Below are 100354 nucleotides of genomic sequence, written 5' to 3'. Positions count from 1 at the left end.
TTTGACAATCTGCGGTACCGTCTGGCCCTGGAAGATACGCAGGTTACGGTCGCGCTTCATCGGCCACAGGTCCGGCTCCACCGTCAGCTGGTACACCGCGTAGCGGGTGCCCGTCAGCTCCACGGCGCTCACCGCCACGCGCGTCACCTTGCCGTTGATATAGCGGGGGGTGAGCAGGTTCTGCGTGGGGATGGTCACCGTGACCGGCTGGCCCAGCAGCCTGCTGCGGTCAATGCGCGCGTCCGTACCAAGCAGGGTCAGCGTGAGCGCGAACGACTCGGACATCGCCTCGCGGCCGGAGAGTTTCCAGAAAAGCAGCCCCTCAACCGGGAGCTGGACGGTGATTCGGTTGAGCATAATCTTTATTCCACTATGGACTCATCTCAGTGTTCATTGAGATATTTTTTATTAAATATCGTGCTTATTTAAGCCATAAACCTGAAAACATAAGGACGCTACCCAGGGAAACTACGCTTTTAGCAACGATAAGTAAGCCAGGCGCAATGACGCGTGTTATAGACGATATTGCTCCATAATTTTTCGCATTGTATTTTTTGTGCCTCCCTATAATCCCGGAAAAGATCGTGCAGAGCAGCACAACGGTAACTTTTAGTCCCCATACGCACAGCAAAGACATGGAAAAGATAATCGAATAGTGTTTCGCCGTTGCGACGGAGAATAATGACATTGACAGAGCTAACCATTTCAACGTAAAACCAATAACAACCGTAGCCACCAGCACCAGAACAAACATCAACCCGGCCAGGAACCATTGTTTTTTATTGAACAAGTCTTTTCCATTCCATATAAGCGTCTGTGTCCAAATCATAAAGAGAATAAAGAAAAGCCAATGCATCATAACGTACCACATTTATACATGTTGTATCTCCAAGCATTGTCGTATCGTCATCTCACTTCACATCACACTTCTTTTCCAAACCAAACACCATAAAACATCAAAATACAGCTTAACGAAGCGAGAGATTTTGATACCAAGCGTAATATTTGGCCCGAACTGTTGATTGATTATACCAATGACACCATTAGTTCAACCCAGCTTAATATAATTTTTTATCCACAAACCATGGTAACCACATCTTCTCTCCTGAAAGAATCCGTATTTTAAAATGTTTGACACGAAGGGATGTTTTTAGCTAACAAAACATTAGGTACAGACAAAGAAAGAGGCACGGTACAATACCCGTGCCCGATGACTAATATAATTATAAAAAATTATCCTCTGGAGCTCTATCGAACAGTTCACCAGCCATTTTGGCGATACGTTCGTGCTGTACGAGTTTGCTTTTCCACTCCTGCGGAATACCGGAATAACCATATAATGCTCCAGCGATTTGTCCCGCTGTCGCCGCAACGCTGTCAGCATCATCGGCAAGATTGGCGGCCAGCAGAATCGCATCCCGGAAGTTATCAGTATTCCATACGGACCACATCGCGGCCTCAAGCGTATCGATAACATAACCACTTGAACGAATCTGATCGCGAGTTTTTTGCTTATATTCACCCACGTTGATAATCATTACACGTGGCTGTAGCGGCATGACGTGAGGAGAAAAAACAAAATCCTTATTGCTACCGTTAATCATATGCACAAGTAAATAACTTAAATACTGTGTGCTATTTATTGCTTCAGCGGCTCCGTGCGTTGCTATACTTTGTTTTTTAGCCTCATAAAACGCTTTACTTAATGACTTTCTAAAAAAAATAGAGACAGGTGCTTGTCTGATAATGGAAGCATTACCTGCAGTTTCTGGCGCAGTATTACCGCTCCACCCAGGACCAACAGTTAAATATTGCTCTAAAGCAAACCGAGTTGTATTGCCTATATCAAAACAGACGCCATTTGAACTATTATAACCATGCTGATACCATTCCAGAAGTTTATTTCTGAAGCATATTGTATCAGCATCACCTTTCTCAAGAAGCGTTTCCGCAAGACATAATGCCATGGATGTATCATCCGTCCATTCACCTGCGCGGAGGCGAAATGGTCCACCACCTGTCATATCACTGACATGTGCTTTGTCACGAGGTAAAAATTCGAGCGTCGTACCAACAGCATCTCCAACAGCAAGACCTATAAGCGCACCGATAGCACGATCCCGTGATTCCGCGAGTGAGATGTTACATTGTGGTGTTAAGTCCCATTGTTCTTGTACATTACTATTCGAGGATGATACTAAGGGCTTATTTTCATAAGTATACTGCATCCTTCGCTGAACCAAAGGGCTGCTAACGGGTAAGTATTGTCGATATTTGTCCACATACTTTAGTAACGTATTTAAATCACTGTGCAGATCGATCATTATAATTCCTTATATGTAAGCGCGGTTTTACCACCAGCATCAACACGCTCAACAACTTCAAATTTGGTACCTGGTTTGAAAAGCACTTCAGTTTCAGTTCCTTTATATTCAGAAAGAAAATCAATAGGCTTACCCGTTTTACCATTTATCGTAATGGTGGTATCTCCTGAAAAAGGAACTTTCTGATCGGTGCTCATAAATGCTGGATCAGAAACAATACTACCCACCTGATTTTCCATTAGTACGTTTTCAGGTAACGTCGCGCCTCGATATGTTAACCCCTCATAGGAAGGAAGCTTATCAAGAGCGCTAGTAGCGTGATCCGCAAAAGCTTGAATTTCTGGTGTAAGTTCAGTCTGGCCTCTTAGCGCATTGTTAACCATCGGATAGCCTTCATTCGTAGTATAACCGTAAAGAGCCCCTACCTCATCATCGGTTAGCAGCGAGGAGAGTCGTTTATCCCCTTGTTCAGCAAGTTGTCTTCCCTTCGTTACCCATGTATTCGCCAGGTCTTTACCTACAGCCTCGGATAAACTCATCTTCGGTTTATTTAAAGCTGTAGCGCCTAATGGACTTGCTTCGACAGGTCTAACTGCCGGTATTTTACCAGCCCGCCACGCATCAAACCGTGCCCCGCCTTTAATGCCAGCCCCGCCGCCGATAACAGAGCCGATCAGCATCCCCCATTTCTGACCGTCGCTACCTTCGCCAAACAGCATTCCCCCCGCATAGCTACCAACACTGCCACCGCCCATCGCACCGAGGGTACTCAGAAGTGCGATTGCCGGACTGGCCAGCACCGCCATCGCTCCTGCACCAACGGCGAGCATCGTCCAGTTTACCCATTCAGGGATTTCAGGACTTATTTCATCGGTCTGAACTTTGCTTCCACCAATAATAACATTACGCGATCCCTGACTAATCTCGGCGCTGCAAGTCAACTTATCGCCAATGCGGGAGGCGGGAAAGTTGTTGATGTAAACTTTTATCGATCCTTCCGCAACCCGTTGCAGGCTACCGCTGTGCTCATCACACTCTCCGGCTGACAGATGCGCGCGGATAGCCTTTCGGCTGTTGATAAAGACATTGGGTGAACCTTCTTTCAGCGTACCTGTCGTGTGGCGTGGAGCCCATGACATACTGCCGAGGAGCTCACCCAACCCACCCGCAGCACATGCCCCAGCCGCAACGGCAGAAACAGCAACCAGCGCGGTCCCTCCGGTCACGACAACGGCAGCTGCGCCCAGAATTGCCCCACCAACCAATCCTGCGATCATCCAGCCTTTTGAGGCTGTATGAGCAATCTCATCATCTACGCGTGCGGCCAGACATTCTGACATAACTATTCGGCTCGCTGTGCCATCAGATACCCACGTATCCGATCGGGTGTATTAAGTTGGTCAGAGCCAGCGACCTGACGGCAAACGGAAAGCTGTGAAAGCAAGTGATGTGACTCGTCTGCGAAAGTCGTCCACAGCGCGTAACGAAGGGGTTGGCTGCCCGGAACGGGTGCAATACTGAGCGGTTTACCCTGTTTTTCAAAAAGCAAATACTGCCCCTCTTTCGCCCGCTGAAGCGAAAGATGTCCATAAAGTTCCTGCATGTTTTCAAAAACACTAAGTACCTTACTCTCAACATCAAGCGCAAAAAATGGCCCCAGGCTGTCGGCAGCGAGCATTTCTTTAGTTTCGGTCAGAGCTGGTTTGTGGAATTTAATACTGCGAATAATTTCCCGGTATTGATTATGATAATAATCGCTAAATTCGCCCGGACATGTGCCAATATAACACACCAGCTTTTGTCCGCCAGGATGGTCACCGAGCAAAATCACCGTCTGCTTCTGAAAGATGGCTGAGTTATCATTTTTAAATTGATAAAAAAGCTCTACCGCCGGGTGACCATCAACAGAAGTCATCTGAGAGGATTCAAGACGAAAATCGGGCACCGTGATTTCCAGCTCTCGTACCAGGCGAGTTGCCGCATCATGAACTTTATCTTCATGTTTAGCACTCGCACGAGAAACAACAAAAGTAAACTCGCTTGCTCCATTATCACTCAGGGTAAATAAATTCATTGTTCTGTCTTTAAATACATCGGGTAAGGCGAGAGTTGCTTCCTGAAGAATATATTCGGCCATTCTGATCACTCTTACTTATTGGCATTAATTACAAAAAAACCATCTACTTCCTGCTGGATTTCACCCTGAAGGGATGCGCCAGGCGGAACGATGACGTTTCGTCCATCATCAGGGTTCAGGTGCAACTCGCCGGAAAGTGTATTAATTTGTGCAGTCTGTTTTGCAGTAAAGTTAAAGTTATTACCAATGATATGAACGCTACCGTCTTTGGATAGCTCAAGGGCACTCTCACCACATTCCAGTCTCAGTGTATTCCCTGCGGAAAGTATAAAGTTGTTAACGACTTTATCGGTTCGACTCTTACCCGTCAGGCATATCACATCGCCTTTAATCCCTGATTTCTGGTTTTTCGCTACCCGTAACGTTTCATCTTCACCAACAAACTGGGTACGATTTTTTTCAGTAGAATGCGACTCGTCGTTTTTGACGTTAATATCCAGATTCCGCTCGGCCTGGATCCACACCTGCTCTGCGCCCGCCTTGTCCTCAAAGCGCAGGGCGTTGGCATTGTCCACGGAACCGTCTTTTGTCCGGCTCATAAAGCCCATCTGCGTCGCGGCAGCCGGCAGCGCCCACGGCGGCATGCTGGCTTCGTTATACACGCGACCGGTGATAATTGGACGGTCCGGGTCGCCGTTGATAAAGTCCACCACCACCTCATCGCCGACGCGCGGGATTTGCACCCCGCCGTAGCCCTGGCCCGCCCAGGCGCTCGACACGCGCACCCAGCAGGAGCTGGTGTCATCGCCCTTCGCCAGACGGTCCCAGTGGAACTTCACCTTCACGCGGCCATATTTGTCCGTCCAGATACTCTCCCCCTGCGGTCCCACGACTTTCGCCGTCTGCGGGCCGTAGGTGCGCGGCCACGCCGTGCTCTGCGCCGGACGGTAGGACACCGACGCCGGGATAACGGTGAAATCGGTGCGGTGAATGGTTTTCCCCTCACCGCTCGCGTAGCGGTTCTCCTCGAAGTGGTAACCCGCCGCCGTCACCAGATACTCGCCGTTGTCACTGAAGAACGGCGCGTTGGTCAGGGTAAAGATGTGGCCCGGCGCAATGCCCGCCGCCGTGGCCGTCGCCTGAATCTGCTGATGCTCCACCTGCCAGCGCTCCTGACGGATGCGGGCGTAGAACTCCGCATGGCCTGTCTCCACAAAGCGACCCGGCCAGTCGTACACGTCGATGCTGCCCGGTTTCGGGGACGCCGGGTTCTGCTGCGCCTGGAAAAGCCACGCGTTCGGCTTGCGGAAGTCATAGTCGTCGAGGCTGTAAATCCCCGGCGTGACGCTGTCCTCCAGTGCCCACTGGCTGATGCCCTCTTCATCCGTACTGCCGCCGGACGGCGTCTGGTGGTAAGGAATGACCTCGTAGCCGCTGAACGGCTGGTGCTGGGTAGCGGCGTCGGTCAGTACCAGGGTATGCTTGTCGGCCTCGTGGCTGAAGTAGTACGCAATCCCCTCCAGCTCCATCAGGCGGCTGATGAAGTCCAGGCTCGATTCCTGATACTGCACGCAGTAGTCCCACACCCGGTAGCTGCCGGTAAGTTTGTCTTCGAGGTTAACCTGATGCTCACCCAGCAGAGTTTTGACAATCTGCGGTACCGTCTGGCCCTGGAAGATACGCAGGTTACGGTCGCGCTTCATCGGCCACAGGTCCGGCTCCACCGTCAGCTGGTACACCGCATAGCGGGTGCCCGTCAGCTCCACGGCGCTCACCGCCACGCGGGTAATCTTGCCGTTAACATAGCGGGAGGTCAGCAGATTCTGCGTCGGGATGGTCACCGTGACCGGCTGGCCGAGCAGCCTGCTGCGGTCGATGCGCGCGTCTGTGCCGAGCACGGTCAGCGTCAGCGCGAACGACTCGGACATCGCCTCGCGGCCGGAGAGTTTCCAGAACAGCAGCCCCTCAACCGGGAGCTGGACGGTAATTCGGTTGAGCATAATCTTTATTCCGTAATGGTTTATGCTGGGAACGTTTATGAACGTAAAGCTAATTTCGACGAGGTGGATTTGGATTGATGCAATGCTGGGTTGATTTGTCTGGAGGTACGAACTTTCGTTTTTATAAATCCAAAGAGTGCAGGCTTATGGAAGCTCCGGAAAAAACCTTATCTCTGACTTTCATGGCCGTTAAGCAATCACTTAACGGGCGCAGGTGGCCATTCGCCCCCTTTCTGGATAAGTTTCTCTTTTATTTCGTTTAACTTCTCGTATTGCTCACTGCCTCGATCCAGTCCACTCAGCGCGTCCGCAAGCGCATTACTCATTGACCAGCCATTTTTAGCCTTAACTGACGGGTCCGCTCCACGATCGAGCAGTAACAAGACATGATCGTAAGCCTGGTTATCCAGCGCATCAAACACCAGCGTTTTACCCAGTGAATTGGTTGCATTGACGTCAGCTCCGCTATCGAGCATGGCTTCCAGCGTCTCTGTATTTTTCGCTTTTAGCGACTGGAAGATAATGGGTTCGTGGAAGACCTTATCTTTCACATTGGGCGAAAGACCACCGTCCAGCATAGCGTTGATCCAGTCTGCGCTGTCCCCCTTCAGGGCAAATTCGGCAGGGCTGCTTTTTCCCTGCGGTCGAGGCTGGAGCGGATCTGCGCCGGCCTTAACAAGCAACGTAATCACCTTTAAATGGGACGATGTTTTTTTATCATTAATCGCGTTGCCGATGGCCCAAAAAAGCAGGGTCATATCCTGCTTTCCCGGTTTATTAAGATCGCTGTCTGGTGCAAGCGTCTTCACCGCGTCGACATCGCCTTCTTCAATCGCTTTCGCCAGTTCAAGCTGCTGACCGCTGAAGTAGTCCTGTGGATTAAGGTCCATATCCTGCTTACACCCCTGAATCATGAATAAAAAACATAACGCGACAAAAGCCATCAACCGTTTTTTCACAATCGACTCCCGATTATCGAAATATCCTCGTCCTTCTGTTGCTCTATGCAATCAATCGCCTGATTAATCCCGTGGCGGTCCAGCGCGCTTCCGGTTCCACCGGGAAGATCGTGGGGTATTCCGGCAGCATTAGGGCTCAGCGCAGAGATTTCCTCTTTGAGGATCCACGAAGGGACATGCCCTTTCATCGTTTTCAGATCCTCCCAGGGGTTAACTTCCTGAATCTTCGTCAGCAGCTCACCTTCAACCCGATAAGCCTGGATATTATCCGTACTGCCTAATATCTTGCCGCCGTATTTTTCTACGGTTCCGGCATTCAGGCCGGCGGCGTTGAACGTCCACCCCGCTTTCCCGCTGCCCATGGAGGTTGCAGAGGCGAGGCCACCACCAAGGGAATGACCGGCAATATCAATATTCTGGCCTGACCTTGCCAGCTCCTTACCAATACTCACGGCCTTTTTATAATAATCTGAAGCCATACCCATGCCCTGTGAGAAGTTATTCGACCAGTCAGCCCCGTTTACCACCGGCGCCAGCTCCCCTTTAGTCAGTAAAGAGGAGACATTATCAGACAGAGAGGCGAAACCAGGCTCGCGCGATCCCCTGAATACCAGTGTGGGGTTCATATCTGTACCAAACACTTCCGGCTTCGGTTGATAGACGCGCGCCAGAAAATTGGGGGACGTATCATCGTCAAAGAGCATTGATTTGTTCAGCCCGAACTTTCCTAATAGCGCATCGTCATTACTGATATCCGTCCACCCCTCCGGCACGCCCGGTGTGGTTTCCAGCGGGTTCACGGTCTTATAAATATTTTCCGCAAGCTTCGCTTTTTCCACCGCGATATTATTCGCCGCCAGACGCTTAGCGGCGATCTGGGCATCCGGATAAAGGCTATTGCTTCCCTTCGCAATCAGATCTTTACGCGCCTGCCAGCGCTCTGCTTTGGTCATCTTCTGAAGCTGCCCGGCATAGGTTTTACCATCCTTGCCCGGAGTAGGTTCATCCGGCACCTGTGCCGTTTTAGATTTCACCACCTGTTTTGGCAGTACCGTTGGCGCAGGGCGAGATCCGTACGTTCTCACCATGGTTTCGTAGCGGTCGACAATCGTACTCACCGGATACCAGCCCAGGCCGACCAGCGAGGCAGCCTGGAGTTGCCCTTTGGCATTGATATAAAAAATTTCCGTTACTGATGACCAGTCACGAAAACTTTCGTCAATGGCAACCACTCTGCCCATCTCTAAATCCTGCGCGATCAGCGTGCGGGTATCGCGCCCGGACTGATAAGGATTCGCACCGGTGATCGTGCGCAGCAGATCGTAGCGCGTGAAGAGCGAGCGCAGCGAATGGTCGGGAACCGACATAATCCACTGTCCGGCAACGGACGGGCGGATTATTTTCGCAAACAGCGCTGGCGAGACGTTCTCGTGGAACAGATAGACAAACTTGATGTTATACATTCGCTCCGTCCTGTTACCCGCAGGCTTACGGATTCACCAGCCAGGTGCCTGGCTTCGCAATATCCAGCGTCTGGGTACGCGTTCTTCCATTGCCTTCCAGTTCAATGCGGGTCTCGCCCGCGGGCAATTTCAGCGACGCGTAACCGTTATTCCCCGGACGCAGCGCTTTAGACTCGCCGTTCACCTTCAGCGTCTCGCCATCAAGCATGCGGATATAGACCAGCGCGACCGGGCTGGCGTCGACAGGCGGCACACTCTGCTGCGCCGTAGCCGGTGGTGCGACCGGCTCGCTCGCGTCAGCCGTGGCCGGTCTGGTTTCCGCCTGGGCGGAGGTCTCAGCCGGAGGGCTCACGGCAGGCGTTTGCGCCGTCTGCGCTGGCGTTTCCTGACTGCCGCCGCCGAACAGCATCGCACCGGCAACCACCCCAACCAGCACGCCCGCGGCCACCAGCCCCGGAAGCTTGTAACGTCGCCAGTCCAGCGCGGAAGCAGATGTCTCCTCTTCCACCGGCACCAGCATCGTGCCGGTCTTCTTCGCGGTCAGCACCTCGTCGATACCGGCGACGGGCATCTCGATCAGCGCCGCAAACTCCTCAATGGATTGCGGACGGTCTTCCATATGCAGCGCCAGCGCCTTGTCGATGGCCTGTAACAGCGGAATGGAATAGCCCTGAGGCATCAGCTCCACCAGCGGTTTGCAGGTATCCTGAATCGAACGCACCACGCTGACCGGCGGCGGAGAGCCGACGATGAGGGTGCGCAATACGGCGCCGAGCGCGTAGATATCCGTCCACGGTCCCTGCTCGCTTTCATTGTCGTCGGTATACTGCTCGATAGGCGCAAACCCCGGACGCAGCATGGTTTCCGTCTCATCCGAGAGATTACCGATGGTGCGGCGCGCCGATCCGAAATCGAGCAGCACCGGCAGGCCGTTATCCTGAATCTGAATGTTATCCAGCGAGATGTCGCGGTGCAGATACCCCTCGTCGTGGATCGTTTTGATGGCGCCGAAGAGCATTGGCAGCATGCGGCGGATCCACGCCTCGTTAATCAGCTCCGGTTTTTCTTCGCGCAGACGCGACAGCGTGGTACCGCTGTAAAACAGCGTCCCCATATAGGCCGTGTCGTTTTGCACCCAGAAACGCAGGACGTGCAGCAGGTTCGGGTGGTTAAAGCGCGCCAGCAGGCGGGCTTCCTGGATGAAGCTGTTCAGACCGGCAGAAAACGCTTTGCCGAAGCGCTCGCTGCGCAGCACCAGCGTCATATCCTCGCCGCGCACGGCGAGGGAGGAAGGCATAAATTCTTTGATAGCGATAGTGCGTTCGAGCTGGTGATCCCAGGCGCGATAGACGATGCCGAATCCGCCGCCGCCAATCACCTCTTTTATCTCAAACTCATTGAAACGGTACCCGACCGGGAGCGCGTTTGGGACAGTCCGATTGTTATCATTATCCGTCATCTTTTACAGTTCTCTTGATGATTATTACGCGGCAAACTGACAGTGGAACTCGCCCTGCTCGCAGGTGACATGCAGACGTCGGTACTGCTCGTCGCTGCGGCTGGCGGTAAGTAAAATCTGGCTCATCTGAGGCAGCAACGTATTGGTCAGAATCGCATCCACCATACGCCCGCCCGACTCAACCTCGGTACAGCGCTGAACAATCTGTTCGACCACGCTGTCGTCAAATTCAGAAATAATGTTGTGATTCTCTTCCAGACGACGCTGAATGCGCCTGAGCTGAAGACGCACAATCTGCCCCAGCATCTCGTCGCTCAGCGGGTAATACGGCACCACCAGCAGGCGGCCCAGCAGCGCTGGCGGGAACACCTCCAGCAGCGGCTGACGCAGGGCGCCGCTTAACGCGTCAGGCTCCGGCATCAGTTCCGGGTCGGCGCACATGGCTGCGATCAGGTCGGTGCCGACGTTAGAGGTAAGAATAATAATGGTGTTACGGAAATCAATGTGACGCCCTTCGCCGTCCTCCATCCAGCCCTTGTCGAAGACCTGGAAGAAGATCTCGTGCACGTCCGGGTGCGCTTTTTCAATTTCATCCAGCAGCACCACGCTGTAGGGACGGCGGCGCACGGCCTCGGTTAAGACGCCGCCTTCACCATAGCCCACATAGCCCGGAGGCGCACCTTTTAACGTCGAAACGGTGTGCGCTTCCTGGAATTCACTCATGTTGATGGTAATGACGTTCTGCTCGCCGCCGTAAAGCGACTCCGCCAGCGCCAGCGCGGTTTCGGTTTTACCCACGCCGGATGGCCCGCAGAGCATGAATACGCCGACCGGTTTGTTCGGATCGTCAAGCTTCGCCCGCGAGGTTTTTACCCGACGGGCAATCAGATCCAGACCATGACGCTGGCCAATAACCCGCTGGTTCAGCGTGTCGGCCAGGTTCAGCACCGCGTCGATCTCATTTTTCACCATCCGGCCCAGCGGGATGCCGGTCCAGTCTGAGACCACCGCTGCCACCACGTTCTCATCCACCGCGGCAAACAGCAGCGGTTCGTCACCCTGTAAGGTCTTCAGCGCCTGCTGCTGTTCTGCCAGCTGGCCGCGCAGGTCAGCCGTATCCTCATCTCCCGCCGCAAACAGCGCGGCACGCAGACGGATAATCTCCTGCACCCGCGTGCGCTCTTCTTCCCAGCGACGGGCCAGGGCTTCGCGTTGGGTTTCGAACGCGTCACGCTCTGCGGTTAAGGTCGCTACACGCGCCGGATCGCCCGCCCCCACGCGCGCTTCGCGTTCAGCAATCTCCAGCTCCACGTCCAGGGCCGCCAGGTGACGCAGACAGTCTTCCAGCTGGGCAGGCGGCGCGCTCTGGCTGACGGCCACGCGCGCGCAGGCGGTGTCCAGCAGCGCCACCGCTTTATCCGGCAGCTGACGCGCAGGAATATAGCGATGCGACAGTTTCACCGCCGCGCTGACCGCTTCGTCGAGGAGTAAAACCTGATGATGGGTTTCCAGCGGCGACACGGTGCTGCGCAGCATCAGCACGGCTTTGGCTTCGTCCGGCTCGTGAACCTGTACGGTCTGGAAACGGCGGGTCAGCGCCGGATCTTTCTCAATGTATTTTTTGTATTCCGCCCAGGTGGTCGCGCCGATGGTGCGCAGTTGCCCGCGCGCCAGGGCAGGTTTGAGCAGGTTAGCGGCATCGCCGGTGCCCTGCTGACCGCCAGCGCCAATCAGGGTGTGGATCTCATCGATAAACAGAATAATTGGCGTGGCGCTGGACTGCACCTCGTTAATCAGCGCCTGGAGGCGCGCCTCAAATTCCCCTTTCATGCCCGCTCCGGCCTGAAGCATGCCGATATCCAGCAGCCACAGCTGAACGTTTTGCAGCGGCTCCGGCACGTCGCCGTCAGCGATACGCAGCGCCAGCCCTTCCACCACCGCCGTTTTCCCGACGCCGGCTTCCCCGGTCAGCAGAGGGTTGTTCTGGCGACGACGCATCAGAATATCGACCATCTGGCGGATCTCTTCATCGCGCCCCACCACCGGGTCAATTTTGCCTTCCCGGGCGCGCGCCGTCAGATCCTGACCATACTGCGCCAGCGTGCCCTGCGCAGCCGGTACTGCCCCGGCAGGCGCGTCCGCAGCGGCGGCGGCCTGCTGGCTCTCTTTGCTGCTGGCGCAAATGGCGTCGAACTGCTCGATCAGCACCTCGACGTTAAGACGGGTGAACTGCGCCGAAATGCTTTTCAGCACGTTAGCCAGATTCCACGTTTTCAGTATGCCGATCAGCAAATGGCCGCCGCGGATGCGGCTGACGCCAAACTTCAGCGAGCCGTAAACCCAGGCGCGCTCGACGGCGCTGTCGATATGCTCGGAAAGATCAGACACGGAACTCGCGCCACGCGGCAGGGCATCCAGCGCCGCCACGATATCGCGCGTCAGCTGCTGTTCATCAAGGGCGAAGTGACGGATGACCTGTTGCAGATCGCCATCCTGCTGCTGCATCAGCTGATGCAGCCAGTGCACCAGCTCAACGTACGGGTTGCCGCGCAGCTTACAGAAGGCAGTCGCGCTTTCCAGAGAGGTAAATAACAGCGTATCCAGTTTGCCGAAAAGCACGGCACGGCTAATTTCTGACATGTTAGTTTCCATTAACAATGATTCGGTATACGGAAGGATTATCGCTCTGCGCGATACACCAGATCGCCACGCGGAACAGGCTGAGGCTGAAGGCCGAGCCAGGTGTTGTACCCTAATCGCCCGGCGCTACCGAGCGTGGCGCCCTGCACCGCATCGGCGCGCAGGATCACCCGTGTTTCCCATTCAAATTCCACCCCGGCGTACTGTCGCACCCAGTCGCGCAGCTCGGTCACCCACCCTTCGCCCGGCAGAAAACGGTTGTAGTCGTCTGCGCTCAACGGGCCAATCTCAAGCCGAAATTTATGCTGCACGTCGCGTACCGCAATGCCGAGAAAAGCGGACTCTCCCATGCGCGGCAGGCGACGCCCCTCACCCAGCTGTGCCTGCTCCCGCGTTGAGAGCGGCATCCACTGCGGGACGTTGGCCACCAGCCTGACCGGCACGTTGAAATAGTTGCGCAGGATCTTCTCCAGCCCTTCCGGGTCCCGTCCGTGGCGGGTAAGGTGCCCGGCGTGGGTAAAGCGGGCATGCGCGCTCAGGCTGCCTTTCGACATCTGGGCAGGCTGCCCCATGCCAATCAGCGATGCCAGATACCCTTCGAAGCGCCTGTTGTCGTCGCGATCCAGTGAAACGGCAGGCTGCGCGTCCGCCCAGGCGCGGTAGAACAGCAGCGTCAGGCGGTGGTGAAAGAGGTCGGCAAACGCGCTGAGGCTGTGATCTTGATGATGATGAATACGCTCGCGGGCATACTCAGTCATGTGCACCGGCAGCGGGCCGTTAGGACCAAACAGGCCGAAGCTCAGAATGGAAACCTCATGCAGTCCGTTCTCTTCCCGCTGCCGGACCTCGGCAACCGTTGACGGCGCAAAGCCCATTGAAGGCTGCTGACCAATACGCAGCGGCTCAAATTTCGGCAGCGGCGCGCGCCCCAGCGGGTAACGTTCACCGCCCTGGGCATCAATGCGTCTTAACAGCTGGAACAGATCGTAGCGCCACGGCGTCTCGCGCACTCCGCGCCAGAATGCATCGGGCAGCGGCGTCAGGCGATGCACGCGCAGCGTTGCAGGGGCAACTTCACTCATACCAGCGCCCTTTTACCCATGCGCGGCGCCCAGTAGCCGATTTCGCCCCGCTGCTGGCTCTTGAGCGTGAACTCCGTAAAGCTGTTGATGGAGACCAGGCGGGCAAAAAGGCGTTCCAGCACGCTGCCGAAAAGCCACGGGCTGGCGCCGGAAAAGGCGCGTTCGTCCACCGTCAGGGTGATGCCGATCCCGCGGGCGAACACCACCGGGCCGGGTTCCGGCACGCGGCGGTGCACCGGCTCCAGCACGCAGTGGCGAACGCCATCCACCTGACGGGCAACCGGCGTCTCGGCGAGGTTGGCGTACAGCCCTAACAGCTGACGCAGCGCGGCAGCGCCCTCTTCGTTTTCGCTGTCCATCAGGCTGAGGTAGTTCATTTGCAGCTGGCTAATGAGCCGCCAGGTGCTGAACCCTTCGGCCAGCGCCGGACGCGGCGGCGTCGGGCCTTTACGCAGGGTCAACGCCTTCACCGGCATGGAGTCGGCCATAATAAACTGCCCAAGCTCCTGCTGGAGCATCAGCGGCAGGTCGCGGCTGGTGCACAGCACCTCGGCGGAAATGTAGCGCAAATTCTCCTGCCACGGCGCGTGCTGCGCATCCACCAGCGAGACGAAGACCTCCGAGCCGATATAGCCCGTGCGGGTGCCATAGCGCAGCGCGTGTTCGGAGAGAACGCGCTGCTCACGGCGCAGGGAAAAATAGGCGCCGTAGTTGCCCGCGTCTCCGCTCCAGGTACTCCAGAACGGACGAAACGTCTGGTCGTCCCGTTGCCCATCGGCGCTGGCATAGATTTTTTTCACGGCATAAATTTCATAATCCAGCGGGCGGATGTTATCCACCACCAGGTGGTATTCATGCTGGCTTTCGCTCAGCTTCTGCCGGGCCGCCACTTTCGGGAACAGGTTGATCACCGGCGTGCAGTGCAGCGCCAGGTGGCTGGCATCCACCACGCGCTCCAGCTGATCGTCGCTCTTGTCGAGCAGAATGAATATATCAAACGCTTTTTCGTCTTCGCAGCGCTGGATTAGCTTGCCCAGCCCGCTCAGGCTGATGAAACGAAAACGCGCCGGGAACGCAAAGTACTCCTGCAACAGGCGATAGCCGTCGAAGTTGCGCAGATCGTCCGGGAGCAGCGCCTGGTCCGCAGCAAAGCCTTCCTGACGCAGGGCGTCAGACGACAGCATCTGGCGCTGGGGCTGCTTGCTGACCGTCTGGCAGACAATACCCGCGTGGTGCTCCATCACCAGCTCCAGCAGCTTCAGCGCCTCGATGTCCGGGCCGCTTAAGAAGAACTCCAGGCGGTCAAAGTCCAGGTGCCCGAGATGCTGCGGGCCATCGCAGGCAATGCGGATCCGCAAGGCGCTGCTGATCCCCCGCTGGCTCAGGCCGAGCTGGGCCAGCGGCAGATCGGCGGGAACGCCGCCCAGCTCGATCCGCTCAATTTTTAACGGCAGCAGGTTCACCTCGTGCGCCGTGGTATAGCTGCACGTAACGCCGTTTTTTTTCAGCGCCAGGCTGTCCATCATGGTGCCGCGCGGCACAATAAAGCCTTTGCTCAGGTCGCCCCGGCTGCTGTCGGGCTGAATTTCAGCGATCGCCATCGACGGCGTAGGCGCCAGATAATTTGGCGCAATCATCTCCAGCATACGCTGTGAAAAGCGCGGGAATTCGGCGTCCATTTTCATCTGCACGCGGGAGGTCAGGAAGGCGAAACCTTCCATCAGGCGCTCAATGTACGGGTCCGCCACTTCGATGCCGCGCATGCCGAGCCGCCCCGCCACTTTCGGGTAGCGTTCGGCGAACTCTGCGCCCATCTCGCGCAGATAGGCCAGTTCACGGTTGTAATATTCGAGCAGTTTGCTTTCCATAATTACCCCGCATCCTTCAGTTCAAAATGGCCGTTCTCAAGATCGACGTCGGTGCGAAAGAGAAACTCCAGCGGATACGGTACGCACCACAGGCGGCCTTTGATTTCGATAGACAGAACGTTGTGCAGATCTAACGAGGAGGTATCGGACACGCAGCGAACCTGAAGCCCCTGCGGCAGGATCCGCGGTTCAAAGTTAATAATCGCTTCGGTGAGCTTGCGCTGAATGTCGTGCCATTCGATATCGGACATTCTTTTCCCCGCCAGCGGCGCGACGCCAAAGTTAACGACGGAACGGCTCACCTGCGTCAGCCCGCTCAGATCGCTGGAGGCATCGTGGTTAATGGTGTTAAACAACCACTGTAAATCCCGCAGGACGTTACGACGCAGCGCGGCGTGGGTGATCAGATTGCTGTTGGCGGACTCGCGTTTTTTTTCCGGATCGTTATCCGTCAGGCGATCCAGCAGTGAGGGCTGCATTTTGTCGCGCGCCCCCACTTTCTCCTGCCTGCTGCGGGCCTGCCAGCCGCTGCGCAGCAGATCGCCTTCGCCAGCGGGATTACTCATCCGCACCATCCGAGGTGAATGTCACCAGGCTCAGGGTAAGCAGCGGGCTTTCGCTTTGCTCGCTCAGCCAGGCTTTCTGCCCCATGCCTTCATACAGAGCGCCGTCATCGTCCAGCGGGAGCCACTCGGTGGTGCGCCCCAGCTTAACGCTGTCTGGCGCCCCGTCAGCAAACGGATAACGCGCCGGGATCTGACACACCTGCTCGGTGCCGTCCGTGAGGCGGACCAGCGCATGACGCCACACCAGATCGGTCACGCTGGCCGGAGCCTGAAAACGGATCGCGTCGATGGCGCAGAACGGCACCCAGAAATAACGGCCATTGACCAGGGTTTCACACACCGGCCCCAGACGGGCATCGCCGTCCATCAGCCATTCAAAGGTGTGGCTCTCTTCATTTTCCAGCGTGACCTGCCCGCGGCTTGCCGGAGCCTGTTCGAGTGCCGCCAGACGCAGCGTTTGCGCATTCCCGGCGCTTTCGGTCAGCGCCTGGGCTAACGTCGTCAGCCACGGCCACTGCGCCTCGGGCATTGCCGGTCGCGCCTCTCCCGCGAATACGCGCGCCCGCTGCTGTTCACCCTGAATGGCCTGCTCCAGCAGCGTTACGGTCGGTTTTGCCTGCGGCTTCAGCGCCAGCCAGCTTTTCAGCTGGGTCAGGGCGCGCGCCCAGTTGCCACTGAGGATCAGGAACTGCACAAACGCGGCGCGCAGATCGGCATCCGCCGGACGGGTTTTGATATCGGCTTCCAGGCGAAGCAGCGCGTCGCTAATCGACTCACCCGCCAGACGTTGATAAAGCGTATTCATAGCCCCTCCTTAATTCGCCGCGCGCCAGGCGCCCACTGCCGGATCGCGCAGCTGCGGACGCAGCGTGTCAATCAGAACAACGTTCAGCTCCGCGCCCGGTGCAACCCATGCGCTCCAGATCTTCTTCACCTCTGCGATACGCGCCTGGAGTCTGGCGTCGTCGCTGGCGATCTCACGGGTGATTTCCACCGCCACCGTGCCGTTGCTCTTCCAGCCGTTCAGAGTGTTGTCGTACGGCAGGATCATCCAGCTCTGGTCGCTGTTCGGGGTGCTGAAGACCATGCGCTCTTTGTTGACGGAGGTGATCAGCGCCTTTTCAGGATCGACCGCGTTGTTCAGCCCCATCACCGGGAAGCCGTGAATGTAGGTGACCGGAATCGCTTTCTGCGCCCCGTTACGGTTCTGCGTCACCACGGTGTGGCCGCTGAGCCAGCTGCCGTTGCCGCAGCGGGTGGTGTCGGAATCCGGAATAAACAGCGCTGGCGCGGAGGAACCGCCCTCCCAGAAGGTGCGCAGGTGGCAACCGTCCTGAAGGGTGAACTCCTGCCATGGCGTACGATCTGCCGCCACGGTGTGCGTCTCCGGATTCTGGTCAGGCGGCAGCAGCGCGCCTGAGGTGGAGGTCGTTGCCGCCGCCGTTTCCTGCTGTTTCACCACCAGCGCCCAGTCCTGCGCTTTAGCCGCTGTGCCCCGGGCAAGCGTGGTGCCTTCCGGATCGTTAAGCGTCCAGCTCAGGGTATTCAGCTTGCTGCACTGGTGCTCCAGCAGCGAGCCAAGGCGCGGCACGAAGTTTTCCAGCACCGAAACCTCTTTCTTGCCGTTCGCCACGATACGCAGCGCCACGTCCGCCTTACACCAGCTTTGCGGCGTATTGTCTTTTATGTTGTCGATCCAGATATCCAGCTTCTGCGCAGGAGACTGCACGATGCGGAAGTTTTCAGCCTGTGCGGTGGTCGCCAACGTCAGAAGAGCCAAACCCGATAGCCAAAGTTTCATATCAATCCTTGTGTGTCTAATCAGTTCCGCAGGGAAGAAATTGTGCTGCGTCAGAGAGCGTATGCAGCAAAGTGGTGTCCTGAGGGTTGCCCATCCACACCGCCACGGCGGTATAGTTATCCTGAGCATTGCCCTCCTGTTCGGCATTCTTTTGAATGATTTGGTTCATTAAGGTCAGCCACTCCTGTGGCGTATTGACCATGTGCAGCGACTGCTTCATCTGCTCTTCGCTGACGCCGTGCCAGAAGCCGTCGGTGCAGAGTAAAAAGGCATCACCGTCCTCCACCTGCACGACATCGCTGTAGCTCGCTTCCGGTCCGCCATTCTCAATACCCAGCGCCAGATACAGCAGGTTGCTGTTGAGATCGTCGGTCTGATGCCCGGCATCTTTCATCTGCTGGACGAGGCTGTGATCGGTGGTGACATGCCACAGCCAGCCGCGGCGAAACAGGTACAGGCGGCTGTCTCCGGCGTGCGCCCAGTAAGCCAGACGGTAATCCCTGTCGATAAACAGGCTGACCAGCGTGGTGCCCATCCGGCGATAGTCCTGCACGGCCTGTTGTTCGCTGAGGATGGTGCGGTTCGCCGTTTGGACGTAGTCACGAATATGCTGCGCATTCAGGTGCTTGTCGCCATCAAAGCGGGAAATAATGCTGTTGCGGGCCAGCTCAGCGGCCACCTCGCCGCCCGGCAGGCCCGCGATGCCGTCACAGACGACAAAGCAGGCTGAACGTTCCCCGATGGTTTCTCCCGTCTGATCCTGGTTGCTGGCGCGCGTCCCCTGGCGGGAGAGAGAAGCCGTTGCGATATTCATTTTTCTTCCGATCCGCTTTGTGAGTCTTTGTACTGATTGACCTCCATGTCATAGGCATGGAGGAAGGCTTCGCCAAACAGGGTATGGAAGTCGTCCTCGATCTCGCCCGCCGTCTCGCCATAGCTGCGAACGAAATAATCCCACAGCGCGGCTTTACGGCTGCCCGGCAGCGCCAGGCGTGACGTCATCCCGTTCTGCTTCGCCTGCTCTTCCAGCTGTTCCGGGTTAAAGGATTGCAGCATGGCGGCGATAATGGCGCGGATACCAGAGATCATCCCTAGCTGGTGTGCCTGGAGATCGATCAGCGCATCACGCACCGATTTGGTCGGCGGCATAAAGCCCGGCATCGGCGTGCCGAACATCTGGATCAGCACCGTTTTCCCGGTCGGCAACAGTTTGAACGGGTTGTTCGCATCGTCGAGCACCATGGTCATATCGGCTTTCACCCCACGCTTGAGGATGGAGCGCGAGGAGAGCAGCGCCACGGTCCCCTGCGAGAACATGCCCAGGATCTGCCCCAGCTGACGCATATTTTCCCGGTCGAATTGCGGTACCGGCTGCATTTCGCTCAGGCCCATGCCCTCCAGCAGCGCCTCCAGCAGTTCGCCCTGAAGCACCTCGCCCCGCTCGCCGGTCTGCGCGGAGGCAGCAGGCGATGCAGCGTTTTTAACCGGGTCGATACGCAGGCGGCCTTTAGGCGCCTGCGCGTTGCTGCGCGCCACGGCCTGCGGCGTTGGCATGGTGAAGCCAGCGTAATCGGGGCGCGCGGGCTCCTCTTCCGCGCGCGGCGCGTCCTGTGGTTCAGTCGGTTCCGGATCGAACAGCGGTGAGCTGGCCAGCGCATCCTCTTCCTGTGCGGCTTGCGCTTCAGGCTTTGGCTCCGGCTTATCGGCCACGATTTCATCCGGATGGGTTAACGGCGCGCCGCCCATCAGGCCGAGAGGGTCATCGTGACGCGCGGCAGGTGCGCTCGCCGACCCGCCAAACAGGGCTAACGGATCGAGTTCGTCCGCCGCCTCTTCCTTTGGCTGGGCAGGTTTGCTTTCGTCCGGCTGTACCAGCGTTGAAGGGGTGATATCGTTAAAGATGCTCTCTTTTTTAAACAACGCTTCATCGCTAAACAGCGTGTCCGGGTCAACGTTTTTACGTTCAAGCGACGGTTCGGCGTCGTTAAACATTGCCAGCGGATCTTCGGCATTCCGCTCCGGGGCCGCAGGCTGGGAGAACGGGTCGTGGGAGGCCGCGGGCTGTGGTTTTGCCCGGTTGCTGGAGATGCTGTCGGAGATGGAAAACTCCTGCATCAGGCTGTCCCAGATTTCCGACGGCACGGCCGTAGGTTCAGCTTTTCCGCGAGGCGCGGCGCTGGCCGGTTTCGGTTGCGGCGCTGGTGCAGGTGTCGCCGCTGGGCGCGCCTGCTGCATGCTGGCCGCCATGCGGCTTACGGGCTGGATGTCATGAATGAGTTCGCTGACTTCAATGCGATAATCATCAATACCGAGAATATCCCCATCCTGAAGCTCAACCTGACGCCCACGCTCCAGCGGGATATCATTCAGTACCACGCGGGTAACGCTGCCGCGGTTCGTGACGCGGCATTCGCCACTGGCGTCGACGTGAACGATGGCCTGCAAACGCGAGATGGTGCGGTCATTGTCCGGCAGCACCAGATTGTTATCCGTACCGCGCCCAATGGTGCCGCCCGGGGCATAAAAATCACAGCTGCTTTGCGGCGGCTGATGACCGGGTTTCGTAGAAATAATCGTGAATCGCATGGCGTATTCCTGCTGGTATGATTAGCGCTCAAACGCTGCCGCTCTCGGGGGTGAGAACGGCGGGGTTTGGGGGTTAAGGGCTGATTAAAGCTATTTGACTACATTCAGGAAAATAATGCCGATAAGCAGCCATAGCGTAAAAAGTAAGGCCTGAACTTTATAGCGTCGATGCAGTTTTAATATCCAGCCGATTCTCTCTTCCGGTAAAGCCTGAACGAATTTATAGGCATCGTCCTGAACATTTCTGTCTTTGGTAAATTTCATCTTCACGCCTTTGCGAAGACGAACAAACCAGATTATTTTTTGATAGTTCGCCAGCGAACCAAAAAAAGATGCGTAATTTGTCACCAGATCGAGATCGTAGCCTTTTTGCCGATATTCTGAAAGAAGCTGATTATATTCGGCCTCGTGTTTTTTAAAATAACGGGAACTGATGAGGTCCATGATTACAACCATCAGGAACAAGGCCACAATAAGAAAGAACAGTAAACAGTCCATATACACCATAATATACTACCAAGGCTGGCGAAGTTGCACTCATCTTGAGCTCCATCGCAGATTGTGACTTGAAGACGCCAGATGGTACGGTCAAATCTCCTGGCAATATCGGTGAAACGCTATTTTTGGACATTGAGCAGACGAATTGCGTCGCTATTGGCAATTAAGCTGCACTTTAATATCTGATAATTACCCGGTTCGGTACCGCCTACCTGCTCTTTAAGTAAGGAAACAATCACCTTGTCAGCTTTTTCAAAATTCTCTGGAGGTAGATCGCTTGCTTCGAGCCATGCAGCGGCACTGGCCTCTGCATCATCCTTCAGGATTTTACTATCTGCAATCTTGCTGATGCATCGATTTTGCACCCAGTTTTCAAAGATTTGTTGCTGAGTAAAAGCACTAACATCAGGCAGTGTTTGGGAGTAAGCGACTGAGGCATTTAAAACCAATACAAGCAGCAACAAACGTTTCATTTCAGGCTCCACAATGTTGCGTTTGTAGGAATAAATGAACCATTGCCAGGAGAGCCAAGAAAATGACAATCATCAGAGCAAATATTTCCATTCCACAGTGTTACATGTCCGGTTGCATCATACCAGCCATGTCCGGTAAATATGATGATGCCCTGCTTGCCTGCAAATTGTGCAGGAGTTGGTGAAGAGACTGACATATCTGCACTGCCCAGAACTGTGGGTAGGAATGCAATCATATCTTTGACACGGAACATGTACCGCTTCTTGTCATTCCCGGTCACTGTTGCATATTTACTATTAGAAGGTATCGGAATGCCACAATAGTTTAAAACGTAGCTCATACGAATGGGGCAGGCATTTTTAAAAATTCCGGCTTCAATATTGTGCTGGACTTTCCCACCCAATAATTTGCCCACCGTTTCGACATTGACATTAACTTCTCTGAATCTGTTCCAGGCGGCACCAAAAGCAGGACGCATAAATATTTTCCCTTTTAGAAAATACAGGCTAAAGTGAGCCCTTTCGGGCCCACTTCTGTTACGCTTCTTTGTTTTCTTTGATGTTCCAGCCAGCGCTGCTTTCAGCACCTTTACCACCGGCAGTGGTCTGCTCCCAGTACTGCTGTTTCACTTTCGCAGCCTGGAATGCATAGGTCACGCCAACGGTATCGCCGTTGTCTGCACCCGTGTACTGAACGGAAGTCACGAGAACGTCTTCCAGGGTGATGCGGGTGTATTCAACCTGCTGACCACCCGCTTTGCAGACGGACAGTTCAACTTTGGTCAGGTGTTTACCGCTTGCGCAGTGTTTCAGGATTGCTGTAGTGGATTTGTCGATCAGAGCGTTAACGTGCAGGTCGTTAAAGTTCACTTTACCGGCACCGCCGCCACCGCCAACGCTCATATTACCTGGCTGGGACGCGCCCCAGGAGAAGGAGGTAATATCAGTCCAGCCGGTGTGGTTAGAATCTTTAGATTCGCCCGTAACACCCTCGACCTTCAGAAACATATCAATAGCCATAATATCTACTCTTCGTGGATGAACAATATTGCTTTCGAAAAAGCCCTTATATGGCAAACAGGAAAGCATGGGGCTGAATAAAACCGTCCATATTTTACCTCTGCCTCATATCAAACGACCCGTGTCATTTGACAGTCTTACATTCCCCCTGAATGAAAGGAAAGAATGTGAAGTCTTTTACTATTGTGGATTATCCTGAATCCAGGTGCGGTCAGGATTTCCGATGATTAATTGAGGAACAAGTTGATTAAGTTCGTCACTATGATAAAGACGCAGGCAATTTAAGGTTACGCCTTTTACATCGGGTTTTCTCTCAGAATGAAAGGCGTTGGTTGCGCCTTTATATTTATTAATAAGAGCATTGATTTTGTCATTGCCATTCTCAATATCGAAAGGTACCCATTCCAGTAAGGCGCTACTGCTACGGGCTGCATCCAGAGAAAACTGGCTTTTATCATCTGCAACTTGTGCCAGGCAGCGAGAAAAAACAACGTCTTTAACAACTTGCTTATAAGGCATTTTTTTGACAAACGACACCGGATCGTCAATTGCATACACAGAGGCGGAACTGGTGAGCAACAGTAGACTAGCAATCATTTTTTTCATGGCAACTCCCAAAAATTAGCTTTGGTCGTCGAGTAATTCGTCTCCGGCGCATTGAAATAACAGTGATCCGAACAGGTTAAACCATTCCAGAATGTTGCATGACCTGCGGCGTCACTCCAGCCCTGTACCTCAAACAGAATGACGCCCTTTTTGTTGGCTAATTGCTGAACGGGTAAGGAAGGATAACTCACGATCATGTCAGGTTTACCCCACTGACGCGTCAACCAGGCAATGACATCCTTTACGCGGTAGAAGTACCATTTATTATCAGCACCGGATACCGTGAGATTTGCAATACGCGGAACGGGATGCCCGGTATAGTTAAGAACATAACTCATGCGTACGGCACAACTATTTGACCACCCGCCCTCGTCTGGCGGTATTTCGAAGTTGTGCTTAACTTTGCCGCCGATAACTTGCTTAACTTTGCCGATAGAATCATTTGCATCGTAAATACGTGTTGCCGCCGCCCAGGCAGCAACAAACGAAGGTCTCGCGGTCATATTTCCTCTCAAATTTCCATACTATAAAGCTAACGCCGGGCAAGGCCCCCCGGCGGCAATTATCATTACGCGTCCTTCGTCTTCAGCGATGGCAGTTTAGATACCAGACGCAGGGAAACGGTCAGACCTTCCAGCTGGTAGTGTGGACGCAGGAAGAACTTCGCGGCGTAGTAGCCAGGATTGTCTTCAATTTCCTGCACCTGCACTTCCGCCGCCGCCAGCGGTTTGCGGGACTTGGTCTCCTGGGAGGAGTTCGCCGGGTCGCCGTCCACGTAGTTCATTACCCAGTCGTTCAGCCAGCGTTCCATCTCTTCGCGCTCGCGGAAGGAGCCGATTTTGTCGCGCACGATGCACTTCAGGTAGTGAGCAAAACGGCAGCAGGCAAACAGGTACGGCAGACGGGAGGCCAGGCGCGCGTTAGCGGTGGCGTCCGGGTCGTGGTACTCGGCCGGTTTTTGCAGAGACTGCGCGCCGATGAAGGCGGCGAAGTCGGAGTTTTTGCGGTGCACCAGCGGCATAAAGCCGTTTTTCGCCAGTTCCGCTTCACGACGGTCGCTGATGGCGATCTCGGTCGGGCACTTCATGTCCACGCCGCCGTCATCGCTCGGGAAGGTGTGGCACGGCAGGTTTTCCACCGCCCCGCCGGATTCCACGCCGCGAATCGAGGTGCACCAGCCGTACTCTTTGAAGGAGCGGTTGATGTTGGCTGCCATCGCATAGGCCGCGTTCGCCCAGGAGTAGCTGTTGTGGTTCGCGCCGTCGGTCTGCTCTTCAAAATCGAAGCTGTCCACCGGGTTGGTGCGAATACCGTACGGCAGACGCGACAGGAAGCGCGGCATCACCAGGCCCAGATAGCGGGCATCTTCCGATTCACGCAGTGAACGCCAGGCAGCGTATTCGGTGTTCTGGAAGATCTTGGTCAGGTCGCGCGGGTTAGCCAGCTCCTGCCAGGACTCCATCTGCATCACGCCCGGCGCGGTGCCGGTGATGAACGGACAATGGGCCGCAGAGCCGATGCGCGCCATCTCGCCCAGCAGCTCAACGTCCTGCGGGCTGTGGTCGAAGTAGTAGTCGCCCACGATGCAGCCAAACGGCTCGCCACCGAACTGGCCGTACTCCTGCTCGTAGATTTTTTTGAAGATCGGGCTCTGGTCCCAGCCTACGCCCTTGTAGCGTTTCAGGGTGCGGCCCAGCTCCTGCTTGGAGATGCTCATAAAGCGGATCTTCAGCATCTCGTCGGTTTCGGTGTTGTTCACCAGGTAGCTCAGGCCGCGCCAGGCGCTCTCCAGCTTCTGGAACTCCTCGTGGTGAATGATCTGGTTCACCTGCTGCGAAAGCTGCTCGTCAATACCGGCAATCAGGTTCTGAATGGTGCGGTAGGTATCGTTTGAGAAGGTCACGGTGTTTTCCAGCGCCTGCTGCGCCAGGGTTTTAACCGCGCTTTCTACGGCAGAGCGCGCCTGATCGGTTTTCGGGCGGAACTCTTTATTCAGCAGCGCGCTGAACTCGTCCTGGCTGAACGCCTGGCCCGCCTGCTGATCGTGTTGTTGAGTCTGGTTGCTCATTGATTATTCCTCGCTACCTTTCGCACTTTCGTCATTTTTTGGCAACTGGCTCAGGGATTTGAGCAGCGTCGGATCCTGGAGAATTTTCGCGATCAGCTCTTCCGCACCGTTTTTACCGTCCATGTAGGTCAGCAGGTTGGAGAGCTGGGTACGGGCTTCCAGCAGCTTGTTCAGCGGCTCTACTTTGCGGGCCACCGCGTCCGGCAGGAAGTCGTCCATGCTGTCGAAGGTCAGATCGACGTTGAGCTTACCTTCGCCGGTCAGGGTGTTATCCACCTGGAACGCCACGCGCGGCTTCAGCGCCTTCATGCGTTCGTCGAAGTTGTCGATGTCGATTTCCAGGAACTTACGCTCGTCGACGGCTGGCAGATTTTCCACCGGCTTGCCAACCAGATCAGCCATAACGCCCATCACAAACGGCAGCTGAATTTTGCGTTCTGCGCCGTAGATCTCTACGTCGTACTCGATCTGCACGCGGGGAGCACGGTTGCGTGCGATGAATTTCTGTCCACTGTTACTCATTGCCATGATGTTCTCCATCAAAGATGCGCGGTGAAGGTGAAACGGCAGACTCCATGCCTGTCGTCATAATGCCAGGACGCGTCATTCGCGGCGTCCAAAGATGTTTTCCAGTTGGTTAACGCCGTCTGGCGCCAGGTCGCGAATAATGTCCATAAAGTTGAGTTCAGACAGCCGCTGCACCCGTTCAATCATCAGCGGTGCGGGATGGCTGGGTTCGTACTGCGCAAAATACTGTTTCGCTTTTTCCAGCATCAGCTGGGCGTCGGCGCGGCTGGTCACCTGCACGCTGCGCCAGTCCGTCACCTGCTGAACGGGCGACGCGGCCACCGGCTGCGGCTCGGCATGCTGTTCAGCCTGCGCGTCACGGTTCGGCAGCAGCTTGCTGATATCGGTCACCTGACAGGCGCTGGAAACCAGCCCGACGGTTTTCAGCAGCTGTTCCATCTCCGGGACGCCACTTTCCCCGAGATAGCCGGTAAGCAGTTCGCGGATGGCCAGCAGGCGTTCGTTGATCACGATTACCGCTTCGGTGCCGGGCTGATCGCCCCGGGCCAGCTCATCGATCAGTCGTGGACGACCGCCCGGATAATCCGGACACTCGGTTTTACTGCCGTCAAGCAGCGCCTGGGCGTCACGGAGCGAAATCTCATCGCCGTTTGAGCGGAGCAGTGAGGCGTTACGCACCGCGACCGTCAGGTCAGATTTATCGCTCAGCCCGGCGAGGGCGTTAATGCGGTAGAACGGATCGGTTTCGCCATACTCTTCCAGCAGCGGGTAAAGTTGCTCCCAGTAACGGGACAGGGCTTCCTGCACCAGCAGTAGCCCGTCGGCGTAACCTGCCAGCCCGCGACGACGCGTCCAGGCATGGGTTAACGCCAGCATGACGCGAAGATCTTTGGTGCGACCCAGCAGGCTGGTGGCGAGTTTTTCCACCGTGTTCCAGTCGGCAGGCTCTGCCGGAATGATGGTGTCGCCAAACTGCTGCTCGGCTTTGCCCTGACTGGCCTGCCCCATGGCCTGGAAATCAGCGTCGTACTCCAGGTTTTCACCGCAGGGGTTATCGGGGCTTATCGGCGCGAGAAATTCATCGATATTCATAAGATCCCTGCTTATTCAAACATAGGCGGGTAAAGACCGTGGCGGCCCGGACGGGCGCCGCCTGCCGGATCGAACAGCAGCGTAAAGAGCTGCCCGGTGAAGTTTCCGCTGTGGACGTGGGTGTACAGCGGATAGCCGTCGCAGCGGTTTGTCCACCAGTAGCTGGTCTGACGCAGCGGATCAAAACACTCCGCCGCCTGCGGCCAGCCCAGCGTGCTCTGACCATCGTCGTCATAGCCAATCACGTCGAGAATGTCGGAACGCTTTTGCGGCTCAACCGGCTGGGGCGCCGGGATGGTCATCAGCATTTCATCCAGCTGGGAGGCAGAATAGCTGTTACGCACCGCGTGCAGCCCCAGACGGCCAAGCTGCTGGTACCAGCTTTCAGCCTGCCCGAGCAGGCGGGATGACCACTCGGCGGGGGTGAAGCTCAGTTGCAGGCATACCGGATAGTGGCGGCCTACGCTGTCACGGCCCGGCAGCAGGCAGCCCATCTGAATCATCTGGCTACCGAGCATCGGCGGGACGACAAAGTTCCACACCGGGGCTTTTGAAAACGGGCGCTCGCCGCTGCGCTGCTCTTCCTGTTGCCAGGCCAGCAGGCCGACCTGGAACCAGTGCGACCACTGGCGTTGCAGGGTATCCGGAAAGCGACGCTGCAAAAAATCTCCGGCGCTGGGTAATTTGCCATACCAGCTATAACGGTTCATCGCAGGGGTATTCGTCATACGGCTGTCCTTGCGGTTATGGGCATGAGAAACGGGGAAGCTGGAACGGGTTACGGATGCTGTTCGGGGCAAACTCCAGCGTGACCTGATGTCCGTCGACGTTGAAGGTCGCCTGACGGCTCAGGCTACCCGCGCCAGGGCTGGTGCGCGCCTTGTCGAAAAAGCGGTTGAGCGCCCAGGAACCGTTAGTTACCAGCGTTGCGGTGCTGCCATTGGCCAGACCGAGCTGCATACGCACCTGGTTCGTCCCGCCCGGCCCCGGCCAGGTCATGATCTGCACCGCCTGCGGACCGTGGCTGTAGCGCAGCAGCTGACCGTCCACGTCCAGCGTCAGGTTCAGAATGGTGTTGTCCATCCGCACGGTGCGCACCGTGACCTTAAAGGATGGCGTGGTCGCGCCGTTGGCAAAGAAGGCATCGCGGACAGACTGCGCCTGCTGGAACGGACGCAACAGCCCTTAGCTGCCCGGCAGCGTTTTACCGTCGATGCCCGGCATAAAGCGCCAGTTCGCCTGGGTGGTGTCCACCTTGTTGGTCAGGTTGTCGCGGAAAAAGGTGTCCATCAGACCGGTGCCCGGCGCGAACATGCGGGCGAGATCGTCCGGCGTCACCTCGGTGCTGGCGCTGCGCACCAGCGGATAACGCCCGGCAATCGCCTGACGGCAGAACCCACCCACTTCCACGTTGATGCGCTTACGCACGTTCTCCAGATCGCGACGCTGGGTGTCGCTGCTGGCGCCGACGGCCATATTGCTGAACATGGTTTGCAGCCCGCCCGGCAGACGGCCCGCGCTGGCTTGCAGGCGGCTGATTGCATCCCCGCCCGGCGCAGGCATACCGCTGTTTGCCGCATCCTGAACGGCGGTCAGGTAACGATAAAGCTCGTCAACCTGCTTAAGAAAATCGTCAAAGACGATGGTCTTGCCACCCTTCTCCAGTGGCTGCGCCAGCTCAATCATCGGCGCATAGTGGTCAGTCACCAGTTGCTCAGGCGCCTGCGTCACAACCGCGCCCTGCGTCGGGGCATTGTCACCGTTGCTGAACAGCGCTTCCAGCGTGCGGGTGGCGCGGTTGCTTTGGTCTTCCGCTTTCTGCGCATCTTCCGGCGCAGGCGCAGTGCGCGACAGGGTCAGCACCTTGCTCAGGTTAAGCACCAGACGGCGCAGCGGCGAGTTGGTGCCTGAAAGCAGGCGCGCGGTGTTAATGCGCTGGGAAAGATCGGCGCTGTTGTTGAGCTGAATGTCAGCGAGAAAGCGATCCCAGTTGACGATAAAGTCGCGCATGTAGAGCTGGCGCACGGCGTTATCGATCTGCTGTTTATCTTCCTGGGCGGTGGTCGCTCCCAGTACCCAGGCGTCGTCCTCGTGCAGGGCGGTGGTCACGCTGTCGATCTGGTCGTTGAAGCTCTTCCAGTAGCCGTCCGGCGTATAGAGGCCCGGTACGCCCTCACTCACCGGCTTGCCGCTTTTACGGGAAAACACCAGCTCGCTCTGCGGGCCGCCGAGATCTGAAAGCGAAACCGGCTTCAGGTTTTCATCATGCTCCAGCAGACGTTTCAGGCGGCCATAGACGCGTGTTGAGAGCGGCTGCTGGTTGATAAGCGCCCTTTCACGTGCGACCAGATCCTCATCCTGCGCATACGGTGAAGCCTGGATTTTTGGCTCCAGCAGCTGGGTCAGGTGCCATTCCAGCTCCTGAAGCTGCGCCTGCGTCACGTTCTGCGGCAGGTTGCGTTGCAGGTTAAGCATCACCCACGAGTGCAGGAATTTGCCGTCATAATGCTTCGGCTGGTAGAGCATCTGATAGGCCTTCAGCGCCTCATAGCTGTACTCCACGTCGCTGCCGTTGTCGTTGCGCAGCCAGGTGGTAATGTGCATTGCCACGGCGGGCAGCAGCATCTGATCCAGCGCCTTCTGATACAGAGACTGCGAGGCATCGCTGACGTCATCCCCGCGATAAAGCCCCATGCGGCGGGAAACCGGCGGGTCGTTAACGTCGAAGGCATCGCTTTTCGGCAGATCCACCAGGCTGTTAAGCAGCGGCAGAAGCGCAAACAGATCGCGCTGGGGCTGGTTTTGCAGCGCCTTGCTCTGCTGCTCCAGCATCGGCACTTTTGCGTCCACCTCTTCCAGATAGGCTTTATTTTTGGCGTAGCTGGTCAGCCACAGGCCACCCAGGATCACCAGCAGGGCCAGCAGCGCCGCGTAGCCGGACCACATCACGGCGCGGTTGCGCAGCTCCCACCAGCGGTTTTCCCCGGCGATGCCCGCTTCCTGGAAAATCACGTTTTGCAGCAGGTTTTTAATGAAGAAGCTTTGGCCCTTCGCGCCCGGGATCGGCGCCTCTTTGCTCACCGAATCCCAGCGCGTGCTTTCTTCCCCTTCGGGCAAGGAGAGCGCGCGGTTCAGCTCGCCCATCACGCGGTCAAACGGCATCCCTTCCTGAGTGCCGCTGGCAAAGTAGATGCCGCGCGGCGAAAATTCGGTTTCGAAGTTTGAGCGGGCAAAGACCGTGCTCAGGTAGTCTGCCAGCAGCGGACGCAGCGCGGCGAACTCCTGCGGGAAGAGATAGGCTTCCGCACGGGTTTTGGCGTCATGCTCTTTGAGCATGGTTTCCGGCAGGCCGGCGTCCAGACGCTGTTGCAGCAGGGAAAATTCCTGCTGGAAGTTGCCCATCAGGTCGTAATCGGCGTGTTTGGTCTGCTCCCACGGCAGCGTGAAGCCCCAGATCTGGTCGCGCTGGGCTTTGTCGTAATCCGCAAACCAGGCGCGGAAGCCTTTAAGCAGGTCCGCTTTGGTCACCATCACATATACCGGGAAGCGAATACCCAGCTGTTCATGCAGCTCGGAGAGACGCTGGCGCAGGTTGACCGCCTGCTGGCGCGAGGCCTCAGCGGACTGCGAAAGCAGGTCGGAAATGCTGATGGTGATAATCACGCCGTTGATGGGCTGGCGACGGCGGTATTTACGCAGCAGGTTGATAAACTCCAGCCACTCCCCGGCGTCCTGAACCTGCTCGCTCTCCTGAGTGGTGTAGCGCCCCGCGGTATCCAGCAGAACCGCCTCGTTGGTGAACCACCAGTCGCAGTTGCGCGTGCCGCCAATGCCGCGCAGCGCGGTTTTACCGAAGCGGTCCGCCAGCGGGAATTGCAGCCCGGAGTTGGCCAGCGCGGTGGTTTTACCGGAACCCGGCGCGCCAATAATGACGTACCACGGCAGCTGATAGAGGTACTGCGTGCTAAAGCGCTGCGTCCACTGCGCGCCATGTCCCGCTTTGCTGAAGTGGGCTTTTTTCAGCATCTGGGCGGCTTCATCGAAACGCCCGGCAAGGATCTGCTCCTCGCTGTTCAGCCGTTTCTGCGGATCGGCCGCCTCCGGGCTGGTGGTATTTTCGTTGAGCTTGTCCATCAGCTTACGGTTCAGCCAGGCGTTATACAGCCGCGGCAGAATGTGGCTCTGGGCCCAAATAAGGTAGACCACCGCAATGCTGATGACGCGGTTCTGCTCTGATTCAAGGGGCCGGGTATCCACGATGGACAACAGCGGGCCAATCATCCAGATGACCGCCGCGAGCGCCGTTACGCCCAGGAAGCTCCACAGAATGCGATTGGTCAGTATAGAAAGTAGAGTTGTCAGCATCCTTAGTTTCCTTGCGGCAATCCGTTCAGCTCGGCCTGGGTATTGTCAGGCGATACCAGCAGCGTAATCTCCACGCGGCGGTTACGGGCGCGATTTTCAGGCGTGGTGTTAGGCGCTACCGGGTTGATCTCGCCCCGCCCTTCGGCTTTGACGCGCTCAGGCTGCGAGAGGCTGCCCTGGAGCTGTTTTTGCACCGAACGGGCGCGCTCAAGCGAGAGTTCATAGTTAGAGGCGAAGCGTGCGCTGCGGATCGGCACGTTGTCGCTGTACCCCACCACCAGAATTTTGCCGCTGACGTTATTCATCGCCTGGGCGATGCGGTCGATGACCGGCTCATAGCGCTCGCGCACCACCGTTGAGGCCGAGGCAAAGAGTCCGTCCCCTTTCAGGATCACCACGCTGCGATCCGCCTCATCCTTAACGGCCACCAGACCGGCATCAATTTCCGGTTTCAGGAAGCCGCGCAGGTTCAGCACCGCCGGCAGCTGACGCGCAGGCTGCTGGATCGTGGTTTCCGGCAGTTGGGACTGGTAAATTTTCGCCAGCACCGGGCTGGTGTTATCACCCAGACGCCAGTTCAGCACGATATAGAACAGGCAGGCGATAAAGCCGACCAGCGCCACGCACGCCCAGAGAGGGATCATCGGCCGCCAGAGCTTGCGCAGAACGGGGCGATCTTCCGGATGCGGCGAAAGCGGCGGCGGGTAGCTGCCGCGCACGCCACGGATCATCTGCCACAGGCGCTGTTTGATGGTTTCAAGCTGGGTCCGGCCATTGTCCAGCACGCGGTAGCGGCCTTCAAAGCCGAGCAGCAGACAGTAGTTGATCATCTCCAGCAGCAGAATGTGTTCGCGCGGATTCTGCGACAGACGCGCCAGCAGCTGGAAAAACTTCTCGCCGCCCCAGGTTTCGTTATGAAACGTCACCAGCAGACCATTGCTTGACCAGACGCCGCTGCTTCCCCAGGGGGTCAGCGCGGCGGCTTCGTCCAGCGCCGTGCAGAGGCAGTAGCGCGCGCCGACAATCACTTCATACGGTAAGCCCGCCTGCTGGCATCGCACCTCGAAACGGCGAATTTCGTCAATCAGGCGCTGGCGCAGCCCGACCTGATCGTCGTGGGAAACCGAATGACGGATTTGCGGAATCGCATTGAGCAGCGGATTGGCGGCCGCCACCAGCTGATTGTTCCCACTGGCTCCGGTAAACACGGCATCACTGCCGGTATCCTGTCGTTCCTGCATATTAAGCGCTCGCTTTATTATTCTGTCGGGCTACGGATGGCCCAGAACTCCATATCGAGACCCGGGAATTCCCCTGCGAGATGCAGCGCGAATGCCCCGGACTTGTCCATCTCGTGCCACAGTTCGCTGCCCCTCTCGAGTTCGAAATAGCTGTAGCCTGCATGCCACGGGATCTGCGGCGGCGCGACGGGCATTGCCCGAAGCATGATGCCCGGCAGCTGGAGCTGAACCAGATCGCGAATTTTCGACACTGGCGCAACCTTCATCTGAGCAGGGAAATGGGTTTGCAGGTGTTCGCCGGGGACATTGGCTTTTACCGCCAGCACGAAGCCGAATTCGCGGACCATGCTGGTCTCCGGCACGGTGGCGATGTTCAGCCCGTGGGAGCGTTCGTGCAGCGGCAGCTGGATGGCATGATCTTCCATGACCAGCGACAGCCCCTGACGCAGCATCAGCATCAGTTTGCTGAAGCAAACGGCGAGATCGTCATGGTCGTAGACCGGCAGTATGCTCTCTGCGGTACGCTGCGGCGTCCAGGTGGCGAGCTCCGTGGCGAACGGCAGCCAGCTGCGCCAGAGCGCTTCCGGGTGAAGCAGCGGCAGCGTTTTTAAATGTGAGACGTTCCCAAGGTGGCGGTTGATCAGCGAGAGAAGCGTGAACTCAACCATCTCAGACGTATTGAAACGCCCCGGCTGGCGCAGTCGACCGCCGATCTGCTGGCTACGCTGCACCAGCAAGCCGTGCAGGTCATTGATCATGCCGTACAGCTGCGGGCTGTTATTGGCGTTCAGCATTGGCGGGATGTAGCTGTTATCCAGCCGCACGTGGTTGTCGTTGCGCTTTTCGGTGACGTACGCCACGCCGATGGCGGTCCATTCTGCCGTCAGATCTTTCTCCAGCATCAGGGTCAGACGCAGGCGGCCAAACTGGACCGTCGCCTCCCCGACCGACATGGCGTTGTCGTCTTCCACCTCTTGTTCAAAGGTAATAAAACGCGCCAGAGAAGACGGCTCCTCGCTGAAAATCACCTCTTCACGGCCACCGCGACGAACCGGCAGCGCAAGCACCACCTTTTCGTTGGTGAGATTATCGGAGATTTTTAGCGGGGCCGGACCATTGCGGTCGCTGCGAACCTGGAAAAAGGTGCCGTCAGGCAGCAAACCGCTACAGTAGCTGAGGGCAATACAGCCCTGGCGTAGCATCGCTTCATCCAGCTCAAGGTCGAGAAAGCCCCAGAGATACGATCGCTGCAAGGCCCCCCACTCACGAACGTGGTTGAGGAGGTAACTTTCTGTCCGCTGGAAATGGTGGGGACGCAGGAACATGCCCTCGGTCCAGACGACCTTTTCTGCTTTCGTCATGATGATCTCTTTCCTGTTATGAAGGGCGTTACTGGCTGATGACCCGGATACCATTTACGTCAAGAAAGACGCTGGCCTGGAGTTCATCTGCGGACCATTTCCAGAACTGGTAAATCGCGTTTTCGCCGGGAACAGGCAAAGGAAGTGAGACGCGCCATTTTTTGCCGTCCAGCGCCTGGTATTCCGCCATCACGCCGATATAGCGCGCTTCCGGTGAGCTTTGTCCGCTCAGGGTTTTCGAAAGCTGGCCCGGCATCAGGAAGAACACATCGCTGTTCAGCAGATTCGCGCCAAGCGTGGCTGACGCGTTGTTCTGTAAGGAGTAGAAGTCACTGGACATGAAATCCGCATCGGATTTCAGCAGCAACACTCTGACCTTAAGCGGCGCAGAATCATTGATTTGAGGATGAGCCTGAAACTGAAGATTGTAGCGGGAGGGGTCGCTGTGTGAAGACGACGTACAACCACCGATCAGCGCGAAAATCAACGCAAAAAAAGGGAACCACATCCGATGAAAATTTTTATTATTCATAAAAATATGCTCGTGAAACCCGTTTAGTTCAGGATCCAGGTACCGTTCGCGCTGTCTTTGCAGGCTTTGCTGTTGCCATCGACATCAACACAGGTGGTTTTCTTGCGCGCTTTCGGGCGCAGTGCCTGTTTACGTACGGTCGCTTCGTACTGGTCAGCCTTGATTACGGCACGCATCGGCACATAACCAATCAGCTGTTCACTCCCTTCATCGGCCAGCGCCATCCAGAAATGTTCAACCTGCCCCAGCACGACGTAAGTTTTACCGGTCTCAAGCGTACGGATCACTTTTCCGCCGTAGTCAGGACGGCTCATCAGGGATGCCGGGTACATGGCACGGTACGGTTCATTCACCTGAGTGAACTCCGCCGGAGGGGTAACAGCGTGACGGTGCGTCAGCGTGACGCCATTCACCTGGCTGGTCACAATCGTATCATCGGTGATCGCTGGTTTCTGCGGCGCCTTACAGCCCGCCACCGCCATAACAAACAGAAGTGATAACAATACGCGCAGTTTCATATGCTTTTCCGTAGCGATATTTAGAGGATGAAGAGAGGGGATAAAATTTGACTTAGGTGCTATTGTTAAAATAGTCGGGATATTTTCAGCAGGTAACTATTTTAAGGCATAGCTAGCGCACGAGCCCGACAGAAAAGGGCCCAGCATGCTCCTGACATATTTTGACAAACGGTAGACAAGTTTACATGAGCTTGTCATCAATTCAATATTTCCCGCCTGCTTAATGGCGTTTAATGATACGCCCAATGCATTATAGGATTAATCTCATAAAAAATGCGCACTTAGCTAAAATCGTCTTTTTCTTAGACGAATTAAGTCCGTAACTGTATGAAAATTAATGGCTAAACAGGCAAAAGAGAACCACTATCATTAACGTAACCCCTTATTATCGCCACTACCATAATTAGTAGAATTTCATTTTTTCTGTGCGCTGTGGGATATATCTGGGATATTTTCATTGTTGCATTCAAAAGATAACTTTTATTGTGCATGAGCGTCCCGCATTAACAAATGGCGGCGAAGAAAATGGCAGGGATTTAATTTCGCGATCCGAAATAACCTACCCGAAATTATCCTCAGGGTTTATTTTTTGCGCCTTAATAATTAAGCCTGACTACATCTTTTTGTTCTTTTATTGTTCAGCGCGCTCCCTTGCAGCCCATAAACTGGGGGTTTCAGCGGCGTTGACAGTGAACCACACGCAAGAAGTTTTACCGTTACTACATATTTCTTTTACTTCTTCCCAACATTTGCCGTTCCACACTTTCACCCGGCACGCCTCATTTATCTCTGCGACGGTGTTCGTCTGCCGCTTGACTTATTTTGTGATAAAGGTACTTTTCAGGACATGAAGAAGATCCTGATTATCGTACCTGACGGTGGCATGTTGTTTGAGGCCGCCGGTATCGCCGACATTCTGATGCAGGCCAACCGGTTGCACCCGGACGGCCTTGAGCAGCCCCGCTATCGCATCATTATCGCCACCACCCAGCCTCACCTGGTGATCCACGGCCAGTCCGGCTTAAACCTGCTGGCGGACTATCGCCTGCCGGAGCTGGATCCGCGCGAGCCGCTGGACACGATCATCATTACCGGTCGCGGCATGAATGAGCAGGAGAGTACCGCCGTGGTGGACTGGCTGCACCTGGCCGCGCCCCATGCGCGCCGCGTCGCCTCTGTCTGCGGCGGGGCCCTGCTGCTGGCACAGGCCGGGCTGCTCGACGGGCGCCGGGCAACGACCCACTGGCGGCTGCTGGAAACCCTGAAAACCCGCTATCCTGCGGTCAACGTTGAGGGCGGCCCGCTCTATGTTCAGGATGGACCCGTCTGGACGTCCGGCGGCGTCAGCTCCGGGTTTGACCTGACGCTGGCGCTGGTGGAGGATGATTACGGCTTCACCCTCGCCCGCAACGTGGCGCAGGATATGGTGATGTACCTGCGTCGGCCTGGCGGCCAGCTACAGTTCAGCCGCTATAATCTGGAGCAGTCCGGCGCGACCGGACCAGTCAGCGAACTGCAAAGCTGGATCCTGCAAAACCTCACCGCAGATTTGTGCGTCGAAAGGCTGGCCGAACGGGTCGCCATGAGCCCGCGCAATTTTACCCGCGTGTTTACGCGTGACGTGGGCGTGCCTCCGGCCCGTTATGTCACCGAAGCGCGCCTGGCCGCCGCTCGACAGCTTCTGGAGCAGACCCAGGATCCGCTTGAGGTCATTGCCGAAAAAAGCGGGTTTGGTATCAGCATCAACCTGCGCCGCGTTTTTGAAAAGCAGCTTCATCTCACGCCGGGCGAATATCGCCAGCGCTTCCACTGCCGCAGAATGGCGTAATCTGATCCTTTTTTGTCATTTACGCCATCCGACCTGACGCCTACAGTAACTCCAGACAACACAGATAAGGAGTGCATCATGGTTAAGGTCGGTATTAACGGTTTCGGCCGTATCGGACGTAATGTCCTGCGCGCGGCGCTGGGCAACCCGGATCTCCAGATTGTGGCCATTAACGATCTGACGGACAGTAAAACCCTCGCCCATCTGCTGAAATATGACTCTCTGCTCGGCACGCTGCCGGTGCCCGTTGAAGCGGCGGACGGCGCGCTACAGGTCGACGGGCAACGCATCACCGTATTCAGTGAACGCGACCCGGCAAACATTGCGTGGAAAGACGCAGGCGTTGAGGTGGTAATTGAAGCAACCGGCTTCTTCACCGAACGTGAAAAAGCGGCGGTGCATATCACGAGCGGCGGCGCAAAACGCGTCATTATTTCCGCCCCGGCTAAAAATGATGATCTGACGGTGGTGATGGGCGTCAACCACACGCTGTACGATCCGGCCCAGCATTTTGTGGTCAGCAACGGGAGTTGCACCACTAATGGTCTGGCGCCAGCGGCGCAGGTGCTGCACCAGCAGTTTGGCATTGAGCACGGGCTGATGAACACCACGCATGCCTACACCAACAGCCAGGCGCTGCATGACCAGCCGGAAAAAGATCTGCGCGGCGCGCGCGCGGCAGCATTATCCATTGTGCCTTACTCCAGCGGCGCGGCAAAAGCGCTCGGGAAAGTGATCCCAGAGCTTGACGGTAAACTCACCGGGTATTCCCTGCGCGTGCCGGTTCCGGTGGTGTCGATTGTCGATCTGACGGTGACGCTGAGCCGCAACGTGACCGCCGAAGAGGTGAATGAGGCGTTCCGTCAGGCTGCCGCCAGCGGGCCGCTGAAAGGCATCCTGGGCTACAGCGATGAACCGCTGGTCTCCCGTGATTATCAGGGCGACCCGCGCTCATCCATCATCGACGGGCTTTCAACGCTGGTGATTGGCGGGAATATGGTGAAGATCCTGTCGTGGTATGACAACGAGTGGGGCTTCTCGAACCGTCTGGTGGATCTGGCGGTGCTGATGGATAAGAAAGGGTTGTAGGGCTTAAGCCGGGTGGCGCTTGCGTCCGCCCGGCCAGTGCATCACTCCGCTTTAACCTTCACACCCATAAACACAATCACCATCGCCGTGACCAGCAGGAAACCACTTCCGGCAAAGACCCCGCTGGCACCGTTAAGATCAAATACCGCCCCGCCACCGGCCGCCCCCGCGCTGATAGCAAACTGGATGGATGCCACCAGCAATCCCCCTGCACTTTCCGCTTCATCCGGGACGGTAGTTGCAAGCCACGTTGACCAGCCCACCGGCACCAGGCCAAAGGCAAAGCCCCACATCGCCACCAGCAATCCGTCAACCATCGCCAGATGCCCAAATAGCACCATAGCGAGTGCCAGCATCCCCATCGCGAACGGGACAAGCGCCAGCGTCAGGCGCAGATTGCGCGCCAGCAGATGTCCGGCGACGGAAGTGCCAATAAAGTTGGCGATGCCGAAGCCCAGCAGGATCAGCGAGATGCTCTCCACGCTCACCTGCCCAACCGTTTCAAGGAACGGACGCAGATAGGTGAAGAAAGCAAAATGACCGCTGAAAATAAGGATCGTCGCCAGCATCCCGCCAATCATCCCCGGACGACGCAGCACGCGGAACAACGTACTCAGGCTACCGCTACTCTCCGGCTTCATGGATGGCAGGACCCAGAGCTGCCACAGCAGCGCCAGCATGCTCGGCAGAATGCAGAGAATAAACACGTTACGCCAGCCGATCAGACTCCCGAGATAGCTCCCCAGCGGGGCCGCAACCACCGTAGCAATCGATACGCTGGAGAAGATCACCGCCAGCGCTTTCGGGACCTTATCGGCAGGGACCAGACGCATCGCCGTGGCGGTCGACATCGCCCAAAATCCTCCGATAGCAATGCCCAGCAGCAGGCGCCCCATCAGCAAAACGTGCAAAGTGGGCGCAAAGGCAACCAGCAGGCTCGAAATGATTTGCAGCACTGAGAAAAACATCAGTACCCAGCGGCGGTCGATACTTTTCGTGGCAGAGGTGATGAGCAAGCCCGTGACCAGCGCCACCAGCGCCGTTGCGGTCACGGCTTGTCCGGCCATCCCCTCGGTGACGCCCAGACTCGCCGCCATCGGGGTAAGCAGACTGGCGGGGAGAAACTCCGCCGTAATCAAACCGAAAACTCCCAACCCCAGTGAATAAACAGCCCGCCAGGCGGGCTTTGCAGGCGCGACAGCCTCTCTCGCCGTGACACAGGTATTCATTTGTTGGACTCCTGTTATATAAATGTGACTAATGTCGCAAAAGCATAGTGGGTTCACCCTGGACGATCTATGACATATAATCTCCACTTATTGATTATTCGTCCGGAGTTGCGCCATGTCCGTTCAGTCCCCTGATTTGATCAGCGAATTATTGCGCGGTATGCGCCTGTCGGGCGTGAAATACCGCCGGATTGAAGCCAGCGCGCCGTTTGGCGTGGCCTTTCATCAGGCGCCGGGCAAGGCGCAGTTCCACTTTGTCAGCCACGGCACTGCCCTGCTGCGAATGGAGAGCGGCGCGACGTTTGAACTGAACGGTGGCGATGCGCTGTTTATCCCAAACGGTAATGCCCATGTTCTGCTCTCAGATGAACACGCGGATATCACCCCGGTCAGCGCTTTCCCGAGCGAACCCCTTTGCCATTCGGTATGCGCCATTACCTGCGAACCCTGCCCGGAAAAAGAGAACACCATCATCTTCAGCGGATGTATGGATTTTGAACTGGGGGGCATGCAGCCCCTGATAAAGGCCATGCCGGAAGTGATGATGGTAAGCCGACTGATGTCAACCTGGCCGGAGATCCATCCGCTGCTGGCGGCGATGGAACGGGAGTCAATGACGCGCCAGGTCGGGTTCGCCGGGATCCTTGCTCGCCTTGCCGATGTGGTTGCCGCATTGATTGTACGCGGCTGGGTGGAAGCGGGATGCGGTAAAGCCACGGGCTGGGTACAGGTTCTGCGCGACCCGCGACTCAGCCGGGCAATTTACGCCATGCACCAGCAACCGGGTCTGAACTGGAGCGTGGCGGATCTGGCAAAAGAAGCCGGTACATCACGCTCCGTCTTCGCCGAACGTTTTCTGTCCGCCACAGGCACCACGCCGGCCAGGTACCTGACTGAGCTGAGGATGCGCCTGGCCATACAGTATATTCGCCATGAAAATCAGGCAATTGAAACGGTAGCGTTACGTCTGGGATATGGATCGCTGGCGGCGTTTAGTCGGGCGTTTAAGCGTATTGTCGGGCATGCGCCGGGCGCGCTGAAGGAGGCCAGCCAGCCCCCGGAAGCAATCTGACCTTCCAGCGACAGCAAAAGAGAGAGTTAAAGCGCACCCGAATTATCTGGTTATGCGAAAAATGGGATATACAACACGCGAAGTTAACGATATTCGTCTAAGGTTTTCAGGTAATTGACAACAGCGGTCACGCTGCTCAGTGAAGACAGGAGACGAACCGATGATAAGACCTCGCGCACGACGCCCCGCTTTTTTACCCCTTGCGTTGGCAGGCGCACTACTCGGTGTTACCGCATTTGGTTATGCTGAAGACCAGCCAACGAGCCAGCAAAGCTCACCTGATATTCTTCTTGGCCCCCTCTTTAACGAAGTACAGAGCGCCAGACTGTTCCCGGATCAGAAAACCTTTGCGGATGCCGTTCCCAAAAGCGACCCGCTAACCATCCTGGCGGATTACCGGATGCAGCATACCCAGTCCGGTTTTGACCTGCGCCACTTCGTGGAGATGAACTTTATCCTGCCGAAGGAGGGTGAGAAATACGTTCCCCCTGAAGGCCAGAGCCTGCGCGAACACATAGACGATCTGTGGCCTGTACTGACCCGCACCACCGACAAAGCGAATAAATGGGATTCCCTCCTGCCCCTGCCAAAACCCTATGTCGTGCCGGGAGGACGCTTCCGCGAAGTCTATTACTGGGACAGCTATTTCACCATGCTGGGGCTGGCCGAGAGCGGCCACTGGGATAAGATCGGCGACATGGTGGACAACTTCGCTTACGAGCTTGATACCTGGGGCCATATCCCTAACGGTAACCGCAGCTACTACCTGAGCCGCTCTCAGCCGCCGTTCTTCTCGCTGATGGTGGAATTGCTGGCCACGCATGACAGCGACGCGTTGAAGAAATACCGTCCGCAGATGGAGAAAGAGTACGCTTACTGGATGGAGGGGGCTGATGGGCTCCAGCCTGGTCAGGCGAACAAACGCGTGGTGAAGCTGGATGATGGCTCGATCCTCAACCGCTACTGGGACGATCGGGACACGCCGCGCCCTGAGTCGTGGCTGGATGACGTGACCACCGCCAAAAATAACCCTAACCGTCCGGCCACCGAGATTTACCGCGATCTGCGCTCAGCCGCGGCCTCGGGCTGGGATTTCAGCTCCCGCTGGATGGACGATCCTCAGAAGCTGGGTACCATCCGCACCACCAGCATCGTGCCGGTGGATCTGAATGCGCTGATGTTTAAGATGGAAAAACTGCTGGCCCGCGCCAGCCAGGAAGACGGCGATAACGCCAGCGCAAGTAAATACGATGCGCTGGCCTCCGCACGCCAGAAAGCCATGGAGAGCCACCTGTGGAACGATAAAGAGGGCTGGTATGCGGATTACGATCTGAAAACCGGGAAGGTACGTAATCAGCTGACGGCTGCGGCCCTCTTCCCGCTGTATGTGAAGGCCGCATCACAGGATCGCGCCGATAAAGTGGCCGCAGCCGCGTCGTCACGCCTGCTGAAACCGGGCGGTATTTCTACCACCACCATCAACAGCGGGCAGCAGTGGGATGCGCCGAACGGCTGGGCGCCGTTGCAGTGGGTCGCGGTGGAAGGGTTGCAGAACTATGGTCAGCAGAAAGTGGCGATGGACGTAACCTGGCGTTTCCTGAAAAACGTTCAGCATACCTACGATCGCGAGAAGAAACTGGTTGAGAAGTACGATGTCTCTTCGACCGGTACCGGCGGTGGCGGCGGGGAGTATCCGTTGCAGGACGGTTTCGGCTGGAGTAACGGCGTGACGCTCAGGATGCTGGACATGGTCTGTCCGAAAGAGAAGCCGTGCGACAGCGTACCGGAGAATCAGCCTGCGGCAAACGATGATGTTGCACCTGCGAAACAGGCGGCGCAGTAGCGCCCCTCACCCTGACCCTCTCCCCAAAGGGGCGAGGGTCAGGTTCCGTGCAATAAAGTGGCCCGGTAGCGTTACCGGGCTTTTTTCAGAAGCTGTAGCTTGCCCCGACCTGGAACGTCCGGTCGCGGCCTATCCAGCAGTTGGTCGCGTCATAGCAGGTGAGCGTCTCTTTGTTGGTGACGTTCTGCGCGCTCGCTTTCAGCGTCAGCCCCTCCAGCGATGGCGCCAGTTCGCCCATGCGGTAGGATGCCGCCAGATCGTACTGCATCGTACCGCCCAGCTTGCCTGCATCGTTGGCTGGCGAGATCTCCATCGGCCCGGTGTAGCGTGCCCCTGCCCCCAGCGTTAACCCTCTCAGCGGCGTACTGTCAAAGGTGTAATCCCCCCACAGATTAAAGGCGTTCTCAGGGACCTGCGTCGGTCGTTTGCCCTGGTACTTGTCATCTTCGGTATTGATGGCGTGGGTGTAGGCGTAGTTGGCAATCAGCGTCAGGTTATCCGTTGGACGACTCATCGCGGAAAGCTCCGCGCCTTTCGATTCCACTTCCCCGGTCTGGCGATAGTTGAGGAAGCCCGGATCGCTGGTCACCACATTTTTCTGACGAATGTTAAACACCGAGGCGGTGAAGGTGGTTGCGTATTCCGCCAGCAGGTATTTCACCCCACCCTCCACCTGCTTGCTGGTGGTGGGCTTAACGTCTTTCGCGGTCAGCGTGCCCTGTGGCGATACCGGGGCGAACCCTTCCGAATAGCTGATAAACGGCGAGAGTCCATTGTCGAAGGCATAAAGCGCGCCCAGTCGTTTGGTGAGGCGATCCTGCGATACCCAGGCTTTGTCACCGTTTTGCAGATAGTTGGTGGTGACGGAACGGTAGTCGTCATAGCGCAGGCTGGCCAGCACGTTCAACCCGCCAAACGCAATCTGATCCTGGAGGTAATAGCCATTCTGCTGATAGCTGAGACGGTTTTTCTGCGCGGTGTAAAGCCCCAGCGCATCGTTATCGATCTGCGAGTGATCCGGATGACGCATATCGATACCCGGTGTGGACGAGGCGTAACGATAATGGAAGTGAGAGTTCAGCTTCTGGTAGTCAAAGCCCGCCAGCAGATGATGTTTCCAGTCACCCAGCGCAACGGTTCGGGTGACCTGGTTATCAATATTGAAGCTCTGCAAATCTTCATCCGTGGTATAGGCGAAACGGTTAAGCTGGTAGACCTCGCTGCCCGTCCCGGTGGAATAGGCGCTGCGCTGGTGGGTGTCCACGTCAAAATAGCGCGCTTTCTGATTAAAGCCCCAGCCACTGTCAAACTCGTGCTCAAAGCTGTAGCCCAGCATCCACTGGCGCTGCTTAAAGCCGCTCCACTCATCCCCGGCATAGTCACGACGATCGGCGTATTTAGACCGCAGATAGCTAAGCGGCATCGGATCAGACGGCGTCAGGCTCGGCGTATTTTGCGCCAGCGCGTCAATGGTCAGGCGCGTTTTGTCATCCGGCTGCCAGGTCACGGAGGGGGCCACCAGATAGTTTTCATAGCGCGTGGTGTGCGCCTGTTCGTCACTCTCTGTCGCTTTACCCAGCAGGCGATAGTTCCAGTCGCTGTTCGCGATTTGCCCCGTGGAGTCCAGGTATCCCTCTTTCAGATTGCGGTTTCCGGTATTAAAGCCCAGTTCCGTTTTCGCCTCTTTCTGCGGCTTTTTACTCTGAATATTGACCAGCCCGCCCGGGGAGCCGCCGCCATACAGCACGGATGACGGCCCCTTCAGAATATCGACGCTCTCAATCAGCAGCGGATCGATTCGTGCTTTGGTGTTCCCGGTGACGTTATAGGGAAGTTGCAGGCCGTTGTAGAACTCCTGATCGACGTTGAACCCGCGGATTTTGTACTCGCTCATGTAAGAGGTGCTCCCGCGCACCTCCGTGGAAACGCCCGGCGCATAGCGCAGGATCTCGTTTACCGAACTGGCGTGCCGCTGCTCAATCTCTTTAGCGGCAATGGTGTTGATCACCTGCGGCGTTTTACTTTCCGCGACGGCTGATTTCGTGGCGCTGTTGGTCCAGGCAGGGAGCGCGCTGCCCTGCTCTGTGCCTGTCACCACGATGGTGGATTCTTCTGCGAAAGCCTGTGTTTGCAATGCCAGCGTGACGGCGCCTGCCAACGCGCATAACGCAAAACGTGAAGTGCTCATAGTGTCGTCTTGTTATTAGATGGTATTAGGAACGACAATTATTATCATTTCCATTAGCAAATCAATATCAGCGGAGAAAAACAGATCGTTTGTATTAAGTTTCATGCCAGCGTGCCGATAACCCAGAGACAGTCTGTCATCTATCGAGGAGCCATCTGGCGTGAGTAGCTACAGTGAGCAGTTCCTGAAACAAAATCCGCTGGCTGTATTAGGGGTGTTACGCGACCTGAAAAAAGGCGAGGTGCCGCTGCGCATCAACTGGTCAACCAGCCAGTTTATCAGCAAGATCCTGGACGTTACGGCAGAACACCTGATCGTCGATCTGGGTAGCCAGAGCGATGAAAACCGTGCCGCGCTACAGGCAGAAAACCTCTCGGTGATGGCTGAAACGCAGGGGGCGAAAGTCGAGTTTGTGCTGCCTCGCCTGACCACGATCGCGTACCAGGGTTTGCCTGCGTTTATCGCTCCCCTGCCCGCTAACCTCTGGTTCGTGCAACGCCGCGAGTTTTTTCGCATCAGCGCCCCGCTTCACCCGGCCTATTTCTGTAAGGCAAAAATGCCGGATAAAAAAGAGATCCGCTTTCGTCTCTTCGACCTGTCACTGGGCGGGATGGGCGCGTTAATGGATACGCCGAAGCCGGAAGGACTGGTGGAAGGCATGCGTTTTAGTCAGATTGAGCTGGATATGGGCGGATGGGGACGCTTCTGGTTTGACGCCCAGCTGATTGCCATCAGCGAGCGCAAGGTGGTGGACAGCAAAAACGAAACCATTACCACGCCGCGACTGAGCTTTCGCTTTCTGAATGTCGGGCCAGGCGCCGAACGCGAGCTCCAGCGCATCATCTTCTCACTGGAGCGTGAAGCGCGGGAACGCGCGAATAAAGTGCGCTGAAAGGCGTCGGGCAGCGTGCAGCCGCCCGACAAAGGCGTTACATGGCGTCCATCGCTTTCTGTACTTTCCAGATATAACGTGGAGCCTGTGCTGACGGATGATTCTTCACCACGTGCTCGAAGAATTCATCTTTATCCATATCGTTAATCTCTTCTATCGCCTCTTTGCGATCGGATGAGAAGGTTCGGAGCAGCGCACCGGCTCCGTTAACGTACGACACCACCAGCGCATATTGCATCACTTCCGGATCGTCAATCCCCTTCAGAATGCCATGCTCGAGAATGCTCAGGTAAGCGGTTCCCATAGAGATGTTACGCTCCGGGTTTTTCAGCTCGCTGGTGGATGGCTGACCCTTCCAGCCCATGTAGCGATAGACCTCTCTTCCCGCCGTCGAGGCTTTTAACTGCATCAGCCCCACCGCATTCGATTTACTCACCAGCGTCGGGTTGCCGCCGGACTCCACGGCAATGATCGCCGTGATCAGACGCGGGCTCACGCCCCAGGCCTTCCCGGCTTGTTCGCTGATCGGCATCCACTGCATGGCCCGCTTTACCGGCACTTCAGGGTTCCAGGGGGGATTTTGATAATCATGTTTTGAACTACAGCCAGCGAGCAGCACAATCAAAAAAGCAAACCATCTCAATTTCACGTCATCTATCCTTATAGCCGGTCATCGCGGTACGTCGCCCCTTGAAGCAGGCGGCGTATAAGCGGCATGATATAGACAATTAGATTCTCATTCAGCAAGGAATTGCCATGCCTCAGTTTCATCTCATCGCACCGTCAGGCTACTGCATCAACCAGGAGGCGGCACAGCGGGGCGTTCAGCGCCTGCTGGAAATGGGCCATCAGGTAGAAAATCAGACAATTATCCCCCGCCGCATGCAGCGTTTTGCCGGTACGGAGGCGCAGAGACTGAGCGATATCAACAGCCTGGCGACGCTGGAAGGTGAAAACACCATTGTGCTGGCCGTGCGCGGCGGCTATGGCGCAAGCCGGTTGCTGGAGAGCATCGACTGGGCAGGGCTGGCCGCGCGCCAGCAGCAGGATCCTCTGTTAATCTGCGGACACAGCGATTTCACGGCGATCCAGCTCGGCCTGCTGGCGTTGCATAACGTCATTACCTTTAGCGGCCCGATGCTGGCCGGCAACTTTGGTGCGCCGGATCTGGATGCGTTTACCCAGGACCATTTCTGGCGCGCCATGCTAAACCCGACGTTCACCGTCGAGTGGCAAGGCAATGGACCGTACTGGGAATGTGAAGGACAGCTGTGGGGCGGCAACCTCGCGATGCTGGTGTCGCTGATTGGCACGCCGTGGCTGCCGCAGATCGCGGACGGCATACTGGTGCTGGAAGATATCAATGAACACCCGTTCCGCGTCGAACGTATGCTGTTGCAGCTGTATCACGCCGGGATCCTGGATCGGCAGTCGGCCATTGTGCTGGGCAGTTTTAGCGGTTCAGCCCCTAACGATTACGATGCGGGCTATTCCCTGGAGACGATGATTGATTTCATTCGTTCCCGACTGGATATCCCGGTGATCGCCGGTCTGGATTTCGGCCATGAGCAGCAAACCGTTACGCTGCCGCTGGGTGCCCGGGCGCACCTTGTACACGATAATGCAGGCAGTCGGTTAACAATCAGCGGTCATCCGGTCTTAAAGGCATAAAAAAGCCGTTATTCCCCCTCAATAAAACGCTGTTAACGTTGTTAATATGTTAGGGTTTTAATAACAGCGTTCACATTGAGGTGGGAGTAAGACAACATTGGGTGCCACAGCGATAATCAGTCTTTTCATTCTGGGTTCCATCCTGGTAACCTTCAGCATTTTATTAAGTTCATTTTCATCGCGTCTTGGCATACCTATTCTTGTCATTTTCCTGGCTATCGGCATGCTTGCCGGGATCGACGGTATCGGCGGTATCCCCTTCGATAATTACCCTTTCGCCTATATGGTGAGTAACCTCGCGCTGGCGGTGATTCTGCTGGACGGCGGCATGCGCACCCAGGCAAGTTCGTTTCGCGTTGCCTTAGGTCCGGCGCTGTCTCTGGCGACCGTCGGCGTGCTGATCACCTCCGGCCTGACCGGTATGATGGCGGCCTGGCTGTTTAACCTCGATATAATGGAAGGCCTGCTGATTGGCGCGATTGTCGGCTCTACCGATGCGGCGGCGGTTTTCTCCCTGCTCGGCGGCAAGGGGCTGAACGAACGCGTTGGCTCCACGCTGGAGATTGAATCCGGCAGCAACGATCCGATGGCGGTGTTCCTGACCATCACCCTGATTGAGATGATCCAGCAGCACGAAACCGGCCTGAGCTGGATGTTCGCCTGGCACATCCTCCAGCAGTTTGGCCTCGGGATTATCATTGGTCTCGGCGGCGGTTACCTGTTACAGCAGACGATCAACCGTATTACGCTGCCTTCCGGCCTTTACCCGCTGCTGGCCCTGAGCGGTGGGATCCTGATCTTTGCCGTCACCACCGCGCTGGACGGCAGCGGTATTCTGGCGGTTTACCTTTGTGGTTTCCTGATGGGCAACCGACCGATTCGCAACCGTCACGCCATTTTGCAGAACTTCGACGGTCTGGCCTGGCTGGCGCAGATCGCCATGTTCCTGGTGCTGGGCCTGCTGGTGACGCCGTCGGACCTGCTGCCTATCGCCGTACCGGCGCTGCTTTTGTCGGCCTGGATGATCTTCTTCGCCCGTCCGCTGTCGGTGTTTGCCGGGCTGCTGCCTTTCCGCGGGTTTAACCTGCGTGAGCGGATATTTATCAGTTGGGTGGGGCTGCGCGGCGCGGTGCCGATTATTCTGGCCGTGTTCCCGATGATGGCCGGGCTGGACAACGCCCGCCTGTTCTTCAACGTCGCCTTCTTCGTGGTGCTGGTGTCGCTGCTGTTCCAGGGGACGTCGCTGGGCTGGGCGGCGAAAAAAGCCAAAGTGGTGGTACCGCCCATTGGCTGGCCGGTCTCCCGCGTGGGGCTGGATATTCACCCTGAGAACCCCTGGGAACAGTTTGTCTACCAGCTAAGCGCCGATAAGTGGTGCGTGGGGGCGTCCCTGCGCGATCTGCATATGCCCGCTGAAACGCGCATTGCCGCCCTGTTCCGGGATAACGCCCTGCTGCACCCGACCGGCAGCACGCGGCTGCGTGAGAACGATATTCTCTGCGTGATTGGCCGCGAGCGCGACCTGCCTGCCCTCGGCAAGCTGTTCAGCCAGTCGCCCCCGGTGGCCCTGGATCAGCGTTTCTTCGGCGATTTTATCCTCGAAGCCAGCGCCCGCTTTGCGGATGTGGCGCTGATTTATGGCCTGGAAGGTGGACTGGAGAATCGCGATAACCAGCAAACCCTGGGTGAAATTATTCAGCAATTATTAGGGGCTGCGCCGGTCGTCGGTGACCAGGTGGAGTTTGCCGGGATGATCTGGACGGTAGCGGAGAAAGAAGATAACGCGGTGCGTAAAGTCGGCGTCAGGCCGATGGAGGAGGAGGCGGAGTAGCTGCTTTTTTGCCGGGTGACGCTAACGCTTACCCGGCCTACATTCGGGCTTTTGTAGGCCGGGTAAGGCGAAGCCGCCACCCGGCACACACACACAAGTTACACCGTCACAACAGGCACTCTTGGCGCCAGCGCGCACATCAGTTCATACCCGACGGTGCCCGCCGCAGCGGCCACATCATCAATTTTAACCTCGTTGCCCCACAGCTCAACCGGTGACCCGATCCCCGCCTGGGGACACGGCGTTAAATCAATGGCCAGCATGTCCATTGAGACGGTGCCTACCGTGCCGGTGCGCACGCCATCGACCCACACCGGCGTGCCGCTCGGGGCGATGCGCGGATAACCATCTGCATAGCCCCCTGCCACGATACCGATGCGCTGCTCGCCCGCTGCCCGATAGCGGCTGCCATAACCCACCGTATCGCCCGCTTTTAACGTCTGCACGCCGATAATCTCGCTTCGTAACGTCATCACCGGCTTCAGGCCGCTGTTGGCGATATCCTGCCACTGACCTGAGGGTGACGCGCCGTACAGAACGATCCCCGGACGCACCCAGTTGTAGTGCGCCTCGGGATGCCAGAGCGTTGCCGCTGAGTTCGACAGCGAGCGCGGACAGTCCAGCCCTTCTGCCGCCTGCTCAATGCGGACCATGGCATCGGCAATGCCGTCCGGCTTTTCCGCATCGGCGAAATGCGCCATCAGCGTCATCTCACCGACATTTTTCAGCGCACGAAGCTGCTGCCAGACCGTGTGCACCCGTTCAGGCTGGAAGCCCAGACGGTTCATCCCGCTGTTCACTTTGAGATAGATATCCAGCGGGGCATGCAGCTTCGCGTCCTGAATGGCCTTAATCTGCCAGTTACTGTGAACGCTGGTCGTCAGGCGGTACTTATCCAGCAGAGGCAGATCCTGCGCATGGAAGAATCCTTCCAGCAGCAGGATCGGTCCTTTCCAGCCGCGCTCGCGCAGCAGGATGGCCTCTTCCAGATTCAGCAAGGCAAAACCATCGGTGGCGCCGAGCGCACTCCAGATACGGTCGATACCATGACCGTAGGCGTTGGCTTTCACCACCGACCAGACACGAGAACCCGGCGCAGCACGGCGAACAATTTGCAGGTTATCCTTCAGCGCCTGCAAATCCAGCTGGGCCAGAATAGGACGGGACATTGCGACTCCTTAATTATGCGCGCCGTGCAGGTGTTGTGGACGCGATGGGGTAAACCCTGATTGATAGCGTGCGGCGCTCAAATCGTCAAACGGAATTGCCGGCGTCCGCCCGGAGATCAGGTCGCTCAGCAGCTGGCCCGAACCGCAGGCCATGGTCCAGCCAAGCGTGCCGTGGCCGGTGTTGGTCCACAGATTTTTGTATGGCGTACGGCCCACAATCGGCGTGCCGTCCGGGGTCATTGGGCGCAGGCCGGTCCAGAACGTTGCCTGCTCAATGAAGCCGCCGCGCGGGAAGAGATCGCCCACGACCATCTCCAGCGTTTCACGACGCGGTTTGAGCAGCTCGGTATTGAAGCCTACGATTTCCGCCATGCCGCCGACGCGGATCCGGTTATCGAAGCGGGTGATGGCGATTTTGTAGGTTTCATCGAGAATGGTCGAGACCGGCGCGCCGCTGTCCTCTTTCACAGGAATGGTCAGGGAGTAGCCTTTCAGCGGATAGACCGGGATATCCAGGATGCCTTTCAGCATCGCGGTTGAGTAGGAGCCAAACGCCATCACGTAGGCATCGGCTTTAATTACCTCTTCCCCACACTTCACGCCGTAAATCTTCTCCCCTTCCGACAGCAGTTTGTCGACAGAAGTATTGAAGCGGAATTTCACCCCGGCCTGCTCACACATGCGCGCCAGACGCTGGGTGAAAAGCTGGCAGTCGCCGGTTTCATCGTTCGGTAAACGCAGACCGCCCGTCAGCTTGTGCGCGACCTCGGCAAGCGCTGGCTCCACCTGCGCCAGCTGGCTGGCTTCCAGCAGCTGATACGGTACGCCCGCATCTTCAAGCACGGCGATATCGCGGGTCGCGTTTTCGTACTGTTGCGCGGTACGGAACAGCTGAAGCGTGCCGCCCTGACGCCCTTCATATTCAATGCCCGTTGAGGCACGCAGCGCTTTCAGGCAATCACGGCTGTATTCCGCCAGCCGCACCATGCGCCCTTTGTTTTCCATGTAGTGGCGGGTGTCGCAGTTGCGCAGCATCTGCCTCATCCACTTAAGCTGGAACTGCGTGCCGTCAAGACTTATCGCCAGCGGCGCATGTCGCTGAAACATCCATTTGATCGCCTTCAGCGGAACGCCCGGGGCCGCCCACGGCGCAGCGTAGCCCGGGGAGATTTGCCCCGCATTCGCCGCACTGGTTTCCAGCGCCGGACCGGATTCGCGATCGATAACGGTAACCTCATGTCCCGCCTGACTTAAATACCAGGCGCTGGTTACGCCAACGACACCACTTCCCAGTATGACAACACGCATAGCCACTCCATTATGAGCAAAAGAACAATCATCTAATTACAGATTGATAACCTAGTTGAAAATATTATTCAACATATGACTTTTTTATGGTGACTCAACTCACATATCCCGCTGTATAAGGGGATGGCGCTTATTTGGGATCTCCTGCTGCGCGTTATTTTTAACCAGTAGAAAATTCTGTGAGCACCGCTTTTTTTGCCGTATCGAAAACGCGAAATCGCAAAGAAAAAATTTCTGCGCCCCGCGTATTTGAATGGGGTGATCTATGCTTGAAAGGAGGCTCTCCAGTCAGAGAGAGCGACCAACAACGAGGGCGCGCTAATGGCTACACTAGATTCCATGTCCAGGGACAGCACCCGTCTGAGCGATGGACCCGACTGGACCTTCGAGTTGCTGGATGTCTACCTGGCGGAGATCGACCGGGTGGCCAAACTCTATCGTCTGGATACCTACCCCCATCAGATTGAAGTCATCACCTCGGAACAGATGATGGACGCTTACTCCAGCGTCGGGATGCCGATTAACTATCCGCACTGGTCGTTTGGTAAAAAATTCATTGAGACAGAGCGGCTGTATAAGCACGGGCAGCAGGGACTGGCGTATGAAATCGTCATTAACTCTAACCCGTGTATTGCCTATCTGATGGAGGAGAACACCATTACCATGCAGGCGCTGGTGATGGCGCACGCCTGCTATGGACATAACTCGTTCTTCAAAAATAACTACCTGTTCCGCAGCTGGACGGACGCCAGCTCCATCGTCGATTATCTAATCTTCGCCCGCAAATACATTACCGACTGCGAAGAGCGCTACGGCGTGGACGAGGTGGAGAAGCTGCTGGACTCCTGCCACGCGTTGATGAACTACGGCGTTGACCGCTATAAGCGTCCGCAGAAGATCTCATTGCAGGAAGAGAAAGCCCGGCAGAAGAGCCGCGAGGAGTATCTGCAAAGCCAGGTGAATATGCTGTGGCGCACCCTGCCAAAACGTGAAGAGGAGAAAACCGTCGCCGAGGCGCGTCGCTACCCTTCCGAGCCGCAGGAAAACCTGCTCTACTTTATGGAGAAAAACGCCCCGCTGCTGGAGCCGTGGCAGCGTGAGATCCTGCGCATCGTGCGCAAGGTGAGCCAGTATTTCTATCCGCAGAAGCAGACCCAGGTGATGAACGAAGGCTGGGCGACCTTCTGGCACTACACCATTCTTAACCATCTGTACGACGAAGGAAAAGTCACCGAGCGGTTTATGATGGAGTTTCTGCACAGCCACACCAACGTGGTATTCCAGCCGGCATATAACAGCCCGTGGTACAGCGGCATTAACCCGTACGCGCTCGGCTTTGCCATGTTCCAGGATATCAAGCGTATTTGTCAGTCGCCCACCGAAGAGGACAAATACTGGTTTCCGGATATTGCCGGTTCCGACTGGCTGGAAACGCTGCACTTCGCGATGCGTGATTTTAAGGATGAGAGCTTTATCAGCCAGTTCATGTCGCCGAAGATCATGCGTGATTTCCGCTTCTTCACCGTACTGGATGATGACCGCAACAACTTCCTGGAGATCTCCGCGATCCACAACGAAGAGGGCTATCGCGAGATCCGCTCGCGCCTGTCGTCCCAGTACAACCTGAGTAATCTTGAACCTAACATTCAGGTCTGGAACGTGGATCTGCGCGGCGACCGCTCCCTGACGTTGCGCTATATTCCGCACAACCGCGCGCCGCTGGATAAGGGGCGTAAGGAAGTGCTGAAGCACGTGCATCGTCTGTGGGGATTTGACGTGTTGCTGGAGCAGCAGAACGAAGATGGCAGCGTGGAGCTGCTGGAGCGGTGTCCGGCGCGGATGAATACGCTGTAGTTTGTTGCCGGGTGGCGGCTACGCCTTACCCGGCCTACGGGTTTTGTAGGCCCGGTAAGCGAAGCGCCACCGGGCGAAAAAAAACCTCTCAATCGAGAGGTTTTTTATTTTAGCGACTCTGAATCGCTAAATCACCCGGCAGCGTTTTCTGCATCCGGTGCCAGATTTCACCGGAGTCGTGGCCGTAACGACGCACCGTTTCATAGACCTGATCGTGCAGCCCTTCGGTGCAGAGTTTGCTCAGTTTATGGTAGAAGCCAAGCGCCAGGCTGCGGGCTTCAGGGTTAGCAAAGTAGTGACGACCAATGCGCGTATATAACCCTTTCATTCCATTCAGGATCAGACCGTAAACCGGATTGCCGGAAGCAAACGCCAGACCGCGGAACACGTTGTAATCCAGGGTCGCAAAGGCATCCGCGTGATCTTCCACCTCATTAGCGGTGGCAAGCACCTTCAGCGCATCTTCAGGGTGCTGACGAAACGCGGTGCGGATGAAAATGGTGGCGATGTTGGTGCGCACGGAAAGCAGATTATCAATCAGCTGCGGTACGCTTTCGTGGTCGAGACGCGCCAGCGTTTCCAGAATGTTCAGCCCGGACGTTTCCCAGAAGTTGTTCACCTTAGTGGGTTTGCCATGCTGTATCGTCAACCAGCCATCGCGCGCCAGACGCTGGAGCACTTCTCGCAGCGTGGTACGGGTGACGCCAATCAGTTCAGAGAGTTCGCGTTCAGCAGGTAGAATTGATCCCGCAGGGAAACGATTATTCCAGATGCTTTCAATGATGTACTCTTCCGCGAAACCCGCCGGGCTCTGCGCCTTAATGACCATAGTGAGATTTCCATTACACAGCTTTGGCAAATTGCACTCATCATACCAGAGGCGCGCAGAGGCAGATAGCGCAGCAGAGACAGAAAAGAGGGATCGCCGTTTCATTTTTATGAAATTTACAAATGGCTTAATCCCCCGCTCTGCCGCCATTTTTGCGTATACTGATGTCTTGTCTTATTTGACGGGGAAAGGACGTCTGTCGTGGAAATTTCATTTGGGCGCGCGCTGTGGCGCAACTTTTTAGGTCAGTCACCTGACTGGTACAAACTCACTTTACTGGTATTCCTGGTCGTTAATCCCGTTATCTTTTTGCTGGATCCCTTCGTTGCCGGGTGGATGTTGGTCGCCGAGTTTATCTTTACCCTGGCGATGGCGCTGAAGTGCTATCCGCTGTTGCCCGGCGGGCTGCTGGCGCTGGAAGCCGTGGTCATTGGCATGACCAGCGCGGAGCATGTTAAAAACGAGATAGCGTCGAATCTTGAAGTCCTGCTGCTGCTGATCTTCATGGTGGCGGGGATCTACTTTATGAAGCAGCTTCTGCTGTTTATCTTCACCCGTTTGCTGCTGAGCATTCCGTCGAAAACGCTGCTCTCGCTGGCGTTTTGCCTCGCCGCGGCCTTCCTCTCTGCCTTCCTGGATGCGCTGACGGTCGTTGCGGTGGTGATCAGCGTCGCCGTCGGCTTTTACGGGATTTACCACCGGGTGGCCTCGTCGCGTCCTGGCGATAACTTGCAGGACGACAGCCACGTTGAGGCGCACAACCGCGATGTGCTGGAACAGTTCCGCGCGTTTCTGCGCAGCCTGATGATGCATGCGGGCGTGGGGACGGCGCTGGGCGGCGTGATGACCATGGTCGGGGAGCCGCAAAACCTGATTATCGCCAAAGCGGCTGAGTGGCATTTTGGCGAATTTTTCCTGCGCATGGCGCCGGTCAGCGTGCCCGTGCTGGTCTGCGGGTTAGCAACCTGTGTGCTGGTCGAAAAATTCAACCTCTTTGGGTATGGCGCGAAGTTGCCCGATCAGGTCCGCCAGGAGCTGCATAAGTTTGACGAGCAGAGCCGCAAACAGCGCACGCGCCAGGAGACGCTGCGCCTGATTGCACAGGGTTTCATCGGCGTGTGGCTTATCGCTGCGCTGGCCTTCCACCTTGCCGAGGTGGGGCTGATTGGCCTGTCGGTAATTATCCTTGCAACCAGCCTGAGCGGCGTTACGGACGAACATGCTATCGGAAAAGCCTTTACCGACGCGCTGCCGTTTACCGCCCTGCTGGCGGTGTTTTTCGCCGTCGTGGCGGTGATTATTGACCAACATCTGTTCGCGCCGATCATCGCGTTTGTGCTTCAGGCCACGCCAGATTCGCAGCTAACGCTGTTCTATTTGTTTAACGGTCTGTTGTCCTCTATATCCGATAACGTCTTTGTCGGTACGGTATACATCAATGAGGCCAAAGCCGCGATGGAGCAAGGGATTGTCAGCAGTGAACAGTTCGAGCTGCTGGCGGTGGCGATCAACACCGGAACCAATCTCCCCTCCGTGGCAACCCCGAACGGTCAGGCGGCATTCCTCTTCCTGCTGACCTCGGCGCTGGCGCCACTCATACGACTTTCTTATGGAAGAATGGTCTGGATGGCGCTGCCATATACGCTGGTGCTTACCCTGGTTGGTTTGCTGTGCATCAAAATTACTCTCGTTCCCTGTACGCAATGGTTGTTGCAAGCAGGTATACTTGCGGCGCATTAAAATTCGTTTACACTGCGCTGTCTAAGCATGTTCCAGGGAAATGATTATGTTGCGATTTTTGAACCAGTGCTCACGCGGTCGCGGAGCGTGGTTGTTGATGGCCCTGACCGCCTTTGCGCTGGAAATGGTTGCGCTGTGGTTTCAGCATGTGATGGGGCTGAAACCTTGCGTACTGTGTATTTATGAGCGTTGTGCGCTGTTCGGCATTATGGGCGCGGGTCTGGTAGGTGCGATTGCACCCAAAACACCGTTACGCTATGCGGCCATTGCCATCTGGCTGTACAGCGCCGGGAAAGGCATTGCGCTTGCCTGGGAGCACACCCAGATGCAGCTTCACCCGTCGCCGTTTATGACCTGCGATTTTGCCGCCCGCTTCCCGAGCTGGCTGCCGCTGGATAAATGGCTGCCGCAGGTATTTGTGGCTTCCGGTGACTGCTCTGTACGCCAGTGGGAATTTCTGACGCTGGAGATGCCTCAGTGGCTGGTGGGCATTTTTGTCGCCTACTTTGTGGTGGCGCTGCTGGTGCTGATTGCCCAGCCGTTCAAACCAAAGAAACGCGATCTTTTTGGACGGTAAAAGCAAAACGGCAACGTCAGTTTTGCAGGTCGGGTAAGCGCAGCGCCACCCGACACAATTGTGAATAATAAAAAACCCGCCTCGGCGGGTTTTTTATTATCACCGATTAGGGTGATTCATAATGTGGTCTTCCCAGTCCCGCACCTCGGACTCTTTCACCGCAATGTGGCGCACGGAAATACGTTCACCGTGCATCGCCGCTTTCGACCCCGTCAACAGCGGATGCCATGTGGGCAGATCCTTTCCTTCCGCCAGCAGGCGATACGCGCAGGTATGCGGCAACCACTCAAAGGTTGGCAGATTTTCACGGGTTAACTTGATGCAGTCCGGCTCATATTCGAAACGGCGCTCGTAGTTGCGGCACTGGCAGGTTTTGATGTTTAACTGCTTGCAGGCAACGTTGGTGAAATAGATCTCGTCCGAATCTTCATCCATCAGCTTATGCAGGCAGCACTGCCCGCAGCCGTCACACAACGATTCCCACTCCGCGTCGGTCATGTCGTCGAGAGTTTTGCTTTGCCAGAAAGGAATGTCGTTCATCGGGATGTCCACACGTCAAAATAGAGCGCACCTTATAACGAGTCTGGCACGTTGATGCAAGTTTTGCCGCCCTTTTCAGGCGGCAAGGTGCTTTTACAGTACGCGGGTTTTCAGCGACAGGCCGTTAAAACTGACGTCCAGCTCGTCGCCACTGTGCAGCGGCCCCACACCTTCCGGGGTGCCGGTGAGGATCACGTCGCCGGGTTTCAGGGTGAAGAAGCGGCTCATGTAAGCAATCAGCGGAACGATCTTATGGATCATGTCAGCGGTCGTTCCCTGCTGGCGGAGCTCGCCGTTGACCTTCAGGCTGAGGGGCGTGTTCTGCGGATCGTCGGTAAATTCACTCACCGGAACGAAACCGGAAATCGGGCATGAATTATCAAAACCCTTGGCTTTTTCCCACGGCTGCCCCGCTTTCTTCATTTTGCCCTGGACGTCGCGCAGCGTGAGGTCGAGCGCGACACCGTAACCCGCAATCGCTTTCTCTACGTGTTCTTCAGTGGCCTGGCGCAGCGTCGCGCCGATCAGCACCGCCAGCTCCACTTCATGATGCACCGAGCCCAGTCCCTGCGGCAGAACCAGCGGCTGGCGAATATCGCACAGTGCGGTTTCTGGCTTAATAAACAGAACCGGCTCTTCCGGCACGGCGCTGCCCATCTCCTGAATATGTTTTGCATAGTTGCTGCCCACGCAGACCACTTTGCTGACGGGATAATCCAGTAATGCACCTTGCCAGTTATGATGTTGATACATGGTCGACCCCTAATCGGTTGATGAGTTGTTCCCGGAAAGACCCGGGCTTATTTCTTTCCGCTCACCTCAAGATGCTGTTTTAATAAATTCTCCGGTGGCGGCGGAAGCTGTAAATAATAGCCCTGCTCGGTTAACGCCTTTTTGACTTTCTCCAGATCGGCGTTCACCAGCTTCTTACGGCCGTCCAGCGGCAGCAGCATCGCCAGCTGCGGTCGGCCAAAGCTTTTCATTAATTCTTCAGGCACGCGGGAAAAATCGTCTTTCTTTTCGACATAAAGGTAGGTCTGGTCGCGGCTGGTACTTCTGTAGATCACACAAAACATGTTTTTACTCTGAATTAACGGGTGGTTGCTTGCCTCAATATACTCCTGACTATAACATGCCTGATACTCTTCGGAATATCGCAGCGATGTGTTGCGGTTAATAGCAAATTGAGTAAGGCCAGGATGTCAAATACGCCCATCGAGCTTAAAGGCAGTAGCTTCACCTTATCAGTGGTTCATTTGCATGATGCAAAACCCGAGGTTATTCGTCAGGCGTTAGAAGACAAAATCGCGCAGGCTCCCGCTTTCCTTAAGCATGCTCCTGTTGTCGTCAATGTAAGCGACCTTGAGGGGCCGGTTAACTGGAAGCGGCTCCAGCAGGCCGTCGCCTCCACGGGGTTGCGCATCGTGGGCATTAGCGGCTGCAAAGACGCAGAGTTAAAAGCCGAAATTGAACGCGCGGGTTTGCCCTTGTTAAACGAGGGCAAAGAAAAAGCCCCGCGTGCAACGCCTGCAACCGTTCCCGCTCCCCCGCCTCCGGCGCAAAATGTAGCCCCAGTCACAAAAACGCGATTGATTGATCTGCCGGTTCGTTCCGGTCAGCGCATTTATGCGCCAAACTGTGATCTGATTGTTACAAGCCACGTCAGTGCGGGCGCTGAACTGATTGCAGATGGCAATATTCACGTTTACGGTATGATGCGTGGGCGTGCGCTTGCGGGCGCCAGCGGCGATCGAGAAGCACAAATTTTTTGTACTCACCTGACGGCAGAACTGGTGTCTATCGCAGGTGAATATTGGCTGAGCGATAAAATCCCAGCCGAATTTTATGGCAAAGCGGCCCGTCTGCAACTGGCAGATAACGCTTTGACCGTTCAACCGTTAAATTGATCCCTTTTAACAAGGAATTTCTATGGCACGCATTATTGTTGTGACTTCGGGTAAAGGAGGCGTTGGCAAGACCACCTCCAGCGCGGCCATCGCTACTGGTTTGGCCCAGAAGGGAAAGAAAACCGTCGTAATCGACTTCGATATCGGTCTGCGTAACCTGGACCTGATCATGGGTTGCGAGCGTCGCGTGGTGTATGACTTCGTGAACGTCATTCAGGGCGATGCCACCCTTAACCAGGCGCTGATTAAAGATAAGCGTACCGAGAACCTCTACATTCTTCCGGCGTCCCAGACCCGTGATAAAGACGCCCTGACCCGCGAAGGCGTGGAAAAGGTGCTCGACGATCTGAAAAAGATGGAGTTCGACTTCGTGGTCTGCGACTCCCCGGCCGGTATCGAAACCGGCGCGCTGATGGCGCTCTACTTCGCGGATGAAGCCATCATCACCACCAACCCGGAAGTCTCGTCAGTACGTGACTCCGACCGTATTCTCGGCATTCTGGCCTCGAAATCCCGTCGCGCGGAAAATGGCCAGGAGCCAATCAAAGAGCACCTGCTGCTGACCCGCTACAACCCGGGCCGGGTGAACAAAGGTGACATGCTGAGCATGGAAGACGTGCTGGAGATCCTGCGCATCAAACTGGTTGGCGTGATCCCGGAAGATCAGTCCGTGTTGCGCGCCTCTAACCAGGGCGAGCCCGTGATCCTGGATACACAGGCAGACGCGGGTAAAGCGTATGCGGATACCGTTGACCGTCTGCTGGGAGAAGAACGTCCTTTCCGCTTCATTGAAGAAGAGAAGAAAGGTTTCCTCAAACGCCTGTTCGGAGGATAAGTTATGGCATTACTGGACTTTTTTCTCTCGCGGAAAAAAAGCACCGCCAACATCGCAAAAGAACGTCTGCAAATCATTGTGGCGGAACGTCGTCGTAGCGACGCCGAACCGCACTACCTGCCGCAGCTGCGCAAAGACATTCTGGAAGTGATCTGCAAATACGTGCAGATTGACCCGGAAATGGTCACCGTTCAGCTGGAGCAAAAAGACGGGGATATTTCGATTCTGGAGCTGAACGTGACGCTTCCGGAAGCGGAAGAGTCGCGTTAATCCGTTTGTGGTTTTGTAGGCCGGGTAAGCATCGCGCCGCCCGGCAATTTCCCCGGTGGCGCTGCGCTTACCGGGGCTACAATTCTTTAGCGCGGATACCCTTCCAGCAGGGTATTCAGGCGTTCGGCCATCAGTTCCCCCCGCCATCCGGCGACCAGTTCCGGTAAACCATTTTGCGGTTTCAACTTCCAGTGCCAGTTCAGCAGCTGGTTAATCTGACGACGTGAAGCCAGCAGTTCGGCACTCAGTTTGCTTTCCCCCGCCACCGTCTGCACCAGCGCTTTGATGTCTTTGAACGCCTTGCGGTAGCCCGGCATATCCATCAGGTTAAGCAGCGGTTCTGGCAGTGCGTCCTCTGGCAGTTGCTGAGCTTTCTCTACCAGCGCGAGCAGCGTTTTACCGTGGAAACGGATCTCACTTCCGGAAAGGCCAATGCTGTCCAGTTCGCCAAGGCTACCCGGCATATAGCGCGCCACCGCCCACAGGTGCTCTTCACGCACCACGAAGTTAACCGCCAGATCGCGCTCACGCGCTTTACGCAGACGCCAGTCAGCCAGCAGTTGCAGACAGGCCAGCTGGCGGGTGCGCAGCTGCCAGGCATTGGTGATGTCACGCCAGGCTTCTTTCGGATCAACCACTTCCTGACGACGCTGCTGCGTCATGCGGCACTCGTCCAGCGCGGCAGACAGCCAACCGGACGCCTCAGCCTCTTTCATGAGCTGGCCGGCAATTGGAAGAAGGTAAAAGACGTCTGCCGCGGCGTATTCAAGCTGACGCGCCGTTAGCGGACGTGCGAGCCAGTCGGTACGCGATTCGCTCTTATCCAGCGTCAGACCGGTGTACTCTTCCACCATCGCCGCAAAACCCCAGGAGAGCGGACGACCGCTGAACGCCGCGAGGATCTGGGTATCAATCAGCGGCTGCGGCATAATGCCAAAGGTGTTGAGAAAGACTTCCAGATCTTCACTGCCCGCGTGCAGATATTTGGTCACGGCGGTATCCAGCAACAGCTCGCGCATTGGCGCCCAGTCGGTAATGCCGAGGGGGTCAATCAACGACACGTGTTTGCCGTCATACATCTGAATCAGACCCAGCTGCGGATAGTACGTTCGGGTGCGGACAAATTCCGTATCCAGGGCGATAGCAGGAAATTCACGCGTCACCTCGCACAGCGAAGCCAGCTCGTCGTTGGTAGTGATCATCTGGTAATTCAAATCGGACTCTCTTTTGTTTGCGCCCATAAAAAACGCCGGCTTAACCGGCGTCTGGGCGATTAACGTGAAGCTCAGGCCTTATTGTCCACTTTGGCACGGGCTTCGTCACGTAATTCTCGTCGTAATATCTTCCCGACGTTGGATTTCGGCAGCTCATCCCGGAATTCCACCAGCTTCGGCACTTTATAGCCCGTTAGCTGACGGCGACAAAACGTTATCAGCGCATCCTCGGTAAGAGAAGGATCTTTCTTGACCACAAATATCTTCACCGCTTCACCGCTGCTGCCGGAAGGAACGCCCACCGCCGCCACTTCCAGCACGCCGCTGTGCTGCATCACCACGTCTTCGATTTCGTTCGGATAGACGTTAAACCCTGACACCAGGATCATGTCTTTCTTGCGATCGACGATGCGCAGGAAGCCTTCGTCATCCATCACCGCGATGTCGCCCGTGTGCAGCCAGCCGTCTTTGATGATCTCATCCGTGGCATCCGGACGTTGCCAGTAACCCAGCATCACCTGCGGCCCTCTGACGCACAGCTCTCCTGGCTCGCCGTGAGGCACTTCGTTATCCTCATCATCCACCAGTTTTGCTTCCGTCGACGGGACCGGCAGACCGATACTGCCGCTGTGGTAGTCGATATCATGCGGGTTAACGCTGACCAGCGGGGCGCACTCCGTCAGGCCATAGCCTTCCAGCAGATATTGCCCGGTGAGTTTCACCCAGCGCTCGGCAACCGCCTGCTGAACCGGCATCCCGCCGCCCGCAGAGAGGTGCAGCGTGGAGAAATCGAGCTGCTGGAACTCTTTATTGTTAAGCAGCGCGTTAAACAGGGTGTTCACGCCGGTCATGGCGGTGAACGGGTATTTCGCCAGCTCTTTGACCAGCCCCGGAATGTCGCGCGGGTTGGTGATCAGTACGTTTTGACCGCCAAGCTCGATAAACAGCAGGCAGTTCATGGTCAGCGCAAAAATGTGATACAGCGGAAGCGCGGTGATCACCAGCTCCTTGCCTGGATGCAGCAGCGGTCCGTAGGTGGCATTAACCTGCTCAAGGTTCGCCAGCATGTTACGGTGGGTCAGCATCGCCCCTTTCGCCACGCCGGTGGTGCCGCCCGTGTATTGCAGGAAGGCCAGATCCTCAGACACGATCTCCGGCTTCACGTACTGCATCCTGTAGCCCGCATGCAGGGCACGGCGGAAGGAGATGGCATCCGGCAGGTGGTATTTCGGCACCAGCCGCTTAACGTATTTAACGACAAAGTTGACCAGCGTACCTTTCGCGGTAGAGAGCTGGTCGCCCATGCGCGTCAGGATGACGTGCTTAACCTGGGTTTTTTCAACCACTTTTTCCAGCGTGTGGGCAAAGTTGGAGACAATCACAATCGCCGCCGCGCCGCTGTCATTCAACTGATGTTCCAGCTCGCGCGGGGTATAGAGCGGGTTAACGTTAACCACGATCATCCCTGCCCTGAGGATCCCGAACAACGCCACCGGGTATTGCAGCAGGTTTGGCATCATCAGCGCGACGCGATCCCCTTTCTGCAAGCCCAACCCTTCCTGTAAATAGGCCGCAAACGCCCGGCTGCGCTCTTCCAGCTTACGGAAGGTCATCACTTCGCCCATATTCACAAATGCAGGCTGGTCAGCGTAGCGCCGTACCGAGTGTTCAAATAATTCAATCAGGGATTGATAACGGTCAGGATTGATCTCCGCAGGGACATCCGCGGGATAACGGTTAAGCCAAACCTTTTTCAATGCATCACCTCTGAAATGAGTGTTCGTCGTCATCACAGCCCCGATAATAAACAGTTTGTTAACATTATATTAACTCAGCGTACCAGTTTATTAATTGTTCAGATTGCAGGTTGCGAAGCGCGTCACTCTTTTTTTTCGTTTTATCCGTAAAAAAACAGAGACAGCGGCTGAGCCGCTGTCTCTTTCCTAACAATAACAGTAAGTTACTCAGTTACGATTGTTTGAACCTGTGCAGGGCCTGGATTGTACCAACCCCAGCCACCGTAGCCGTAACGATACGGATGCGGACCCCACATCCACGGATCGATAGGCTGTGGCGGCATCACCACCTGCTGGGCGATACGCCAGCGTTTGTAGCCGTTCACCTGCATGGTCATAAATTTGTATGGCGTATTGCCGATTTTCCCCGCCACCGAACCGGTAATCGGCCCGACGACGGTCACCAGTTGCCCGCGGAAATCTACCGGATCGAGGAAGCCGCTGACGTCAGCGTAGATCCGCCCGCGCGAGGCTTCACCCAGAACAGGCCGCGCGCCGTCGTCCAGCGGAACGGTGGCAATCTCCAGCCGGGTTTTCCCCTGCTGGTTTAGCACTTCAACCACCTTGCCGCCAAACCGCGCTTCCTGCCCGGCATACAGCTCCGGGGCATTCATCACGCGTACCAGATCCTGCTGTGGCGTCGGGCTGGTGCCCTTGATCGCATCAGGAACGGTGACGCACCCGCTCAGTGCTATGGCAACCGCGCCTGCCATAAAAAAGCGTACAACTTTAGTCTGAACCGCCATGATGCGACTCCTTTTTCTCAGTTCCTGTTACTGAGATTCACTCGCGGCCAGGAAGTTTCTTCCACGCGACGGTGTTTCGTAAATAAACCGGTTCAGCATGTTCAACCGCCACGGTTTTTCCTGCGGCAAGCAGCTGACAGGCAATCGGCAGCATATCCTCTGCGGCAGGCAGGAGCATGTTACCGTCCACCAGCGTAAGGCCGGTGCCGCTCGCCATCTCCGGCCATGCCGGCCAGCCGGTTCCGACCGTCGCCCACTCACCGGAGAGCTGTTTCAGGCGCCCGGTGACGGCGTCAGGTTTAAGCACCGCTTCCGTCTCTTCGCCGTGCCAGACGCCGTTTTCATCACGGATGTACTCCGCCCAGTAGACTTCCCCCATGCGGGCATCAATCGCAGCCAGCACGCGGGTGGCGCCGGTCATGCGCCAGGCGCCCTGAGCCATGGTCGCAAGCGTTGAGACGCCGATCATCGGCAGGTCAGCGCCCAGCGCCAGCCCCTGCGCAATGCCTATCCCGATACGTACGCCCGTAAAGCTGCCCGGGCCACGGCCGTAGGCCAGCGCGTCGAGGTCAGTCAGGGCGGTGTTGCCCTCGGTTAAAATGGTTTTTACCAGGGGCAGAATACGTTGGGTGTGTTCCCGTGGGCACTCTTCGAAATGAGCAAAAGTCGTACCGTCGTTCCACAGGGCAACGGAACAGGCCTCTGTCGCGGTATCAATAGCCAGAATTCGCATCAGTCGTCGCGCTCTCGCAATGGTCAGTCACAAAATGGCGCGCATCTTAACACACTCCGGGAAGAATTACTCCGCCGTCGGGTTCGCCAGGAAGCGGACCGCGCGTTTAATATCGCGCGTGCGCGGCGCGGGCGGCAGGCTGGCGAGGAAGGTGGCGCCGTAGGGACGCATCACCAGGCGGTTGTCGCAGATCACCAGCACCCCGCGGTCAGTGACGTCGCGGATCAGTCGCCCTACCCCCTGTTTAAGCGTGATGACCGCGTCCGGCAGCTGAACGTCGTCGAACGGATCGCCCCCGCGCAGACGGCAATCCTCCATGCGCGCTTTCAGAAGCGGATCGTCCGGCGATGTGAACGGCAGCTTATCGATAATCACCAGCGAGAGCGTATCGCCGCGCACGTCCACCCCTTCCCAGAAGCTGCTGGTCGCCACCAGCAGGGCATTACCCGCGCTGACAAACTGCTGGAGCAGCTGGCCTTTACTGGTTTCCCCCTGCAACAGCACCGGTAGCGTCATGGTGGCGCGGAACTGCTCGGCCAGATCGCGCATCATGGCGTGTGAGGTGCAGAGCATAAAGCAGCGCCCGTTGTTGGCCTCGATCATCGGCTTCAGCATGGCCGCCAGATGGCGCGCCGCGCCCGGCTGGTTAGGCAGCGGCAGATTGCGCGGCACGCACAGCAGCGCCTGTTTCTCATAGTCGAACGGGCTCGGCAGAAGCAGGGATTCCGCCTGCTCAATGCCGAGGCGCTCGGTAAAGTGGTGCAGATCGTCATTGACCGACAGCGTAGCCGAGGTAAAGACCCAGGTGCCGGGCTTTTGCGCCATCACCTCTTTGAATTTATCAGCAACGGTCAGCGGCGTGAGCGCCAGGGTGAAGTGGCGCGAGGTACATTCGTACCAGTAGCTGTAGCCCGGCTGGTTGATCTCTTTCAGCCGCTTCAGCCGCCCACGGTAGAGCGTGGCGCGCTCGAAAGCGGCGTCCAGCAGCGCTGAACGTCCGAGGGACAGCTTCGCCACGTCGTAACAGAGTTCAAGGGCATCATCGAGCAGCAGCAGCGCGCGCTGGATATTTTTGTCTGCGAGCAGTTCGCGCAGGTTGCCGCGATAGCCCGGCTCGCCAAGCTGTAAGCGGAAATCCTGTGCGCATTGCGCCAGGCGGTCCGCGCACTTCTGCAACTGCTGGGTATCTTTGAGTTCGGTGCGATAGGCAATGGTAATATCTTTCGCCAGATCCTGAAGCTGGCGGCTGGAGAGCGACTGACCAAAATACTGGCTGGCGATGTCCGGTAGCTGATGGGCTTCATCGAAGATCATCACCTCCGCCTCCGGGATCAGCTCGCCGAAACCACTGTCCTTGACCACCATATCCGCAAGAAACAGGTGATGGTTCACCACCACCACGTCGGCGTCCATCGCGGTTTTACGCGCTTTCACTACAAAACAGTCTTTATACAGCGGGCAGTCGCTGCCGAGGCAGTTGTCATTGGTGCTGGTCACCAGCGGCCAGGCAGGGGAGTCTTCCGGCACGCTCGCGCAGGTGCTGATGTCCCCCTCCTCCGTCTGGTTGGCCCAGGCGCGCAGGACGATCACATCGCTCAGGGTTTGTACCGGCAGGTCGCCGCCCGCCAGCGCCTGCTGTTCAAGACGCTCCAGACACAGGTAGTTAGAACGCCCTTTCAGCAAGGCCAGACGCCCTTTGTATTTCAGCGCTTTCGCCACCGTGGGTAAGTCGCGGCTGTAGAGCTGATCCTGGAGCGCTTTTGATCCCGTAGAGATGATCACCTTTTTTTTCGCCCGCAGCGCAGGAGCGAGGTAAGCGTAGGTTTTCCCCGTACCGGTACCGGCCTCCACGACCAACGGCTGCGCCTTGTCGATAGCGTGCGCAACGGCATGCGCCATCTGACGTTGGGGTTCGCGCGGTTTAAAGCCGGGAATAGCCTGTGCTAACTGACCTTCTGGGGAAAAATCGTCTGCCACGGTGTTCTCTCACTGTATTTTTGCACAGGGATTATGTCAGCCCCTTCTCTCCGGTGCCACCCCAAATAGTGACGACGGCGGAACATTATGGCAGTCTTGCCGCCTGACGACGAAAGATAACGAGGATACGTTTATGACAATTACGCGCATTGATGCCGAAGCCCGCTGGTCTGATGTGGTGATCCACAACCAGACGCTGTACTACACCGGCGTCCCTGCCAATCTGGACGCTGACGCCTTCGAGCAGACCGCGAACACCCTGGCGCAGATCGACGCCGTTCTGGAAAAACAGGGCAGCGATAAATCCCGCATTCTGGATGCGACGATTTTTCTGGCGAATAAAGACGATTTTGCGGCGATGAATAAAGCCTGGGATGCGTGGGTGGTGGCGGGTCACGCGCCTGTACGCTGCACCGTACAGGCCACGCTGATGAAACCGGAATATAAGGTTGAGATCAAGATTATCGCGGCAGTGTAAGCCGGTTATTCTTCATCTTCATCCTCAAAGCGCGCCACGATCCGCTCGCCGGTATGGGTGGCGCGAAGTTCTTCCGCGACCTGGGAAATTGCCTGTCCGCTGCTCATCCCCTGGGACATCAGCTCCTGAATACGTTCAACGGCTTTCTGCTGTTGGTCATGGCTGAGAGAAGGTAAACCTGCAAACATCGTTAACTCCTGCTAAATTATTCGCGCTAATTATTTCACGCTGCCCGGTAGTATGCCATACATGAACATGCGCTTCCCCACTGTTATGACCTTGCCCTGGCGTGCAGACGCCGCCGAGTTCTGGTTTGCCCGTCTGAGCCACCTTCCTTTTGCCATGCTGCTGCACTCCGGCCATGCGAATCACCCCTACAGCCGCTTTGATATTCTGGTGGCCGACCCGGTTAAAACGCTGACGACCGATGCGCTATCGCCAACGGACGATCCGCTGATGCGGCTTCAGAACGAGATCCAGGCTCTGGGCTTATCTGCCACACCGGATCCGGATCTGCCTTTCCAGGGGGGCGCGCTGGGCCTGTTTGGTTACGATCTGGGTCGCCGTTTCGAAACGCTGCCCGAGCATGCGCAGGCGGATATTTCCCTGCCGGATATGGCGGTGGGGCTGTATGACTGGGCGCTGATCGTGGATCACCGTAAGCAGACGGTTTCTCTGCTAAGCCACCGGGACGTGCAGGCGCGTCTGTCCTGGCTTGAGGCGCAACGGCCCGCCGCCCCGGAACGCTTTATGCTGACCTCCGGCTGGCGCTCGAACATGAGCGCGGAGGAATACGCGGAAAAATTCTCCCGCGTGCAGGCGTATCTTCACAGCGGCGACTGTTATCAGGTCAACCTAGCCCAGCGTTTCCAGGCGGCGTACGAGGGAGACGAATGGCAGGCGTTTACCCGCCTCAATGCCAGCAATAAGGCCCCGTTCAGCGCATTTTTACGCCTTGAACACGGCGCCATCCTCAGCCTTTCGCCTGAGCGTTTTATTCACCTGGCTGACGGTATGATTCAGACCCGCCCGATAAAGGGCACCCTGCCGCGCCTTGCCAACCCCGACGCCGACCGCCAGCAGGCGAAGACGCTGGCAGCTTCGCCGAAAGATCGCGCTGAAAACCTGATGATTGTCGATCTGATGCGCAATGATATTGGCCGCGTCGCCGAGCCGGGCAGCGTGCGCGTGCCGGAGCTGTTCGTCGTGGAGCCATTCCCGGCGGTGCATCATCTGGTCAGCACCATCACCGCACGCCTGCCAGCCTCGCGAACCGCCTGCGATCTGCTCCGCGCCGCGTTTCCGGGCGGCTCCATCACCGGCGCGCCGAAGGTCCGGGCGATGGAGATCATCGACGAACTGGAACCGCATCGGCGCAACGCCTGGTGCGGCAGCATCGGCTATGTGAGCCTCTGCGGCACCATGGATACCAGCATCACTATTCGCACCCTGACGGCCTGCGACGGTAACCTGTACTGTTCCGCAGGCGGTGGCATTGTGGCCGACAGCCAGGCGGAGGCGGAATATCAGGAAACCTTTGATAAAGTGAATCGTATCCTGAAGCAACTGGAGAACTCACGGTGAAGAAAGACAACCTGACGCTGGATGATTTTCTGTCGCGCTTTCAGCTTCTGCGGCCCCAGGTTAACCGCGCCACGCTGAATCAACGTCAGGCGGCGGTGCTGATCCCGGTCGTGCGTCGTGAGCAGCCGGGTCTGTTGCTTACCCAGCGCTCACCGCATATGCGAAAACACGCCGGTCAGGTTGCGTTCCCGGGCGGCGCGGTGGACAGCACCGATGCATCCCTGATTGCCGCCGCGCTGCGTGAGGCGCATGAGGAAGTGGCGATCCCCCCGGAGGCGGTCGAGGTGATCGGCGTGCTGCCGCCAGTGGACAGCGTAACCGGTTTTCAGGTCACGCCGGTCGTTGGCATTATTCCGCCCGATCTTCAGTATCACGCCAGCGTCGATGAAGTTTCAGCGGTGTTCGAAATGCCGCTGGAAGAGGCCCTTCGTCTGGGCCGCTATCACCCGCTGGATATTCACCGCCGCGGACACGATCATCGGGTCTGGCTGTCGTGGTATCAGCATTATTTTGTCTGGGGCATGACGGCAGGCATCATTCGTGAGCTGGCACTGCAAATCGGCCTGAAGCCTTGACTATACTTTACATTCCACCCTTTTCTGGCAGGTTTGCGATCGGCGTCGCGCTATTAGCAAAACCATCGTTAACCATTAGTTTAATTCATGTGAATAGTTAAGCCGAGGTTAGTGTTCCCTCTTACACTATGCGCAGTTATAACATCGTTACTGGAACCCCAGTAACCCTGTCAGGAGTGTGAAAGTGATTAGTATATTCGACATGTTCAAAGTGGGGATTGGTCCTTCCTCTTCCCACACTGTAGGGCCGATGAAGGCCGGTAAACAGTTCGTCGATGATCTGGTCGAAAAAGGATTACTGGAAAGCGTTACCCGTGTCGCCGTAGACGTTTACGGTTCACTGTCATTAACGGGTAAAGGCCACCACACCGATATCGCCATTATTATGGGTCTGGCAGGCAATATGCCGGACACTGTTGATATTGATGCCATTCCGGCATTTATCCGTGACGTGGAAACGCGCGGTCGTTTGCTGCTGGCTAACGGTAAGCACGAAGTGGACTTCCCGCAGGATGACGGGATGCGTTTTCGTAGCGACAACCTGCCGCTGCATGAAAACGGCATGACCATCCACGCCTGGAGTGGCGAAAAAGAGATCTACAGCAAAACCTACTACTCCATCGGCGGCGGCTTCATCGTTGACGAAGAACACTTTGGTAAAGAGAGCGCGGGCGACGTCAATGTGCCTTATCCGTTTAAATCGGCCACCGAGATGCTGGGCTACTGCAAAGAGACCGGTCTGTCCCTGTCCGGCATGGTGATGCAGAACGAACTGGCGCTGCACAGCAAGAAAGAGATCGAAGACTATTTTGCTAACGTGTGGCAAACCATGCGCGCCTGTATTGATCGCGGGATGAACACCGAAGGCGTTCTGCCTGGGCCACTGCGCGTACCGCGTCGTGCCTCTGCGCTGCGCCGCATGCTGGTCACCACCGACAAGTTCTCCAATGACCCAATGAACGTGGTTGACTGGGTGAACATGTTTGCCCTCGCGGTTAACGAAGAGAACGCCGCGGGTGGTCGCGTCGTGACGGCGCCAACCAACGGCGCGTGCGGTATCGTTCCGGCGGTGCTGGCCTATTACGATCACTTTATTGAGCCCGTGACGCCGGACATCTATATCCGTTATTTCCTCGCGGCAGGCGCTATCGGCGCACTGTACAAAATGAATGCGTCCATCTCCGGTGCTGAAGTGGGCTGTCAGGGTGAAGTGGGCGTGGCCTGCTCCATGGCGGCGGCTGGCCTGGCGGAGCTGCTGGGCGCAAGCCCTGAGCAGGTGTGCGTGGCGGCGGAAATCGGTATGGAGCACAACCTCGGTCTGACCTGTGACCCGGTTGCCGGTCAGGTGCAGGTACCGTGCATTGAGCGTAACGCCATTGCCTCCGTCAAAGCGATCAACGCCTCACGTATGGCGATGCGCCGTACCAGCGAGCCACGCGTGTCGCTGGATAAGGTTATTGAAACCATGTACGAAACCGGCAAGGATATGAACGCGAAGTACCGTGAGACCTCGCGCGGCGGTCTGGCCATTAAGGTGCAGTGCGACTAAGCCTTCCTTTCGCCCATCTGCAACGGATGGGCGAATTTTCCCCTCTCGTCTCGTCGCTTCACGTATTCCCCACTACACTGTCACTGTTGCGTCTGGCTTTTCCGGCCGGTGCTTAACAGGCGACCGTTCATGCAAACTGCACAAACGATCATTAAAGACTATCGCCGAAAACGCGTTATCGTCTGTGTCACGGTTGCGCTCGTTACGCTCGTCCTGACGCTGGGTATTCGCTTTATTTCACAGCGCAACATAAATCAGGATCGGATCCACGACTTTACCCACCACACCGTGCGTGCGCTTGATAAGGTGCTTCTTTCGTTAGAGGCCCAGCGGGAAACGCTACTTTCACTGGTTGGCATACCCTGTTCCGAAGCAAATCTGATCCTGCGAAAACAGGCGGCGATCCTCCAGACCGTACGCTCCATCGCCCTCATTCAAGACGGAATACTGTATTGCTCAAGCGTCTTTGGCAGCCGTAATGTGCCCGTCAGTGAGTTTGTGCCGGAGCTTCCGGTCAGTGAATCCAGGCTGCTGCTGTTGACCGATCGGTGGCTGGTAAAAGGCAGCCCGGTACTGATTCAGTGGTCTCCCGTTGCGGGCGATGGCAACGACGGGGTGATGGAGGTGGTGAATATCGATCTCATCACTAAAATGATTCTCGAGCCGCAGCGGCCGCAGATCACCGACGTTGTCCTGAGAGTGGGAGATAACTTCCTGCGCGACGGGCAACAGGTGACGACTACGCCGACCTTCGATGAAAACGCCTCCCTGCTGGAACAATCGTCACAGCATTACCCTTTCAGCGTCACGGTGAGCGGCCCCGGGCCTGGCGAAATGGCGTTGAAAAATCTGCCCACCCAGCTGCCGCTGGCGTTGATGCTCAGCTTACTGATGGGCTATATCGCCTGGCTCGCCACCGCGCGGCGCATCAGTTTCACCTGGGAAATCAACATGGGAATTGCGGCCCGGGAGTTTGAGCTTTTCTGCCAGCCGCTGGTGAATGCCCGCACCCGGGAATGCGTCGGCGTCGAGATCCTCCTGCGCTGGAACAACCCGCGTCAGGGATGGATTTCGCCCGATGTCTTTATCCCTCTGGCCGAAGAACATAACCTGATTGTTCCGCTTACCCGCTACGTCATCAGCGAAACGGTGCGGCAGATAGGCTATTTCCCGGCCTCGCGCGATTTCCATATCGGCATTAACGTGGCCGCCAGCCATTTTCGCCGCGCGACGCTGATCCGGGATCTCAACCGCATCTGGTTTAACGCCAACCCTGTACAACAGTTGATCGTCGAGTTAACCGAACGCGATGCGTTGCTGGATGTGGATTACCGCATCGTGCGTGAGCTGCACCGTAAAGGGGTGAAACTTGCGATTGATGATTTTGGGACCGGCAACAGTTCACTTTCATGGCTAGAAAAACTGCATCCGGATGTGCTGAAAATCGATAAATCCTTCACCACCGCGATCGGCACCGACGCCGTGAACTCAACGGTAACGGATATTATTATTGCGCTGGGCCAGCGGCTGAATATTGAACTGGTTGCGGAGGGGGTGGAAACCGAGGAGCAGTCACGCTACCTGCGCCGTCACAGCGTACATATTTTGCAGGGGTACTTGTATGCGCGGCCAATGCCGCTGCGCGAGTTTCCGAAATGGCTGGCGGAAAGTCACTCTCCGCCAGCCCGTCACAACGGACACATCGTGCCCTTACTGCCGTTACGCTAGATAGCGTTACTCTTCTTCGTCGTGTGCAGAGTGCTCTTTAACAATACGCACCATATCAACGCGATAGTCGTTGGCTTCGACGATGGTAATTTGCAGCGGCGGCAGCTCCAGCACATCACCGATACGCGGGATCTGCCCGTTAACGGCAATCACCAGCCCCGCGACGGTGGCAATGTCTTCATCATCATTGACTACGTTTTCGACGCCCAGCGTGTGCGAGAGCGCATGCAGGTCGGTGGTGCCTTTCACCAGCCAGCCGTCACCGTCAGCAACGATTTCCGGCGTTTCATCCGCATCAGGGAATTCACCGGCAATGGCTTCCAGCACGTCCAGCGGCGTCACCAGGCCCTGTACTACACCAAATTCGTTGGTGACGATAACAAAGCTCCCGCGGGCACGACGCAATACGCCCAGCAGGTTGATCGGATCCAGCGTCTCCGGCACCACGATGGCAGGCGACGCGGCCGCTACGGCCTCGACGTTAACGCCCTCTTCCAGCGCCACCAGCATCTCTTTCGCGCGTACCACACCGATGATCTCATCCAGCTCACCCCGGCAGACCGGGAACAGGCTGTGCGGCGAAGAGAGCAGCTGCTGACGAATTTCGTCGACGCTCAGGTTGGCGTCCACCCAGCTGATTTCGCCGCGCGGCGTCATAATGCCGCGCAGGGAGCGGGAAGCCAGCGAAAGCACGCCATTGATCATATAACGTTCTTCTTCCACAAACGCGCCTTCCGGCACCGGAACCGGGTTGCGGTTCTCGTTATCAGCCTGCACGTTCACCTGACGACGCCCGCCCATCAGTCGAAGAATCGCATCTGCGGTACGGGCTCGCAGCGGCTGATTCGACTGCTGCTTAATAAAGTTACGGCGCGCAATCTGGTTAAACAGCTCGATCAGAATCGAGAAGCCAATCGCGGCGTACAGGTAGCCTTTCGGAATATGGAAGCCAAACCCTTCTGCTACCAGGCTCAGACCAATCATCAGCAGGAAGCTCAGACACAGCACAACGACCGTCGGATGCTGGTTGACGAAACGCGTCAGCGGTTTCGACGCCAGCAGCATTACCGCCATCGCAATCACCACCGCCGCCATCATCACCGGCAGATGGTTCACCATGCCGACCGCCGTAATCACCGCATCCAGTGAGAAGACCGCATCAAGCACCACAATCTGGAGAACAACCACCCAGAAGCTGGCGTAGCCCTTACCGTGGCCATCATCATGCTGCCGGTTCTCCAGCCGTTCATGCAGCTCTGTTGTGGCTTTGAACAGCAGGAACAGTCCCCCCACCAGCATGATTAAATCGCGGCCGGAGAAGGTGAAATCCATGACGGTGAACAGGGGCTTCGTCAGGGTGACCATCCACGAAATCACAGACAGTAAGCCCAGACGCATGATCAGCGCCAGCGAGAGGCCGATCAGACGGGCTTTATCACGCTGTTTCGGCGGCAGCTTATCCGCGAGGATGGCGATAAACACCAGGTTATCAATACCGAGAACGATCTCCAGCACGACCAGCGTAAGCAAACCTACCCAGATTGACGGGTCCATTAAGAATTCCATGACACGCTCCTGCTAAAGGAATGACAAAACGGTGCCCCGCTAATGTCGGGCATTTCAAAGGGAATGAGAGTCGATGCGTGGCGAAGATCGCCGGTGATTAAGGCGCGGAATGGCCTGGAAGATGACTGACGTCGGTGACGGTCCATATAGTGGGCTGTAGCCCTATACTCCTGAATAATTAAACGGACGCTAAACATATCAGAGACAATTGGTTTTTAGCAAAGATTTACGTTCCTTTGCAAACTTCTGTAACACACGCGGATTATCTTAGAGAAAAATCTGTAAGGCGTGGCTAAATTACGGATCTTCATCACATAAATTATTTTTTCACTATCTAAAATAATTCGCGGAAGTCTTAGTTTTTTGAACTCTAACCCTTATCTGAATCGATTCGGTTCGCCAATACGATTCTCAGTACGCCTGCCTGGCAGACGTATAAATGATAATAAAAGGAGGTAGCAAGTGACCATTGCTATTGTCATAGGCACACATGGTTGGGCTGCGGAGCAGTTACTCAAAACGGCAGAAATGCTGTTGGGCGAGCAGGAAAACGTCGGCTGGATCGATTTCGTTCCCGGTGAAAATGCCGAGACGCTGATTGAAAAATACACTGCTCAGCTTGAGAAGCTGGATACCAGCAAAGGCGTGCTGTTTCTCGTGGATACATGGGGCGGCAGCCCGTTCAACGCTGCCAGCCGCATTGTCGTCGATAAAGAGCATTATGAAGTCGTCGCCGGGGTGAATATTCCGATGTTGGTGGAAACCTTGATGGCGCGTGACGACAATCCAGGTTTTGATGAACTGGTGGCGTTGGCGGTGGAAACCGGTCGCGAAGGCGTGAAGGCGCTGAAAGCGCAGCCGGTTGAAAAACCTGCCCCAGCCCCCGCCCCTGCTGCGCCAAGGGCGGCAGCACCGGCGAAGCCAATGGGTCCGAACGATTACATGGTTATCGGCCTTGCGCGTATTGATGACCGTTTGATCCACGGCCAGGTGGCGACACGCTGGACCAAAGAGACCAACGTACAACGCATTATCGTGGTCAGTGACGAAGTGGCCGCCGACACTGTCCGTAAAACCCTTCTTACCCAGGTTGCACCGCCGGGCGTCACCGCGCACGTCGTGGATGTCGCCAAAATGATCCGCGTTTACAACAACCCGAAATATGCGGGTGAGCGCGTGATGCTTCTCTTCACCAACCCGACAGACGTCGAACGCATTGTTGAAGGCGGCGTGAAAATCACCTCCGTTAACATTGGCGGTATGGCATTCCGTCAGGGCAAAACGCAGGTCAATAACGCGATTTCAGTGGATGCGAAAGATATCGAGGCCTTCAACAAACTGAATGCACGCGGTATCGAACTGGAAGCCCGTAAGGTTTCCACGGATCAGAAACTGAAAATGATGGATTTGATCGGCAAAGTGGGGAAATAAGCCCGGGCCGGTTTTTCATATAGAGCTTATGTAATAGGAGAAGTGCAATGGAGATTACTACTCTTCAGATTGTGCTGGTGTTCATCGTCGCATGTATTGCGGGTATGGAGTCCGTACTTGATGAATTTCAGTTCCACCGCCCTCTGGTGGCCTGTACGTTGATTGGCGCCGTTCTCGGTGACATGAAAACCGGTATCATCATCGGTGGTACCCTGGAAATGATCGCCCTCGGCTGGATGAACATCGGTGCGGCAGTGGCGCCAGATGCCGCGCTGGCGTCCATTATTTCAACCGTTCTGGTTATCGCTGGTCATCAGAGTATTGGTGCCGGTATCGCGCTGGCCATCCCACTGGCCGCAGCGGGTCAGGTGCTGACCATTATCGTTCGTACTATTACCGTTGCCTTCCAGCACGCGGCGGATAAGGCGGCCGAAAACGGCAACCTCACCGCGCTCTCCTGGATCCACGTTTCTTCCCTGTTCCTGCAAGCGATGCGTATCGCGATCCCTGCGGTTATCGTGGCGATCTCTGTCGGTACCAGCGAAGTTCAGGGCATGCTGAATGCGATCCCTGAAGTGGTCACCAGCGGTCTGAATATCGCCGGGGGTATGATCGTGGTGGTCGGTTATGCGATGGTCATCAACATGATGCGCGCGGGCTACCTTATGCCGTTCTTCTACCTCGGCTTCGTTACCGCTGCGTTCACCAACTTCAACCTGGTTGCGCTGGGTGTGATTGGTGCGGTGATGGCGATTCTTTATATCCAGCTCAGCCCGAAATACAACCGTGTCGCGGGTGCCCCTGCGCAGGCTGCTGGTAACAACGATCTCGATAACGAACTGGACTAACAGGTGAGCGAAATGGTTGATATGACAAAAACTACCACTGAGAAAAAACTCACTCCGGGTGATATTCGTGGCGTGTTCATCCGTTCTAACCTGTTTCAGGGTTCATGGAACTTCGAACGTATGCAGGCGCTCGGCTTCTGCTTCTCCATGGTGCCGGCCATCAAACGCCTGTATCCGGAAAACAACGAAGCACGCCGTCAGGCAATTAAGCGTCACCTGGAATTCTTCAACACCCATCCTTATGTTGCGGCGCCGGTTCTGGGCGTGACGCTGGCGATGGAAGAGCAGCGTGCGAACGGAGCTGAGATCGACGATGGTGCTATCAACGGTATCAAAGTTGGTCTGATGGGGCCGCTGGCAGGCGTGGGCGACCCGATCTTCTGGGGTACCGTGCGTCCGGTCTTTGCAGCACTGGGCGCCGGGATCGCCATGAGCGGCAGCCTGCTCGGTCCTCTGCTGTTCTTCATCCTGTTCAACGCGGTGCGTCTGCTGACCCGTTACTATGGCGTGGCGTACGGTTACCGTAAAGGGGTGGATATCGTTAAGGATATGGGCGGCGGCTTCCTGCAAAAACTGACTGAGGGGGCGTCAATCCTCGGCCTGTTTGTAATGGGGGCGCTGGTTAACAAGTGGACGCACGTGAACATCCCGCTGGTGGTATCGACGATCACCGGTCAGGATGGTCAGACACGCGTTACGACCGTGCAGACCATTCTGGACCAGCTGATGCCGGGCCTGGTACCGCTGCTGTTAACCTTCGCCTGTATGTGGCTGCTGCGTAAGAAAGTGAACCCGCTGTGGATCATCGTTGGCTTCTTCGTCATCGGTATCGCGGGCTACGCCGTCGGCCTGCTGGGTCTGTAATAAACTGCGTTACCGACCGGGGGCTTGCCCCCGGTCTTTTTATCTGGAGGATGAATGACTGTCACGGACACCGTACTGGTTTTGTTTATTGTTGCCCTTCTGGCCTACGCGATCTATGACGAGTTCATTATGCCTCGCCGCCACGGCGAGACGCTGCTGACCCTTCCCCTCTTACGCCGTGGACGCATTGATGCGTTTATCTTCGCCGGTCTGGTAGTCATTCTGATTTACAATAATGTGACCAGCCATGGCGCAATATTAACCACATGGTTATTATGTGCGCTGGCATTAATGGCGATTTACCTGTTCTGGATCCGCTCGCCAAAACTCATTTTTAAAAAACACGGATTCTTCTTCGCCAATGTCTGGATAGAATATAACCGCATTAAAGAGATGAATTTATCCGAAGACGGCGTTCTGGTGATGCAATTAGAACAACGCCGCCTGCTCATTCGGGTCAAAAATATTGATGACCTGGAAAAGATATACAAATTACTCGTAAAAACTCAATGAGTTAGCATTATAGCATCGGCTATATATTGCATTATTCTTGAACCAGCAATATAGCCGGTGCTATATCTCCTTTGCTAATTAACTTATATTTATTAACGATATTTTCACGCATAAATCTAAATGAAAATCGTTATCAACATGATGGCTTTATTAAGCCATCTTCATTGTTGTTTTATATTCTCAAAATATGTTAAGGTTGCGCCCGTCGTTGGGGAGTAGCCGATTTCCTGCCTGCGGGAAATGTACGTGTCAACATACTCGTTGAAAAACGTGGCGCGTACGGATCGTTTTCAGCACACTTACTGTGCGAAAGCGATCAGGCGAGACCATAGATACATCAACTGCTGTTTACTGGGGGCAGTGATGTGTCATATGGATATCCCCGGTCTGGACGCTCTTATGAATATCTCCGCTACGATCCTTCTGGCTTTTGGCATGTCCATGGACGCATTTGCCGCCTCTATTGGTAAAGGCGCCACCCTCCATAAACCTAAATTTTCCGAAGCTCTGCGTACCGGTCTCATCTTTGGCGCTATCGAAACGCTGACGCCGCTTATCGGCTGGGGTCTGGGGATGCTCGCCAGCCAGTTTGTGCTGGAGTGGAATCACTGGATTGCTTTCGTGCTACTGGTGTTCCTCGGCGGACGCATGGTGATTGAAGGTTTTCGAGGCAACGGCGATGAAGACGATGCGCCGCTGCAACGCCATGGCTTCTGGCTTCTGGTGACAACCGCCATCGCAACCAGCCTGGATGCAATGGCCGTGGGTGTTGGTCTGGCGTTTTTGCAGGTCAATATTATCGCCACCGCGCTGGCGATTGGCTGCGCCACGCTGATCATGTCAACGCTGGGGATGATGGTGGGTCGGTTCATTGGCCCGCTGTTAGGCAAACGCGCCGAAATTCTGGGCGGTATCGTGTTGATCGGGATTGGTGCCCAAATCCTTTGGGCACATTTCGCGGGTTAACCTTCGCGCTGCCAGCAATGGATGCTGAAATCCGTCTGGCAGCGAAATTCTGTCTGCGCTGCCAGCGTTTCCCACACCTCTGATTTAGCCCGCCACGCAAACGGCGTCATTTGCAGTAATGCCACCGCTTCACTTCCCTGCAACGTCATCTCATACGCGACCGACTGCGCCTGCTTTAACGCAAAGCCCGCCAGCTGTTCAGAGTGAGGCGCATGCAGGTGAACTTCATCATAGATCTGCCCTTTTAGCTCCAGCAGATGACGCGGCCCTGGCGTGACGGTGATAACCCAGCCGCCGGGCTTAACGACGCGCGCCAGCTCCTCTGCCTTGCACGGCGCATAGATACGCACCACGGCGTCCATACTCGCTTCCTCAAACGGCAGGCGGTGGCTGGAGGCCACGCAGAACGTTACCGCTGAGTAGCGTTTTGCTGCCGCACGGATAGCCACTTTCGACACGTCCAGCCCGTAAGTTTCGGCGCCCTTCTCAGCCGCCACGTCAGCAAACGTGGCGGTGTAGTAACCTTCGCCGCAGCCGATATCCAGCATGGCGGATGCGCCTTCTGTCAGATATTGACGGAGTAAGGCGACAACGGCATCCCTGAGCGGTTGATAGTGCCCGGCATCGAGAAACGCCCGGCGCGCCTGCATCATCTCCGCGCTGTCACCCGGGTCCCGGGAGCGCTTGTGCTGTACCGGCAGAAGATTTACATAGCCCTCTTTCGCCCGGTCAAACTGATGTCCCTGTGGACAGATAAACGTTTTCTCCGCGCGCGTCAGCGGCGCGTGGCAAAGGGGACAACTGAAAGACATGACAGCTCCAGGGCGTAAACCAAAAGGCGAAGTGTACCGCTATTCGCCAGGGTTATAAACGGCTGGGTGACGCATCACGATCAGATGGTCAGAATCTGCCGGCAGCCCGTCTGGCTTCACGTTTTCCAGACGCAGAACGTTACCCATAATTTCGCTGAACACGGGCGCGGAAACGGCCCCGCCGTAATAGGCACCGTTTTGCGGATCGTTGATCACCACCACCAGCGCAAAACGGGGATCGCTGGCAGGCGCAACGCCTGCGGTATAGGCGACGTATTTATCCACATACTTACCGTGTTCATCGATTTTTTTGGCCGTCCCGGTTTTTATCGCCACGCGATAGTTACGCACCGCCGCTTTGATCCCGCCACCGCCGGGTAACGCAACGCTCTCCATCATGTGCTCCACCTCGTGAACAATTTCCTCGGGCATCACCCGCTTGCCAATCACCGGCGGGTCGATTCGGGTGATGGACAGAGGCCGTTCAATGCCATAGCTGCCGATGGTGGCATACACATGCGCCAGCTGGAGGGGGGTGACCATCAGGCCATACCCAAAGGCAAAGGTCGCCCGGTCTAACTGGCTCCAGAATTTTCGCTGCGGCAGTAAACCTGCGCTTTCTCCCGTTAAGCCAAGCCCGGTACTCTCGCCAAAACCAAAGTGTTTATAGGTATCCAGTAACCGTTGCACGGGCATCGCCAGCGAAAGACGCGACACGCCCGTGTCACTGGATTTTTGCAGGATCCCGGTCATCGTCAGCTCGGGGTAGTAGCCCACATCGCGGATACGATGGCCATCAATGGTGTAGGGATGCGTGTCTATGACGCTGTCAGGCTGTACCAGCCCCTGCTGTAGCGCCGTCATCAGCACCAGAGGCTTAACGGTCGAGCCAGGTTCAAAGGTGTCGCTGATCGCGCGATTGCGAAAATCATCCAGCGTTGCCCCTTCCCGGTTGTTGGGGTTGAAGTCGGGGAAGCTCGCCATTGCCAGAATTTCGCCCGTCTGGATATTAATCAGCACCGACGCGCCTGATTCGGCTTTGTTCCACGCCACGGCATTATCCAGCGCGTCTTCGGTGATAGTTTGCAGGCGTTCATCGATACTCAGCTGGATATTATGTGCCGGTACGGGAGCCACCTCCGTGAGGTTCTCCACCACATGTCCGTAGCGATCTTTCCTGACCAGCCGCACGCCTGTCTTCCCGGTAAGCTGCGTGTTGAAGCTTTTCTCGACGCCCTCAATGCCCTGACCATCAATATTGGTGAAGCCAATCAGGTTCGCCGCCACGTGCCCGGCAGGATAAAAGCGGCGGGACTCATCGCGAAGGTTGATACCGGGGAGACGCAGCTTATCGATCCACTTTGCCTGGGCGGGATCAACCTGACGGGCAAGGTAAATAAATCGCCCGTGCGGGTTACTGTTGATGCGCGATGCGAGCGTGCTCAGAGAAAGGTGTAAGGCATTTGCCAGGGCCTGCCAGCGCGAGTCATAACCGATCCCCCCTTTTTCCAGCACTGTTTTGGGATCGGCCCAGACGGCCTGGACAGGTACGCTCACCGCAAGGGGTCGCCCTTCACGGTCCACAATCATCCCACGCGGGGCGTCTATCGCCACTTCGCGCAGGGAGCGCATATCCTCCTGCTTCACCAGATTATCCGGTTTGATAATTTGCAGCCACGCCACGCGGCCCAGCAGAAACGCAAGGCTACAAAAGATAGCGAGACACAGAAGTGCAAAACGTGCCGGAGTAAAGTTTCCGGTGGTGGTTATTGTCTTTTTTTTCACCTTAACCCCAGGGCTGTTGATCAACGCCCTGATTTAACGGGAAAAGCAGATAATAAGGCGGAAAAACAATGCTAATAATCTCGCGGGTTTGCAACAAGATAATAACAGCGAAGGATTACGTAATATTTTGAAAAATAAGCGAATAAAAAAGCCCCGCATCGGCGAGGCTTATGTCTGAGATCGAAGCGCTGAGCGCTTCAGTCAGCAGTGATTCGATCAGATAGCAGTTACGTTAACCGCAGCTGGGCCTTTCTGGCCATCCTGAATTTCGAACTCAACGTTCTGGCCTTCAGCCAGAGTTTTGAAGCCGTTACCCTGGATTGCAGAGAAGTGTACGAACACGTCTTTGCTGCCGTCAGCAGGAGTAATGAAACCAAAACCTTTAGACTCGTTGAACCACTTAACTTGACCTTTAATCTTTGCCATTTGCAAAATTCCTTAGAGTGTTTTCTTAGCCCGCGGGCTTTGACATAGATAAAACTGAGACATTACTGCTTGAGGCACTAATATAAGGTTCGGCAGAGAAGCGGTATTCAACGACAACGTGTTTACTCAGGACTTCTTTACTGAAAATGCCACACATAAACAGAACTGTACCTCGTTTGACCCAAAACGTGTTATCACACACAACGTTTAATATGGCAAGCCATTTTTAAACGTGTCTCGATCCGCCGCACAAATTCAGGTGTTACTCCATAACAATCTGCACGGTTATGCGAATTGTCAAATGAAGCGCCACCTGACCTCACTGCCCGCAGGGTGCGTTGCCGCGCCCTGTAATCAAAGACTTTTTAAACATAGCTCAATCATTTCAAAGCGTCCATCCCAATCCCTGATTTTCTTTAAAAGAATGACTGAGTTAGAACATTTTGTGAAAAGTTATGCTGAAAACATTGCAACGCACCGACATGTATCAGGGAATATACGATGTTAATTACATTTTGCTAATTGTATTAAAATCCACCATTTAATTAGCGTTATTGTGCACCAAAATAATGAAATTTTTATGACTCTGCCTCAAAACAAGGCAAGCAAAACGTTTCGATAAAAATAAAACACTTCAGGAAAGATAAAACACACAATTTATTCAACGAAACGGTAATTATTGAATAAGGATAAATATTCGCCAGTTTTCAGTATGCTGAAACAATAGTTAACTGCTGCTTAATTATATGTTGGGATGGTGTGGATCACATTTGATAAGGGAGGGGATTTACGCCGTACGTCAGGCCACCTCCCTTTCCGGGCAGACTATCGTTCGGCTACCAGGCGAATGAAGTCTTCCTCGTCCTGTTGTTGAGCAATAGCGTCCTTCGGTACCGATTTCTCCTCCGGCTCGTTGGCTTCGCACAGACGACGCAGCAACGCAGTCTGCCGTTTCTGCTGATCGAGCAATGCTTCCAGCAGTTCAATCTGCTCGTTTGTGCGGGAGCTGGCGCGGTTAACGAAGAACCACAGCATCAGCCCAACAATCAGCACCACCAAAGACATTACCAGGGATGCAATGCTCAGCAGCCCCGAATTCAGTAACTCACCCATTTCACCACCTCAGTAAAAACGGTCATTTTACCACTGCCGCCACGTAAGGGCATCACTCAGCGTAAAAATGGCCTCTACCAGGGGATAAACTTATTGATTGAACAAATGCCGCTAAAGAACTGTACATCCTGATCGCACATCACATTGATAGTCTGCGTCCACAGCACCACGCATGCTATCAACACTATAATCAGAATTACCCAGCGTATTTTTTTCACTCCACACTCCGTCTTATGACCTGATGCAGCCAGGTTATCACGGTTATCTTAAACAGGGGCTAACTGTACCTTCAACAGACGCTTTTCGGAATCGTGCACTTGTTTCACTGCGTAAACCCGTTACGCTTACTCCATGACAACAAAGAAAAAAGAGGCAGCGATGCGTTTACTTATTCGTACAGTAATTGTACTGGCCATTGTGTGGATCGGCCTGTTATTAAGTGGGTACGGCGTATTAATGGGGAGCAAAGAAAATGCCGCGGGTCTGGGTATCCAGTGTAAATATCTTACCGCCCGGTGGGTAAGCACGGCTCAGTACATCCATTCCGACAGCGGGATCATCGGGTTAACCAACTGTCCCGTGCTGCGTAAATCGTCTGATGTGATTGATAACGGTTAATCAGCGCTAAATTTCGCTTATAAAAACGCCGCACTGTTGCGGCGTTTTTATTGGAAGCGTCGATCAGAACGGATAATCGTTATAGCCCATCTGCTCTGAAATTTTGCGCGCTGCGGTATGCAGGATCGCCACATATTCATGAAGACGCTCTTCAGAGAAACGCAGCGTTGGGAACGAAATACTCAGGCCCGCAATGACAACGCCGAAGCGGTCAAATACCGGTACACCGATGCAACGCAGTCCCTCTTCCTGCTCTTCGTTATCTTCCCCGTAACCCTGCTCACGCACGTTATCCAGCACGCTCAGCAGCTCATCCGTACTGGTAATGGTGCGGTCGGTGCTGCGTTTGTACTCCACCCCGTCAAGGATCTGCTTCACCTCTTCGCGATCGCGCCAGGCCAGCAGTACTTTACCAATTGCGGTGCTGTAGAGCGGGTTACGACGACCGATGCGTGAATACATGCGCAGGTTGTACATGGAGTCAATTTTGTGGATGTAAACAATGCTGTCTTCATCCAGCGCACCGAGGTGAATTGTCTCTTTCGTCAGTCGTGAAAGTTCACGCATCTGAATGTCAGCGCTGCGGATCAGATCCACGTTCTGCAAGGCGCGGGCACCCAGTTCAAACAGTTTCAGGGTCAGAGAATATTTTTCTGATTCTCCCTCCTGCGCGACATAACCCAATGATTTCATCGTCTGCAAAAAGCGATAAACGGTGCTTTTCGACATCATCACACGCTGCGACAACTCTGTAATACCAATTTCACGCTCTTCTCCGAGCGCCTGCAAGATGCCAAATACCTTCAGCACGGAAGAAACAGAATCTGGCTGCTTATCCAAATCTGCGATTGCCATTTATCACCTCATGGAGAGTGTTTTATAAAAATCAGAACCGGTTTTTATTATAAATTCGTGTGATGCGTGCTGCAATCTATCTGGGTTTACTTCGTTACAAATCTGCGACATAAAACCGAAATAACGATGCTAAAATAGTTACTCTGAAAATAATTTCACGCTGAGTCATTCTTTTCCCATGCAAAAAAACGTTTCTGATGGCCTGCCCTTACCGCAGCGGTACGGGGCAATTGCCACTATTGTCATCGGTATTTCGATGGCTGTCCTTGACGGTGCGATTGCCAACGTGGCTCTTCCGACCATTGCCAAAGACCTGAATGCTTCGCCGGCCAGCTCTATCTGGATTGTCAACGCGTACCAGATAGCGATTGTGATTTCTCTTCTGTCGCTCTCTTTCCTGGGTGATATGTTTGGTTATCGCCGGGTGTACCAGTGCGGGCTGGTGGTCTTTACCCTCACCTCGCTCTTCTGTGCCCTTTCAGATTCACTGCACACCCTTACGCTGGCGCGTATCGCACAGGGTTTTGGCGGGGCGGCGCTAATGAGCGTGAACACGGCCCTGATACGGCTTATCTACCCTCACCGCCACCTGGGGCGCGGGATGGGCATTAACTCCTTTATTGTGGCCGTGTCGTCCGCCGTCGGGCCGACGATTGCCGCCGCCATCCTGTCCGTTGCCTCGTGGCAGTGGCTGTTTGCCATTAACGTGCCGCTGGGCATTGTGGCGATCTTCTTCGCCCTGCGCTATCTTCCGGAAAATGGTCCGAAAAGCATCATGCCACGTTTCGATCTGCCCAGCGCTGTGATGAACGCGCTGACCTTTGGCCTGCTGATTACCGCGCTGAGCGGATTTGCGCAGGGACAGTCTCTGTCGCTCATTACCACAGAAATCGTTGCAATGCTTATCATCGGCTTTTTCTTTGTACGACGTCAGCTGGCGCTGCCCGTGCCGTTACTGCCGGTGGATTTGCTGCGTATTCCGCTGTTTTCGCTATCCATTTGTACCTCCATTTGCTCGTTCTGCGCCCAGATGCTGGCGCTGGTTGCGCTGCCGTTCTTTTTGCAGAGCGTGATTGGCCGTTCAGAAGTGGAGACAGGCTTGCTGCTCACGCCCTGGCCTCTGGCAACCATGGTGATGGCCCCGCTGGCCGGTTACCTTATTGAGCGCGTCCACGCCGGGCTTCTGGGGGCGATTGGACTTGTCGTCATGGCGGTGGGCCTGTTTGCACTGGCGCTCCTGCCCTCCTCGCCAGGGGATCTGGATATTATCTGGCGCATGATCCTGTGTGGGGCCGGTTTTGGTCTGTTTCAGTCCCCTAATAACCACACGATTATCACCTCTGCCCCACGTCATCGCAGCGGTGGCGCCAGCGGGATGCTGGGCACGGCAAGACTGTTAGGGCAAAGCACCGGGGCCGCACTGGTGGCGTTGATGTTTAACCTGGCCGGGCAGAATGCAACGCACGTTGCACTGATTACCGCAGGGACACTGGCGACCCTCGCAGCTGTCATTAGCGGCCTTCGTGTCACCCAGCCAAAGGCGCAGGCATAAAAAAACCGGGCGGAGAAGGACTCCAGCCCGGTTGTTTTCAACCCGATTACGTTATTTCAGGTATTCGCCGCTACGCAGCGCTTCAATACGTTTATCCAGCGGCGGGTGAGACATAAACAGCTCGCTCAGCGACTTTGATTTGCCGTTGATGCAGAAGGCCATCATGCTGTTTGCTTCCTGCGGCTCGTAGCTGGTTTTCAGACGTTGCAGCGCAGCAATCATCTTCTCACGACCCACCAGTTTCGCGGAACCCGCATCGGCGTGGAACTCACGATGACGGGAGAACCACATGGTAATGATGCTTGCCAGGATACCGAACACCAGCTCCAGCACCATTGAAACAGCAAAATAGATCAGCGGGTTGCCGTTGCTCTCTTCACCCTCATCACGGTTGCCACCCATAAACCCGGCAGCAATCTGCGCCAGAATACGGGAAATAAAGATAACGAAGGTGTTCACCACGCCCTGGATCAGGGTCATGGTGACCATATCGCCGTTAGCGATGTGGCTGATCTCGTGAGCAATAACCGCTTCTGCTTCGTCACGGCTCATGTTTTGCAGCAGACCGGTGCTGACGGCCACCAGGGACGCGTCACGACGCGCACCGGTAGCAAACGCGTTAATATCCGGCGCGTGGTAGATGGCTACCTGCGGCATGGCAATGCCCGCCTGCTTCGACTGCTGAGCAACCGTGCTCATCAGCCACTGCTCCATATCGTTACGCGGTTGCTCAATAACTTCACCGCCCACGGATTTCAGTGCCATCCACTTGGACATCAGCAGTGAAATGAAAGAGCCACCGAAACCAAACAGCAGCGCCATAATCAACAGACCCTGAACGCTGCTCGACTGAATTCCCGTCAGGCTTAGCACCAGCCCGAATACCACCATCACCGCCAGGTTGGTGAGCAGGAAGAGCGCGATTCGCATCATAATATTCTTTTAACCTCAGTTTAACAAAACGCACTATGCGATTACCCACATCGTATGGGTATTACGGCTATTTTCAAGCATCCAGACGGCGTAAGTCACCAGAAAGACACAACTTTACACAATTGGAAATCTGCCTGACGGAAGGAAGAAGAACAAAAAGAAACAGGCACAATTTCTTGTGCCTGTTGGGGGATTATTTTGTCGGAGCAGGTTGCAGGGCAGGTTTCTCTTTTTCCAGCTTCGCGAGATCAAGCGCGATATGCACCGTCTCGTCCAGATACGGATCGGGCTCCTGGTAATCCTTAGGCAGATCGTCCAGTTTTTTGAGCAGAGGCTTGCCTTCACGTTTGAAGCGATCGTTGATACGCGCCAGACGTGTCGCGTCATCTTCATTGTTCTCTTTCTCACGCTGAGCGTAGTTCAGAGACACAATGTTCCGTTTCGCTTTCAGAGCGTTAAAACGCGCGATGTCCTTCATGATGTACTGGAACTCCGGATCCTTCCCGATGCGATCGTTGTGATTTTTCAGCAGTTCCGGTCCGAACTGTTTCATATCACCCGATTTCACGAATGTCGCGGCATCAATGCTATCCCACGGCAGCGCGTTATCTTCAAACTTCTCGCCCGTTTCCGTCTCTTCGGTACCTGTCGGCATCATGATATCCGGCGTCACGCCTTTGCGCTGCGTACTGCCGCCGTTGACGCGGTAAAACTTCTGAATGGTGTACTGTACTGAGCCCAGCGCAGGCCATTCAGGGCGCAGCATCTGGTCATAAATACGGTTCAGAGAGCGGTACTGCTGAACGGTGCCCTTGCCAAACGTCGGTTCGCCGACGATTAACGCCCGGCCGTAATCCTGCATGGCAGCAGCGAAGATTTCCGATGCAGAGGCGCTGAAGCGATCGACCAGCACCACCAGCGGCCCCTTGTAGTAGACCACGCCATCGGTATCGGCATCTTCACGCACTTTACCGTTGTTATCGCGCACCTGTACCACCGGGCCAGACGGGATAAACAGCCCGGAAAGCGAGACGGCCTCGGTCAATGCCCCGCCGCCGTTGCTGCGCAGGTCAATGATCACGCTGCTGACATTCTGCTTTTCAAGCTTCTGGAGCTGCACTTTCACATCATCGGTCAGGCCGACGTAGAAACCTGGGATATCCAGAACGCCAACCTTCTCTTTACCCACGGTTTTCACCGACATTTTCACCGCGCGATCTTCCAGACGGATGCGCTCACGAGTCAGAGTAACGATACGGGTTTTGGTCCCCTTACCGGCAGGCAGGATCTCCAGGCGAACTTTGCTGCCCTTCGGCCCTTTGATCAGCGCAACAACGTCATCAAGACGCCAGCCAATCACGTCCACCATGCTCTTTCCGGTTTGGCCCACACCGACAATACGGTCGCCTACGCTGATCGCTTTGCTTTTCGATGCAGGGCCACCAGCCACCATGGAGTTGATTACGGTGTAGTCATCGTCCATCTGAAGCACAGCACCGATACCTTCCAGAGACAGGCTCATTTCGGTATTGAACTGTTCGGTGTTACGTGGAGAGAGATAATTGGTGTGCGGATCAATTTCATGCGCAAACGCGGTCATCGCCAGCGAGAAAACATCTTCACTGTTGGTCTGCGCCAGACGACGAATAGCGAACTTGTAGCGACGGTTTAACGTCTCACGGATCTCTTTCTCGTCTTTGCCTGTGAGCTTGAGGCTCAGTTCGTCATATTTGACTTTTCCGTCCCACAGCGCATTCAGTTCAGCCTCGTCTTTCGGCCATGGCGCTTTGCTGCGGTCCAGATTAAAGGTGTCGTTGCCGGTGAAGTCCATCGGACGTTCCAGCACTTTCAGCGCGTATTGATAACGCTCAAAACGGCGCTTTTGCGATAAATTGTACAGATCGTAGAACAGATCGAGTTTTCCGGAGCGCAGCTCATCACCCACTTCGGATTTGCGTTTAGCGAACTGTTCGACATCGCTGGCCAGCAGTACGTTATGGCTGTAATCCAGCAAGTTCAGATAACGGTCAAAGATTTTGGCCGAAAAGGCCTGATCGAGATCGAACTGACGATAGTGCGAACGAGTAAAGCGCGACGTCACGCGCTCACTCACCGTCGCGTGCTGAGTCTCTTCCTTGAGAACCGGAATTTGATCAACACGCGTAATATCGTCCACAGCGAAAGCATGGCCTGTTATAGCAAACAGGCCAGCCAGCGCGGTGAGCTTAAAAAAAGTGTTCATGCCAGGCTCGGCCTCCGTTTCAGAACAACAAGTGTTCTGCGCGTACAATCATTGACATACCAGAAGTCAGCTGTACACGAACGCCATCTTTGGTGATTTCCAGTACGGTGGCGTCCATCGCGTTGTTACCCGCTTTCACCTTCAGAGACTGACCTACGCTCAGCGCATTGATGTCAGAAACTGGGGTGTGGCGCGGCTCTTCGCGCGGCGCACGTGGGGCTTTAGCTGCTGGTTTGTCAGCACGCGGTTTGCGATCGTTATTTTCAGTACGACGCGGTGCCGGGCGCGGTTTACGCTCGCGACGAGGGGCGTCTTCCTGACCGTTTGCCGCTGCGGCTTCGCGTTTTTTCGCCTGCTGTTCTGCACGCTGTGCCTGCACGCGAGCTTTGGCTTCTTCAAGCTGCTTACGCGCATGTTCTACGTGCTGCTCGTCCAGCTCACCGCACGGGTTGCCGTCAAGGTCGACACGGGTCGCACCCGGCTTGATACCGTACAGGTAACGCCAGCTCGAGGTATAAAGGCGCAAGGCAGAACGAAGCTGCGTTTTGCTGAGGTTCATCTCCCCCTCAACGCGCGCGACCAGATCCTGAAAGATACCGACTTTCAGAGGACGCGCTTCACCTTCAGCGCTGAAGCACTGCGGGAAACGCTCGGCCAGAAATGCGATAACTTCTTTACTGCTATTCAACTTAGGTTGATTTTCCATGAAATTTCCTGATTACAACGGACGTTGCCAACAAGCGCAGGCATGAACAGGCGACATTATAATGACGCTATCAGTAAATGCTACGTTATCCGTTGATTATCCTGCGACGCTCGCAAAGAATTTATGATAATCGGTCTCTGCCAGAACATTTTCCAGGTTTGCGGCCAGCGCGCGCAGCCCCTGCTCATCCTCGGCAGTAAAGCGGCTGAAGACCGTGCTGTCGATATCCAGAACGCCAATAATCTGATTTTTAACCACCAGCGGCAGTACGATTTCAGAATTGCTGCTGGCATCGCAGGCAATGTGGCCGTCAAACGCATGAACATCTTCGACACGCTGAACCTGACGGGTCGCCACTGCGGTACCGCACACGCCGCGACCTACCGGGATGCGTACGCAGGCGAGTTTACCCTGGAAAGGACCGAGCACCAGCGTGTCGCCTTCCAGCAGATAAAAGCCCGCCCAGTTCACGTCAGAAAGGCGCTCGAACAGTAGCGCACTGGTATTTGCCAGAGTGGCTAAGAAACTGGTTTCCCCTGCCATTAATGCCTTAAAATCGCGATTCAGATCCGCGTAGAATTCTGTTTTGTTCATTATTCAATCACTTAGTTATCTTACATAGTTACCGCATAGCCTATTAAAATAAGCATTAAATGCGCTCATGCTCAAGATGAATCCGTTCATGAGTTATTATAACTTTCAACAATAATAATCTGTGTGCGACTGATGGCCCTAAAAACACCCCAAATTACGCCGACACGAAAGATCGTTGTCCGTACGGTAAGCCAGGCTCTGCCCCGTGCACATTATCAGCGTTGTCCCCAGTGCGATACGCTTTTTATGTTGCCGAAGATGAAATCGCACCAAAGTGCTTTTTGTCCTTGCTGCGATGCCAAAATTCGCGATGGCCGGGACTGGTCATTGACGCGTCTGGCGGCAATGGCGGTCACCATGCTGCTGCTGATGCCCTTCGCCTGGACCGAGCCGCTGTTAAAGCTCTACCTGCTTGGCGTGCGTATTGACGCTAACGTGTTGCAGGGGATCTGGCAGATGACGCGCCAGGGCGATCCGCTTACGGCCGCCATGGTGCTGTTCTGCGTCGTCGGCGCGCCGTTGGTGCTGGTCGCGGCAATTGCCTACCTGTGGTTTGGCAACATACTGGGGATGAACCTGCGCCCCGTCCTGCTCATGCTGGAAAAGCTCAAGGAGTGGGTGATGCTGGACATCTATCTGGTGGGCGTCGGCGTGGCCTCCATCAAGGTGCAGGATTATGCGTTTTTACAACCCGGCATTGGCCTTTTTGCGTTTATTTCACTGGTCCTGCTGAGTATTTTGACCCTGATTCATCTCAATGTTGAACAGCTTTGGGAGCGATTTTATCCGCAGCGCCCCGCGACCCGGCCTGATGAAAACCTGCGCGTCTGCCTGGGCTGCCATTACACCGGTTTTCCGGATAAACGCGGGAGGTGCCCGCGCTGCCACATTCCGTTAAGATTGCGACGCAACAACAGCCTGCAAAAATGCTGGGCGGCGCTTATCGCCTCCCTGGTATTTTTGTTCCCGGCCAACATGCTGCCGATCTCCGTAATTTATGTGAACGGCACCCGTCAGGAAGATACTATCCTTTCAGGGATTATCTCTCTGGCGCACAGTAACGTGGGGGTCGCCGCCATTGTTTTCATTGCCAGTATTCTGGTGCCCTTTACCAAAGTGGTGGTGATGTTTACGCTGCTTATCAGCATTCACTTTAAATGCGAACAAGGACTACGCACCCGCATCCTGCTTCTGCGATTCGTGACCTGGATTGGTCGCTGGTCGATGTTGGATCTGTTCGTGATTTCGCTGATGATGTCGCTCATCAATCGCGATCAGTTACTTGCTTTTACCATGGGACCCGCAGCTTTTTATTTCGGCTCTGCGGTGATATTGACTATTCTTGCAGTGGAATGGCTGGACAGCCGCTTACTTTGGGACGCACATGAGTCAGGAAACGCCCGCTTCGCCGACTGAAGCGAGAATTAAAACAAAACGCCGCATTTCGCCATTCTGGTTGCTGCCTGTCATCGCGCTGATGATCGCAGGCTGGCTTATCTGGACGAGCTATGAAGATCGCGGAAGTACCATCACGATTGATTTCCAGTCTGCGGACGGCATTGTCGCCGGACGTACCCCCGTTCGCTTCCAGGGGGTGGAAGTGGGTACCGTGCAGGATATTTCCCTTGGCAAAGGGCTGAACAAAATCCAGGTCCGGGCGAGCATTAAGTCTGATATGCAGGATGCCCTGCGTGCCGAAACGCAGTTCTGGCTGGTCACGCCTAAAGCCTCCCTGGCCGGCGTTTCCGGACTGGATGCGCTTGTGGGCGGTAACTATATCGGCATGATGCCCGGCAAAGGTGAGCCACAGGATCACTTTGTTGCGCTGGATACCCAGCCGAAATATCGGCTGAATAACGGCGATTTGATGATCCATCTCCGCGCGCCGGATTTGGGCTCGCTGAACAGTGGTTCTCTGGTCTATTTCCGCAAAATTCCGGTAGGCCGCGTTTACGACTACGCCATTAACCCGAACAAAGATGGCGTGACCATTGATGTACTCATCGAGCGCCGTTTTACCAACCTGGTTAAAAAAGGCAGCCGCTTCTGGAACGTCTCAGGCGTCGATGCCGACCTGAGCTTAAGCGGTGCGAAAGTGAAGCTTGAGAGCCTGGCGGCGCTGGTGAATGGCGCTATCGCCTTTGACTCACCTGCTAACTCCAGCCCTGCCGCCGCAGAAGATACCTTTGGCCTGTACGCCGACCTGGCGCACAGCCAGCGCGGTGTCATCGTCAAGCTGACCCTGCCGGATGCCAAAGGCCTGAAAGCCGGTTCGACCCCGCTGATGTACCAGGGTTTAGAGGTCGGGCAACTGACAAAATTAACCCTCAATGCGGGCGGTTCCGTTACCGGCGAAATGACGGTGGATCCGAGCGTGGTGGATCTCCTGCGGGAAAAAACGCGCATTGAACTGCGTAATCCGAAGCTCTCCCTCAGCGACGCCAGCATCAGTTCTCTGCTGACGGGAAGCACCTTTGAGCTGATCCCCGGCGAAGGTGCGCCGAACAAAAACTTTGTTATCGCGCCGGCGGATAAAGCCCTGCTGCAAAAACCGGGCGTGTTGACGGTTACGCTGAATGCGCCGGAAAGCTACGGTATCGAAGCCGGGCAACCGCTGATCCTGCACGGTGTGCAGGTGGGCCAGGTCCTCGAACGTAAGCTGTCGGAAAAAGGGGTCTCCTTCTCCGCCGCCATCGATCCGCAGTACGGCAACCTGGTCCACGGCGACAGTAAATTTGTGGTTAACAGCCGGGTCGACGTGAAGGTGGGTCTGGACGGGGTTGAGTTCCTCGGCGCCAGCGCCAGCGAGTGGGTTAACGGCGGGATCCGCATTCTGCCGGGCAGCAAAGGTGCGCTGCGCGAGAGTTATCCGCTGTTCGCCAATCTCGACAAAGCCATTGAAAACAGCCTCGGCGACCTGCCGACCACCACGCTGACCTTAAGCGCTGAAACGCTGCCGGATGTCCAGGCAGGCTCCGTCGTGCTTTATCGTAAGTTTGAGGTCGGGGAAGTGATCACCGTTCGTCCTCGTGCGGACGCGTTTGATATCGAACTGCATATCAAGCCGGAGTACCGCAAGCTGCTCACGCCAAACAGCGTGTTCTGGGCTGAAGGCGGCGCGAAAGTGCAGCTCAACGGCAGCGGGCTGACCGTACAGGCGTCTCCCCTCTCCCGTGCCCTGCGCGGTGCGATCAGCTTCGATAACCTGAGCGGCGCGGGCGGCAACATGCGCAAAGGTGACAAGCGGATCCTCTTCCCGTCCGAAACTGCGGCGCGCGCCGTCGGGGGGCAGATTACCCTGCACACCTTTGATGCCGGTAAACTGGCGGAAGGCATGCCCATCCGCTATCTCGGCATTGATATCGGGCAGGTCCAGAAGCTAACGCTGATCACCGCGCGCAATGAAGTGCAGGCGACCGCCGTGCTTTATCCGGAATATGTGCAGACGTTCGCCCGGGCAGGCTCGCGCTTCTCGGTGGTTACGCCGCAAATTTCTGCCGCAGGGGTTGAGCATCTCGACACCATACTTCAGCCATACATTAACGTTGAACCGGGTCGCGGCAACGCGCGTCGTGAATTTGAGTTGCAGGAGGCAACCATCACCGACTCCCGTTATCTGGACGGTCTGAGCATTGTGGTTGAAGTGCCGGAAGCCGGCTCGCTGGGCATCGGTACGCCGGTCCTGTTCCGCGGCATTGAAGTAGGGACAGTAACAAGTCTGACGCTGGGGAATCTGTCCGATCGCGTGATGGTCGGCCTGCGCATCAGCCAGCGTTATCAGCATCTGGTGCGCAACAACTCGGTGTTCTGGCTCGCTTCAGGCTACTCGCTGGACTTCGGCCTGACCGGTGGCGTGGTCAAGACGGGGACCTTTAATCAGTTCATTCGCGGCGGCATTGCCTTCGCGACGCCGCCTGGCACGCCTCTGGCGCCTAAGGCGCAGGCAGGTAAACACTTCCTGCTGCTGGAAAGTGAACCGAAAGAGTGGCGCGAATGGGGAACGGCGCTGCCGCGTTAATCTCGCAGGCTCCGGTGTCAACGCGCCGGAGCCTTTATGTTACACTGCGCGCCTGAATGTTTCCCTGTGGTGTGCCCGTGGCTCAAAACTCCGTATTTCTTCCCGAACAATTCCTCGCACAGATGCGCGAGGCGCTTCCTGCTCATCTCTCTTTCGACGATTTCGTCGCCGCCTGCCAGCGCCCTTTGCGCCGGAGTATTCGCGTCAATACGCTGAAAATCAGCGTCGGGGCGTTTCTGGATCTCGTCTCCCCCTACGGCTGGCAATTAACGCCAGTGCCGTGGTGTGAAGAGGGTTTCTGGATCGAACGGGATGACGAGGAGAGCCTGCCGCTCGGCAGCACCGCCGAGCACCTGAGCGGGCTGTTTTATATTCAGGAAGCCAGCTCCATGCTGCCGGTTGCTGCGCTGTTTGCCGACGGGAACCAGCCTGAGCGGGTTATGGATGTCGCGGCGGCGCCGGGCTCTAAAACCACGCAGATTGCCGCCCGGATGAACAACCGCGGCGCGATCCTCGCCAACGAATTTTCCGCCAGCCGCGTTAAAGTCCTGCACGCCAATATCAGCCGCTGCGGGATCCACAACGTCGCGTTAACGCACTTCGATGGTCGCGTATTTGGCGCTGCCCTGCCGGAAGCCTTTGATGCCATCCTGCTCGACGCGCCCTGCTCCGGCGAAGGCGTGGTGCGAAAAGATCCTGATGCGTTAAAAAACTGGTCCGTTGAAAGCAACCTGGAGATCGCCGCCAAGCAGCGCGAACTGATCGACAGCGCGTTTCATGCCCTGCGCCCAGGCGGGACGCTGGTTTATTCCACCTGCACCCTGAATCGCGATGAGAACGAGGACGTATGCCTGTGGCTCAAGCAACGCTATGCGGATGCCGTTGAGTTTCTGCCGCTGGACTCCCTCTTCGACTCGGCCAGTCATGCGGCCACGCCTGAAGGCTTCCTGCATGTCTTCCCGCAGATTTACGATTGCGAAGGCTTCTTTGTTGCCCGTCTGCGTAAAACCCGCGCCGTCGATCCGCTGCCTGCCCCTAAGTTTAAGATCGGCAACTTCCCGTTCGCGCCGGTCAAAGGCCGTGAGGCGGCACAGGCGCAAGCGGCTGCGGGCAAAGTGGGTCTGCACTGGGATGAGAGCCTGCGCCTCTGGATGCGTGACAAAGAGTTGTGGCTGTTCCCGGTCAACATCGAACCGCTGATTGGTAAAGTGCGTTTCTCCCGCCTCGGTATTCGCCTGGCGGAGATCCACAACAAAGGCTATCGCTGGCAGCACGAAGCGGTCATTGCGCTGGCCGGCAGTGAGAACACCTTTGCCCTGACGCATCAGGAAGCGGAAGAGTGGTATCGCGGTCGTGACGTTTACCCGGAAGACGGCCCGTTACAGGATGAAGTCATCGTGACGTATCAGGGTTTTCCGCTGGGGCTGGCGAAAAAAGTCGGCTCGCGGCTGAAAAACAGCTATCCGCGGGAACTGGTACGCGATGGCCGCCTGTTTACCGGTAACAACCGCAGCGCCTGAAAAAAGCGCATTTTTTTACTGGCGATTTCGCTCTCCTTGTCTAGGATCAAAAATGGGTGACCGCACTGGTCATACCAGATTATGGGCAACAAACCGGAGAGCATTATGACGAAAACCAGCGTACGCATTGGCGCTTTTGAAATCGACGACGCTGAATTGCGCGGCGAAGCACAAGGCGAACGAACGTTAAGTATTCCCTGCAAATCCGATCCGGATTTGTGCATGCAGCTGGACGCCTGGGATGCCGATACCAGCGTCCCGGCGATCCTTGATGGGGAACATTCCGTTCTGTACCGTGAGCATTACGACAGTAAAACCGATGCCTGGGTCTTGCGTCTTGCCTGACCCAAAGAGAACCCGCCCGAAGGCGGGTTATTTATTACTGAAGCTGCGCCAGCGTCAGAAAGCCCCCGAACACCGCCCCCGTATCAATGTAGTGCAGATTGTTAAAATCGTAGCGTTTGTCCAGAGGCGTATGCCCGAACCAGAAGTGATCCGCGCCGCTAATGCCCTGCCCTTTACCCACCATAAAGCCCATTAACCGGTCGCGATCCCACAGCACGCGCCGGACATCCACCGGCTTATGCCAGCCATATTCGGCGGAGGGATAATCTGCATGAGCAATCACGTTGAGACCGTTTTTGCAGGTTATTTCAATAATGTGCGGCAAGTCCTGACACGCGTCGAGTAAATTCTTCGCCTGCTTTTGTTGAGCGACCGTAAGCCCGGTAAACCAGTTACCGCCATTTATCAACCAGAGACTAAACTCATTATTTTCAAGCGCATCTAACGCCATTTGCTCGTGATTACCGCGTACCGCATAAAACCAGTTTTCCTGCATCAGCTGTAAACATTTCACGCTGTCAGGTCCGCGATCGATAATATCCCCCACCGAGATCAGCAGATCCATATCAGGATTAAAATGCCGTCGTTTCAGCTCATCCATAAGCCACTGATAGCAACCATGAATATCGCTGACAACCCAGACATGACGCCAGTGTTCTCCCTCTATTTTCTGATACATAACGCCTCCTGTAAGAAGTATAGCTGCCACAGAAAATGTCATGAGCCGGCGTTGGATATCGCGAATCCCAACAAACCATAAACCAGCCGGAAATAAAGATCGCTGCGCTATTAATCCCTTATTCCCTGGCCTCTAAAATAGAGCGGAATAAAAAGAGGGATTTTCACGTGTCAAACATACACCTGCAAAACGATGTTTTTTATCCGCATCGCACAAATATTATTTCTGAACTGGTGAGAGGGAAACGCGTTCCCGGCCCAATCTGGCACAAACGTGATTACCGGTTAAAGTTCCTTCTGCGCTCGCTTTTATTCTGGTCCTCCACCCATCGCATGCTGGAGGCGCTATCCGGGCGCGATGATTTCGACAGGCTGCTCACCTCTCAAATTACCTTGCCGAGCAAAACTCACCGCCAGTATCTGATGCGCGGCCTGAACTCAAACGACCGGGCCGATGCTATCGTCAGCCACTATCAGTGGATTGATAGTCTGAAAAACATCGCCCTCGCCCACGCGCTGACCAGCCCGCAAGAGGTGCCGGTTGTCCGGTTCGAGGCAAAAAACGGCGAAATCTATACCGTCCACGCCTCGTCCGCAGGTAAGGCCGAACGCGAAGGCGAAAGCACGCTTTGGCTGCACGACAATGACAATACGCTGCTTGCCAGCCTGACGTTCTGTGTCGCACGCAGTAACGGCCGTATGGTGCTGGTTATCGGCGGCCTTCAGGGTCCACGTCGTCATGTTTCACGGGAGGTGATTAAGCAGGCTACCCGTGCCTGCCATGGGCTTTTCCCGAAACGCGTGCTGATGGAGGTGATCTTCCAGCTTGCCTCACGCTCGAACATCAGCGCGATTTTTGCCGTCAGCGATGAAGGCCATGTTTTCCGCGCGCTGCGCTACCGTCTGAGCAAAGGCCGTCATTTTCACGCCAGCTACGACGAGTTCTGGGAAGGCCTGAACGGAAAGAAACTCTCCCCCTTCTGCTGGCAGTTGCCGCTCCAGATGGAGCGTAAAGCGCTGGAGGAGATTGCCAGCAAAAAACGCGCCGAATACCGTCGCCGCTTTGCGTTACTAGATGATATTGCGGCTTGCGTACAGGCGCGCATTGATCCCGCAGTCGTCTCAGGCAAAAAACAAACAAAAATTTAACAAAACAGCCAAAAAGGACTGGACTTACGCCTGCCGGGTTGTGGTATGTTTGAAGCAGGCGCACAGGAAGTGAACCTTCTGCTGAGACGAAAACCGGATTTTACTGTTTATTTTCATGCAGATAAAAAGAGACCGAATACGATTCCTGTATTCGGTCCAGGGAAATGGCTCTTGGGAGAGAGCCGTGCGCTAAAAGTTGGCATTAATGCAGGCTCAATCGCCTTGCCCTTTAAGAATAGATGACGACGTCAGGTTTTCCAGTCCACAGTAAAAGTGGTCTGAAAAAAAGCGTCAGAACATCACTAAATGTGAAAAACCGCAGAGCTTTTACAAGCACCTGCGGTTTTTTTTTACTAGAAACCTGACGGCTAACAGAGCTTTTCAGCGCGCTCAATAAACGGTGCCAGACTCTTCTTCTGCCCGGGGTTTGCCGGGTCATCCACCTGGATCACGCTGACAGGCTGTCCGTTACTTTTCCCGCTGGCCACCTGCTGCTCCGCTACGTCATTTAACGGATACTGCACGAGCGTACTGGGATTGATGACATACAGCGCGTTACCGGGACGGCAGGTAAGCATGACTTCTTCACGATTAAATGCCCAGTTGTCCTTACCCACTTCAAACCGGCTGACAGTGATGACCTGCGGCGCGGCCAGCGCACTGCTGGCACAGGTGAGAAGTAAAAGAGAAAGCAGTGTCTTTTTCATATGTTATTTAACCTTGTCAGAAGGGTTCCCAGGTCGCGAACAGGCTGACGGCCGCCAGTACCAGCGCGCCCAGCACCACCTCTGCCTGTGTCATCCTGATAAAAATCTGTTGTTCCCGCCCGGCCTCCGGGCGAAAGCGTGGCACAAGAAAATACCGATTCGCCAGCGCAATTGCCACCATCATCATGACCAGCGCACATTTGAACAACAACAGCTGGACATAAGGCGCCTGCCACGGCACGTTTATGCCAACAATAAAGAGCGTATTGATTATCCCGGTCAGCAGCACGCCCGCCACGGCGTAATGCCCCACGCGGGAGAAGCGCATCATGGTAAAGATAGCGGCTGGCTGCCAGCGGCCTTTCGCCAGACGCATGCAAAACAGCAGCGGCAGTAAACCACCCACCCAGGTCGCGGCGCAGAGCAGGTGAAGCGCATGGTTGAGACGATGCAATGCTCCCGGTGCGCCACCGTTCATCGCGGCATGTCCCACGCCCGCCAGCAACACCAGCTGCCCCATCGCGAGCAGTAACAGCCGTGAGCCTTTTTGCGGGGTAAGCCATGCTGCGCCCGCCGTCACAGCGGCCAGTACCATCTGCCATAACCAGACGCCGCCAAATTGCGTTCCCAGCACGCTGCGCCAGACCGCCGGACGAATGACATCGCCCCAGCCGTTGCCCATCAACCCACTTTGCAGGGCGAACATCAGCAGAGCCGCCATCAGGCTGATTAAGGCCGCGAGTTTCTGCTGCCGCTGGAAACGCCGGGTCATGAGACGCTGCAACGAAGACGGCGCAAACCAGACGCTGTAAAGCGCGTTGCCAAAAACCAGCATCAGCGCAGCAAAATGGATAAAGCGTAACGCGACGTAGCTCAGGGCCAGCATGCTATTTCACGCTAAAATGATAGCTGCCCTTGGTTTTGTGGCCATCCACGGAGACCACATGCCAGTCCACCGTGTAGGTGCCGGTCGTCAACGGTTTCTCAAGAGGAACAATCAGCTTTGCGTTATCCTTCTCGTCACGCTTCACCGCGCCCGTCTGGATCTTGTGCTGCTGTGCGTCCGTCACCACGACGCCGCTGAAGGCAGGCTCAATGCCTTCCGAGAAGTTCAGCGTAATGACCTCTGGTGCCACCGCGACGGTATTAGCCTGCGGAGATTGCTGCTTAAGATGCGCATGGGCCAGAACTGAGGGCGTGATAGCTGAAGAGAGCAGAAATGCCAGCGCGCATGCGACACGGGAAGGGGTAAAATGCATCACAATCATTCCTTTTCGTTATGCCTGAATGCTAAAGAATAACTCTGTATAATTAACGAGTCGAGGAACATCCTTTGCTCCCTTGTCATCGTTGAACAATCGCGGTAACGTTGGCGCCGCAGAAAAAGGAGAAGGAAATGAACGTTAACCTGGCCGCCCTGCCTCAGGACGAGATGGACAAAGTGAATGTCGATCTCGCCGCCGCGGGGGTCGCATTCAAAGAGCGTTACAACATGCCCGTCGTGGCTGAAGTGGTAGAGCGTGAACAACCCGCGCATCTGCGCGACTGGTTTCGCGAACGTCTCATTGCGCATCGCCTCGCCTCCGTCAATCTCTCGCGCCTGCCGTACGAACCTAAAGTTAAATAAGCTTAACGTCTCGTTACACTTCCTTACGCGTTATGTGGCAGGATAAGAAAACCCTGATAAGTTTAGGTGTAATCTTAAAATCCCAGCGACTTAGTGTATAAGGAAGTCACGATGTCACGATGGAATATTGCCGCGGCTCAGTATGCCCCGCGGCACAACTGTGTTGATGAGCACGTAAAACATCACCTGCACTTTATTGCCGAGGCTGCCGGGCATGGGTGCGATTTAATCGTCTTTCCGGAGCTTTCGCTTACCGGCCCTGGCGGAACAACCTTACCCCCACCCCCTGACGATTTGCAGCTTGCCC

General features: G+C 56.0%; 95 protein-coding genes, 2 pseudogenes and 1 riboswitch. Of the genes and pseudogenes, 33 read left to right on the top strand and 64 right to left on the bottom strand.

Annotated features, from left to right (window positions below; genetic code table 11):
- The 32 genes and pseudogenes from ACNQ0W_RS09495 to ACNQ0W_RS09340 form a co-directional block, all read right to left on the bottom strand.
- Positions 1–357 (bottom strand): contractile injection system protein, VgrG/Pvc8 family (locus tag ACNQ0W_RS09495; RefSeq protein WP_417933191.1); only part of this gene is annotated, 357 nt, incomplete at its 3' end.
- A 64-nt stretch (positions 358–421) separates the two neighbouring features.
- Positions 422–859: a hypothetical protein gene (locus tag ACNQ0W_RS09490; RefSeq protein WP_237764199.1), complete on the bottom strand. Its 438-nt coding sequence runs from the start codon at positions 857–859 to the stop codon at positions 422–424.
- Positions 860–1223: 364 nt separating this feature from the next.
- Positions 1224–2324, bottom strand: a complete 1101-nt coding sequence (gene tri1 / locus ACNQ0W_RS09485) for an ADP-ribosylarginine hydrolase Tri1 (RefSeq protein WP_062933514.1) — start codon at positions 2322–2324, stop codon at positions 1224–1226.
- Positions 2324–3664 (bottom strand): PAAR domain-containing protein, encoded by a 1341-nt coding sequence (locus ACNQ0W_RS09480; RefSeq protein ID WP_062933513.1) that lies wholly within the window; start codon positions 3662–3664, stop codon positions 2324–2326. The genes tri1 and ACNQ0W_RS09480 overlap by 1 nt, the downstream gene beginning before the upstream one ends.
- A 2-nt stretch (positions 3665–3666) precedes the next feature.
- Positions 3667–4461 carry a DcrB-related protein gene (locus ACNQ0W_RS09475; protein WP_417933190.1) on the bottom strand — a complete coding sequence of 265 codons (795 nt, stop codon included), beginning with the start codon at positions 4459–4461 and terminating at the stop codon, positions 3667–3669.
- Positions 4462–4472: 11 nt separating this feature from the next.
- Positions 4473–6401, bottom strand: a complete 1929-nt coding sequence (locus ACNQ0W_RS09470; RefSeq protein WP_417933189.1) for a type VI secretion system Vgr family protein — start codon at positions 6399–6401, stop codon at positions 4473–4475.
- 197 nt (positions 6402–6598) lie between these two features.
- Positions 6599–7345 carry an ankyrin repeat domain-containing protein gene (locus ACNQ0W_RS09465; protein WP_062933523.1) on the bottom strand — a complete coding sequence of 249 codons (747 nt, stop codon included), beginning with the start codon at positions 7343–7345 and terminating at the stop codon, positions 6599–6601.
- Positions 7346–7356: 11 nt separating this feature from the next.
- Positions 7357–8823 (bottom strand): hypothetical protein, encoded by a 1467-nt coding sequence (locus tag ACNQ0W_RS09460; RefSeq protein ID WP_045907250.1) that lies wholly within the window; start codon positions 8821–8823, stop codon positions 7357–7359.
- A gap of 25 nt (positions 8824–8848) precedes the next feature.
- Entirely contained in the window at positions 8849–10282 is a 1434-nt protein-coding gene (locus tag ACNQ0W_RS09455) for a serine/threonine protein kinase (RefSeq protein WP_062933510.1), read from the bottom strand.
- Positions 10283–10306: 24 nt separating this feature from the next.
- Positions 10307–12922 (bottom strand): type VI secretion system ATPase TssH, encoded by a 2616-nt coding sequence (gene tssH / locus ACNQ0W_RS09450; RefSeq protein ID WP_116329849.1) that lies wholly within the window; start codon positions 12920–12922, stop codon positions 10307–10309.
- Between the two features lie 38 nt (positions 12923–12960).
- Complete coding sequence (gene tssG / locus ACNQ0W_RS09445) at positions 12961–14004, bottom strand: type VI secretion system baseplate subunit TssG (RefSeq protein ID WP_022651406.1); 1044 nt, start codon at positions 14002–14004, stop codon at positions 12961–12963.
- Positions 14001–15872, bottom strand: a complete 1872-nt coding sequence (tssF, locus tag ACNQ0W_RS09440; RefSeq protein WP_062933508.1) for a type VI secretion system baseplate subunit TssF — start codon at positions 15870–15872, stop codon at positions 14001–14003. The genes tssG and tssF overlap by 4 nt, the downstream gene beginning before the upstream one ends.
- Positions 15873–15874: 2 nt before the next feature.
- Positions 15875–16438 carry a type VI secretion system baseplate subunit TssE gene (gene tssE / locus ACNQ0W_RS09435; RefSeq protein WP_015570336.1) on the bottom strand — a complete coding sequence of 188 codons (564 nt, stop codon included), beginning with the start codon at positions 16436–16438 and terminating at the stop codon, positions 15875–15877.
- Positions 16431–17243: a type VI secretion system accessory protein TagJ gene (locus ACNQ0W_RS09430; protein ID WP_062933507.1), complete on the bottom strand. Its 813-nt coding sequence runs from the start codon at positions 17241–17243 to the stop codon at positions 16431–16433. Before ACNQ0W_RS09430 ends, tssE begins: the two co-directional genes overlap by 8 nt.
- Before the next feature lie 9 nt (positions 17244–17252).
- On the bottom strand, positions 17253–18239 hold the full coding sequence (locus tag ACNQ0W_RS09425; protein WP_062933506.1) for a hypothetical protein: 987 nt from the start codon (positions 18237–18239) through the stop codon (positions 17253–17255).
- A 16-nt stretch (positions 18240–18255) separates the two neighbouring features.
- Positions 18256–19053, bottom strand: coding sequence for a PP2C family protein-serine/threonine phosphatase (locus ACNQ0W_RS09420; RefSeq protein WP_003859969.1), 798 nt, complete (start codon positions 19051–19053; stop codon positions 18256–18258).
- On the bottom strand, positions 19050–20825 hold the full coding sequence (tagH, locus tag ACNQ0W_RS09415; RefSeq protein WP_116329850.1) for a type VI secretion system-associated FHA domain protein TagH: 1776 nt from the start codon (positions 20823–20825) through the stop codon (positions 19050–19052). The genes ACNQ0W_RS09420 and tagH overlap by 4 nt, the downstream gene beginning before the upstream one ends.
- 90 nt (positions 20826–20915) lie before the next feature.
- Complete coding sequence (locus ACNQ0W_RS09410; RefSeq protein WP_062933522.1) at positions 20916–21323, bottom strand: hypothetical protein; 408 nt, start codon at positions 21321–21323, stop codon at positions 20916–20918.
- Between the two features lie 119 nt (positions 21324–21442).
- Positions 21443–21796 carry a T6SS amidase immunity protein Tai4 family protein gene (locus ACNQ0W_RS09405; protein ID WP_062933504.1) on the bottom strand — a complete coding sequence of 118 codons (354 nt, stop codon included), beginning with the start codon at positions 21794–21796 and terminating at the stop codon, positions 21443–21445.
- Positions 21793–22275, bottom strand: a complete 483-nt coding sequence (locus tag ACNQ0W_RS09400; protein ID WP_017384299.1) for a type VI secretion system amidase effector protein Tae4 — start codon at positions 22273–22275, stop codon at positions 21793–21795. Before ACNQ0W_RS09400 ends, ACNQ0W_RS09405 begins: the two co-directional genes overlap by 4 nt.
- Before the next feature lie 58 nt (positions 22276–22333).
- Positions 22334–22816 (bottom strand): Hcp family type VI secretion system effector, encoded by a 483-nt coding sequence (locus ACNQ0W_RS09395; RefSeq protein ID WP_014884229.1) that lies wholly within the window; start codon positions 22814–22816, stop codon positions 22334–22336.
- Positions 22817–22996: 180 nt separating this feature from the next.
- Positions 22997–23422, bottom strand: coding sequence for a T6SS amidase immunity protein Tai4 family protein (locus ACNQ0W_RS09390; protein WP_047735527.1), 426 nt, complete (start codon positions 23420–23422; stop codon positions 22997–22999).
- Complete coding sequence (locus tag ACNQ0W_RS09385) at positions 23419–23925, bottom strand: type VI secretion system amidase effector protein Tae4 (protein WP_047051736.1); 507 nt, start codon at positions 23923–23925, stop codon at positions 23419–23421. The genes ACNQ0W_RS09390 and ACNQ0W_RS09385 overlap by 4 nt, the downstream gene beginning before the upstream one ends.
- Before the next feature lie 65 nt (positions 23926–23990).
- Positions 23991–25490: a type VI secretion system contractile sheath large subunit gene (gene tssC, locus ACNQ0W_RS09380; RefSeq protein WP_006810956.1), complete on the bottom strand. Its 1500-nt coding sequence runs from the start codon at positions 25488–25490 to the stop codon at positions 23991–23993.
- A gap of 3 nt (positions 25491–25493) precedes the next feature.
- Positions 25494–26018 (bottom strand): type VI secretion system contractile sheath small subunit, encoded by a 525-nt coding sequence (tssB, locus tag ACNQ0W_RS09375; protein ID WP_008502644.1) that lies wholly within the window; start codon positions 26016–26018, stop codon positions 25494–25496.
- Between the two features lie 75 nt (positions 26019–26093).
- On the bottom strand, positions 26094–27110 hold the full coding sequence (tssA, locus tag ACNQ0W_RS09370; RefSeq protein ID WP_015570331.1) for a type VI secretion system protein TssA: 1017 nt from the start codon (positions 27108–27110) through the stop codon (positions 26094–26096).
- Between the two features lie 11 nt (positions 27111–27121).
- The gene (tagF, locus tag ACNQ0W_RS09365) at positions 27122–27838 is read right to left on the bottom strand and encodes a type VI secretion system-associated protein TagF (RefSeq protein ID WP_015570330.1); all 717 of its coding nucleotides are present in this window, start codon (positions 27836–27838) and stop codon (positions 27122–27124) included.
- A gap of 16 nt (positions 27839–27854) precedes the next feature.
- Positions 27855–31475, bottom strand: a pseudogene (gene tssM, locus ACNQ0W_RS09360) (type VI secretion system membrane subunit TssM).
- 2 nt (positions 31476–31477) lie between these two features.
- Positions 31478–32716, bottom strand: coding sequence for a DotU family type VI secretion system protein (locus tag ACNQ0W_RS09355; RefSeq protein WP_062933503.1), 1239 nt, complete (start codon positions 32714–32716; stop codon positions 31478–31480).
- A 17-nt stretch (positions 32717–32733) separates the two neighbouring features.
- Positions 32734–34077, bottom strand: coding sequence for a type VI secretion system baseplate subunit TssK (gene tssK / locus ACNQ0W_RS09350; protein ID WP_062933502.1), 1344 nt, complete (start codon positions 34075–34077; stop codon positions 32734–32736).
- A 28-nt stretch (positions 34078–34105) separates the two neighbouring features.
- The gene (gene tssJ, locus ACNQ0W_RS09345; RefSeq protein ID WP_015570327.1) at positions 34106–34609 is read right to left on the bottom strand and encodes a type VI secretion system lipoprotein TssJ; all 504 of its coding nucleotides are present in this window, start codon (positions 34607–34609) and stop codon (positions 34106–34108) included.
- A gap of 23 nt (positions 34610–34632) precedes the next feature.
- Positions 34633–35127: a hypothetical protein gene (locus ACNQ0W_RS09340; protein WP_047719471.1), complete on the bottom strand. Its 495-nt coding sequence runs from the start codon at positions 35125–35127 to the stop codon at positions 34633–34635.
- An 847-nt stretch (positions 35128–35974) separates the two neighbouring features.
- Between ACNQ0W_RS09340 and ACNQ0W_RS09335 the strand changes: the two genes are divergently transcribed.
- Both ACNQ0W_RS09335 and gap read left to right on the top strand, forming a co-directional pair.
- The gene (locus tag ACNQ0W_RS09335) at positions 35975–36955 is read left to right on the top strand and encodes a GlxA family transcriptional regulator (protein WP_062933501.1); all 981 of its coding nucleotides are present in this window, start codon (positions 35975–35977) and stop codon (positions 36953–36955) included.
- Positions 36956–37033: 78 nt separating this feature from the next.
- A complete protein-coding gene (gene gap / locus ACNQ0W_RS09330) occupies positions 37034–38044 on the top strand; it encodes a type I glyceraldehyde-3-phosphate dehydrogenase (protein WP_062933500.1) in 1011 nt (336 codons plus the stop codon).
- Positions 38045–38085: 41 nt separating this feature from the next.
- Here gap and ACNQ0W_RS09325 read toward each other — a convergent pair whose 3' ends face one another.
- A complete protein-coding gene (locus tag ACNQ0W_RS09325) occupies positions 38086–39273 on the bottom strand; it encodes an MFS transporter (RefSeq protein WP_047051742.1) in 1188 nt (395 codons plus the stop codon).
- A gap of 115 nt (positions 39274–39388) precedes the next feature.
- Here ACNQ0W_RS09325 and ACNQ0W_RS09320 point away from each other — a divergent pair, with 115 nt between their 5' ends.
- Together ACNQ0W_RS09320 and ACNQ0W_RS09315 are read left to right on the top strand one after the other, a co-directional pair.
- Positions 39389–40345 carry an AraC family transcriptional regulator gene (locus ACNQ0W_RS09320; protein ID WP_062933499.1) on the top strand — a complete coding sequence of 319 codons (957 nt, stop codon included), beginning with the start codon at positions 39389–39391 and terminating at the stop codon, positions 40343–40345.
- 160 nt (positions 40346–40505) lie between these two features.
- Positions 40506–42188, top strand: coding sequence for an alpha,alpha-trehalase (locus ACNQ0W_RS09315; RefSeq protein ID WP_062933498.1), 1683 nt, complete (start codon positions 40506–40508; stop codon positions 42186–42188).
- Positions 42189–42273: 85 nt separating this feature from the next.
- Here the strand turns inward: ACNQ0W_RS09315 and ACNQ0W_RS09310 are convergent, their stop codons facing one another.
- Positions 42274–44376: a TonB-dependent siderophore receptor gene (locus tag ACNQ0W_RS09310; RefSeq protein WP_062933497.1), complete on the bottom strand. Its 2103-nt coding sequence runs from the start codon at positions 44374–44376 to the stop codon at positions 42274–42276.
- A gap of 160 nt (positions 44377–44536) precedes the next feature.
- Here ACNQ0W_RS09310 and ycgR point away from each other — a divergent pair, with 160 nt between their 5' ends.
- The gene (gene ycgR, locus ACNQ0W_RS09305) at positions 44537–45268 is read left to right on the top strand and encodes a flagellar brake protein YcgR (protein ID WP_022651421.1); all 732 of its coding nucleotides are present in this window, start codon (positions 44537–44539) and stop codon (positions 45266–45268) included.
- A 37-nt stretch (positions 45269–45305) separates the two neighbouring features.
- On the opposite strand, the gene emtA is transcribed toward ycgR, so the two are convergent.
- On the bottom strand, positions 45306–45917 hold the full coding sequence (emtA, locus tag ACNQ0W_RS09300; protein WP_017384310.1) for a membrane-bound lytic murein transglycosylase EmtA: 612 nt from the start codon (positions 45915–45917) through the stop codon (positions 45306–45308).
- Between the two features lie 107 nt (positions 45918–46024).
- On the opposite strand from emtA, the gene ldcA reads away from it, so the two are divergent.
- Complete coding sequence (gene ldcA / locus ACNQ0W_RS09295; protein WP_062933496.1) at positions 46025–46939, top strand: muramoyltetrapeptide carboxypeptidase; 915 nt, start codon at positions 46025–46027, stop codon at positions 46937–46939.
- A 97-nt stretch (positions 46940–47036) separates the two neighbouring features.
- The gene (locus ACNQ0W_RS09290; protein WP_180261500.1) at positions 47037–48770 is read left to right on the top strand and encodes a potassium/proton antiporter; all 1734 of its coding nucleotides are present in this window, start codon (positions 47037–47039) and stop codon (positions 48768–48770) included.
- Positions 48771–48868: 98 nt separating this feature from the next.
- Here ACNQ0W_RS09290 and dadX read toward each other — a convergent pair whose 3' ends face one another.
- Positions 48869–49939 (bottom strand): catabolic alanine racemase DadX, encoded by a 1071-nt coding sequence (dadX, locus tag ACNQ0W_RS09285; RefSeq protein WP_003859954.1) that lies wholly within the window; start codon positions 49937–49939, stop codon positions 48869–48871.
- 9 nt (positions 49940–49948) lie between these two features.
- Entirely contained in the window at positions 49949–51247 is a 1299-nt protein-coding gene (locus ACNQ0W_RS09280; RefSeq protein WP_062933495.1) for a D-amino acid dehydrogenase, read from the bottom strand.
- A gap of 321 nt (positions 51248–51568) precedes the next feature.
- Between ACNQ0W_RS09280 and ACNQ0W_RS09275 the strand changes: the two genes are divergently transcribed.
- Positions 51569–53101: a SpoVR family protein gene (locus ACNQ0W_RS09275; RefSeq protein ID WP_062933494.1), complete on the top strand. Its 1533-nt coding sequence runs from the start codon at positions 51569–51571 to the stop codon at positions 53099–53101.
- 109 nt (positions 53102–53210) lie between these two features.
- On the opposite strand, the gene fadR is transcribed toward ACNQ0W_RS09275, so the two are convergent.
- Positions 53211–53930, bottom strand: coding sequence for a fatty acid metabolism transcriptional regulator FadR (fadR, locus tag ACNQ0W_RS09270; protein WP_015570315.1), 720 nt, complete (start codon positions 53928–53930; stop codon positions 53211–53213).
- Between the two features lie 201 nt (positions 53931–54131).
- On the opposite strand from fadR, the gene nhaB reads away from it, so the two are divergent.
- Entirely contained in the window at positions 54132–55670 is a 1539-nt protein-coding gene (gene nhaB, locus ACNQ0W_RS09265; RefSeq protein WP_062933493.1) for a Na(+)/H(+) antiporter NhaB, read from the top strand.
- 46 nt (positions 55671–55716) lie between these two features.
- The gene (gene dsbB / locus ACNQ0W_RS09260; RefSeq protein WP_032622423.1) at positions 55717–56247 is read left to right on the top strand and encodes a disulfide bond formation protein DsbB; all 531 of its coding nucleotides are present in this window, start codon (positions 55717–55719) and stop codon (positions 56245–56247) included.
- A gap of 99 nt (positions 56248–56346) precedes the next feature.
- Here dsbB and ACNQ0W_RS09255 read toward each other — a convergent pair whose 3' ends face one another.
- The 3 genes from ACNQ0W_RS09255 to ACNQ0W_RS09245 form a co-directional block, all read right to left on the bottom strand.
- A complete protein-coding gene (locus ACNQ0W_RS09255; protein ID WP_015570314.1) occupies positions 56347–56787 on the bottom strand; it encodes a YcgN family cysteine cluster protein in 441 nt (146 codons plus the stop codon).
- Between the two features lie 93 nt (positions 56788–56880).
- Entirely contained in the window at positions 56881–57540 is a 660-nt protein-coding gene (locus ACNQ0W_RS09250; RefSeq protein WP_062933492.1) for a fumarylacetoacetate hydrolase family protein, read from the bottom strand.
- Between the two features lie 47 nt (positions 57541–57587).
- Positions 57588–57863, bottom strand: a complete 276-nt coding sequence (locus ACNQ0W_RS09245) for a YcgL domain-containing protein (RefSeq protein ID WP_006810982.1) — start codon at positions 57861–57863, stop codon at positions 57588–57590.
- Between the two features lie 123 nt (positions 57864–57986).
- Between ACNQ0W_RS09245 and minC the strand changes: the two genes are divergently transcribed.
- From minC to minE, 3 genes are read left to right on the top strand one after another with little or no spacing between them, the layout of a single operon-like run.
- Positions 57987–58694, top strand: coding sequence for a septum site-determining protein MinC (minC, locus tag ACNQ0W_RS09240; protein WP_017384318.1), 708 nt, complete (start codon positions 57987–57989; stop codon positions 58692–58694).
- Positions 58695–58716: 22 nt separating this feature from the next.
- Complete coding sequence (gene minD / locus ACNQ0W_RS09235; RefSeq protein ID WP_003859938.1) at positions 58717–59529, top strand: septum site-determining protein MinD; 813 nt, start codon at positions 58717–58719, stop codon at positions 59527–59529.
- A 3-nt stretch (positions 59530–59532) separates the two neighbouring features.
- Positions 59533–59799 carry a cell division topological specificity factor MinE gene (gene minE / locus ACNQ0W_RS09230; protein ID WP_003859937.1) on the top strand — a complete coding sequence of 89 codons (267 nt, stop codon included), beginning with the start codon at positions 59533–59535 and terminating at the stop codon, positions 59797–59799.
- Between the two features lie 86 nt (positions 59800–59885).
- Here minE and rnd read toward each other — a convergent pair whose 3' ends face one another.
- The 5 genes from rnd to ACNQ0W_RS09205 form a co-directional block, all read right to left on the bottom strand.
- The gene (rnd, locus tag ACNQ0W_RS09225; RefSeq protein WP_122959317.1) at positions 59886–61001 is read right to left on the bottom strand and encodes a ribonuclease D; all 1116 of its coding nucleotides are present in this window, start codon (positions 60999–61001) and stop codon (positions 59886–59888) included.
- 83 nt (positions 61002–61084) lie between these two features.
- Positions 61085–62770 carry a long-chain-fatty-acid--CoA ligase FadD gene (gene fadD, locus ACNQ0W_RS09220; RefSeq protein WP_003859933.1) on the bottom strand — a complete coding sequence of 562 codons (1686 nt, stop codon included), beginning with the start codon at positions 62768–62770 and terminating at the stop codon, positions 61085–61087.
- A 203-nt stretch (positions 62771–62973) separates the two neighbouring features.
- Positions 62974–63555 carry a Slp family lipoprotein gene (locus tag ACNQ0W_RS09215; protein WP_062933491.1) on the bottom strand — a complete coding sequence of 194 codons (582 nt, stop codon included), beginning with the start codon at positions 63553–63555 and terminating at the stop codon, positions 62974–62976.
- A gap of 37 nt (positions 63556–63592) precedes the next feature.
- Positions 63593–64288, bottom strand: a complete 696-nt coding sequence (gene tsaB, locus ACNQ0W_RS09210) for a tRNA (adenosine(37)-N6)-threonylcarbamoyltransferase complex dimerization subunit type 1 TsaB (RefSeq protein WP_062933490.1) — start codon at positions 64286–64288, stop codon at positions 63593–63595.
- A 66-nt stretch (positions 64289–64354) separates the two neighbouring features.
- Positions 64355–66265 carry an ATP-dependent DNA helicase gene (locus ACNQ0W_RS09205; protein ID WP_023303884.1) on the bottom strand — a complete coding sequence of 637 codons (1911 nt, stop codon included), beginning with the start codon at positions 66263–66265 and terminating at the stop codon, positions 64355–64357.
- 133 nt (positions 66266–66398) lie between these two features.
- Here ACNQ0W_RS09205 and ACNQ0W_RS09200 point away from each other — a divergent pair, with 133 nt between their 5' ends.
- Complete coding sequence (locus tag ACNQ0W_RS09200) at positions 66399–66743, top strand: RidA family protein (RefSeq protein ID WP_003859927.1); 345 nt, start codon at positions 66399–66401, stop codon at positions 66741–66743.
- Positions 66744–66748: 5 nt separating this feature from the next.
- Here the strand turns inward: ACNQ0W_RS09200 and ACNQ0W_RS09195 are convergent, their stop codons facing one another.
- On the bottom strand, positions 66749–66931 hold the full coding sequence (locus ACNQ0W_RS09195) for a YoaH family protein (protein WP_003859925.1): 183 nt from the start codon (positions 66929–66931) through the stop codon (positions 66749–66751).
- A 61-nt stretch (positions 66932–66992) separates the two neighbouring features.
- Between ACNQ0W_RS09195 and pabB the strand changes: the two genes are divergently transcribed.
- The 4 genes from pabB to ACNQ0W_RS09175 all read left to right on the top strand — a co-directional run bounded on the left by pabB (position 66993) and on the right by ACNQ0W_RS09175 (position 72179).
- Entirely contained in the window at positions 66993–68327 is a 1335-nt protein-coding gene (pabB, locus tag ACNQ0W_RS09190; protein ID WP_062933487.1) for an aminodeoxychorismate synthase component 1, read from the top strand.
- Entirely contained in the window at positions 68324–68902 is a 579-nt protein-coding gene (locus tag ACNQ0W_RS09185) for a CoA pyrophosphatase (protein ID WP_017384324.1), read from the top strand. Before pabB ends, ACNQ0W_RS09185 begins: the two co-directional genes overlap by 4 nt.
- Before the next feature lie 184 nt (positions 68903–69086).
- Positions 69087–70451: an L-serine ammonia-lyase gene (gene sdaA, locus ACNQ0W_RS09180; protein ID WP_062933486.1), complete on the top strand. Its 1365-nt coding sequence runs from the start codon at positions 69087–69089 to the stop codon at positions 70449–70451.
- A 129-nt stretch (positions 70452–70580) separates the two neighbouring features.
- Complete coding sequence (locus tag ACNQ0W_RS09175) at positions 70581–72179, top strand: EAL domain-containing protein (protein ID WP_062933485.1); 1599 nt, start codon at positions 70581–70583, stop codon at positions 72177–72179.
- 6 nt (positions 72180–72185) lie between these two features.
- On the opposite strand, the gene yoaE is transcribed toward ACNQ0W_RS09175, so the two are convergent.
- Together yoaE and ACNQ0W_RS09165 are read right to left on the bottom strand one after the other, a co-directional pair.
- On the bottom strand, positions 72186–73745 hold the full coding sequence (gene yoaE, locus ACNQ0W_RS09170) for a CNNM family cation transport protein YoaE (protein WP_006810992.1): 1560 nt from the start codon (positions 73743–73745) through the stop codon (positions 72186–72188).
- A complete protein-coding gene (locus ACNQ0W_RS09165) occupies positions 73733–73891 on the bottom strand; it encodes a protein YoaL (RefSeq protein WP_370883315.1) in 159 nt (52 codons plus the stop codon). Before ACNQ0W_RS09165 ends, yoaE begins: the two co-directional genes overlap by 13 nt.
- Positions 73892–74207: 316 nt before the next feature.
- On the opposite strand from ACNQ0W_RS09165, the gene manX reads away from it, so the two are divergent.
- The 5 genes from manX (at position 74208) to mntP (ending at position 78367) form a co-directional block, all read left to right on the top strand.
- Positions 74208–75176 (top strand): PTS mannose transporter subunit IIAB, encoded by a 969-nt coding sequence (manX, locus tag ACNQ0W_RS09160; RefSeq protein ID WP_047051756.1) that lies wholly within the window; start codon positions 74208–74210, stop codon positions 75174–75176.
- A gap of 47 nt (positions 75177–75223) precedes the next feature.
- A complete protein-coding gene (manY, locus tag ACNQ0W_RS09155; protein ID WP_003859914.1) occupies positions 75224–76024 on the top strand; it encodes a PTS mannose transporter subunit IIC in 801 nt (266 codons plus the stop codon).
- A 12-nt stretch (positions 76025–76036) separates the two neighbouring features.
- Entirely contained in the window at positions 76037–76888 is an 852-nt protein-coding gene (locus tag ACNQ0W_RS09150; protein ID WP_006810994.1) for a PTS mannose transporter subunit IID, read from the top strand.
- Between the two features lie 54 nt (positions 76889–76942).
- Complete coding sequence (locus ACNQ0W_RS09145) at positions 76943–77401, top strand: DUF986 family protein (RefSeq protein WP_015570303.1); 459 nt, start codon at positions 76943–76945, stop codon at positions 77399–77401.
- Positions 77402–77599: 198 nt separating this feature from the next.
- A riboswitch (yybP-ykoY riboswitch) is annotated at positions 77600–77799 on the top strand.
- A gap of 1 nt (position 77800) precedes the next feature.
- Positions 77801–78367, top strand: a complete 567-nt coding sequence (gene mntP, locus ACNQ0W_RS09140; protein ID WP_003859911.1) for a manganese efflux pump MntP — start codon at positions 77801–77803, stop codon at positions 78365–78367.
- Here the strand turns inward: mntP and rlmA are convergent.
- The 6 genes and pseudogenes from rlmA to mgrB form a co-directional block, all read right to left on the bottom strand.
- Positions 78364–79179: a 23S rRNA (guanine(745)-N(1))-methyltransferase gene (gene rlmA / locus ACNQ0W_RS09135; protein WP_062933484.1), complete on the bottom strand. Its 816-nt coding sequence runs from the start codon at positions 79177–79179 to the stop codon at positions 78364–78366. The two genes, mntP and rlmA, sit on opposite strands and share 4 nt — an antisense overlap.
- A 39-nt stretch (positions 79180–79218) precedes the next feature.
- Positions 79219–80964, bottom strand: a complete 1746-nt coding sequence (gene ftsI / locus ACNQ0W_RS09130; RefSeq protein WP_062933483.1) for a peptidoglycan glycosyltransferase FtsI — start codon at positions 80962–80964, stop codon at positions 79219–79221.
- A gap of 216 nt (positions 80965–81180) precedes the next feature.
- Positions 81181–81390 carry a transcription antiterminator/RNA stability regulator CspE gene (gene cspE / locus ACNQ0W_RS09125; protein ID WP_001062678.1) on the bottom strand — a complete coding sequence of 70 codons (210 nt, stop codon included), beginning with the start codon at positions 81388–81390 and terminating at the stop codon, positions 81181–81183.
- 12 nt (positions 81391–81402) lie between these two features.
- Positions 81403–81547: pseudogene (locus ACNQ0W_RS09120) on the bottom strand (DUF2627 domain-containing protein).
- A gap of 668 nt (positions 81548–82215) precedes the next feature.
- Positions 82216–82503 (bottom strand): YebO family protein, encoded by a 288-nt coding sequence (locus ACNQ0W_RS09115; protein WP_062933482.1) that lies wholly within the window; start codon positions 82501–82503, stop codon positions 82216–82218.
- Positions 82504–82577: 74 nt separating this feature from the next.
- Positions 82578–82721: a PhoP/PhoQ regulator MgrB gene (gene mgrB, locus ACNQ0W_RS09110; RefSeq protein WP_003859906.1), complete on the bottom strand. Its 144-nt coding sequence runs from the start codon at positions 82719–82721 to the stop codon at positions 82578–82580.
- 160 nt (positions 82722–82881) lie between these two features.
- Here mgrB and ACNQ0W_RS09105 point away from each other — a divergent pair, with 160 nt between their 5' ends.
- Positions 82882–83121, top strand: a complete 240-nt coding sequence (locus ACNQ0W_RS09105) for a YobH family protein (RefSeq protein ID WP_116329851.1) — start codon at positions 82882–82884, stop codon at positions 83119–83121.
- Positions 83122–83184: 63 nt separating this feature from the next.
- On the opposite strand, the gene kdgR is transcribed toward ACNQ0W_RS09105, so the two are convergent.
- Complete coding sequence (kdgR, locus tag ACNQ0W_RS09100; RefSeq protein WP_003859903.1) at positions 83185–83976, bottom strand: DNA-binding transcriptional regulator KdgR; 792 nt, start codon at positions 83974–83976, stop codon at positions 83185–83187.
- Between the two features lie 178 nt (positions 83977–84154).
- Here kdgR and ACNQ0W_RS09095 point away from each other — a divergent pair, with 178 nt between their 5' ends.
- A complete protein-coding gene (locus tag ACNQ0W_RS09095; RefSeq protein ID WP_062933481.1) occupies positions 84155–85528 on the top strand; it encodes an MFS transporter in 1374 nt (457 codons plus the stop codon).
- Between the two features lie 51 nt (positions 85529–85579).
- Here the strand turns inward: ACNQ0W_RS09095 and htpX are convergent, their stop codons facing one another.
- The 4 genes from htpX to ACNQ0W_RS09075 all read right to left on the bottom strand — a co-directional run bounded on the left by htpX (position 85580) and on the right by ACNQ0W_RS09075 (position 90003).
- The gene (htpX, locus tag ACNQ0W_RS09090; protein WP_003859899.1) at positions 85580–86461 is read right to left on the bottom strand and encodes a protease HtpX; all 882 of its coding nucleotides are present in this window, start codon (positions 86459–86461) and stop codon (positions 85580–85582) included.
- Between the two features lie 193 nt (positions 86462–86654).
- On the bottom strand, positions 86655–88703 hold the full coding sequence (gene prc, locus ACNQ0W_RS09085; RefSeq protein ID WP_015570296.1) for a carboxy terminal-processing peptidase: 2049 nt from the start codon (positions 88701–88703) through the stop codon (positions 86655–86657).
- Between the two features lie 19 nt (positions 88704–88722).
- Positions 88723–89409 carry an RNA chaperone ProQ gene (proQ, locus tag ACNQ0W_RS09080; protein ID WP_003859895.1) on the bottom strand — a complete coding sequence of 229 codons (687 nt, stop codon included), beginning with the start codon at positions 89407–89409 and terminating at the stop codon, positions 88723–88725.
- A gap of 96 nt (positions 89410–89505) precedes the next feature.
- The gene (locus ACNQ0W_RS09075; RefSeq protein ID WP_006811006.1) at positions 89506–90003 is read right to left on the bottom strand and encodes a GAF domain-containing protein; all 498 of its coding nucleotides are present in this window, start codon (positions 90001–90003) and stop codon (positions 89506–89508) included.
- Between the two features lie 132 nt (positions 90004–90135).
- Between ACNQ0W_RS09075 and yebS the strand changes: the two genes are divergently transcribed.
- The 4 genes from yebS to ACNQ0W_RS09055 all read left to right on the top strand — a co-directional run bounded on the left by yebS (position 90136) and on the right by ACNQ0W_RS09055 (position 95886).
- Positions 90136–91419: a membrane integrity lipid transport subunit YebS gene (gene yebS / locus ACNQ0W_RS09070; RefSeq protein ID WP_062933521.1), complete on the top strand. Its 1284-nt coding sequence runs from the start codon at positions 90136–90138 to the stop codon at positions 91417–91419.
- Complete coding sequence (locus ACNQ0W_RS09065; protein WP_017693254.1) at positions 91388–94021, top strand: PqiB family protein; 2634 nt, start codon at positions 91388–91390, stop codon at positions 94019–94021. The genes yebS and ACNQ0W_RS09065 overlap by 32 nt, the downstream gene beginning before the upstream one ends.
- A 122-nt stretch (positions 94022–94143) precedes the next feature.
- Positions 94144–95541 (top strand): 16S rRNA (cytosine(1407)-C(5))-methyltransferase RsmF, encoded by a 1398-nt coding sequence (gene rsmF / locus ACNQ0W_RS09060; protein ID WP_409248163.1) that lies wholly within the window; start codon positions 94144–94146, stop codon positions 95539–95541.
- Positions 95542–95646: 105 nt separating this feature from the next.
- Positions 95647–95886, top strand: a complete 240-nt coding sequence (locus ACNQ0W_RS09055) for a YebV family protein (protein ID WP_006811010.1) — start codon at positions 95647–95649, stop codon at positions 95884–95886.
- A 34-nt stretch (positions 95887–95920) separates the two neighbouring features.
- Here ACNQ0W_RS09055 and pphA read toward each other — a convergent pair whose 3' ends face one another.
- Positions 95921–96565 (bottom strand): protein-serine/threonine phosphatase, encoded by a 645-nt coding sequence (gene pphA, locus ACNQ0W_RS09050; protein ID WP_062933479.1) that lies wholly within the window; start codon positions 96563–96565, stop codon positions 95921–95923.
- 167 nt (positions 96566–96732) lie between these two features.
- Here pphA and ACNQ0W_RS09045 point away from each other — a divergent pair, with 167 nt between their 5' ends.
- Both ACNQ0W_RS09045 and ACNQ0W_RS09040 read left to right on the top strand, forming a co-directional pair.
- The gene (locus tag ACNQ0W_RS09045) at positions 96733–97713 is read left to right on the top strand and encodes a VirK/YbjX family protein (RefSeq protein WP_047051764.1); all 981 of its coding nucleotides are present in this window, start codon (positions 96733–96735) and stop codon (positions 97711–97713) included.
- Between the two features lie 45 nt (positions 97714–97758).
- A complete protein-coding gene (locus ACNQ0W_RS09040; RefSeq protein WP_074135721.1) occupies positions 97759–97956 on the top strand; it encodes a hypothetical protein in 198 nt (65 codons plus the stop codon).
- Between the two features lie 125 nt (positions 97957–98081).
- Here the strand turns inward: ACNQ0W_RS09040 and ACNQ0W_RS09035 are convergent, their stop codons facing one another.
- Genes ACNQ0W_RS09035 through yobA form a run of 3 tightly spaced genes read right to left on the bottom strand, consistent with a single transcriptional unit; the run spans position 98082 to position 99679 of the window.
- Positions 98082–98420: a YebY family protein gene (locus ACNQ0W_RS09035; RefSeq protein ID WP_003859787.1), complete on the bottom strand. Its 339-nt coding sequence runs from the start codon at positions 98418–98420 to the stop codon at positions 98082–98084.
- A gap of 16 nt (positions 98421–98436) precedes the next feature.
- Positions 98437–99306 carry a copper homeostasis membrane protein CopD gene (gene copD / locus ACNQ0W_RS09030; RefSeq protein WP_062933478.1) on the bottom strand — a complete coding sequence of 290 codons (870 nt, stop codon included), beginning with the start codon at positions 99304–99306 and terminating at the stop codon, positions 98437–98439.
- 1 nt (position 99307) lies between these two features.
- Positions 99308–99679: a CopC domain-containing protein YobA gene (gene yobA, locus ACNQ0W_RS09025; RefSeq protein WP_062933477.1), complete on the bottom strand. Its 372-nt coding sequence runs from the start codon at positions 99677–99679 to the stop codon at positions 99308–99310.
- Between the two features lie 137 nt (positions 99680–99816).
- On the opposite strand from yobA, the gene ACNQ0W_RS09020 reads away from it, so the two are divergent.
- Complete coding sequence (locus ACNQ0W_RS09020) at positions 99817–100047, top strand: DNA polymerase III subunit theta (RefSeq protein WP_003859784.1); 231 nt, start codon at positions 99817–99819, stop codon at positions 100045–100047.
- 111 nt (positions 100048–100158) lie between these two features.
- Positions 100159–100354: nitrilase-related carbon-nitrogen hydrolase (locus ACNQ0W_RS09015; RefSeq protein WP_417933188.1), on the top strand; the 196-nt coding region annotated here is incomplete at its 3' end.

The sequence above is a fragment of the Enterobacter cloacae complex sp. 6730903 genome (genome assembly GCF_048283985.1).
Lineage (GTDB): Bacteria > Pseudomonadota > Gammaproteobacteria > Enterobacterales > Enterobacteriaceae > Enterobacter > Enterobacter hormaechei_C.
The sequence above is the reverse complement of the archived record's forward strand: the minus strand, read 5'-3'. Positions and strand labels throughout refer to the sequence as shown.

Excerpts from the sequence above, each read along its gene's own strand:
- ldcA (WP_062933496.1), top strand. The coding sequence starts at position 46,025 with ATGCCTCAGTTTCATCTCATCGCACCGTCAGGCTACTGCATCAACCAG.
- ACNQ0W_RS09470 (WP_417933189.1), bottom strand. The coding sequence starts at position 6,401 with ATGCTCAACCGAATTACCGTCCAGCTCCCGGTTGAGGGGCTGCTGTTC.
- ACNQ0W_RS09420 (WP_003859969.1), bottom strand. The coding sequence starts at position 19,053 with ATGAATATCGCAACGGCTTCTCTCTCCCGCCAGGGGACGCGCGCCAGC.
- ACNQ0W_RS09020 (WP_003859784.1), top strand. The coding sequence starts at position 99,817 with ATGAACGTTAACCTGGCCGCCCTGCCTCAGGACGAGATGGACAAAGTG.
- tsaB (WP_062933490.1), bottom strand. The coding sequence starts at position 64,288 with ATGCGAATTCTGGCTATTGATACCGCGACAGAGGCCTGTTCCGTTGCC.
- ACNQ0W_RS09320 (WP_062933499.1), top strand. The coding sequence starts at position 39,389 with ATGTCCGTTCAGTCCCCTGATTTGATCAGCGAATTATTGCGCGGTATG.
- ACNQ0W_RS09425 (WP_062933506.1), bottom strand. The coding sequence starts at position 18,239 with ATGAAACTTTGGCTATCGGGTTTGGCTCTTCTGACGTTGGCGACCACC.
- ACNQ0W_RS09315 (WP_062933498.1), top strand. The coding sequence starts at position 40,506 with ATGATAAGACCTCGCGCACGACGCCCCGCTTTTTTACCCCTTGCGTTG.
- manY (WP_003859914.1), top strand. The coding sequence starts at position 75,224 with ATGGAGATTACTACTCTTCAGATTGTGCTGGTGTTCATCGTCGCATGT.
- proQ (WP_003859895.1), bottom strand. The coding sequence starts at position 89,409 with ATGGAAAATCAACCTAAGTTGAATAGCAGTAAAGAAGTTATCGCATTT.
- ACNQ0W_RS09075 (WP_006811006.1), bottom strand. The coding sequence starts at position 90,003 with ATGAACAAAACAGAATTCTACGCGGATCTGAATCGCGATTTTAAGGCA.
- rlmA (WP_062933484.1), bottom strand. The coding sequence starts at position 79,179 with ATGTCTTTCAGTTGTCCCCTTTGCCACGCGCCGCTGACGCGCGCGGAG.
- tssB (WP_008502644.1), bottom strand. The coding sequence starts at position 26,018 with ATGGCAATGAGTAACAGTGGACAGAAATTCATCGCACGCAACCGTGCT.
- ACNQ0W_RS09165 (WP_370883315.1), bottom strand. The coding sequence starts at position 73,891 with ATGGACCGTCACCGACGTCAGTCATCTTCCAGGCCATTCCGCGCCTTA.
- ACNQ0W_RS09390 (WP_047735527.1), bottom strand. The coding sequence starts at position 23,422 with ATGAAAAAAATGATTGCTAGTCTACTGTTGCTCACCAGTTCCGCCTCT.
- ACNQ0W_RS09055 (WP_006811010.1), top strand. The coding sequence starts at position 95,647 with ATGACGAAAACCAGCGTACGCATTGGCGCTTTTGAAATCGACGACGCT.
- ACNQ0W_RS09410 (WP_062933522.1), bottom strand. The coding sequence starts at position 21,323 with ATGGACTGTTTACTGTTCTTTCTTATTGTGGCCTTGTTCCTGATGGTT.
- ACNQ0W_RS09145 (WP_015570303.1), top strand. The coding sequence starts at position 76,943 with ATGACTGTCACGGACACCGTACTGGTTTTGTTTATTGTTGCCCTTCTG.
- ACNQ0W_RS09040 (WP_074135721.1), top strand. The coding sequence starts at position 97,759 with ATGTTTGAAGCAGGCGCACAGGAAGTGAACCTTCTGCTGAGACGAAAA.
- ACNQ0W_RS09455 (WP_062933510.1), bottom strand. The coding sequence starts at position 10,282 with ATGACGGATAATGATAACAATCGGACTGTCCCAAACGCGCTCCCGGTC.
- mntP (WP_003859911.1), top strand. The coding sequence starts at position 77,801 with ATGAATATCTCCGCTACGATCCTTCTGGCTTTTGGCATGTCCATGGAC.
- ACNQ0W_RS09095 (WP_062933481.1), top strand. The coding sequence starts at position 84,155 with ATGCAAAAAAACGTTTCTGATGGCCTGCCCTTACCGCAGCGGTACGGG.
- ACNQ0W_RS09280 (WP_062933495.1), bottom strand. The coding sequence starts at position 51,247 with ATGCGTGTTGTCATACTGGGAAGTGGTGTCGTTGGCGTAACCAGCGCC.
- ACNQ0W_RS09035 (WP_003859787.1), bottom strand. The coding sequence starts at position 98,420 with ATGAAAAAGACACTGCTTTCTCTTTTACTTCTCACCTGTGCCAGCAGT.
- tssK (WP_062933502.1), bottom strand. The coding sequence starts at position 34,077 with ATGACGAAAGCAGAAAAGGTCGTCTGGACCGAGGGCATGTTCCTGCGT.
- yobA (WP_062933477.1), bottom strand. The coding sequence starts at position 99,679 with ATGCATTTTACCCCTTCCCGTGTCGCATGCGCGCTGGCATTTCTGCTC.
- tssG (WP_022651406.1), bottom strand. The coding sequence starts at position 14,004 with ATGAGTGAAGTTGCCCCTGCAACGCTGCGCGTGCATCGCCTGACGCCG.
- prc (WP_015570296.1), bottom strand. The coding sequence starts at position 88,703 with ATGAACACTTTTTTTAAGCTCACCGCGCTGGCTGGCCTGTTTGCTATA.
- cspE (WP_001062678.1), bottom strand. The coding sequence starts at position 81,390 with ATGGCAAAGATTAAAGGTCAAGTTAAGTGGTTCAACGAGTCTAAAGGT.
- ACNQ0W_RS09460 (WP_045907250.1), bottom strand. The coding sequence starts at position 8,823 with ATGTATAACATCAAGTTTGTCTATCTGTTCCACGAGAACGTCTCGCCA.
- tagF (WP_015570330.1), bottom strand. The coding sequence starts at position 27,838 with ATGACGAATACCCCTGCGATGAACCGTTATAGCTGGTATGGCAAATTA.
- minD (WP_003859938.1), top strand. The coding sequence starts at position 58,717 with ATGGCACGCATTATTGTTGTGACTTCGGGTAAAGGAGGCGTTGGCAAG.
- ACNQ0W_RS09480 (WP_062933513.1), bottom strand. The coding sequence starts at position 3,664 with ATGTCAGAATGTCTGGCCGCACGCGTAGATGATGAGATTGCTCATACA.
- tssF (WP_062933508.1), bottom strand. The coding sequence starts at position 15,872 with ATGGAAAGCAAACTGCTCGAATATTACAACCGTGAACTGGCCTATCTG.
- ACNQ0W_RS09325 (WP_047051742.1), bottom strand. The coding sequence starts at position 39,273 with ATGAATACCTGTGTCACGGCGAGAGAGGCTGTCGCGCCTGCAAAGCCC.
- ACNQ0W_RS09355 (WP_062933503.1), bottom strand. The coding sequence starts at position 32,716 with ATGCAGGAACGACAGGATACCGGCAGTGATGCCGTGTTTACCGGAGCC.
- rsmF (WP_409248163.1), top strand. The coding sequence starts at position 94,144 with ATGCGCGAGGCGCTTCCTGCTCATCTCTCTTTCGACGATTTCGTCGCC.
- pphA (WP_062933479.1), bottom strand. The coding sequence starts at position 96,565 with ATGTATCAGAAAATAGAGGGAGAACACTGGCGTCATGTCTGGGTTGTC.
- tssE (WP_015570336.1), bottom strand. The coding sequence starts at position 16,438 with ATGAGTAATCCCGCTGGCGAAGGCGATCTGCTGCGCAGCGGCTGGCAG.
- ACNQ0W_RS09245 (WP_006810982.1), bottom strand. The coding sequence starts at position 57,863 with ATGTTTTGTGTGATCTACAGAAGTACCAGCCGCGACCAGACCTACCTT.
- ACNQ0W_RS09105 (WP_116329851.1), top strand. The coding sequence starts at position 82,882 with ATGCGTTTACTTATTCGTACAGTAATTGTACTGGCCATTGTGTGGATC.
- ACNQ0W_RS09215 (WP_062933491.1), bottom strand. The coding sequence starts at position 63,555 with ATGGCGGTTCAGACTAAAGTTGTACGCTTTTTTATGGCAGGCGCGGTT.
- yebS (WP_062933521.1), top strand. The coding sequence starts at position 90,136 with ATGGCCCTAAAAACACCCCAAATTACGCCGACACGAAAGATCGTTGTC.
- ACNQ0W_RS09310 (WP_062933497.1), bottom strand. The coding sequence starts at position 44,376 with ATGAGCACTTCACGTTTTGCGTTATGCGCGTTGGCAGGCGCCGTCACG.
- copD (WP_062933478.1), bottom strand. The coding sequence starts at position 99,306 with ATGCTGGCCCTGAGCTACGTCGCGTTACGCTTTATCCATTTTGCTGCG.
- minE (WP_003859937.1), top strand. The coding sequence starts at position 59,533 with ATGGCATTACTGGACTTTTTTCTCTCGCGGAAAAAAAGCACCGCCAAC.
- yoaE (WP_006810992.1), bottom strand. The coding sequence starts at position 73,745 with ATGGAATTCTTAATGGACCCGTCAATCTGGGTAGGTTTGCTTACGCTG.
- htpX (WP_003859899.1), bottom strand. The coding sequence starts at position 86,461 with ATGATGCGAATCGCGCTCTTCCTGCTCACCAACCTGGCGGTGATGGTG.
- ACNQ0W_RS09490 (WP_237764199.1), bottom strand. The coding sequence starts at position 859 with ATGATGCATTGGCTTTTCTTTATTCTCTTTATGATTTGGACACAGACG.
- ACNQ0W_RS09405 (WP_062933504.1), bottom strand. The coding sequence starts at position 21,796 with ATGAAACGTTTGTTGCTGCTTGTATTGGTTTTAAATGCCTCAGTCGCT.
- ACNQ0W_RS09395 (WP_014884229.1), bottom strand. The coding sequence starts at position 22,816 with ATGGCTATTGATATGTTTCTGAAGGTCGAGGGTGTTACGGGCGAATCT.
- ACNQ0W_RS09150 (WP_006810994.1), top strand. The coding sequence starts at position 76,037 with ATGGTTGATATGACAAAAACTACCACTGAGAAAAAACTCACTCCGGGT.
- fadR (WP_015570315.1), bottom strand. The coding sequence starts at position 53,930 with ATGGTCATTAAGGCGCAGAGCCCGGCGGGTTTCGCGGAAGAGTACATC.
- ACNQ0W_RS09335 (WP_062933501.1), top strand. The coding sequence starts at position 35,975 with ATGAAGAAGATCCTGATTATCGTACCTGACGGTGGCATGTTGTTTGAG.
- ACNQ0W_RS09465 (WP_062933523.1), bottom strand. The coding sequence starts at position 7,345 with ATGGCTTTTGTCGCGTTATGTTTTTTATTCATGATTCAGGGGTGTAAG.
- ACNQ0W_RS09475 (WP_417933190.1), bottom strand. The coding sequence starts at position 4,461 with ATGGCCGAATATATTCTTCAGGAAGCAACTCTCGCCTTACCCGATGTA.
- ACNQ0W_RS09275 (WP_062933494.1), top strand. The coding sequence starts at position 51,569 with ATGGCTACACTAGATTCCATGTCCAGGGACAGCACCCGTCTGAGCGAT.
- tssJ (WP_015570327.1), bottom strand. The coding sequence starts at position 34,609 with ATGAATAATAAAAATTTTCATCGGATGTGGTTCCCTTTTTTTGCGTTG.
- tssA (WP_015570331.1), bottom strand. The coding sequence starts at position 27,110 with ATGAATATCGATGAATTTCTCGCGCCGATAAGCCCCGATAACCCCTGC.
- dsbB (WP_032622423.1), top strand. The coding sequence starts at position 55,717 with ATGTTGCGATTTTTGAACCAGTGCTCACGCGGTCGCGGAGCGTGGTTG.
- tagH (WP_116329850.1), bottom strand. The coding sequence starts at position 20,825 with ATGCGATTCACGATTATTTCTACGAAACCCGGTCATCAGCCGCCGCAA.
- ACNQ0W_RS09385 (WP_047051736.1), bottom strand. The coding sequence starts at position 23,925 with ATGACCGCGAGACCTTCGTTTGTTGCTGCCTGGGCGGCGGCAACACGT.
- dadX (WP_003859954.1), bottom strand. The coding sequence starts at position 49,939 with ATGTCCCGTCCTATTCTGGCCCAGCTGGATTTGCAGGCGCTGAAGGAT.
- ACNQ0W_RS09115 (WP_062933482.1), bottom strand. The coding sequence starts at position 82,503 with ATGGGTGAGTTACTGAATTCGGGGCTGCTGAGCATTGCATCCCTGGTA.
- pabB (WP_062933487.1), top strand. The coding sequence starts at position 66,993 with ATGAACATGCGCTTCCCCACTGTTATGACCTTGCCCTGGCGTGCAGAC.
- kdgR (WP_003859903.1), bottom strand. The coding sequence starts at position 83,976 with ATGGCAATCGCAGATTTGGATAAGCAGCCAGATTCTGTTTCTTCCGTG.
- minC (WP_017384318.1), top strand. The coding sequence starts at position 57,987 with ATGTCAAATACGCCCATCGAGCTTAAAGGCAGTAGCTTCACCTTATCA.
- ACNQ0W_RS09340 (WP_047719471.1), bottom strand. The coding sequence starts at position 35,127 with ATGAAACTGCGCGTATTGTTATCACTTCTGTTTGTTATGGCGGTGGCG.
- ACNQ0W_RS09175 (WP_062933485.1), top strand. The coding sequence starts at position 70,581 with ATGCAAACTGCACAAACGATCATTAAAGACTATCGCCGAAAACGCGTT.
- ACNQ0W_RS09430 (WP_062933507.1), bottom strand. The coding sequence starts at position 17,243 with ATGAATACGCTTTATCAACGTCTGGCGGGTGAGTCGATTAGCGACGCG.
- gap (WP_062933500.1), top strand. The coding sequence starts at position 37,034 with ATGGTTAAGGTCGGTATTAACGGTTTCGGCCGTATCGGACGTAATGTC.
- rnd (WP_122959317.1), bottom strand. The coding sequence starts at position 61,001 with ATGATCACTACCAACGACGAGCTGGCTTCGCTGTGCGAGGTGACGCGT.
- ACNQ0W_RS09065 (WP_017693254.1), top strand. The coding sequence starts at position 91,388 with ATGAGTCAGGAAACGCCCGCTTCGCCGACTGAAGCGAGAATTAAAACA.
- ACNQ0W_RS09200 (WP_003859927.1), top strand. The coding sequence starts at position 66,399 with ATGACAATTACGCGCATTGATGCCGAAGCCCGCTGGTCTGATGTGGTG.
- tssH (WP_116329849.1), bottom strand. The coding sequence starts at position 12,922 with ATGTCAGAAATTAGCCGTGCCGTGCTTTTCGGCAAACTGGATACGCTG.
- tssC (WP_006810956.1), bottom strand. The coding sequence starts at position 25,490 with ATGAGCAACCAGACTCAACAACACGATCAGCAGGCGGGCCAGGCGTTC.
- tri1 (WP_062933514.1), bottom strand. The coding sequence starts at position 2,324 with ATGATCGATCTGCACAGTGATTTAAATACGTTACTAAAGTATGTGGAC.
- ACNQ0W_RS09400 (WP_017384299.1), bottom strand. The coding sequence starts at position 22,275 with ATGCGTCCTGCTTTTGGTGCCGCCTGGAACAGATTCAGAGAAGTTAAT.
- ACNQ0W_RS09195 (WP_003859925.1), bottom strand. The coding sequence starts at position 66,931 with ATGTTTGCAGGTTTACCTTCTCTCAGCCATGACCAACAGCAGAAAGCC.
- ACNQ0W_RS09255 (WP_015570314.1), bottom strand. The coding sequence starts at position 56,787 with ATGAACGACATTCCTTTCTGGCAAAGCAAAACTCTCGACGACATGACC.
- ACNQ0W_RS09250 (WP_062933492.1), bottom strand. The coding sequence starts at position 57,540 with ATGTATCAACATCATAACTGGCAAGGTGCATTACTGGATTATCCCGTC.